This window comes from Providencia sp. 6390, assembly GCF_058148425.1.
Genome location: NZ_JBYVYL010000002.1, coordinates 173015 through 284996 on the forward strand (window position 1 = coordinate 173015; position 111982 = coordinate 284996).

General features: G+C 41.5%; 128 protein-coding genes, 2 pseudogenes and 1 other annotated feature (2 of these 131 cut by a window edge). Of the genes and pseudogenes, 72 read left to right on the forward strand and 58 right to left on the reverse strand.

The window, feature by feature from the left end:
* The 9 genes from AC3Z9T_RS05855 to AC3Z9T_RS05895 form a co-directional block, all read right to left on the reverse strand.
* Nucleotides 1-108 carry the 5' end (the start) of a hypothetical protein gene (locus AC3Z9T_RS05855; RefSeq protein WP_490125284.1) on the reverse strand. 333 nt of this gene lie to the left of the window's left edge, so only the first 108 of its 441 coding nucleotides appear in the window; the start codon lies at nt 106-108; the stop codon falls past the left edge of the window.
* Between the two features lie 3 nt (nt 109-111).
* Nucleotides 112-1503 carry a DUF2213 domain-containing protein gene (locus AC3Z9T_RS05860; protein ID WP_490125285.1) on the reverse strand — a complete coding sequence of 464 codons (1392 nt, stop codon included), beginning with the start codon at nt 1501-1503 and terminating at the stop codon, nt 112-114.
* Nucleotides 1504-1577: 74 nt separating this feature from the next.
* On the reverse strand, nt 1578-1775 hold the full coding sequence (locus tag AC3Z9T_RS05865; RefSeq protein ID WP_490125286.1) for a hypothetical protein: 198 nt from the start codon (nt 1773-1775) through the stop codon (nt 1578-1580).
* A complete protein-coding gene (locus AC3Z9T_RS05870; protein ID WP_490125287.1) occupies nt 1775-2785 on the reverse strand; it encodes a phage minor head protein in 1011 nt (336 codons plus the stop codon). The genes AC3Z9T_RS05865 and AC3Z9T_RS05870 overlap by 1 nt, the downstream gene beginning before the upstream one ends.
* The gene (locus AC3Z9T_RS05875) at nt 2739-4178 is read right to left on the reverse strand and encodes an anti-CBASS protein Acb1 family protein (protein WP_490125288.1); all 1440 of its coding nucleotides are present in this window, start codon (nt 4176-4178) and stop codon (nt 2739-2741) included. The genes AC3Z9T_RS05870 and AC3Z9T_RS05875 overlap by 47 nt, the downstream gene beginning before the upstream one ends.
* Before the next feature lie 12 nt (nt 4179-4190).
* A complete protein-coding gene (locus AC3Z9T_RS05880) occupies nt 4191-5486 on the reverse strand; it encodes a PBSX family phage terminase large subunit (protein ID WP_140180782.1) in 1296 nt (431 codons plus the stop codon).
* Nucleotides 5470-5895, reverse strand: a complete 426-nt coding sequence (locus tag AC3Z9T_RS05885) for a terminase small subunit (RefSeq protein WP_096864261.1) — start codon at nt 5893-5895, stop codon at nt 5470-5472. Before AC3Z9T_RS05885 ends, AC3Z9T_RS05880 begins: the two co-directional genes overlap by 17 nt.
* Before the next feature lie 56 nt (nt 5896-5951).
* Nucleotides 5952-6212, reverse strand: coding sequence for a DUF2560 family protein (locus tag AC3Z9T_RS05890; RefSeq protein ID WP_117162110.1), 261 nt, complete (start codon nt 6210-6212; stop codon nt 5952-5954).
* A 50-nt stretch (nt 6213-6262) separates the two neighbouring features.
* Nucleotides 6263-6760: a KilA-N domain-containing protein gene (locus tag AC3Z9T_RS05895; RefSeq protein ID WP_490125551.1), complete on the reverse strand. Its 498-nt coding sequence runs from the start codon at nt 6758-6760 to the stop codon at nt 6263-6265.
* A gap of 140 nt (nt 6761-6900) precedes the next feature.
* Here AC3Z9T_RS05895 and AC3Z9T_RS05900 point away from each other — a divergent pair, with 140 nt between their 5' ends.
* Nucleotides 6901-7113 (forward strand): hypothetical protein, encoded by a 213-nt coding sequence (locus tag AC3Z9T_RS05900; RefSeq protein WP_490125289.1) that lies wholly within the window; start codon nt 6901-6903, stop codon nt 7111-7113.
* On the opposite strand, the gene AC3Z9T_RS05905 is transcribed toward AC3Z9T_RS05900, so the two are convergent.
* Nucleotides 7087-7278 (reverse strand): crAss001_48 related protein, encoded by a 192-nt coding sequence (locus AC3Z9T_RS05905; protein WP_490125290.1) that lies wholly within the window; start codon nt 7276-7278, stop codon nt 7087-7089. The genes AC3Z9T_RS05900 and AC3Z9T_RS05905 overlap by 27 nt on opposite strands.
* On the opposite strand from AC3Z9T_RS05905, the gene AC3Z9T_RS05910 reads away from it, so the two are divergent.
* Entirely contained in the window at nt 7277-7399 is a 123-nt protein-coding gene (locus tag AC3Z9T_RS05910; RefSeq protein ID WP_490125552.1) for a KTSC domain-containing protein, read from the forward strand. The two genes, AC3Z9T_RS05905 and AC3Z9T_RS05910, sit on opposite strands and share 2 nt — an antisense overlap.
* Nucleotides 7400-7404: 5 nt before the next feature.
* Here the strand turns inward: AC3Z9T_RS05910 and lysC are convergent, their stop codons facing one another.
* From lysC to AC3Z9T_RS06010, 20 genes are all read right to left on the reverse strand, one after another.
* Complete coding sequence (gene lysC / locus AC3Z9T_RS05915; protein ID WP_490125291.1) at nt 7405-7662, reverse strand: Rz1-like lysis system protein LysC; 258 nt, start codon at nt 7660-7662, stop codon at nt 7405-7407.
* A complete protein-coding gene (locus AC3Z9T_RS05920) occupies nt 7598-7930 on the reverse strand; it encodes a DUF2570 family protein (RefSeq protein ID WP_490125292.1) in 333 nt (110 codons plus the stop codon). Before AC3Z9T_RS05920 ends, lysC begins: the two co-directional genes overlap by 65 nt.
* Nucleotides 7927-8337, reverse strand: a complete 411-nt coding sequence (locus AC3Z9T_RS05925) for a structural protein (RefSeq protein WP_490125293.1) — start codon at nt 8335-8337, stop codon at nt 7927-7929. The genes AC3Z9T_RS05920 and AC3Z9T_RS05925 overlap by 4 nt, the downstream gene beginning before the upstream one ends.
* A complete protein-coding gene (locus AC3Z9T_RS05930) occupies nt 8330-8647 on the reverse strand; it encodes a phage holin, lambda family (protein WP_048606449.1) in 318 nt (105 codons plus the stop codon). Before AC3Z9T_RS05930 ends, AC3Z9T_RS05925 begins: the two co-directional genes overlap by 8 nt.
* A 317-nt stretch (nt 8648-8964) precedes the next feature.
* Complete coding sequence (locus AC3Z9T_RS05935; RefSeq protein WP_490125294.1) at nt 8965-10098, reverse strand: HNH endonuclease signature motif containing protein; 1134 nt, start codon at nt 10096-10098, stop codon at nt 8965-8967.
* Between the two features lie 183 nt (nt 10099-10281).
* Nucleotides 10282-10878 carry a recombination protein NinG gene (locus tag AC3Z9T_RS05940; RefSeq protein ID WP_490125295.1) on the reverse strand — a complete coding sequence of 199 codons (597 nt, stop codon included), beginning with the start codon at nt 10876-10878 and terminating at the stop codon, nt 10282-10284.
* Nucleotides 10879-10953: 75 nt separating this feature from the next.
* Nucleotides 10954-11328, reverse strand: a complete 375-nt coding sequence (locus AC3Z9T_RS05945) for a hypothetical protein (protein WP_490125296.1) — start codon at nt 11326-11328, stop codon at nt 10954-10956.
* Between the two features lie 114 nt (nt 11329-11442).
* On the reverse strand, nt 11443-11673 hold the full coding sequence (locus AC3Z9T_RS05950; RefSeq protein ID WP_210845378.1) for a DUF3310 domain-containing protein: 231 nt from the start codon (nt 11671-11673) through the stop codon (nt 11443-11445).
* 15 nt (nt 11674-11688) lie between these two features.
* Nucleotides 11689-12135 carry a DUF1367 family protein gene (locus AC3Z9T_RS05955; protein WP_490125297.1) on the reverse strand — a complete coding sequence of 149 codons (447 nt, stop codon included), beginning with the start codon at nt 12133-12135 and terminating at the stop codon, nt 11689-11691.
* A 309-nt stretch (nt 12136-12444) separates the two neighbouring features.
* Nucleotides 12445-12627 carry a Lar family restriction alleviation protein gene (locus tag AC3Z9T_RS05960; protein ID WP_490125298.1) on the reverse strand — a complete coding sequence of 61 codons (183 nt, stop codon included), beginning with the start codon at nt 12625-12627 and terminating at the stop codon, nt 12445-12447.
* 93 nt (nt 12628-12720) lie between these two features.
* On the reverse strand, nt 12721-12966 hold the full coding sequence (locus tag AC3Z9T_RS05965; protein WP_490125299.1) for a DUF551 domain-containing protein: 246 nt from the start codon (nt 12964-12966) through the stop codon (nt 12721-12723).
* The gene (locus AC3Z9T_RS05970) at nt 12966-13148 is read right to left on the reverse strand and encodes a hypothetical protein (RefSeq protein WP_490125300.1); all 183 of its coding nucleotides are present in this window, start codon (nt 13146-13148) and stop codon (nt 12966-12968) included. Before AC3Z9T_RS05970 ends, AC3Z9T_RS05965 begins: the two co-directional genes overlap by 1 nt.
* Nucleotides 13149-13151: 3 nt before the next feature.
* Entirely contained in the window at nt 13152-13514 is a 363-nt protein-coding gene (locus AC3Z9T_RS05975) for a hypothetical protein (RefSeq protein ID WP_490125301.1), read from the reverse strand.
* A gap of 25 nt (nt 13515-13539) precedes the next feature.
* Complete coding sequence (locus AC3Z9T_RS05980; RefSeq protein WP_490125302.1) at nt 13540-14496, reverse strand: primase-helicase zinc-binding domain-containing protein; 957 nt, start codon at nt 14494-14496, stop codon at nt 13540-13542.
* Nucleotides 14459-16096 (reverse strand): DEAD/DEAH box helicase family protein, encoded by a 1638-nt coding sequence (locus AC3Z9T_RS05985; RefSeq protein WP_490125303.1) that lies wholly within the window; start codon nt 16094-16096, stop codon nt 14459-14461. The genes AC3Z9T_RS05980 and AC3Z9T_RS05985 overlap by 38 nt, the downstream gene beginning before the upstream one ends.
* A gap of 2 nt (nt 16097-16098) precedes the next feature.
* Entirely contained in the window at nt 16099-16485 is a 387-nt protein-coding gene (locus tag AC3Z9T_RS05990; RefSeq protein WP_226693973.1) for a hypothetical protein, read from the reverse strand.
* A 308-nt stretch (nt 16486-16793) separates the two neighbouring features.
* A complete protein-coding gene (locus AC3Z9T_RS05995; protein WP_490125304.1) occupies nt 16794-17120 on the reverse strand; it encodes a hypothetical protein in 327 nt (108 codons plus the stop codon).
* Nucleotides 17121-17295: 175 nt separating this feature from the next.
* Nucleotides 17296-17544, reverse strand: a complete 249-nt coding sequence (locus AC3Z9T_RS06000; RefSeq protein WP_490125305.1) for a hypothetical protein — start codon at nt 17542-17544, stop codon at nt 17296-17298.
* The gene (locus AC3Z9T_RS06005) at nt 17544-17864 is read right to left on the reverse strand and encodes a hypothetical protein (protein WP_210846723.1); all 321 of its coding nucleotides are present in this window, start codon (nt 17862-17864) and stop codon (nt 17544-17546) included. Before AC3Z9T_RS06005 ends, AC3Z9T_RS06000 begins: the two co-directional genes overlap by 1 nt.
* 112 nt (nt 17865-17976) lie before the next feature.
* Nucleotides 17977-18207, reverse strand: coding sequence for a helix-turn-helix domain-containing protein (locus AC3Z9T_RS06010; protein WP_036965331.1), 231 nt, complete (start codon nt 18205-18207; stop codon nt 17977-17979).
* Nucleotides 18208-18325: 118 nt separating this feature from the next.
* Between AC3Z9T_RS06010 and AC3Z9T_RS06015 the strand changes: the two genes are divergently transcribed.
* The 33 genes and pseudogenes from AC3Z9T_RS06015 to AC3Z9T_RS06175 form a co-directional block, all read left to right on the forward strand.
* The gene (locus AC3Z9T_RS06015; protein ID WP_490125306.1) at nt 18326-19054 is read left to right on the forward strand and encodes a S24 family peptidase; all 729 of its coding nucleotides are present in this window, start codon (nt 18326-18328) and stop codon (nt 19052-19054) included.
* A gap of 412 nt (nt 19055-19466) precedes the next feature.
* Nucleotides 19467-19673, forward strand: coding sequence for a hypothetical protein (locus AC3Z9T_RS06020; RefSeq protein ID WP_490125307.1), 207 nt, complete (start codon nt 19467-19469; stop codon nt 19671-19673).
* Between the two features lie 2 nt (nt 19674-19675).
* Entirely contained in the window at nt 19676-19834 is a 159-nt protein-coding gene (locus AC3Z9T_RS06025; RefSeq protein WP_490125308.1) for a hypothetical protein, read from the forward strand.
* A 106-nt stretch (nt 19835-19940) separates the two neighbouring features.
* Complete coding sequence (locus AC3Z9T_RS06030) at nt 19941-20477, forward strand: pentapeptide repeat-containing protein (RefSeq protein ID WP_490125309.1); 537 nt, start codon at nt 19941-19943, stop codon at nt 20475-20477.
* A gap of 18 nt (nt 20478-20495) precedes the next feature.
* Nucleotides 20496-20765 carry a hypothetical protein gene (locus AC3Z9T_RS06035; protein WP_490125310.1) on the forward strand — a complete coding sequence of 90 codons (270 nt, stop codon included), beginning with the start codon at nt 20496-20498 and terminating at the stop codon, nt 20763-20765.
* Nucleotides 20766-20796: 31 nt separating this feature from the next.
* Nucleotides 20797-20985, forward strand: coding sequence for a hypothetical protein (locus AC3Z9T_RS06040; RefSeq protein WP_240133246.1), 189 nt, complete (start codon nt 20797-20799; stop codon nt 20983-20985).
* A 17-nt stretch (nt 20986-21002) separates the two neighbouring features.
* On the forward strand, nt 21003-21218 hold the full coding sequence (locus tag AC3Z9T_RS06045; protein WP_154633727.1) for a hypothetical protein: 216 nt from the start codon (nt 21003-21005) through the stop codon (nt 21216-21218).
* Between the two features lies 1 nt (nt 21219).
* Nucleotides 21220-21525, forward strand: a complete 306-nt coding sequence (locus AC3Z9T_RS06050; protein ID WP_490125311.1) for a hypothetical protein — start codon at nt 21220-21222, stop codon at nt 21523-21525.
* Nucleotides 21526-21595: 70 nt separating this feature from the next.
* Nucleotides 21596-21745 carry a hypothetical protein gene (locus tag AC3Z9T_RS06055; RefSeq protein WP_490125312.1) on the forward strand — a complete coding sequence of 50 codons (150 nt, stop codon included), beginning with the start codon at nt 21596-21598 and terminating at the stop codon, nt 21743-21745.
* Nucleotides 21746-21748: 3 nt separating this feature from the next.
* Nucleotides 21749-21949 (forward strand): hypothetical protein, encoded by a 201-nt coding sequence (locus AC3Z9T_RS06060; RefSeq protein WP_490125313.1) that lies wholly within the window; start codon nt 21749-21751, stop codon nt 21947-21949.
* Complete coding sequence (locus AC3Z9T_RS06065) at nt 21946-22419, forward strand: class I SAM-dependent methyltransferase (RefSeq protein ID WP_490125314.1); 474 nt, start codon at nt 21946-21948, stop codon at nt 22417-22419. Before AC3Z9T_RS06060 ends, AC3Z9T_RS06065 begins: the two co-directional genes overlap by 4 nt.
* Complete coding sequence (locus AC3Z9T_RS06070) at nt 22416-22568, forward strand: hypothetical protein (RefSeq protein WP_224050389.1); 153 nt, start codon at nt 22416-22418, stop codon at nt 22566-22568. Before AC3Z9T_RS06065 ends, AC3Z9T_RS06070 begins: the two co-directional genes overlap by 4 nt.
* Nucleotides 22561-22875 carry a hypothetical protein gene (locus tag AC3Z9T_RS06075; protein ID WP_490125315.1) on the forward strand — a complete coding sequence of 105 codons (315 nt, stop codon included), beginning with the start codon at nt 22561-22563 and terminating at the stop codon, nt 22873-22875. The genes AC3Z9T_RS06070 and AC3Z9T_RS06075 overlap by 8 nt, the downstream gene beginning before the upstream one ends.
* Entirely contained in the window at nt 22865-23539 is a 675-nt protein-coding gene (gene exoX / locus AC3Z9T_RS06080; RefSeq protein WP_490125316.1) for an exodeoxyribonuclease X, read from the forward strand. The genes AC3Z9T_RS06075 and exoX overlap by 11 nt, the downstream gene beginning before the upstream one ends.
* A 6-nt stretch (nt 23540-23545) precedes the next feature.
* Nucleotides 23546-24226: a DEAD/DEAH box helicase family protein gene (locus tag AC3Z9T_RS06085; protein WP_490125317.1), complete on the forward strand. Its 681-nt coding sequence runs from the start codon at nt 23546-23548 to the stop codon at nt 24224-24226.
* Entirely contained in the window at nt 24223-24813 is a 591-nt protein-coding gene (locus tag AC3Z9T_RS06090) for a DUF669 domain-containing protein (RefSeq protein ID WP_490125318.1), read from the forward strand. Before AC3Z9T_RS06085 ends, AC3Z9T_RS06090 begins: the two co-directional genes overlap by 4 nt.
* Nucleotides 24814-24878: 65 nt before the next feature.
* Nucleotides 24879-25733, forward strand: coding sequence for a hypothetical protein (locus tag AC3Z9T_RS06095; protein WP_490125319.1), 855 nt, complete (start codon nt 24879-24881; stop codon nt 25731-25733).
* A 15-nt stretch (nt 25734-25748) separates the two neighbouring features.
* Nucleotides 25749-25988 (forward strand): hypothetical protein, encoded by a 240-nt coding sequence (locus tag AC3Z9T_RS06100; protein ID WP_490125320.1) that lies wholly within the window; start codon nt 25749-25751, stop codon nt 25986-25988.
* Nucleotides 25989-26030: 42 nt separating this feature from the next.
* On the forward strand, nt 26031-26333 hold the full coding sequence (locus AC3Z9T_RS06105) for a hypothetical protein (protein WP_490125321.1): 303 nt from the start codon (nt 26031-26033) through the stop codon (nt 26331-26333).
* A complete protein-coding gene (locus AC3Z9T_RS06110; protein ID WP_490125322.1) occupies nt 26333-26578 on the forward strand; it encodes a phiTE_015 family protein in 246 nt (81 codons plus the stop codon). The genes AC3Z9T_RS06105 and AC3Z9T_RS06110 overlap by 1 nt, the downstream gene beginning before the upstream one ends.
* Nucleotides 26571-26840, forward strand: coding sequence for a hypothetical protein (locus AC3Z9T_RS06115; RefSeq protein WP_490125323.1), 270 nt, complete (start codon nt 26571-26573; stop codon nt 26838-26840). Before AC3Z9T_RS06110 ends, AC3Z9T_RS06115 begins: the two co-directional genes overlap by 8 nt.
* 154 nt (nt 26841-26994) lie before the next feature.
* On the forward strand, nt 26995-27549 hold the full coding sequence (locus AC3Z9T_RS06120) for a hypothetical protein (RefSeq protein WP_490125324.1): 555 nt from the start codon (nt 26995-26997) through the stop codon (nt 27547-27549).
* The gene (locus tag AC3Z9T_RS06125) at nt 27549-27914 is read left to right on the forward strand and encodes a phage protein NinX family protein (protein ID WP_490125325.1); all 366 of its coding nucleotides are present in this window, start codon (nt 27549-27551) and stop codon (nt 27912-27914) included. The genes AC3Z9T_RS06120 and AC3Z9T_RS06125 overlap by 1 nt, the downstream gene beginning before the upstream one ends.
* Entirely contained in the window at nt 27911-28129 is a 219-nt protein-coding gene (locus AC3Z9T_RS06130) for a hypothetical protein (protein ID WP_490125326.1), read from the forward strand. The genes AC3Z9T_RS06125 and AC3Z9T_RS06130 overlap by 4 nt, the downstream gene beginning before the upstream one ends.
* On the forward strand, nt 28119-28664 hold the full coding sequence (locus tag AC3Z9T_RS06135; protein ID WP_490125327.1) for a phage N-6-adenine-methyltransferase: 546 nt from the start codon (nt 28119-28121) through the stop codon (nt 28662-28664). The genes AC3Z9T_RS06130 and AC3Z9T_RS06135 overlap by 11 nt, the downstream gene beginning before the upstream one ends.
* 7 nt (nt 28665-28671) lie before the next feature.
* Nucleotides 28672-28878, forward strand: a complete 207-nt coding sequence (locus tag AC3Z9T_RS06140) for a DUF4060 family protein (protein ID WP_490125328.1) — start codon at nt 28672-28674, stop codon at nt 28876-28878.
* On the forward strand, nt 28875-29099 hold the full coding sequence (locus AC3Z9T_RS06145) for a hypothetical protein (protein ID WP_490125329.1): 225 nt from the start codon (nt 28875-28877) through the stop codon (nt 29097-29099). The genes AC3Z9T_RS06140 and AC3Z9T_RS06145 overlap by 4 nt, the downstream gene beginning before the upstream one ends.
* Before the next feature lie 201 nt (nt 29100-29300).
* Nucleotides 29301-30347, forward strand: a complete 1047-nt coding sequence (locus AC3Z9T_RS06150) for a tyrosine-type recombinase/integrase (protein ID WP_490125330.1) — start codon at nt 29301-29303, stop codon at nt 30345-30347.
* Between the two features lie 39 nt (nt 30348-30386).
* A pseudogene (locus tag AC3Z9T_RS06155) lies at nt 30387-30611 on the forward strand (type I secretion system permease/ATPase); the annotation flags it as partial.
* 169 nt (nt 30612-30780) lie between these two features.
* Nucleotides 30781-31074, forward strand: a complete 294-nt coding sequence (gene ybfE, locus AC3Z9T_RS06160; protein ID WP_490125331.1) for a LexA regulated protein — start codon at nt 30781-30783, stop codon at nt 31072-31074.
* Nucleotides 31075-31215: 141 nt separating this feature from the next.
* On the forward strand, nt 31216-31743 hold the full coding sequence (gene fldA, locus AC3Z9T_RS06165) for a flavodoxin FldA (protein ID WP_490125332.1): 528 nt from the start codon (nt 31216-31218) through the stop codon (nt 31741-31743).
* 172 nt (nt 31744-31915) lie between these two features.
* On the forward strand, nt 31916-32365 hold the full coding sequence (fur, locus tag AC3Z9T_RS06170) for a ferric iron uptake transcriptional regulator (protein ID WP_070924902.1): 450 nt from the start codon (nt 31916-31918) through the stop codon (nt 32363-32365).
* Between the two features lie 384 nt (nt 32366-32749).
* A pseudogene (locus tag AC3Z9T_RS06175) lies at nt 32750-33325 on the forward strand (Rpn family recombination-promoting nuclease/putative transposase); the annotation flags it as partial.
* Nucleotides 33326-33380: 55 nt separating this feature from the next.
* On the opposite strand, the gene AC3Z9T_RS06180 reads toward AC3Z9T_RS06175, so the two are convergent.
* Together AC3Z9T_RS06180 and chiP are read right to left on the reverse strand one after the other, a co-directional pair.
* Nucleotides 33381-36059: a beta-N-acetylhexosaminidase gene (locus AC3Z9T_RS06180; protein ID WP_490125333.1), complete on the reverse strand. Its 2679-nt coding sequence runs from the start codon at nt 36057-36059 to the stop codon at nt 33381-33383.
* Between the two features lie 68 nt (nt 36060-36127).
* A complete protein-coding gene (gene chiP / locus AC3Z9T_RS06185) occupies nt 36128-37525 on the reverse strand; it encodes a chitoporin ChiP (protein WP_490125334.1) in 1398 nt (465 codons plus the stop codon).
* A gap of 580 nt (nt 37526-38105) precedes the next feature.
* On the opposite strand from chiP, the gene AC3Z9T_RS06190 reads away from it, so the two are divergent.
* Entirely contained in the window at nt 38106-39527 is a 1422-nt protein-coding gene (locus AC3Z9T_RS06190) for an MFS transporter (RefSeq protein WP_490125335.1), read from the forward strand.
* 57 nt (nt 39528-39584) lie between these two features.
* Here the strand turns inward: AC3Z9T_RS06190 and ansB are convergent, their stop codons facing one another.
* Nucleotides 39585-40634, reverse strand: a complete 1050-nt coding sequence (ansB, locus tag AC3Z9T_RS06195; protein WP_490125336.1) for an L-asparaginase 2 — start codon at nt 40632-40634, stop codon at nt 39585-39587.
* A gap of 179 nt (nt 40635-40813) precedes the next feature.
* On the opposite strand from ansB, the gene ycaO reads away from it, so the two are divergent.
* The 5 genes from ycaO (at nt 40814) to AC3Z9T_RS06220 (ending at nt 48395) form a co-directional block, all read left to right on the forward strand.
* The gene (ycaO, locus tag AC3Z9T_RS06200) at nt 40814-42568 is read left to right on the forward strand and encodes a 30S ribosomal protein S12 methylthiotransferase accessory factor YcaO (protein WP_490125337.1); all 1755 of its coding nucleotides are present in this window, start codon (nt 40814-40816) and stop codon (nt 42566-42568) included.
* Nucleotides 42569-42911: 343 nt separating this feature from the next.
* Nucleotides 42912-43769 (forward strand): formate transporter FocA, encoded by an 858-nt coding sequence (focA, locus tag AC3Z9T_RS06205; RefSeq protein WP_490125338.1) that lies wholly within the window; start codon nt 42912-42914, stop codon nt 43767-43769.
* A gap of 70 nt (nt 43770-43839) precedes the next feature.
* On the forward strand, nt 43840-46122 hold the full coding sequence (pflB, locus tag AC3Z9T_RS06210) for a formate C-acetyltransferase (protein WP_490125339.1): 2283 nt from the start codon (nt 43840-43842) through the stop codon (nt 46120-46122).
* 138 nt (nt 46123-46260) lie between these two features.
* Nucleotides 46261-47052 carry a pyruvate formate lyase 1-activating protein gene (gene pflA, locus AC3Z9T_RS06215; RefSeq protein ID WP_490125340.1) on the forward strand — a complete coding sequence of 264 codons (792 nt, stop codon included), beginning with the start codon at nt 46261-46263 and terminating at the stop codon, nt 47050-47052.
* A gap of 497 nt (nt 47053-47549) precedes the next feature.
* Nucleotides 47550-48395, forward strand: coding sequence for a BPSS1780 family membrane protein (locus AC3Z9T_RS06220; protein ID WP_490125341.1), 846 nt, complete (start codon nt 47550-47552; stop codon nt 48393-48395).
* 129 nt (nt 48396-48524) lie between these two features.
* On the opposite strand, the gene AC3Z9T_RS06225 is transcribed toward AC3Z9T_RS06220, so the two are convergent.
* From AC3Z9T_RS06225 to AC3Z9T_RS06240, 4 genes are all read right to left on the reverse strand, one after another.
* Entirely contained in the window at nt 48525-49916 is a 1392-nt protein-coding gene (locus AC3Z9T_RS06225; protein ID WP_490125342.1) for an MFS transporter, read from the reverse strand.
* Nucleotides 49917-49943: 27 nt separating this feature from the next.
* On the reverse strand, nt 49944-50924 hold the full coding sequence (locus tag AC3Z9T_RS06230; protein ID WP_490125343.1) for an aminoglycoside phosphotransferase family protein: 981 nt from the start codon (nt 50922-50924) through the stop codon (nt 49944-49946).
* The gene (locus AC3Z9T_RS06235; RefSeq protein WP_490125344.1) at nt 50921-51982 is read right to left on the reverse strand and encodes a hypothetical protein; all 1062 of its coding nucleotides are present in this window, start codon (nt 51980-51982) and stop codon (nt 50921-50923) included. Before AC3Z9T_RS06235 ends, AC3Z9T_RS06230 begins: the two co-directional genes overlap by 4 nt.
* A gap of 133 nt (nt 51983-52115) precedes the next feature.
* A complete protein-coding gene (locus tag AC3Z9T_RS06240) occupies nt 52116-53543 on the reverse strand; it encodes a bifunctional 2-methylcitrate dehydratase/aconitate hydratase (RefSeq protein WP_490125345.1) in 1428 nt (475 codons plus the stop codon).
* Nucleotides 53544-53952: 409 nt separating this feature from the next.
* Here AC3Z9T_RS06240 and AC3Z9T_RS06245 point away from each other — a divergent pair, with 409 nt between their 5' ends.
* Nucleotides 53953-54840 (forward strand): LysR family transcriptional regulator, encoded by an 888-nt coding sequence (locus AC3Z9T_RS06245; RefSeq protein WP_490125346.1) that lies wholly within the window; start codon nt 53953-53955, stop codon nt 54838-54840.
* A 563-nt stretch (nt 54841-55403) separates the two neighbouring features.
* Here the strand turns inward: AC3Z9T_RS06245 and serS are convergent.
* From serS to lrp, 5 genes are all read right to left on the reverse strand, one after another.
* Complete coding sequence (gene serS, locus AC3Z9T_RS06250; RefSeq protein WP_490125347.1) at nt 55404-56693, reverse strand: serine--tRNA ligase; 1290 nt, start codon at nt 56691-56693, stop codon at nt 55404-55406.
* 274 nt (nt 56694-56967) lie between these two features.
* Nucleotides 56968-58311 (reverse strand): replication-associated recombination protein A, encoded by a 1344-nt coding sequence (locus AC3Z9T_RS06255; protein WP_490125348.1) that lies wholly within the window; start codon nt 58309-58311, stop codon nt 56968-56970.
* Nucleotides 58312-58320: 9 nt separating this feature from the next.
* The gene (lolA, locus tag AC3Z9T_RS06260) at nt 58321-58941 is read right to left on the reverse strand and encodes an outer membrane lipoprotein periplasmic chaperone LolA (protein ID WP_490125349.1); all 621 of its coding nucleotides are present in this window, start codon (nt 58939-58941) and stop codon (nt 58321-58323) included.
* A 46-nt stretch (nt 58942-58987) separates the two neighbouring features.
* Complete coding sequence (locus AC3Z9T_RS06265) at nt 58988-62677, reverse strand: DNA translocase FtsK 4TM domain-containing protein (protein WP_490125350.1); 3690 nt, start codon at nt 62675-62677, stop codon at nt 58988-58990.
* A gap of 458 nt (nt 62678-63135) precedes the next feature.
* Nucleotides 63136-63630, reverse strand: a complete 495-nt coding sequence (gene lrp / locus AC3Z9T_RS06270) for a leucine-responsive transcriptional regulator Lrp (protein ID WP_004918089.1) — start codon at nt 63628-63630, stop codon at nt 63136-63138.
* Nucleotides 63631-64174: 544 nt separating this feature from the next.
* Between lrp and trxB the strand changes: the two genes are divergently transcribed.
* The 5 genes from trxB (at nt 64175) to infA (ending at nt 70332) form a co-directional block, all read left to right on the forward strand.
* Nucleotides 64175-65137, forward strand: coding sequence for a thioredoxin-disulfide reductase (gene trxB / locus AC3Z9T_RS06275; RefSeq protein WP_490125351.1), 963 nt, complete (start codon nt 64175-64177; stop codon nt 65135-65137).
* Nucleotides 65138-65751: 614 nt separating this feature from the next.
* Complete coding sequence (gene cydD / locus AC3Z9T_RS06280; protein WP_490125352.1) at nt 65752-67518, forward strand: heme ABC transporter permease/ATP-binding protein CydD; 1767 nt, start codon at nt 65752-65754, stop codon at nt 67516-67518.
* Between the two features lie 2 nt (nt 67519-67520).
* Nucleotides 67521-69263, forward strand: a complete 1743-nt coding sequence (gene cydC / locus AC3Z9T_RS06285; RefSeq protein ID WP_490125353.1) for a heme ABC transporter ATP-binding protein/permease CydC — start codon at nt 67521-67523, stop codon at nt 69261-69263.
* A gap of 8 nt (nt 69264-69271) precedes the next feature.
* Complete coding sequence (aat, locus tag AC3Z9T_RS06290; protein ID WP_490125354.1) at nt 69272-69973, forward strand: leucyl/phenylalanyl-tRNA--protein transferase; 702 nt, start codon at nt 69272-69274, stop codon at nt 69971-69973.
* 140 nt (nt 69974-70113) lie between these two features.
* Entirely contained in the window at nt 70114-70332 is a 219-nt protein-coding gene (gene infA, locus AC3Z9T_RS06295) for a translation initiation factor IF-1 (RefSeq protein WP_490125355.1), read from the forward strand.
* A gap of 75 nt (nt 70333-70407) precedes the next feature.
* Here the strand turns inward: infA and clpA are convergent, their stop codons facing one another.
* Nucleotides 70408-72693 (reverse strand): ATP-dependent Clp protease ATP-binding subunit ClpA, encoded by a 2286-nt coding sequence (gene clpA / locus AC3Z9T_RS06300; RefSeq protein WP_490125356.1) that lies wholly within the window; start codon nt 72691-72693, stop codon nt 70408-70410.
* 31 nt (nt 72694-72724) lie between these two features.
* Nucleotides 72725-73045 (reverse strand): ATP-dependent Clp protease adapter ClpS, encoded by a 321-nt coding sequence (gene clpS, locus AC3Z9T_RS06305; protein ID WP_490125357.1) that lies wholly within the window; start codon nt 73043-73045, stop codon nt 72725-72727.
* Nucleotides 73046-73429: 384 nt separating this feature from the next.
* Here clpS and cspD point away from each other — a divergent pair, with 384 nt between their 5' ends.
* Nucleotides 73430-73681: a cold shock-like protein CspD gene (gene cspD / locus AC3Z9T_RS06310; protein WP_490125358.1), complete on the forward strand. Its 252-nt coding sequence runs from the start codon at nt 73430-73432 to the stop codon at nt 73679-73681.
* 226 nt (nt 73682-73907) lie between these two features.
* On the opposite strand, the gene AC3Z9T_RS06315 is transcribed toward cspD, so the two are convergent.
* The 7 genes from AC3Z9T_RS06315 to AC3Z9T_RS06345 form a co-directional block, all read right to left on the reverse strand.
* Complete coding sequence (locus AC3Z9T_RS06315; RefSeq protein ID WP_490125359.1) at nt 73908-74846, reverse strand: DUF1177 domain-containing protein; 939 nt, start codon at nt 74844-74846, stop codon at nt 73908-73910.
* A 164-nt stretch (nt 74847-75010) separates the two neighbouring features.
* Nucleotides 75011-75760: an IclR family transcriptional regulator gene (locus AC3Z9T_RS06320; protein ID WP_490125360.1), complete on the reverse strand. Its 750-nt coding sequence runs from the start codon at nt 75758-75760 to the stop codon at nt 75011-75013.
* The gene (locus AC3Z9T_RS06325; RefSeq protein WP_490125361.1) at nt 75757-76602 is read right to left on the reverse strand and encodes a nitrilase-related carbon-nitrogen hydrolase; all 846 of its coding nucleotides are present in this window, start codon (nt 76600-76602) and stop codon (nt 75757-75759) included. Before AC3Z9T_RS06325 ends, AC3Z9T_RS06320 begins: the two co-directional genes overlap by 4 nt.
* An 11-nt stretch (nt 76603-76613) precedes the next feature.
* A complete protein-coding gene (locus tag AC3Z9T_RS06330; protein ID WP_490125362.1) occupies nt 76614-77960 on the reverse strand; it encodes a purine-cytosine permease family protein in 1347 nt (448 codons plus the stop codon).
* A 599-nt stretch (nt 77961-78559) separates the two neighbouring features.
* Nucleotides 78560-80503: a macrolide ABC transporter ATP-binding protein/permease MacB gene (macB, locus tag AC3Z9T_RS06335; RefSeq protein WP_490125363.1), complete on the reverse strand. Its 1944-nt coding sequence runs from the start codon at nt 80501-80503 to the stop codon at nt 78560-78562.
* 1 nt (nt 80504) lies between these two features.
* Nucleotides 80505-81608, reverse strand: a complete 1104-nt coding sequence (macA, locus tag AC3Z9T_RS06340) for a macrolide transporter subunit MacA (RefSeq protein ID WP_490125364.1) — start codon at nt 81606-81608, stop codon at nt 80505-80507.
* Nucleotides 81609-81678: 70 nt separating this feature from the next.
* Nucleotides 81679-83343, reverse strand: a complete 1665-nt coding sequence (locus AC3Z9T_RS06345) for a DUF2813 domain-containing protein (protein ID WP_490125365.1) — start codon at nt 83341-83343, stop codon at nt 81679-81681.
* 389 nt (nt 83344-83732) lie between these two features.
* Between AC3Z9T_RS06345 and AC3Z9T_RS06350 the strand changes: the two genes are divergently transcribed.
* The 8 genes from AC3Z9T_RS06350 to AC3Z9T_RS06385 all read left to right on the forward strand — a co-directional run bounded on the left by AC3Z9T_RS06350 (nt 83733) and on the right by AC3Z9T_RS06385 (nt 91409).
* Entirely contained in the window at nt 83733-84632 is a 900-nt protein-coding gene (locus tag AC3Z9T_RS06350; protein ID WP_490125366.1) for a LysO family transporter, read from the forward strand.
* Nucleotides 84633-84751: 119 nt separating this feature from the next.
* The gene (locus tag AC3Z9T_RS06355; protein ID WP_490125367.1) at nt 84752-86227 is read left to right on the forward strand and encodes a DUF2867 domain-containing protein; all 1476 of its coding nucleotides are present in this window, start codon (nt 84752-84754) and stop codon (nt 86225-86227) included.
* Nucleotides 86228-86328: 101 nt separating this feature from the next.
* A complete protein-coding gene (gene artP, locus AC3Z9T_RS06360; protein WP_490125368.1) occupies nt 86329-87057 on the forward strand; it encodes an arginine ABC transporter ATP-binding protein ArtP in 729 nt (242 codons plus the stop codon).
* 18 nt (nt 87058-87075) lie between these two features.
* Complete coding sequence (gene artJ / locus AC3Z9T_RS06365; protein ID WP_490125369.1) at nt 87076-87819, forward strand: arginine ABC transporter substrate-binding protein; 744 nt, start codon at nt 87076-87078, stop codon at nt 87817-87819.
* Between the two features lie 12 nt (nt 87820-87831).
* Nucleotides 87832-88572 (forward strand): arginine ABC transporter permease ArtQ, encoded by a 741-nt coding sequence (gene artQ / locus AC3Z9T_RS06370; RefSeq protein ID WP_490125370.1) that lies wholly within the window; start codon nt 87832-87834, stop codon nt 88570-88572.
* Complete coding sequence (gene artM, locus AC3Z9T_RS06375) at nt 88569-89237, forward strand: arginine ABC transporter permease ArtM (protein WP_490125371.1); 669 nt, start codon at nt 88569-88571, stop codon at nt 89235-89237. Before artQ ends, artM begins: the two co-directional genes overlap by 4 nt.
* A 178-nt stretch (nt 89238-89415) precedes the next feature.
* Nucleotides 89416-90528 (forward strand): hypothetical protein, encoded by a 1113-nt coding sequence (locus AC3Z9T_RS06380; protein ID WP_490125372.1) that lies wholly within the window; start codon nt 89416-89418, stop codon nt 90526-90528.
* Between the two features lie 179 nt (nt 90529-90707).
* On the forward strand, nt 90708-91409 hold the full coding sequence (locus AC3Z9T_RS06385; RefSeq protein ID WP_490125373.1) for an outer membrane protein: 702 nt from the start codon (nt 90708-90710) through the stop codon (nt 91407-91409).
* A 146-nt stretch (nt 91410-91555) separates the two neighbouring features.
* Here AC3Z9T_RS06385 and rlmC read toward each other — a convergent pair whose 3' ends face one another.
* The 3 genes from rlmC to AC3Z9T_RS06400 all read right to left on the reverse strand — a co-directional run bounded on the left by rlmC (nt 91556) and on the right by AC3Z9T_RS06400 (nt 93654).
* Nucleotides 91556-92686 (reverse strand): 23S rRNA (uracil(747)-C(5))-methyltransferase RlmC, encoded by a 1131-nt coding sequence (gene rlmC / locus AC3Z9T_RS06390; protein ID WP_490125374.1) that lies wholly within the window; start codon nt 92684-92686, stop codon nt 91556-91558.
* 10 nt (nt 92687-92696) lie between these two features.
* Nucleotides 92697-93194 (reverse strand): YbjN domain-containing protein, encoded by a 498-nt coding sequence (locus AC3Z9T_RS06395; RefSeq protein ID WP_490125375.1) that lies wholly within the window; start codon nt 93192-93194, stop codon nt 92697-92699.
* A gap of 130 nt (nt 93195-93324) precedes the next feature.
* Nucleotides 93325-93654, reverse strand: coding sequence for a YbjC family protein (locus tag AC3Z9T_RS06400; RefSeq protein WP_490125376.1), 330 nt, complete (start codon nt 93652-93654; stop codon nt 93325-93327).
* Nucleotides 93655-93945: 291 nt separating this feature from the next.
* On the opposite strand from AC3Z9T_RS06400, the gene AC3Z9T_RS06405 reads away from it, so the two are divergent.
* Nucleotides 93946-94209 (forward strand): GrxA family glutaredoxin, encoded by a 264-nt coding sequence (locus AC3Z9T_RS06405; protein WP_490125377.1) that lies wholly within the window; start codon nt 93946-93948, stop codon nt 94207-94209.
* Nucleotides 94210-94444: 235 nt separating this feature from the next.
* Here AC3Z9T_RS06405 and AC3Z9T_RS06410 read toward each other — a convergent pair whose 3' ends face one another.
* Nucleotides 94445-94864 carry a secondary thiamine-phosphate synthase enzyme YjbQ gene (locus AC3Z9T_RS06410; protein WP_490125378.1) on the reverse strand — a complete coding sequence of 140 codons (420 nt, stop codon included), beginning with the start codon at nt 94862-94864 and terminating at the stop codon, nt 94445-94447.
* Between the two features lie 289 nt (nt 94865-95153).
* Here AC3Z9T_RS06410 and ybjG point away from each other — a divergent pair, with 289 nt between their 5' ends.
* The 3 genes from ybjG (at nt 95154) to AC3Z9T_RS06425 (ending at nt 99420) form a co-directional block, all read left to right on the forward strand.
* Nucleotides 95154-95762, forward strand: coding sequence for an undecaprenyl-diphosphate phosphatase (gene ybjG, locus AC3Z9T_RS06415; RefSeq protein WP_490125379.1), 609 nt, complete (start codon nt 95154-95156; stop codon nt 95760-95762).
* 848 nt (nt 95763-96610) lie between these two features.
* Complete coding sequence (locus AC3Z9T_RS06420; protein WP_490125380.1) at nt 96611-97927, forward strand: serine/threonine transporter; 1317 nt, start codon at nt 96611-96613, stop codon at nt 97925-97927.
* A gap of 125 nt (nt 97928-98052) precedes the next feature.
* A complete protein-coding gene (locus AC3Z9T_RS06425) occupies nt 98053-99420 on the forward strand; it encodes an L-serine ammonia-lyase (protein WP_490125381.1) in 1368 nt (455 codons plus the stop codon).
* An 88-nt stretch (nt 99421-99508) separates the two neighbouring features.
* Here AC3Z9T_RS06425 and AC3Z9T_RS06430 read toward each other — a convergent pair whose 3' ends face one another.
* Entirely contained in the window at nt 99509-100714 is a 1206-nt protein-coding gene (locus AC3Z9T_RS06430) for a serine hydrolase (RefSeq protein ID WP_490125382.1), read from the reverse strand.
* Between the two features lie 176 nt (nt 100715-100890).
* Between AC3Z9T_RS06430 and AC3Z9T_RS06435 the strand changes: the two genes are divergently transcribed.
* Entirely contained in the window at nt 100891-101514 is a 624-nt protein-coding gene (locus AC3Z9T_RS06435) for a glutathione S-transferase family protein (RefSeq protein ID WP_490125383.1), read from the forward strand.
* Nucleotides 101515-101562: 48 nt separating this feature from the next.
* Here AC3Z9T_RS06435 and AC3Z9T_RS06440 read toward each other — a convergent pair whose 3' ends face one another.
* A complete protein-coding gene (locus AC3Z9T_RS06440) occupies nt 101563-102390 on the reverse strand; it encodes an SDR family oxidoreductase (RefSeq protein WP_490125384.1) in 828 nt (275 codons plus the stop codon).
* A gap of 255 nt (nt 102391-102645) precedes the next feature.
* Nucleotides 102646-102774: a sequence feature (His leader region), on the forward strand.
* 41 nt (nt 102775-102815) lie between these two features.
* Here AC3Z9T_RS06440 and hisG point away from each other — a divergent pair.
* The 10 genes from hisG to AC3Z9T_RS06490 all read left to right on the forward strand — a co-directional run bounded on the left by hisG (nt 102816) and on the right by AC3Z9T_RS06490 (nt 110848).
* Entirely contained in the window at nt 102816-103715 is a 900-nt protein-coding gene (hisG, locus tag AC3Z9T_RS06445) for an ATP phosphoribosyltransferase (protein WP_490125385.1), read from the forward strand.
* Nucleotides 103716-103720: 5 nt separating this feature from the next.
* A complete protein-coding gene (gene hisD / locus AC3Z9T_RS06450) occupies nt 103721-105037 on the forward strand; it encodes a histidinol dehydrogenase (protein ID WP_490125386.1) in 1317 nt (438 codons plus the stop codon).
* Between the two features lie 3 nt (nt 105038-105040).
* Complete coding sequence (gene hisC, locus AC3Z9T_RS06455; protein ID WP_490125387.1) at nt 105041-106111, forward strand: histidinol-phosphate transaminase; 1071 nt, start codon at nt 105041-105043, stop codon at nt 106109-106111.
* Nucleotides 106112-106132: 21 nt separating this feature from the next.
* Nucleotides 106133-107200 (forward strand): bifunctional histidinol-phosphatase/imidazoleglycerol-phosphate dehydratase HisB, encoded by a 1068-nt coding sequence (gene hisB, locus AC3Z9T_RS06460; protein ID WP_490125388.1) that lies wholly within the window; start codon nt 106133-106135, stop codon nt 107198-107200.
* Nucleotides 107200-107793 carry an imidazole glycerol phosphate synthase subunit HisH gene (gene hisH, locus AC3Z9T_RS06465; RefSeq protein WP_490125389.1) on the forward strand — a complete coding sequence of 198 codons (594 nt, stop codon included), beginning with the start codon at nt 107200-107202 and terminating at the stop codon, nt 107791-107793. The genes hisB and hisH overlap by 1 nt, the downstream gene beginning before the upstream one ends.
* Nucleotides 107794-107798: 5 nt before the next feature.
* On the forward strand, nt 107799-108536 hold the full coding sequence (gene hisA / locus AC3Z9T_RS06470) for a 1-(5-phosphoribosyl)-5-[(5-phosphoribosylamino)methylideneamino]imidazole-4-carboxamide isomerase (RefSeq protein ID WP_490125390.1): 738 nt from the start codon (nt 107799-107801) through the stop codon (nt 108534-108536).
* Entirely contained in the window at nt 108518-109294 is a 777-nt protein-coding gene (gene hisF, locus AC3Z9T_RS06475; RefSeq protein WP_490125391.1) for an imidazole glycerol phosphate synthase subunit HisF, read from the forward strand. The genes hisA and hisF overlap by 19 nt, the downstream gene beginning before the upstream one ends.
* Complete coding sequence (gene hisIE, locus AC3Z9T_RS06480; protein ID WP_490125392.1) at nt 109288-109899, forward strand: bifunctional phosphoribosyl-AMP cyclohydrolase/phosphoribosyl-ATP diphosphatase HisIE; 612 nt, start codon at nt 109288-109290, stop codon at nt 109897-109899. Before hisF ends, hisIE begins: the two co-directional genes overlap by 7 nt.
* A 115-nt stretch (nt 109900-110014) precedes the next feature.
* Entirely contained in the window at nt 110015-110509 is a 495-nt protein-coding gene (locus AC3Z9T_RS06485; protein ID WP_490125393.1) for a YbaK/prolyl-tRNA synthetase associated domain-containing protein, read from the forward strand.
* A 96-nt stretch (nt 110510-110605) separates the two neighbouring features.
* Nucleotides 110606-110848, forward strand: a complete 243-nt coding sequence (locus tag AC3Z9T_RS06490) for a CsbD family protein (RefSeq protein WP_490125394.1) — start codon at nt 110606-110608, stop codon at nt 110846-110848.
* Between the two features lie 49 nt (nt 110849-110897).
* On the opposite strand, the gene AC3Z9T_RS06495 is transcribed toward AC3Z9T_RS06490, so the two are convergent.
* On the reverse strand, nt 110898-111521 hold the full coding sequence (locus AC3Z9T_RS06495) for a CatB-related O-acetyltransferase (protein WP_490125395.1): 624 nt from the start codon (nt 111519-111521) through the stop codon (nt 110898-110900).
* Nucleotides 111522-111819: 298 nt separating this feature from the next.
* On the opposite strand from AC3Z9T_RS06495, the gene AC3Z9T_RS06500 reads away from it, so the two are divergent.
* On the forward strand, nt 111820-111982 hold the 5' portion of the coding sequence (locus tag AC3Z9T_RS06500) for a type II toxin-antitoxin system HicA family toxin (RefSeq protein WP_490125396.1). It continues 20 nt past the right edge of the window; only the first 163 of its 183 coding nucleotides appear in the window; the start codon lies at nt 111820-111822; its stop codon lies beyond the right edge, outside the window.

Here is a 111982-nt window from a genome sequence, read left to right on the forward strand (position 1 = left end):
GAAACCGATAACACCCGCCTTGGTATCAACTGCTGCCGCACCTTCACGGTGTAGCAATGGGTTAGTGAATACACCACCCGCATGAATTACACGTTTTTTATTCACCATGTTTTACTCCGGCATATCTGAAACTGATTGAGAGGAATTGACTTGTTGGAATGAGCCGTTTAAGCCATGAGATACATTGCATTGCGCGTATAACTCTTTCAGTGGGTCGCCACTTAGCGCATTAACAGCAATATCGGACATGCCAAATTTAGCTTTCACAGCTTCACGCATGGCATTTACTTCTTTGTCTGCGTTAGCGTTTAACTGCGCTTGAAGTGGAGCGATTGCAGCATTTACAGCGGCTGTGATTTGTTGCTGTAGTTCACTGTTGTTCGCAGTGTCGGATTTATCCTTTTCCGCTTTCTCTTTTTTCTCACGCGCAGCTTTTTCTTCTGGCGTTTCCTCTTTCTTTTCTTCGGCGTTCATTTGGTTGTACGCATCCAGTAATTCAGCATCAGATTTACCTTCTGTTTCGATGCCTTTCGCCTTCAGCGCATTCGTGATGATTTCTTTCATCGGGTTAGTTTCCTTATTGGTTTTAACTTCGTACTCTGTTGGCTTGCGCACAACTTCGATAGGCTCACCAACGAGTTCGGCGTCTCCGTCATCGTTCATGAGGTATTTTTGTTGGTAGGTTTTACCTGATTTGTAGTAAATGAATTTATCGGGCCATACCATTTCGGGATAAGGCCAATCATCGCCACTGGAAGCATTACGCAATGCCGCACGTAATGCAGAATAGATGTCTTCAAATGAGAATGAATTGTTAGCGAAAAAGAACTTAGCTTTGTTAAATAAGCCTTCTTTTGTGCAGTTTGCCGCATCAATAAGCTCTGCTGTTTCAGTTTCTAGCTTCTCACCCTCGCTATTCACGAACATTCCTACACCATCTTCTGGCGTAGCTGCTCCCAGTTCTGATACGGGTAAAATAGCAATGTGATCAAAGTGCATGTTTCTGGCTACCCATGTATAGGCTTTACCCTTTGACTTGCCTTTATTCTGTTCGCGCTGTAGCAATAACCCTGTTGATACATGAATGGGGTCGGAGCTATTGCCAGCGATAATGTCATCAATTCTGGATAGGAATTCTTTCCCTTTCTCGCAGCCATCAGCAAATCGACGGTTTACTTTCACATCCATGATGACCTTTTCGCCATCCTTACGGACGTTCTCAGCCCATGCCCCAATGTGATATTGGTTTACTGCTCTTGGTGTATCTGCTGATACATAATCAGTGCCAAGTTTGGGGTGACCGTATGGACACTGCCGCCCCTCCATCGACTTAAAACTACTGTTAATCTCACTTGCTGGATATAGCCCCCCGTTCATCACAACATCATCAACGACAGGCACAACGCCGCGAATGACGATATGTTCATCACCATCGATGGTTTCAGTTGAAATATTGGAGGAGTTGACAGCCAGTGATTTAACATGAATGCTGGATAGCTTCATGTGTTGGCCTCTTATTGATTACTTCAAAGAAAAATTTGTCTCGATTTCCTGCTTGTCTGCCTTATTGAATCGACTTATTGCAAGGTTACCTTCATGACTCTGCACTTCAACTGCAAGCGTGTCATTCTCGCAATTTCTCTACAATCGCTTTCAGCGCTGCTGCTAATGATACCTTCGATAACCTTTCCATCAGATGCACAAGCAGTAACTCGCTCATTGCATGGAGCAGGAGTTAAACTGTTAATTATTTGATTGTTGCCAATGCCAGCCATTACGCAGCCTCCTTATCCCTGTAATATAACTCTTCCCACTCAAGTCGCGACCGAATGAGCCTGTCTAAAATGCTAGGGTTATGCAGTGTGCCATCTTCATTGAGTAATACTGGCTGATTGCCGCAGTAGCAGTTATAGCGATTACCATTGATTGAGTAGAAATACTCCACTTCCTCAACAGTGAATATTTTCCCGCTACGTGCTGCATGACTCGGTCTAGTGGTTGGCTTAAGTGCTGATATCCATAAGATGCCAGTTTTCAGCCCTAACCTTTCACTAGCCCATGTCGTTTCGTTCCAGTTTGCCCTACGAAGTGCGCCTACTTGCTCTGTCTGCGCTATCGCCTTTGCTCTGGTCATCGATACATCTAAACGCTGACTGACTATCCGCGCTGTTTCGCGTGGATTTATGCCTCTGGCTATCGATGTGCCGATTACATTTGCTAGGTCGGTTCGTGCAGCATCAGACAAGCCGCGCCAATCGCTATAAGTAGAGATAAGCGCCGCCGCAACCTGATTTTGATAAGCAGGCTGTGACAGTAAATAAGTGAGTGTTGTTTGCTGTGCGTAGACTTCGGATTGAACAGCTAAGTTAGTGTAAGCATTCAACGTGCCGCGCTCATACTCATCAGATACATACCCAAACGCCCACAATCGCTCGTCGCCACCTTCAAGAAGGTAGTCATCAAGTATTGATTGCAGTCTTTCTAGGAATCTAGCGTACTCTGCGGGACGTTCAGCTAGGTCATATATATAAACGCCAGAGTTAACCTTAAAAATCGTGTCAGGCTCATCCTGTGCGTTTTTAGCGAGTATGTAGCTTTGAGTGGGTGATTGCGTTTTCTCTCTGCCAGTAAATGACAGGTCGAATAGTTGCTTGAGTGCTTTCTTGAGTTCGTAATACCGATTATCAATATCACGGAACATCTTTCTAACTTGCCGACCTGATTGCGTCGGATCAGCCTTATTCCTTGGTATTATCGGCGACCCTATCTTTTGATTCTTTATCAACTAATGGGTCTCCTTTGGGGCCTGACTCTGGCGGCTCGCCTTCATCTTCCAACGGCTCAAGCTCACCAACAGCACGTATTTCATTAGGGCTTACTGCGGATTCCCCGAATGCTTGCTGTGTTCTAGTGGCTACATCGGCCATTTTAAGCATGTTATCGATTTTGTCTGACTCACTAGGCGCTAACATGTCTGACCAAGCAAGTGTTACATCTCCGCTACTGGGTGGGTCAATGACACCTAACTTCCAGAGTCGTTCGATAATTTCAGTAACGTACTGTGTTAAGAACCCCCAGCGACGGCCATTCAAGCGCTTACCATATGCCGCCCCGTCTTTATCCCCTGCAAGCACGCCTGTTTGAGTGCCTAAGAACTCAGAAAAGGGAATGCGAATAGTTGTTAAAAACTCCCTTACAGCAACCTCCCATGATGGAGTGGGGTCTGCGGCTGCCACAGATAGGACGTTCATTTTACCTGCTTGCATTACTGCTGCTGAGTCAGTGCCTCGGTTTAACTTATTGATTTTATCCGTCATCGCTTCGCCAAGGTCTTTATATCCTGCTGTTAATGCTGCCTGAGCGATGTTATCCATTTCAGTAGAGGCGTCGAACTCAACGGCTATTTGACGACTAGCATTTTTCAGGAACCCTTCAGCGCTGCCGCCTGATATCTTTTCAATATCCAGTAGTTTATTAAACCCAGCCATAAGCAACGGTATGCCAGCAAACATATTTCCATCATCAGCACCTTCGCAAAGAATAATGACTCGACTAGGGTGAATGAGCTTTTGCCTTGCTGGTCCCTGCAATTCATTTTCGCCAACAGGTCGCTCATCAAAGTTAAACATTTTCGGCTGCCCGTAGGCTTCCGATGTAATGTCGTTATCCCATTCAGCGACAGTTATTTGCGGCTCCCATAGTGGGATGAGATTAACCAGCGCTTTTTCTTTAAGCTTTTTAATCTCGTTATAGTCAGCTTGTTCGCTCCACTCTTTGTTATCTTTGAGCTGGATAAGTAACGCTGAATATCGACCAACCATATTTCTACGGTCAGCATCTTTAATGCGGGCCCAGTGCTTTTTGAGCAACTTGGTTACATTGGCTTCCCATGCTGTTGTTTCTTTGTTTTCCTTCGACTCATCACCGTCAATAATCGTTGGCTTATCTTGCCAGCAATCATCAAGTAGTCGATGCACAGCCGAATGAGCCACAGCATTACGCTCATATGTGTCATAGTAATTACGAAACGCCAAGCGCGTTGGGTAGCCAAATTCGTCATAAAGGTTGGTTCTCTTTGTATTGCTAGATACACCGCCAGACGCATAAAGCGCACGACCTCTGGCTATATCAGCAACACTATTAACGAGCAATTCCAGCCCCTCTTTTTGTGTTGTCACTGAAATTCCCCTTTAAAAATAAAATGCACCTTTTGACTTCTGAACGATGTACCCATCAAGCCCATATCTAACAGCATCCCAGCAGTGGTTGTTAGCATCCAAAATCACAGGCAATACTTCACCAGTGATCCGGTCTGTTTTGTATGAGTAAAGACGGGCTTCTTTTGCTGTTTCTTTACAGCGAGGATGAATGATGATTTGTTTGAAGCCTTTAAGGAATGTCACGCCATCCTCAACGCTTCCCTGCCATTTTTTGGCCGAGGAAATGTTGAATCCCTGCGTCTTGATATGGCTAATAGTTTCCGGTCTTGAGTTGTCCGCTTTAATGGGCCACTTTCTAGCCTCTGGAATTCCTGTGAACTTGGCATCATCGGTTACTTCCCACTCTGCCAATTGCTTATCTGTGGCCCCATCTTTACCAGCGTAGAACTTCCACATGTCATTAAGCTCAACTCCAGCACCATATGCTTCGTATTCAATGTATAAATTCCTGTCCAACATAAACATACGAATAAGAGTGCTTGGGTCTTTCGCAAATCCGAAGTCACCACCAAATAACAATCTGTCTGCTTTTTTGTAGAGGTCATCGGGGAATGATTGAACAACGTATTTATTCGCTAACACCTGCTTATCAGAGTTTTCAAGATAAGCACCTTCCCATATCCACGCGTAGTCTGAATATTCAAGGCTGTTAAGATCATCAAGCCTTTCTTCTTCCAGAACATCAGGGAACCATGGATTATCGTTGTAGTTCATTTCAACGATAATTGAATTCTTCGGAGGTGTTTTTCTGAATCGCTTGTCTGTGGCGCTACCATCCTTTTCAGGGTTCCATGTTATCCATATTTCAGAGCCTGACTCACGGACGGTGGGCCTTAACTTTTTCCATGCTAAATCTGATACTGATTCCGCTTCATCCACCCAAGCCAGTAACACCCTTGCTTTAGATTTAATGCTATCTAGGTTATGCCTTAGCCCACAGAATACATAACTAACTTTCTTGCACTTAGTGCGAATGTATTTCTCACCAATATCAAAGTAATCATCCAGCCAAGGAACAGATCTGATCGCCTGTTTAACTTCTTCCATTGATGATTCTTCTAGTGAGTTCATATACTCACGACCACACAGGATAACTCCGCTAATTCCTTGCTCTGCTGCCTGATATGCCTTTACCGCGCTCATCATTGCAAATGTGCGGGTCTTTGCGCTACCGCGACCGCCATAAGCACCGCGATACCGAACTCCTTCTTTTGCGAATACTGGAACTAATTTGGCAGGGATGGGTAAATCAACAGTCTGCTCCATCAGGTGATACTCCTACCAATCTAATAACTGTTGGCTTTGTCGCCATGCTTCCATCGGATGATTGGTGATCAACTACTACCTTATCAAGCCCAAGAAGCTTCGCCTTACCCATAGTTGCACCAACTGCCGCAGCTGATTGAGGTGTCTCCGCAGATAAAGCAGCCTTTCTTGCTTCCTCTAGCTCAGCAATTAAATCATCTACAGTCAAATTATGCCTATCCAAATGACTATCTGTGAGCTCCTTGATACGGACCGTAATAGGACCGTTCTTGAGAAGCTCTTTTGCTTTTGTATTTACCGTCGTCGCCTTCATTTTATCTGCGGCATACGCCACTCGATAAGCTTCGGACGCATTACCTGTTTCGACGTATGCCTGACAGAATTTCTCTTGTTTGACTGTCAGTGCCATATACTCATATCCTCATAACAAATTAGAAAGCCCACCATGATGAGCTTTGTGATTGGTTATTCTGCTACTTCATCGTTGAATAACGTTTTCTTTGTTTCCTGCACTCGTTGATAGATGGTGTCTACCTTAGTCAGTAAATCGACGGAGCCATTGTCAAAGTTGCCATTGTTACCAGACCATAATTGAACAAATAACTCATATTCAAGCTGGTCGTCATTGATGAGCTTAATGGCCTTTGCGGTTGCTGCAGTGTTGTTGCCTGTTAGCTTAAGTAAGCCTAAGCGGATTTTCTCTTTTGCTGTTAGTTCAGTAGTCATGCTTTACCTTGTTGTTGTGTGCTTAATAATAAAAAAGGCCGCTGAGCGACCTACTTGTAATCCAGTGCGATTTGCAGTTTGCTTTCTGCTTCTTGCTTATTGTGTAGCAAGTGGGCTTTTCTTCCACCTCTACCCCAGTAATTCATTGTTCTTGCACAGTCGCTAACGATTGATGATTCTTGATTGAATATATACCCAGCCATATTCGCTTCAGCCATAAAACTAGCAACTGAGATTAATTGCCCTGAGAAGTATGAGTCTAAAACTTTGTATGCCGCATATTTGAATGATGGGTTTAGCCATGCTGCGTAGTCATACGCCACGAACTTACCACCATAAGTGCCGCCATTTACACCTCTCACAGTGAAAACCACAGATTCGTGGTTTTTCTCAAGCTCAGATAGAAACTCTTTTGTTTGCTTGTTTCTCAAGTAGTGATATGGAGATTCAGACTCACTCTTTCCGCTTGCTTTCCACATGTCCGTTAAGCAAATCATGCCTTCTTTGTCTACTCTGACCTTTGTTCCTAATAGTATTAAATCATTCATTACGTTTCTTCCTATAGAAAGTGAACCTGTTAGCACAGAAAAGCCGCCCCAAGAGAGCTCGCCAGCTATAACGGCAGTTCTCAGGATCACTTTCTGTAGGCTCTTGGTGTTTTAGATGTGCGTGCTATGCACAGGGTGAAATGCGTAGAGGTCGCAACCATCATCACGTATCACTACGTTACTTTGGTCGCTTACGGCTTACCCGTCAGCAAGAAGGATCACCTCCTGTTACCTTGTCGGGGTTATTCTTTTGGAATGCTTTTATCCAACTCTTCACGGAATTGAGATGGTTTATCGAAGCCTTGTGTTGCCATGGTATTTCTCCATTAAAATCTCTCAATGCGCTGAGATAAAGTTTCAGAGTAACTACGCATGTGACCTAACTGCTGGTTTAATAACTCTTGGTCGCGATGCTCCAGCGTCTTACAGATATCACCATTAATGAAAGTTGTCAGCTTTGTGATTTTGTCGTCTAACTCAGCTTTCTCATCTACTACTCGTTGTTGATGTGGTTGCATTTATCAGTCCTCAAATGTACCTGCTCATATCCATAATGGATTAATGAGCGCCCTATCCAAAGGCCAGTATTTTGATGCGCATATCAAAAAGGCTGGCTATCCTTATCGCAAGGTTGGATGATTAAGTTAAAGCGGGGGAATCCTCGCTTTTTCGATTTCCCGTATTGCTTTCTTGTCCAAGTTGCACGCCTTAATTACCGACATCAGTTCAATGTTGTATTCAGCGATATCGCCCCACGTCATTTTGTCGGGGATATCTGGTATCGGGCAATCAGCTAGTAGGCTTGCAGGAATGGGGATGTGAGGTGCTAATACATATTCAGTCTTTGTACTGCCGCATCCTGTTAATAAGGCTATCAGAAGCAGTAACGGGAGCGCAGTCATTATCCACAAGAATAGCTTTGACGTCTTTCTTGGTTCCCTGTGCGTCCAGTGTGTTTTGTTGTTTAGCATCAATGGCTGCTCCAGAGATACGGTCAAAGATAGATATTGAGGTGTAGGCGTTGTCAGATATGAGTGATTGCTGGGATAGTGATTTAGTTAGCGATTTATTAGCATCATTTAGCCTATCAATTTTACCGCTTTGCCAGCCAATGAAGGCACACATAGCCAAGGTAATGACAGCGCTAACAATTATCTCGCCAAGTTTCACAGCAAGCTCCACGCTTTTTCGAATGTAGCCTCGCTGTAGGGTGGTTCATATCCCAGCTCGACAGCAATAATGGCTTTTGCTAATTCAATCGCCACCTCTTTATCATTCACTGTCAAGCAATCTTCAGGACTAACACCTAGCGTTTTTGCGGCGCGTTGAATATAGCCTTCAGTGTTGTTTTCGCTTGGAGGGGCATAGCGATTGATAATCTGACGAACTGAGCATAGTCCGTATTTCTTCTCGTAAGTTCGCATTAATACGAAAATTGCTCGGATACCATATTCAGGAGAGATGAACTGACAGAAGTCTTTGTCTGTTTGCGTAGCTGATAACCCTTGCCACTTTGAACCATGTCGAATATTGCCGGGGTTATTGTTACGCTCACCACGTGCTATTTTTCTAGTCATTATTCACTCCCGCTTTACCCTTAATCATTTTGCTCAGCGTTTCTACGCCCCAGTAACCAATCAGCACGCTAGTGAAATAGGCAAACTCAGGGTTCATTCCCATAGCTGCCAGCAAGTCTTTAGCAAACCATCCAAAGAATGCACACAGTGCACCATCTAGCAGGGTCTTTTTCCAACCACCGCCGTTATACATACCTCGAAGTATTGCAACAGTTCCAGCCAGACCAGCCGCAGCCGCTTGCTCTTTCGCTGAAGATAGCCAACTAAGTAGATGATCCAGCCAATCAGGAGTGTTATTCATACATTTCATACTCACCCCCTACGTTGGAGGAATTTAGTTAATAAATAGCCGCGCACAATCTCTATGCGTCAATTAAGTGTGTGTGATTAGAATTCTGTGGCGGCGTATACGAAAAAAGGCCGCGCTAGGCGACCTCTTGAAATCAGTTGTTCGGTTATTCCGAACATGTGAACTATCCGGAAATTCCGGAGAGTTGGAAAGCAAAAAGCCCCTACCGAAGTAGAGGCTCTATTAATTATTTAGACACTCCGAACGCGATAACTAGCGGAGGATAACATAAATATATCAGGTAATAATTTTTTTGCAACTATTTGCATTATTTTTTCTTATTCGAATTTATCATAAATCTCCTTACCATTATTTAGATCAACAGTGATTGCCTTATGCATCTTTGCCTCAATTATTCTAATGCACCATCTAACCCTATCTCTTGCTTGAGGCATAGTTAATGCCCCGCTAGTGATCTTCATTAAAAACTGAGCGATAGTTTCTATTCTGTGTCCATATACATAATAGTTAACTGCAACTCTAATGAGTGGAGAGTTAGCGCCAAACACTTTAATAAGCATACTATCGACATACCCACCTAAATCATCAGAACACTTTGGAACTGAACGATGCTTAAGATTTGCGATTATTTGCGAGAGTTTTTTGATAAGCTCATTTCCAGTGTAGCCACGAGAATGAAGCCCTTCGATTATCGCTGTTATTCCATCTGCTGTTATGGCCCCCCGACCAGATACAGATTCCATAAAGCGACCGATTGGGCTTACTTTTCCTTTTTCTTCCAACCCATCATAAGCCCATGATCCCCAACCACTAAGAATATGGCTAATCCAGACCCTTTCGTGAGGTTCTAGTCCTCTTGTCGGGTCAATGTCTCTTTGCCTCTTGATCAATGCAAGTAATGCTATTTGGTCTTGTGGTAAGTCGTGTCTTGCGGTTACGCAAGTAAAGAATTCGCCGTCATTTAGCTTTAAGAAATAATTAGCCTCTCGAATAGCTTGGTTTTTATCCTTGAAACTACCCAGATAAAACTTATGGCCAAGTCGATTGATCTGGATACGCCACCGTTTTGTTTTCCTTTCAAACGATATGCATCTAGCGCCAGAAGTATTGTTTTTTCCTATCCGCCTATTCCATGAGTTTTGTGCTGAAGTAGCCAGCCTTAGATTTGATAGTCGATTATCTGAAGTGTTCCCATTGATGTGGTCTATATCATTTTCAGGCCATACACCATGCATATAGAACCAAGCTAATCTATGCGCTGCATACTTTTTGGAATTAACACTAACCCCGATATAGCCATCATCACGCATGTAACCTTTGACCCTGACGCCTTTATGAATGTTGCTAGTGAAATTTCCAGTTTCAGGATTGTATCTAACCTTTTCCCTAATCATCGCTAGTTCTGGATGTGAATCAGGAAGTATTCGCTTGTCGTAGTGGTACGTGATCATCTTACCTCCGGCAATACTGTGTGATACTTGTCTGACCGAGTCGTATACACCATGCTTTGCTTTCCTCTGCTAGCCCTGCTGTGTTGCACTACTTTTAAAACGCCACTCTTTCTTTGAATTACTGCATAATGGAATCCATAATCTTCATGCTGCCCTCTCGCTTTCCTTATTGCGTCGCATAAGTCAAAGGTGATCATCTTTCAGCTCCTTCAATTTTTTCCTGAAAACCTCTTTGATGTTTTTGCATTCATCAATAGTCCACTTGTGCCGCTCATGATCACACTCGATGGACTCAACGGCTTTCTGCCCTATTCGATTAATAAGCTCTACGCGATACGGAACTAAGTTCCCCGACTTGTGCTGATTGCAAACAACGCATTGCCGGTTAATATTGCGTTCGTCAAATCTCAGTTGTGGAGCCGCAGCAGTAGTCCGGTAATGACCAGCATCCCACTGAGCAGATTGAAACGTTCCGCATGATATGCATGGCAAATCACGGTCTCTTTCTCTGATATATGCGTTGACGGCTTGTTGTGCTTGTTTAATCCAATAACTGCGGGGTTTTACTGCTAACTTGCGGGCTTTGAGTTTATCGCGGGCTTTTACTTCTTTTTGCTTCTGTTCTTTCTTGAGTTTGGCTTCTAGTTTTTCTCTCTCCTTACTTCGTCGCTTGATTGCTAATTCTGCTCCATGTTCCGGACTGCACCACTCTATATTTTCGTACTTGGGATGAAACCACTCTCTGCATATTTTGCAGCGCCGTCGCCTTGGGTTAGCCATATTTAACAGCCTCCACAAAAATACAAACAGCGGTAACTATTAGGCCAACAATGAGACCGAATAATAATTGCTTCTTCATACCCTCGCCTCGCTAAGCAAAGAATCCATGCGTTTTAAGAATGCGCTACCCATACCCTGTACATTAGCCTTTTCGACATAGACCATTCCACGACCTACTATTTCATCGTCTATTTTTTTAGGTTCTGGCTTGAAAACCTCAGTAAATTCACGTTTAACAATCTGCACAGCATCAGGTGATATTTTGTATTTCAATGTACCTTTGCTTTTCCCTACAACTGACACAGCCGAAAATTTACGCATTAGGCTGATAATATAACTTGCCGTTGAATAGGGTATCCCTGTTATGTTTTGCGCTTGCTTTATGGTGAAATATTCAAGCTCTCTAACCGCTTTGATTATTTCAATCGCATTCTTACCTTGCTGAGTCATAACTTCTCCTTGTTTAGATTGTGACGATTTATTAACTCCCTGCGTGATTCGTTCAGATAATCAATTACTCTGTGTAATTCATCTAAACGTTCATCTAATTGCTTTAGCTTTTCTTCAGGCGTCATTTTCATTCTCCAGCTCATCAACGAGTCGGTTCATGTACCAACGGGCTTTTTTCAAATCTTCGACCGGATTAACTTTCTTTTCATATCGCCAGACGTATTTTTGTATATTGCCCTTGAGATATCCCAAGAATGCTTCATGGGTCATGCTAGCCTTAATAGCCTCTATGCACTCAATACCGCCTGATGCATAGTGAGCTGGGTTATTTACGTTATCTGTCATCGCTCTTGCTGCTCCTCAAAAGAATGTTAATAACCGATTCTCAGTGATTTCATTACATCCCCTGAAAATGTGTTTTATTGCTGCGTTAATCATGGCTTTGTAACAGCGTTCGAATTCGTCTGAATCCATGTTGGCAAATGACAGGCTCTTAGCTTCTGTGCGCACATCACCGTTTAGCCTTACAGTTTGCTCATAAAACCCTGCAAGTATCGTCAAATCCTTCCTGAAGCGCTCAAATTGGCTATGCTCATCCATACAGTCGAGTCCTGCTTTATTTGCGCACCAGTGGTCGAAGCAGAATTTGAAGAATACGAACATTTTTCGATGGAATGCGGGGTTTCTTGTGAGCTTGGCGGTTAGTGAATACATCTCGCCATTTTTGAATTTTGTTAAACGTGGTAGGTCGTGTTCGAATGCTGGTGCAAATATGCCATTGGCGCATTTGACCATTTCTATTTCCAAGTTAGCCTCCTGTATTTTCCTCAACTAAATTGAAGTTTTTGCAATTACAGTTAGGGCAAACTAAATCAACCCAGTCCTTTTTCTGCACTTTCTTGAGTTCTTTCCGCTCTAAAACTTTACGACAACGACGACACTTTAATTTATCACTCACTGTTAGCTCTCCTGTTCCATGCCTGCTCAGCCTCTTCAGCATCTGTATATCCAAACTTATTTGATGGGCAAATAGTGTTAGAACAGATGACCAAGTGACCTAAATCCTCGAAGTAGTAGTATTCACCGCGCCCTCCGCAGAAGGGGCATTTCTTTAACTCATTCATCATTAGCCCTCCTGTTCCATGCTGTAATGGCTTCCTGCTTGGTGCTATATACTGAAGTTGCTACTTCACATCGGTTACATGCGACTGAAAATCTTTCGCGTCCAAGAGATTTTATGCTCCAGTTTTGAATGTATGCCGTGTCCCCGCAAAACGGGCATTTTTTTAGTTCGCTCATGTTACAACTCCCACCATTGGTATTTTTGCTTAGCTTGCAAAATTAGCTCTTGCCAAATTGCTACGGCTTCTAGTCTTAGTTTGTGCTCGTCCATCATTCACCCTCTGGCATTGGTGGGAGTGGTAAATCCTTGATGTACATCCAGTGGTCGAATGTTTCCAATGGAGCCGAATCATAGTCGCTGTTATTGTGTGGTATCCATCTAAGTTCTTCGCAGTCAACACCGCATGAAATTAGCTCATAGGTTATGTTTTGAACATGTTCGCCAAAAATAACAATTACCGCCTCTCCTTCGGTTGGCAATCTATCGCTCACCTTAACCCAATTAGTTCCCTGCATTAGCTACCTCCCATTAACTTATTAAGTACCAGCCTAAACAACTTTTTAGCTACTCTCATGCAGCGATAAGGCTTGAAAAAGTGTCGGTTATAATCTTTCGTTTGCTTGATGTATTTGCGCTTTCTTCTGGTCGCCTCATCCGTGTAAGCCCAGTTCAGTTCTGTTAACGTTGTTCCTTTCATCACTCACCCCCAAACTACGCCAGCTTTGACTAACTTATGGCAATGAGAAATAACCTCTCGTCTTCCAACCTTATAGTTAATTCTCCACGGTGAAAAATAAGGTGTTTTATCTTCATTATTTTCACCAGCTCTATATAAGTTTTCCCAATCTGTTGTCATTGTGATGAGGTTTTTGTGTAGTTCAAAAAATGAGTCATATGAATCAAATTCCCCCCAGTAATCAAACTCCCCCCAACACCACTCATTAACATCCAAATAAAAGTTATCCTCCTTGTATTGACTTGGCATAAGCTTAAGTAGTAATTCCATTGCTCTTTTTGTGAATTTTTTCTCTATGCGAGGTTTTCGCTTAAAGTACGTTTTCATCTAAAAGTCCTTATGATTTGGTGTGTTAGGCTGCTTGCTTGCGCCATAACTCCTGTTGGAATACTTTTGCCCCATTGACTAGCATGTCGTTAAAATCGCCTGTACCGTCAATCCATCGGACGCTGACTTTTTCAACATCGTTGTTACTTAGAATATTTCGATTGCCACACTCAAAAGCGGCTGCTAGCCCTGTTCCGTTGCTGTCCGTGTCTGCAAATATGATGAGATGTTTAACGCCTTTCGGTGCTCTAAACTTACGCATGAAATTGGCGTTTAGCGTTGACCATGTGTTGCAGCCGTATACTTGCTGACAGGAAAGAGCAGTTTCTATCCCCTCGGCGATCCCCAGCGTTGATGCTACTGGGGTCATTCGAATGGCGATAGAACCAGCAAAATCTAAATAGTTATCTTCCTGTAATTTGGTAAGGCGTTTATTTCCTTCAAAGTTTGCCTTTTTTTCACCATCCAAGAACGTCCTATGCAGATAACAGCCAGCACCGCGATCATCTGTTGCAATTGACCAGAGCGAAGTAAATCCGTTCTGTTGCGTGCTGCTGTATCTGATATGCTGAGACGGTAAAACGTTGATCCCCCTGCCCATCAAATAACGGTGAGCGGATGTATCTTTAAGAGGGATTAGTGAGGCGAACTTTACGATAACTTTTGAATGAGTGGCTTTTACATCTGATTGGGCTTGCGGTACTGCTTGGCCTGAATAACTGTTTCCGATTAATCGGTCTATCTCACTGGCTAAAACTCTAAAATCTTTTTGCTGGGTAAGTTCCAGTAGCTTCCAACCATCCCCAGCCCCACATGAACATATCCAAGACCCCTTTCCGTTTTTATCGTCTATCCTGAATTTCCCTTTCTTGCCACATATTGGGCATTCACCTAAAAAATGTTTTTTCCCTGTGATTGGCGGTAATTTGTAATACTCAAATATTTCAGGCCATCGCCCTACTACTGCTTCTACCGTCTTCACGATTATCTCCTAAACTGAGTTGTTCTCGTATGCCCTTCAGGTGTGACCTTGCAGAGTCCATTTTTTCAGACTCTGTTTTCGGCTTTACCTCTTTGGCGTTTTGCTTCTCCTGCATTTTTGCAAAGGCGATATTTTTTGACCGAATGTAATTACTGACTTCGGGTGTTATTTCCTGTGGTGAGTCGTGTAAACCACGAGGCCATACACCAAATTTTTTCTTGTACGTGTGAGCACACCAACCATCTGAAATCGGCTTGCCTGATATCTCACGCTGTTTTTGATAAAACTTGATTTGTGACCACCAACTCTGTTTTTGCTCCTTGGTGAATATCTGCTCACCCGCTTTCAGCTTTTTGAGTTCACGAGTTTCATCGACTTGAACGTTTTCCCCCATCAGTGGTTTAAATCCACACTTAGGGCAAACATAAACACCTGCTGGCTTCATGTAGTGACACGATGGACACTCTTTAGGTTTTTTCTCAGCTTTTTCTTTCTCGCTGTAGCCACTTTGAGTTTTCATCCCATCGTTTTTCTTTTGCAGATCGTCGTATTCGATATCATCAGGAAAGCCAAGTAAGTGAACTGATCCTGAGTGGTCGAATATGAGACACTTGTCTTTTCCTTTCGCTGTTCTCAATCCGCGCCCAAGGCACTGAACCCATCTAATTTCTGACTTTGTTGGCCTTGCGTAGATGATGCAGCGAACATCACTATCAAACCCTGCAACAAGAACCCCAACGTTTACGATGATTTTTGTCGCCCCACTCTCAAAACGGTTAATAATCAATTGCCGCTCATCGTGTGGAGTATCTGCCGTCATTACCTCAGCGTTGATCCCCGCTCGGTTAAATTCCATCGTGACGTAGTTTGCATGGCTGACATTGACGCAAAAACAAACCGTTGGCCTGTCCTCGCCATGTTCTAACCAAAACTTGACGATGTTCCCGACTAAATCAGAATCTCCCATGATTTTGGCTAACTGTTCCTCGTTGTAGTCATTGCCGAATGCCGACAGTTTTGATGTTTTCACACCGCTAACATCAGGATTATCTGGCGCATAAAACTCGTAAGGACTCAGATCCCCAATTTCGATTAACTCCTTCATCGTCGTTGGTTTAATCAGTGTTTCGTAGTATTCCCCCATCCACCCAGCAAATGGCGTTCCTGACAATCCAACCACCCGAATATCCGTATCTCGGATAATTTCGAGTATTTTTTTTCGCTTCATGTGGGCTTCATCGATGATAAGTAAATCGATATTGTCAGGAAATTTGCGACGAATTAGCGTATCTGCTGATGCAATCTGAATTAGCTTGTCAGGGTCATAGAGTGGATGATCTCGCCACACATAACTGATTTCGTCTGGCGGCAAACCATATTCAACAAACCGTGTGGCTGTCTGGTCTAACAACACTGTGTAAGGCGCTACAAACATAACTCGCAGCTTCCTAGAAACTAGGCCATCTGCCATGAATGCGGCTATTGCCGTTTTGCCAAACCCCACACTTGCCGAAAGTAACATCGTTCGATGCTGATTCCAGTTTTGCCTGAGCATATCCAATGCGGTGACTTGCTTAGCTTTTGGCGTTATACTGAGCATGATTAATTCCTTTTTGCGTTACGCCCGTTTGCCTCCCTCAAGGTTTTTCGGGCTATCTCCTCAAGCTTTTTTGAGTTAATGGCTTCTGCTGCGTCATTAAAATCAATAACCTGAGCACCTTTCCTGTCCATCGTGTAGTAACAGGATTTCGATATATTCCAGCTCCTTCCCCCCCAGTTAAATTCTGGATTTATTGCGTATATGCCACGCTTGAACTTGATTAACCCTGCAACCTCAAGCTCTTTGTTGGCTCTCTGAATACTTCGCGCTGTGACGTTTAACTCACTTGCTACCTCTGCCGAAGTTGCAACAAAACGCCCATGCCGCCAGTCACAATTCTCAACGATATGTCCGTACAGCTCCGTTGCTACGGGAGACAATCCAGCCATTCGTTTAAACAGCTCCTTGGCTTTAAAAACTCGTGACCATTTGTGCATAAAATCGTAACCTATTGATTTTTAACAAAGCGACCGAACCTGTCGCAAAAAGCGACAAACCCTGTCGTTTTGATGTTGATTAACCTCATGATTTTTAACGAATTTCTTAATTACCCTCTCCTTGTCCTTATAGGGGTAAATTCAGAACTCGGATTTTCTTCTTTTTGGTTTTTGAATCAGATACTTATGCCTAGTGCCATGTGTCAGCATTGCTACACTTTCCAAGGAACAGGCCATATTTTTGTATTGAATTCGGTGATTCAGGCGACGCCTTGAGATGGTTGGTTCATCTGGCTAGTGCCTTGTTGAAAAACTCTCGGATCAGAAACATGTCCATCGAGATAGGAAGCATAGTTTTTTACAAAGTTTCTTAATCGTGTATTTGCTGCTTTTCTGCCAGCATTTATTTTTTTGTAAGATATAGGCTCATCATCGAAATACTCTTGATAAACCTCAGAATATTTAACGGATACCTTTGGCCTTACTGATGGCCTTAGCCTCAATAACATTTCTCTTATCCAGCTTTCATCTTGTTCAAAATAATAATTTGGCATTAAAACATTGACGTTATACTCATAATTATCCATATACTTTTTAACTCCATGAATTTAAAGCCCATTAAAATTAAATTAACGAGCTTATCTATGAGTGATCAAATCATTTGACTAACACTGAATATTCGTCCAGTATTAATGGGTAACTACAATTAGATGTTTAAACTAATTTGAGTCTCATCGGGTGCCACCGTTGGGACTTTTCTTTTTAGAACATTGAAACTTGCTTACTGGCCTGTTTAGTTCTTCGCTTACTTCCTGTTGGCTTCTTGTTACCATTCTTATCTATCCATGTTTTAGCTACGTGATAGCAATCATCAAACATTGCGCCACGCTTACTGGCTTGTGAGCATCTTCTGAAGTGAGATAGCCCCTCATCAGCTGCTAATTCCAAAGCCCCCCCCCTGATAACCTGAATCAGTGAGTTTTTTAATGATATTGCTGCGGATAAATTCATCAGGACTCATTGATATTTACCTCCTGTAATGAACCTGTTTTCCATAGAGAGAATTCGCCTACCTGTTTCCACAAAAAGCGATATTCTTCCTCAGATATTTTCCTCTCACCTTCCAGTACAAAATCTTTAATCCCCGAAGCTGCCAGCGTTTCGCATAGCTCAGGAAATTTGTCAGTTCTGCGTAGAATGGTTGAGTCATGGACACCTAATGTTTTGGCCACTACCGATTGAGACTTAGCTCTCAATGCTTGTAATGCCGTAGCGATTAGATGATTTGATACGAATTGATTGAAGTTTTTGCGTGTTGTTGCGTAGTCCATAATTTAATATTCCATATTATTGATACAGTTAGTCCGTTGCTCACGATCCTGTGAGTTGTGGTTTCTCCCGTTTGCAAGGAGAGCGGATAAGATGTTAAAGAGCGATTTAGTGCTAGGCTGCATTCGTTTTTAATTGGGCGAAAACCAATGCTTCTTTTTTTACTTCTTGGTACTTAAACTGCTTTGTTGCTTCCTCAATATCGCCAGCTTTTTCAGGTGACGCTCGGCGGTTGCCGTAAGCGATCTGGTTCAAGTAACCAACACTCGTCCCTGCAAGCTGAGCAAGGAGCACCCAGTCATCTTGACTGGCTTCTTTTCTCCATCGGAGTAATTCGTTGCTCATTGTATTTACCTTTGTTGTTACAAATTAATCAAAGTTTATCGTAATGATAAATATTTAGCAAGCAAGATTTATCAATTTGCATATTTATCATTTTGGTAAAAAATGTGAGCATTAGGGAATGGAAAATAAAGATATAAGACGCGCTAATTTGCGTGCCCTTATGAGCGAATATCTCTCATCTGGTTATAACAAAGCTCAATTTGCAGACAAGCTAGGCATGCCTGCCGCTCAGCTAAGTCAACTTACCAGTGACAAGGAAGTGCGAAACATTGGTGATGTTTTAGCTAGGAAAATTGAGGATTCACTGTCTCTGCCTAATGGCTGGATGGACACCCTACAGGCAGAAAGTAAGAACGAAAATCACAGCAACGATAGATATATCTTGCAAAACATCTCCGATAAAGGTACTGATCATACGTACAGGATTGAACTGTTAGATCTAGAATACAGTTGTGGAGGTGGCAGCTTGAATCATGATTATCCTGATGTCGTAAGAGCTGTGGAGCTAGAGCCTGAGCATGCTAAAAGAATGTTTGGTGGTAGAAAAGCATCATCACTAGGCATTGTTACCGCTGTTGGTGACAGTATGTTAGGTACTATCGACCCGGGATCATTAGTAGTAATTGATAAGACTGTGAATAGGTTTATCAGTGACGGAATTTATGCATTTACATTCATGGAAGCATCGCACATAAAGAGGCTTCAACTTCTAGGCGACAAGATGATAGTCATTAGTGATAACTCAGTTTATCAAAAATGGGAAATCAACGAATCCAACGAAAGCCAATTTAGAATCGAGGGGTTTGTCGTCGGTAAGTGGGAAATGAACTATACCAGACTAGGTTAAAAACGAACATTATTCACATCAAGCCAGCCATCAGAGCTGGCTTTTTTATTTCCGCTAAATTATTTACCAAATCAATTTATCCAACAATCAATAACTTAATCATAATTTACCAATAAATGATAAATTATTTATCAAATTGCTATTGACCTTAATTTATCATTACGCTAAATTTAACTCATCGAATGGAGCGAGAATTTATCAAAACCATTCATGCTCTTTAATAATTTAGCTTCCTCCTTGCAAACGGGAGGCCAAAGTAAAGTTAGCTTTGGGATTGGTGAATGCTAAGGCTGATTAGCAAGATATGGATCGGCAATAACTCAGTAAGTCGCATGTCGCATGACGTAACACCGAAAGTAGGAGATCAGCACCTACCACCAATCACCAAAGTTAACTAACTGAGGATTTTATTATGAACTCAAGACAGCGCTACAAATTACGCAGAAAAGAGAAGCGCATGGAACAGCGCAAAGAAGAATCACGGAAGGTTAATTCATTCGATGTGATGGCGCAGATAATCGTTGAGTTGAAGAAACTCAAATCAGCATCAGACACACGCAAGCAACCACGACTACGCAAGCCGATTATGAGTGATGGAAGCATCACAGCAAGGGGATGAGTATGGAGCTAGTAATTAATGTCACTCAGGAAGAGTTAATAGAAATGGATATGAGCGAAAACGAGTTAATAGTTTCAGTAATTATGGCGCTTGATAGTCACCACGACTATGTAGGGTATGGTGTAAGCGTGGTTATTAATGACGATGGCGTTATTTACTAGTTAACTAATTACAGTCCATCAAGGTGGGCTGTGGTGAGTTGATTAACGAACAAATAACAAGACCTATAACGAGTCTTTTTTATTACCTAAATATAGGAAAATAAACATGAATGCCGATGAATTAAGAAAGATTCTTGATGAACACAAAGTATATTTAGAATCACTTGGTGAAAGCGGGTCTAGGGCTAATTTTAGTGGTGCTTACTTGAGAGATGCTAATTTTAGTGGGGCTAACTTGAGAAATGCTGACTTGAGCTGGGCTAATTTGATTGAGGCTAACTTGCGCATGGCTAATTTAAGCGGGGCTAACTTGCGCGGGGCTAACTTGAGGGATGCTAACTTGCGTGGGGCTGACTTGAGTGGTGCTGATTTGAGAGTGGGTATCTTGCCAGATCACACCTACGCAATCATGGGTGAAGAATACCCTATCACAATCACAAACGGTGAATATCTTCGTGCTGGTTGTCAGAATCACACTATTGAAGATTGGCGTAAATTCACTAGGAGTGAGATAGCGGAAATGGACGGCAAGACAGCGCTTAAATTCTACCCTCGCTTGCTGGATATTGCTGATTTTTACCTAGGCAAAGGTGAGCGTCCAGAGTGGTTAAATAAGCCAGATAGCGAAGAATGTGACGATTAATAGATAGGAGATGGAGATATGTGTGATTGTTTAAATCATGTCGAGCGAGAGTTAAAAGAGAAGTTTACAGCCCGTGTAAGTGAGGGTGGCGAAATATCTAACGGTGAAACTGGGTGGGATAATCAAGTTATTGATTTCACATTTGGAAGAACTCTTGTGATGCTTAATTTTAAATTCGCCTACCGTGCCAAAAAGAAAAACGGTGAAATGGCGAAAAACCTAACCCGATTAGACACAAAAGTAAAAATGTCTCACTGCCCTTTCTGTGGCGTGAAATATGACAATTAGCATCGTGTTTAGTTAATAACGGAGAAACAATATGTTCGATTACATCAATGAGACCTATGGGTTAAACATCAAAAAAGGTGACCGTGTTCGGTATACATATGGTAATGGCTCAAAAGAAGGAACAATAGTTGGAGTTCATGCAGCAAGCCTGAAAATAAAAATGGATGGCGATAAGTATGCAGATATTTATCACCCAACTTGGGAACTTGAGTATCTCTAATTAATAACGGAGGGAGTATGACAGAACAATACGAATATGCATCGATTCGCGTAGAAATGGCTAGTGATGCGACTATCAGAGATTATTTCGCCAACGCGGCTATGCAAGGCGATTTAGCTTCACAAAGCGCAGAACTCGGTCATTTTCCAAATGATATTTCAGATGAGCACTTAGTTAACAGGGCTAATTTCTACTACCGCATGGCAGATGCAATGTTAAAGGCTAGGGGGTGATATGGAGCTTAAGCACACGCCAGCACCGTGGGTTGTCGATGATAATGGGATTTTCTTTGATATCAGAGATGCTGACGGTGTAAATAATATAGCTGATGTTTGCGCATCACAGCATGCCTATGATTATAGCAACCACAATAAAAGTGGAGTTGCATATGCTAACGCCTGTCTAATCGCAGCAGCACCAGATTTACTACAAGTACTACAGCTAATCGTAAGTTATCACGATGACGGAAATAGAGACTTGCATCGCGAAGATTTAGAAATGGCTCGTAAAGCGATCGCAAAAGCCATAAGTCAGCAGTAACCCACCGCACCAACACCAGACACTTTCAACTAATAACAATCGCTATCAATCGATAAGTGAGGGATTTCTTATGCCAAAAATTAACGAATTAAAACGTCAGGAACTCAGCTATCGACTGAATAGCGAGAGCTTCAAGGATGAAGTTAAAAACAAAATTAAGTGGGATTGGGTAACGGTTGTTATCGCCCTACTCATTATTTTAACGCTGATATCGAGGTGACTTATGCAAACACTAACGATTGAAGGTAAATGGATTTACATATCTTCATCGCCAGCAGCGCACCAAGGACAGCGCATTTCACTAGAATTTGATTCACACGCAGGGATAGAAACCAACGCCACGGAATGGCTGATATTGAGTTTAAATCCAACAAAGGAACTATTGGAGAAAATACTCAGGGAACGGTATGAGGACGCGGCATGAAACAGATACTAGATATGTGTTGCGGTAGTCGCATGTTTTGGCTTGACAGGCAAGACAACAGAGTAATTTACAGCGATATAAGGGTGGAAAAACACATTCTATGTGATGGCAGGAAGCTAAATATAACACCAGATATTATCGCTGATTTTAAAAACCTACCCTTTTCTGACAACTCATTCCATCAAGTTGTATTCGACCCGCCGCACTTAATTCGCGCTGGCCACAATGGCTGGATGTTTAAAAAGTACGGTCGATTAAATAAAGAATCGTGGAAGGAGGATTTGGCCAATGGGTTTAGTGAAGCATTTCGAGTTCTGCGTCCAAACGGAACATTGGCTTTCAAGTGGAACGAAACTCAAATTCCTACAAAGCAAGTGTTAGCTCTTACTGACTATAAACCAACAATAGTTCAACGCGTCGGCAAGAACGACAAAACTCACTGGATATTATTCATTAAGGACGCAGCATGAGAATTTCAGAGTATGAACTCAAGCAAAGGCAGGATGCCGAAAGACGACGCAGGGAGCGCGAGGAAGAAGCTGAATACTATCGCATGGAAAGCTTAGGTGTTCAGCAGCAATCAACCCCCACTCGATGGATGCGAGGTGAATATGGGTGAGTTATCAGTCAGAGGGAAAGAGGTTTTGGCGGCGACAATTAAACTCATGGATGAGTTAAACGCAGAGCGGCAGCAAGGAATTAAAAACAATCGCCCTTCTTATTACGAAACTGGAATTATTCATCGAGTTAAGAAGCAATTATTTTTTGAGTCACTCAATCACCCACCATTACCAGATCACATCCAAAAAGAGCGAGACGATAAATTCAGGGAAGCATTACATAAAGCTAATCCTGATTGGGCGCACTTTGACCCTTATAGAGATATTCCAGAAAACCAATTTGGAGGACGTAAAGTTGGTGACTAAATATAGAGTTGTAGATACAGAAACTTGCGATTTTGATAGTGGGATCGTTGAGATAGCAAGCATCGATTTAAACGACACGGAAATTGATTATAACTCGCAGCAATCCCACTTTGTAAACCCTCAGAAACCAATCTCAATAAGCGCAATGGCTATTCACCACATCACCGATGAGATGGTTGAACTATCCCCGCTTATTGAAGAGGTAATTGATGCTTATAAAGGCGCTGATTATCTGGTTTCACACAATGCAGAGTTCGATAAACGGATGATGCCAGAAATGGATGTGCCTTTTATTTGCACTCTAAAACTAGCAAGGCGTTTATGGCCTGAGCTAGAAAGTCACAGTAATCAATATCTGCGCTACGCACTGAAACTGGATATTCATGTGCCAGAGGGACTACACGCTCACAGAGCGCTATATGACTGCATTGTTACAGCATCATTATTTAAGCGGATCAAGGTTGATTCAGGGTGGTCAGATACGGAAATGTTAGAAATAACTAATCAGCCATCACTATTAAGCAAGTTACGTTTCGGCAAGTACAAAGGAATGACATTTACCGAAGTTAAGAAAGAAAACGCAGGGTATTTGACTTGGCTACTAGGTCAGTCTGATTTAGACCCTGATGTTGAATTTAGTATTAATTACTGGTTATCGAGGTAACTAATTATGGGAACAGCAACGTTAATTATTGGTGAGTCTGGCACTGGGAAAAGTACCAGCTTACGCAATATCAAACCAGAAGAAACGCTATTAATTCAGACGGTAAGGAAGCCGTTGCCGTTTCGGTCGAAAGCATGGAAGCAATGGAATAAGAGCGACCCAAATACATCAATATTTGTTTGTGATAGATGGGATGCAATAGCGTCATTCATCTCAAAAGCAGCTGAGTATGGCAAAAAAATAATAGTCATTGATGACTTTCAATATTTGATGGCTAACGAATTTATGCGCCGCTCTGATGAAAAATCATTTGATAAATTCACAGAGATTGGCGCCCACACATGGAATGTGATTAACGCCGCCATCGGCAATACGCCAGATGATGTGCGAGTTTACTTTTTAGCCCACACAGAAGAAACGCAGATGGGCAAAGTAAAAATGAAAACTATCGGCAGGATGCTGGATGAAAAAATAACCGTGGAAGGCATGTTTACTATCGTACTGAAAACACTGGTCAAGGATGGTCAGTATCTATTCTCAACGCAGAATAGCGGAAACGATACGGTTAAATCACCAATGGGGATGTTTGAATCCCACGAAATAGAAAATGACTTAGAAGCCGTTGACGCTGCAATTTGCGAATACTACGGAATTGAAAAAACTAAAGAAATGGAGAAAGCAGCGTGAACAGCAATGTAATTTTTACCTACAACCAAGAAGATGCGTTAGCGGCTGGTCAGAGCGGATTTATCAATGAGTCTGGTGCCTATGTGATTACTATCGCGGAGGCAAAGCTAGGTACATCCGAATCTGGCGCGAAGTTTATTGAGTTCTCTGGTGATACGGACGATGGTCGAAAGGTTAACTATCTAAGTGTTTACAGCACCAAGAAAGACGGTGAAATTAATAAATTCGGCTACAACATGATTAACGCAATCATGGGTTGTGCTGGGGTTATGCAGCTAACTGAGAAAATGATTTCTGTTAGCCACTTTATCGCACCTGAATTTACTGGCAAGCGTGTTGGGTTAGTTCTGCAAAAGACGCTAAAAACCAAATCAAACGGCAGTGATACCTACAGCTTTGATATTCGAATTCCGTTCTTTGCCGACACGCGCCAAACACTACAGGAGAGGGTTGACGGAACCGCGCCAGTAGCTATCGATAACATTCTTTCAACCCTGAAAGACAAGGACGAGCGCAAGCAGCAAGGTCAATCAAGCCAAGGTTACGGATACCAGCAAACCACTAACGATAATGACGCGCCATTCTGATTAAAGCCCGTTAATTCGGGCAAACCCTCCCCTATGTGATTTAACCAACCAATTAGGTAATAACCATGGTTTTATTTAACGAGAGACCATCCTTTGATAAGGCATGGTTTGCTACCTCATTCCGTGTCGTAATGGCTGGAATGGGTGATGATACGGCAATGCTCATTGCTGAAATGTACAAGCGAGGTTACGAGCCTGACGAAATTGTATTTTGTGATACTGGCTCTGAGTTCGAACACACCTACCATTTCATCGGCTGGCTAAGAAGTTGGTGTAATGAGAAAAAATGGTCAAAAGTCGTCGTCCTACGCAAGTGGGACAAGGATGGAAATCCGCTTAGTGTTATTGATAGCGCGGAGAAAAACAACACTCTGCCAGCCGCCGCATTTGGCAGTAAATCATGTTCACTTCGCTTTAAAGTTGAGACGGCTGATAAGTATTTCAATAATCATCCAGAATGCCATAAAGCATGGGGAATTAAGGGTAAAGGAGAGCCGCTTGATTCACACACTGGGAGTATTTTACGTGTTATTGGTATTAATGCCGATGAGCCACAGCGTGCAGATAAATGGAAACCAGAGCATAAATGGACGCAAGTTTTCCCTCTTGTAGATTGGAATATTGGTGAAAAGGAGTCGCTCGCGGTTGAAGAAGTCGGCTTGTATTACCCCGGTAAATCTTCATGCATTTGCTGCCCTCATTTGACTGGCTCTGAGTTAGTCATGCTGCGAGATACTTATCCAAGTGATTTTGGTCGAATCATAGCAATGGAAAATAACTATATTCGTCACGAACTCCGACCCGACTCAACGACAAAGGGAATGTGTCGCAGGAAAACAATCAACCAAAAAATCGAAGAGTATGAGCAAGACCAGTTGGATATTGCCGAAGGCCAATGCCAACTATGCTTATTACATTAACCAAAGGATATAACCATGCCTGTAACTACTGAGGTGGTGAAAGTCTATTACTCGCCAACTAGGAATAGGCGATATTTCAGAAAAGAAGCTGCAATTAAAGCCGAAGCTAAAGCGCGAATATTCAAGAAGTACCCATCTGAGCCTTATGAATCCGACACTGGATATGCTGGCTACAATATTTGGGATGATAGACCTGAATTCTATCAGCGCGCATTACGCTTTCTTTCTTACCTAATTAAGAAAAATATCAAATAAACAAAGGATATATTTGCAAGGATGCAAACAGGAGATAGATATATGAACGATTTCACGCACCAAGGACAAATTATGAAATTTATCGTACCAGAGCCAGACCCTAAAGATGTTTGCAACCTTTGTGGTGGCAATGTCGGAAAAGACAATTTAATCCAAGGTCAGGCAGCAAATATTTGTTTTGACTGCTCGGATTTAGCAAAGCAATTAGCAGATGAAAAACGCAAGGAAATGACATTTAAGCAAGTTAGAGAATTAGGTGATTTTCTTGAAGGTATCGAAGGTGGAACTTCAATGTATGAAATAGCTGAAAAAATATATGACGCTGGATATAGAAAGGTGGAGTGATGGATAAATCAAGGCAACAATTTGAAGAGTGGTTCAAAAAAGAGTATCCGTTAATTGAGTCTCAACCAGAAAATACTTTACTTCAATCCGTAAAGCGTCAATGCCACAAAGCATGGCAATCATCACGAGAGAGTTTGGATGTTGAATTGCCAGAGCCATTTATTGCAAATGAAACTTGGTGCTACGACGAAGATTTAGTTAATCAGGCATTAATCAGTAACGGAGTGAAAATAAAAAATGGATAAAAACGAAATTAGAGTTTTGACTTCTTATGTGAAAGGCATGATTGCAGATAATAAGGAGCCAGAAAAGAAAGTTATTATTGCATTGTGTAACGAATTAGAAAAAATAACTAACTTGCAACCAGTAGCTTGGATGTACCCTGTATTTCATGATGATAAAATGCAATTCACCACTGATGCTGTTACATCTGAAAATATAGATATTCATTTTCAATCTCATGGTTCACCATTTAAAGTAACCCCACTCTACCGCCTAGATAAATAACCATGCAAATAATCGGATATGTATTACTCATGCTAATACAGGGTTCTGCTGTCCCTGTATCTGAGCAAATATACACACAGCAAGAATGCGAGAGCCGTGCTATGCAGATAATGATAGTGCGGAATGTTGAGATAGTTTGTGGTGAGGTGTTCAGATGAGAGAAATTAAATCATTAGCAGACGGTGACAATTTAAATAACGAAACATGGAATAATTTTATTGAACGCCTTAAATATCATAATCAAGGCGAAGGTGTTAATTATCATGCAACTGCTTACCCTATCTTCACTGTAAGAGAGAAAGTAACCGTTACTGGCAGCGAAGATAATAACGTGGGTATTTGCTGTGAGGGTGAATACTTCGATGATGTTAATGATGCGTTCGATTGGCTAGATGAAGAAACAAAAAACACACTGAAATCTCAATCCGAAGAAGATGCTAAATGCTCATGGAGCAATTTAAGCGACTACGACAAGGCTAACTCAATCATTGATATTGCTGACGACTCATATATTTACTACTGGAAATGGGATTACAGAACAGTAAACTCACATCTAACCAAAGAAGCCGCTGAGCGATTTATTAAGCGCAAACAACACGACTACGGCAAATTATCAATATATGTTGAATCCGCTTATTGGTGTTGGGAATTGCGAACAATAATTGACGCAATGATGAATGGTAAAATTAAATACGTTGGTGATGAATAATGAGTAAATACACCGAGCTATCTGACTTCGAGATTAATTTAAAAGTAGCGCACATTATGCTGGGTAAGGATAACTATGATTGGTGCCCAGATAAAAAGGAAGTTTACCTTGCAGGTATTGATGGTGGTGATTTCTTGCCGCATGGATATTTCGACCCTTGCAAAAATCCATCCGATGCAATGCCGATTATTATTGAGAATAAGATATGCACCGCATTTGATGTATTTGCAGAAGAACACGACGGCGGTAATTGGGTTGCTTCACCTGCGTATGGTTTTGCAAGTGAAAGAACTAGAAGCAATAACTTATATCGCGCTGCTATGGAATTATTTCTATTAATCAATGATGCGGAGAATAATCAATGAAACAAGTTCAAGCAATGACGACACTAGTATTAATTGATGGCGTTACGTATCAAATAGCATTACCAAAGCAATATGTTTGTCTTCAAGCTAAGCAAGCATTGATGTTTGCTCAAGAGTTCGGCGGTGGAATTATCCCATGTACGTTTACTCACATAAAGCCAATGGAAGCGGATGGATTTCCTTTTAATATAAGTGATAGCAAGGATGAAGGCTGATTACGGAGGTAGCCACACACCAAAGGAATTGCGCGATAGATGGCAAACTCCCCTACCTTTATTTACAGCATTGGACGCTGAATTCTGTTTCTATTTAGATGCCGCCGCAGATAAAAATAACCACCTTTGTATTCATTACCTCACCGAAAAAGACGACTCGCTAAATTGCGATTGGGAAAGTTACGGCGCTATTTGGGTGAATCCCCCGTACAGTGAAATTCAGCCATGGATTAATAAAGCTGCTGAGCAATGCAAAAAGCAATTACAGCCTGTTGTTATGTTAATTCCTAATGATACATCAGTAGGCTGGTTTAATTCTGCATTAGAAACAGTTGATGAGGTTAGGTTAATTATAGGAGGAAGAATTAGTTTTATTAAGGCCGGAACAGATAAAACTAAGAATGGAAATAATAAAGGCTCAATGCTTTTAATATGGCGCCCTTACATTAAACCACGAAAGATAATTAGCACTGTCGATAGAGATGAATTAATAAATATCGGCAACAAAATATTAAATGAATGGAAAATAGCATAGGTGAATTATGAAATTAATAATTCGCGGCGAAGTCACGCCCACAGAAAGGATTGCTATTAATGCGGCATTGGAAGCCCACAAAAAGAATCACAATCGAACCGGAATAATCGTTAATCAAAAAATAAAGATAGGAAAGAATATCTACCCTGTCGAAATTCAAAACTGTCAAAAGTCTTATATGGTAACAATGAGAAATAAAAGGCAGAGAATATGAATGAGCAGATATTAGAAAATGGACGCAGAAAGATAGCAAGGGAATGCCGTGATAAATTAAAGCAACTCAAAAAACTCAGCGATAAACAAAGCACAGCAATACTCAAAGATTACCTTCCTAAATTCCAATTAACACTCAGCGAAAAGCACAAGAAATTCCCACCGATCATGTGGTTGACTTATTACGTCAACTCTATCGATAAGGAGGTTAATAGTGGATGACTCCCTTTATACAATAAAAGAATACGCACCAATGATCCGACTGTCATCTTCAACGGTATACCGCAACCCTGCAAGATACTATATGTTCAGGGTCGGTAGCTCATGGCGCGCAAACAAGGAAAGCCTGAAAAAGTTTGAACAGGCACAGTTTAACGATAATAATGTCTATCGGCTGGCTGTAGTCGGTAGTGGGAGGAAAACATGCCGATCTACAAAAGAGGTAAGAAATACTGGGTTGACGTTACAGCACCAAGCGGAGAAAGAATTAGAAAACCTGCTGGCACGGAGGATAAAGTCAAAGCCCAAGAGTATCATGACAAGTTAAAACATGACCTATGGCAAATGGAAAAACTGGACAGAATGCCGGATAGGTCGTTTGAGGAAATGATGTTACTGGCTTTAAAAGATGCCGAAGGACAAGCGTCATTTCCTACAAAACTGGCCTACGCTGAATATTTCCAACGTGTATTTAAAGGAAGGAAAATATCTACAATAACCAGTGATGAAATAGCCAACTCTTTGCCCGTTTACAATCCAAAAACAAAGAGAAAGCTATCCAATGCAACACAGAATAGATATCGTTCTTTTATTATGCGTGCCTTTTCACTTGCTCACAAGATGGGATGGTTGCTTAAATCGTCCTACATACCAAGAATGAAAGAGCCCACTGTCAGGGTTCGATGGTTAGAAAAATGGGAAGCTGAACTTCTCCTATCTAACATAAAGGTAAAATGGATGAGAGACTTCGTTTCATTAGCCCTTCTCACTGGAATGCGAAGAAATGAAATTCTGTCGCTTAAATGGAAGAGCGTAGATCTAGTTAGAAGAGTTGCTCATGTAACTGCTGATAATGCAAAGTCAGGACGAGCTAGACCGGTTCCGCTAAATGATGTGGCCATTGAAATTCTAAATGGGATTGACAAGGATAGTGATTACGTATTTTCCAATAATGGAAAGCGAAGGAGTTGTCATTATCGAGAGTGTTATGATCAGGCATTGATTGATTCCGGCATCACTGATTTCACTTTTCACGACCTTAGGCACACGTGGGCAAGTTGGCACGCACAAAGTGGAACTCCACTCATGGTGCTAAAAGAAATGGGAGGATGGGAAACATTAGAAATGGTTCAGAAATACGCTCACTTTAGCGGTCAACATTTAACCAAATATAGCGAGCACGTCACAATTTCGACACAGCCGAAGAATGAGGCCAGTAAAAAGCCACACTTAACACTTTTAACTGGCTGACATATAAGGATTAATTTCAAACATCCAGAATTCAAAATCACTTCAACTTTAGATTATGAATCTGAAGCCGCAATTATGGCCAACATGCATTTAATTACCAAAGGAAGAACGGTCATTAGTGTCGCTCATCGCTTAAATACGATTATGCATGCCGATAAAATTTGTGTGATCCGTGAAGGTGAGGTTGCTGAAATCGGTACGCATCAAAATTTACTTCAGCAAAAGGGGATCTATGCCAATCTGTGGCACCAACAAACCCGTTAGTTAATCAGAAAAAGCACCTTTTGAATATTATTTGGTGCTTTTTCAAACAAACAGTTCTTTTTTTTACTATCAATGACTTTCACTGAATATGGGCTCTGGCACAAGGGCGGCAGCTAGGGTATGATTGCGCGCTGGATTATTGGTACACGCCCATTAGTATTAAAGAAATATGGCAAAAGAACAAACTGATCGCACCACACTTGATTTGTTCGCTGAGGAACGCAGGCCTGGGCGACCTAAAACAAGTCCGCTATCGCGGGATGAACAATTAAGAATTAATAAACGTAATCAACTTAAACGAGATAAAGTCAACGGGCTGCGCCGTGTTGAATTGAAACTCAATGAAGACGCTGTCACCATATTAAATCGGTTGGCTGATGAAAAAAATATGAGCCGGAGCGAGTTAATAGAAGAGATGCTCATGTCACAGCTCGCGCAGGTTTACGAGCCTTCAGACAGATAGCTTTGACTCAGTTAACCACACAAATTCGACAGATTTATTCAGCTTTTTTCGCCAAAATAAGGCCAAAGTTCTATTTATTCAAATTTAGCCCTATCTGGCCCTTTTCAAACCAGATTGGAAAAACAAGAGGTTATTCACTTTATGGCAGTCATAGGCATTTTCTTCGGTAGTGACACTGGTAATACAGAAAATATTGCCAAAATGATCCAAAAGAGATTAGGCAACGATAACGCTGAAGTTCATGATATTGCTAAGTGCAGCAAAGAAGACATTGAAGCGTTTGATATTTTACTTCTTGGCATCCCAACTTGGTATTATGGTGAGGCTCAGTGCGATTGGGATGATTTTTTCCCAACTCTCGAAGAAATTAATTTTGAAGGCAAACTTGTTGCTCTATTTGGTTGTGGTGACCAAGAAGACTATGCAGAGTACTTCTGTGATGCGATGGGTACTATTCGCGATATTATTGAACCGCGTGGTGCAGTAATTGTAGGTACTTGGCCAACTGAAGGCTACCATTTTGAAGCCTCTAAAGGTATGTATGATGACAATCACTTCATTGGTTTGGCCATCGATGAAGACCGCCAGCCAGAGCTAACTGAAGAGCGTGTTGATGCATGGGTACAACAAATTTCAGAAGAGATGTCTCTATCTGAGATCCTAAGTTAACGAACAAGTCAGCGTAGGATTGCTGATATAATTATAATAATGAGACAAAGCATGGTTTCTATTTTTTGTTTCCATGCCTATAATTGTAAATCAGTTTCGAAGACAACTGAATATATGTTAAAAATGTCTCATTATTGTTAAATTTTTGATTTAAGATACAGGACAAACCCGCATGACAGACAACAATAAAGCATTGAAAAATGCTGGACTCAAAGTCACTCTTCCAAGATTAAAAATATTGGAAGTACTTCAGGAGCCTGAGTGCCATCACGTCAGTGCGGAAGATCTCTACAAAAAATTGATTGATATGGGTGAAGAGATCGGTCTAGCTACGGTATACCGCGTATTAAACCAATTCGACGATGCTGGTATTGTGACACGTCACAACTTCGAAGGTGGTAAATCTGTTTTTGAGCTGACTCAACAGCACCACCATGACCATTTGATTTGCTTAGATTGCGGTAAAGTTATTGAGTTTTCTGATAAATCAATTGAAGAGCGTCAAACCAATATTGCTGCGCGCCATGGCATTAAACTCTCTAACCACAGTTTGTATCTCTATGGTCACTGTGCAGATGGTGATTGCCGTGAAAATGCCAATGCACACGAAGCGAAAGAGTGATTTAGTGGTTTCTAATCACACGATAAAATCGTAATAAAAAGGTGCTGATAAAGCCCTTGATTACTGAAGGACCTCATGTATTACATGGGGTTTTCTTTTATCTATACATAAACAACCTCTCCTCTTGCTACTGACTACTATCTCTGCAACATCCACCATCAACAAAAATCACTTTATATACTTTGTATAACGGCTCCAAAATCTACAACAAGGTCATAAAACCCTACCAATTGTTGTACCACTACTATTTTATACTCTAAATAATTCATGGTGCAGCTAAGCGACAAGTGAATGAGTCGCTAGGAGCATACATAAGTATGTGACTGGCGCGAATGAGCGTAGTCAACAACGCTGCAACTTGAAGTATGACGAGTATATCATGGGGAGCGCACCCCATATCCTTACTCACAAATGTGGACAGACTGTTTTACATTACCTGATGTAGCCCATAAATTGTATACACAACCCTTTCCTTTGATCGATGTGACCATTATTGATGATAATGAGCTAGTCAATCATCGAAAAATTGCTGTGATGGAATTAGCCATGAAGCATAAACAGCGACGAAATCAGTTTCAGATAGTGGTTCCGCCATTGGCTCGCGCCCTCAACCAGCACTATAATAACGACGATGACGTAATTGCCATCCTTAATTATCTGTTTACTACTCTAGACACACCAAATTTTGAACAGATACTACGGGATCTTGAACAACAAACGGAAAAACACAAGGAGCCCATCGTGAGCATTGCACAACGTTTACAGAACAAAGGCCGGCAAGAAGGTATTTTACAAGGAAGAGCCGAGGGAAGGATTGAAGGAAGGGTTGAAGGAAGAGTCGTAGGCATGCGTGAAGCACAAATTTCAATGGCTCGTAATCTTCTGAGAAATGGTATTAGCCTTGAATTAATTATGGAAAGCACAGATTTAAGCCGAGAAGAATTAATTTCTCTGCAATAATGCGATTACAAATCGAAATTGGTGGCACCTAACCAGTACCACCAATATTTATACCCTATTTTAATGTCACAATCTCCGCACGACTTGTTCGTGTACCCGCAGAGTTTTTCGCTCTAACCTGCACATTACCACTAACTTTTGGAGGGTTTTGTACTGAATAGATTTGCCAGTTGTCACTGTCTTCTAACGCATATTCGATCACTAAACCTGGATAGCTAAGATTTGCCAGCAAAACACCATTTTCAATTTTTGCACCCGGTACAGGAATACGGTAGGCAACACCCGCTCTATCTAATCTAGGCAATTCTTTTATTCCAACAACTGTTGCAAAACGGTTCCAATCATCAGCTAACTTTTGTTGTGAAACATAGTGAGTCTTACCACCACTATATTCACGGCCTGCTTGATAAGTATTTTCCCATTGCGCTTTATGCCATGCTCTCTCTGCCAATGGCAAGATCCTTGGGAATAGCATGTATTCTACTTGAGTATCTGTTCTAACAGCTTCACTCCATAGTTGCCCAGACAAACCATAGATCCCCGGCCAAGGTTTATCACTTTTCGCCGTAAACTGATTTCCATCCCTATCCACAGATGTTTCTGCATTTTGAGGTAAATTATCTGGTGCAAATGAGAAAACTTTTTGCTCATCACTAGCACGGGTCGCCCAATAATAGCCACTCTCACTTGGATTAACTTCATATGGCATATCTAGATAAACATAATCAGGGTTTGAAATAACGACTTGATAACCTTTATTTGCCCAGTCATTTGCTGAATCAAAGCCCCCCCAATAGAGGGTATCCCAAAAATTGACTCTCACATTTTTAGTTGCAAAGTCTTTCGCACTTGCAGCATCTTTCAAACCATCTTGCCATGCTTGCATGGTGGTGATCCCTTTTTGATGTAAACCTTCACTCACTTGTTTGGCAAAATGGCTAGAAAGGTGATCAAAATCGCTGATATCACCGTTTGCGATAAGCACCTGACAGGCTTTTGATTTTGCCCACGGCTTATCTTCTATCTGTTTATCAATAATCCCTTTACCTGGTTCAATCTGACCATCTTTATCTTGGAACCCAGCACCTAAACGAATATTTTTCGCTTCGTCACCACCAAAATGCCATGTTTTCAGTGGAACTCCAGCTTCCTCATGCATTTGCATCACTTCACTAACAACTTTATCAACAAAGTTTTTAGATGAATCTAAACATGGGTTTAAGTAGCTACGCTTATCATAAAATTGTACGGAGGTTGTCACTGATGTATCTGATGGATCAACTAAACGGTATTGTTCCGCTCCTTTCTCATCTCCAGCGGCTTTTAATTTATTATAACGTGCTTCCATTGATACCACCGCGGCTCGGGCATGTGCTGGCATATCAATTTCAGGGATCACTTCAATATGGCGATCTTTGGCATAACGTAAAATGTCAATATAGTCATCGCGTGTAAAATATCCGCTCCCCATATTATTATTTTCAGCGCCTGAACCTAGCTGCGGTAACAAACATTTTTGCTCATCAAGATCATGACAGCGCTGGCTCCCCACTTCGGTTAACTCAGGTAAACCAGGGATTTCAATCCGCCAGCCCTCATCATCGGTGAGGTGAAAATGGAATTTATTAAGCTTATAGCGAGACATTTGATCAATTAAACGCATGACCACTTGTTTACTATGGAAATTACGTCCAACATCCAAGAAAACCCCTCGATAGTCCATGCGAGGCTTATCTTTAACAGTCATCGCAGCAATCGTTGGTTTATCAGATTCTGTTATTGCGGAAAGAAATGATTCAACACCATAAAATAACCCAACATTATCATAACCAATAATCCGTGCTTTTTGTGGTGTCACCACAAGCTCATACGCACCACTCACTTGGTTATCAGCAGAGAATTGGCTAGGTGCGATTTTACCTTCAACCAGAAAGCCCTGATTATTTTGCTTAAGTTTTACTTGTTGCAAATGCTCATCAATGACTGCAAGTTCACCTTTAGTGAGCCCTTCTAAATGTAATTTTATACCTTTAGATAAATCAGCATTTCCTTGCTGTAGTGTGATATCAAATGGTGTAGGTAAAATTTGACCTCGTAACTGCTGTTCAGATAACGCCTTCAAAGAGAGATTTTTTTGATAACGATTTTCAGGAGTCATAAGTACGTTGTTGTCTGCTCCTGTTCTTTTCCAGTTATTCAGTTCAAATGGCGCTACAAATTGGGTCGTATCCTGAGTATCAGTACTTTTGAGATTACGTGGTAATGCATCACCAGATGTTGCATACCAACGCGGCATAAAGTCTGAATAACTCACTTGCCAATACTCGCCCGTTATTGGTAACACCACTTTTTCATTCGCTTTAATACCTTTAAACTGATCTGTTGGTGTTATTTTGTGTAAGTCACCCGTAACATGAGTGATCTTAAATTGCGGGTTATCTTGCTTTAATATTTGTCTAATGCTGTGAAAATAGAGAGCCCAATCATCAGACTCGATAGCGTTAGAGCCATTCGTTAATGTGATATCAACACGATTACATGCCGCCCAATCAGCGCCTAATGTGGCACAATCAATACCATGCTCCCCAGCTTGGTTATCAATGACATTAATTTTCACATCCATATTCGCTAATGCATCGACGACTTGGTTTGATGACTGTTCAGCGCTCACAACAGTTGAAAATAGAGTTGCTGAGATTAATAGTGATAAAGGGCTTAAATAATTTTTTTTCATTGTGACCTCAATATTAAATTCAAAATCAGCCACTGCCATATTACTTATTGATAGCAGTGACCGCGCTATCAAAAAATAGTAAATGGCATCATCACCATAAATTTAATGTCTTTTTCATCTTGGAATATATTGCCAAACCCACCACCATAACTTGGTATATCAGTATGGTTATCATATTTAGTAAAATGTAGTTTAAATAAAGTGTCTTTAGCTCTACCTGTTTGAATAGTATATAAAACATCAAAATTCCAAGCGCTTTCTTTTAATTTTACATCTTGTGCGTATTGAGAATTAGTACTTGGCTTAGCATCCCACCCATAAATATAAGATGTACCGACTTTCCAGCCAGCCAGATCCCATTTAGCTAGATCATACATAACACCTGCATAGACTGCTTTTTCATTATTAGCGTTATAATCTGAGCGCCCATCCCACCAAATATCTAAACGACCATTTGAAGTCGCATAACCAGGGGTCATTCGTTGTAAAAAATAACCTTGGTTGCCTTTTGCTTTTGAATAAGTACCTTCTAATCGAAAATCAAATTGATCATAGGTATATCCCAATGTCACCGCTTGCAAAAAAGCCAAACCATCATAAACATCATTCACACCACCGTCGGATACTTTATCTTTAGCGCCATAGAATTGGTATGACATACGAAGATCACGTGATGCGACAGGAACAGCGTAAGAGGCTTTAGCAAAATATTGATCCATATAATCTTTTGCTTGCCCGTAGGCGCCTTCCAAAACTAATGAATTTTTGAAATCATATTTGAAGCCAATAGATTGCAGATAACTAATACCTGTTTGTCCATCAGCTTCACGAAAGTTATACATGTCGCGATACCAAGGCGCTTTATAGCGATCAGTCCACATATATGACATGCTTAATGCACCATTTTGTTCAAAATCAAATGCAGCGCCGATTTCAAAACCCCGATAAGTGCCAGGCATATAGCTCCAATGGGATGCTAGTAGTGTTTGCCCTGTTGGTTGAATATACCCTCCACGCCCCCAAAATGGGCCATATTTCATTTTTGCGGCGGCTTTATAAACACTCACACCACTGCGATCGCCAGTCCATTTTTCATCCCAACGCGTTTTCGCGTCACTAAAACCAATCTCATTAGGTGCCGCAGGACCGCTATTTGATAACTCAATGGCTGTAAATGCGGCTAAATCTAAACCAAGCACATCTTGAAAATAACCAGAAGAATAATCGAGGCTAGCATTGACGGTAGAATGCTTTAGGTTATCGACATACTTTTTATATTTATCACTATCGGGGGACAAATCTTTTCTTGAACGATCACGCTGCCAATAATACAGCCCTCCCTTAAGGGTTGAATCATCAAGGAATTGCTCAGCAAAACTTATTGGTTGATAACTTACTGGAGCCAATGCAATTGCTATTTTTAGTGCAAGCAACCCCCTGCCATGATTGACATTTTTATTAACCATTCGGTATTTCCTCTAATCTTTTATATTATTATTGAATTATTATCTTAGTAGTAGCTCATTAGGTAATTATTAGTTTCAACATATAAAATACGCGTTCCTACTTAGCCTATTTTTCGCGACGCGAATTATCAAGACTAAAAATAGATTTATTCCTAAACCATGAGCTAAGACACATTAATTTTTCTATTTATTATCAGGATTAATTATTGGTGATAATTATATAAACCATATTAATATCCTAAATTAATGGTTAAGTTCAGATAAAACACGACATGAAACTAGCCCTTATAAGACTTATTTCAATATAAAAAATAACCTTCTATGAATGTAATCGTTTCAAGCAAACTTGATAAGTTGCAACAAAACTGCTTTAGTTGGTAAATAGTTTTTTATTTAAAAATAAACTAAGTAAATATTTGTCTTTCAATAAAATAGCTTTAGTCTACGTTCGTGAGCTCTCAAATATTTCAGGTGCAGCTTGATATTATTAGTAGTAGAAATAGTCCAATAGCAGAGGCAGAAAAGTGTAAAATGCTGCAACTTGAAGAGGATCAATCAAGACTGTTTATATTGAGTAAATATGAATAAACATCAGCAGGAAGGTTGGCGCAGTTTACTTACAGGTAAAAATCTTAGCTTAACACTCGCTTTATCGGGTGGTATTTGTCTTCATGCAATTAATGTCTATATCACGATCACTACATTACCATCCGTTGTTCGTGATATTGGTGGCATTGATTTTTATGCATGGAATACCACTTTATTTATCCTTTCTTCGATTATTTTATCCGCCCTCACATCACGCATACTTAATCAATTAGGACCTAAAAAAAGTTATGGGTTGGCTACTGTTATTTTTTTAATTGGCTCTGTGATATGCGCCATAACACCATCAATGCCAATCATGTTATTTGGACGAATTATCCAAGGTGCTGGTGGAGGTATTTTACTCACACTCTCCTATTCAATGGTGCATATTGTTTTCGCTCAACATCTATGGTCACGCGTATTAGGGATGATGTCGAGTATGTGGGGAATGGCAACATTATTAGGGCCCGCTTTAGGCGGTATTTTTGCTGAATATGATATTTGGCGAGGTGCTTTCTGGTGCTTAGTTTTAGTTGGGATCCCTTATTTATGGTTAACGCTAAAAGTATTACCCGCTAAAAATCCGAATGAGCATTGCCCACAACAACCTATCCCTTTACAAGCATTGTTACTTCTTTCTACCGCCGTACTGGCTATTTCTATCGGTAGTTTAAGCCAAGACAAACTTATTCCTGTTGGTGGTATGCTTCTAGCAATACTATTATGTGTAAGACTAGCGGTTATTGAACGCCGTGGTATTAATACGCTATTTCCCAGTGGAACATTTCATTTATCTGCTCAACTTGCGCCAATTTATCTGACGATGGCATTACTAGGTTTAAGTGTACAAACAGAAGTATTTGTACCTTATTTCCTACAAGTGCTGCACGATATTGCTCCATTAGCATCTGGCTATCTAGCAGCCCTAGTGGGAGCAGGATGGTCAAGTGCTGCAATTATTTCTTCATCACTTAAACCAGCCGTTACCACTAAAATTATTCGTTTTGCACCGTTACTCACCATGAGTAGCCTAATTATACTGACACTGTTTATGACAAAAACAATTTATATCGCATCTGCGCAAATTTGGGTTATTTGCTCAATGCTGTTTGTCACTGGTGCAAGCATTGGTGCAACATGGCCTCATTTATTAGCTAGAGTACTACAAGTTTCTTCAGGTTCTGAATCTCAAAAGGCATCTTCAGCGATCACCACATTACAGTTATTCTCAACTGCTTTTGGTGCTTCTTTAGCAGGTATGATAGCAAACCTTGCAGGCCTTTCTTCTCCAGGAGGAGTTGAAGGTACTCAATCTGCAGCAATATGGCTATTTGTGATATTTTCATTTGTTCCACTATTCGCACTCATCACCGCAAATATTGTGGCAAATCGAATTTCAGTTACCCGTTATTAAGTGTAGGCACATATAAATTATAAATAAGGGGGGAATCCCCCCTTATTGACGATCAGATTAGTATTTTTCGAATAATGCTTGGATTTGTTTTGGATCTTTAGTTTCAGTGAGAGCTAATTGTAATAAAACGCGAGCTTTTTGAGGGTTTAACCTTTCTGATGCCACAAAGCCATATAAATTGTCATCAACCTCAGCATTGCGCGTTGTATAGCCTGTTGGTACACGGCTTGAACGCACGACTACGATCCCCTCTTTCGCAGCAGTAGCGAGAGCATCAAAAACTGTTTTATACATGTTTCCATTACCAACACCTGCGCTGACAATACCTTCAACACCCTCTTCTCTCAGTGCTTTGATTGGTGCAGCTGATGCATTTGCATAATTGTAAATAATATCAACTTTAGGCAGTTTATCTAATTTGCTGACATCAAAAGCAGCTTTGTTGGTTCTTGGTATCGCAGATTTATAAAATGTCACTTTACCATCATGAATAAAACCTTGTGCCCCAGCATTGACTGCGTCAAAAGCTTGTACTTCAGTTGTACTCATTTTTACCACATCACGCCCTTGAACGACTTTATCATTCATAACCATCAGCACGCCACGATCCCCCGCAGATTGATCCGTTGCCAGTACAACTGCGTTGTAAAGATTTAACGGACCATCGGCACCCAGTGCCGTTGATGGCCTCATCGCGCCTACTAATACAATCGGTTTCTGGCACGAAGTGGTGAGATCAAGGAAAAAAGCTGTTTCTTCGAGTGTGTCAGTGCCATGAGTGATTACAAAACCATTCGTTTTATCACACTCTTGGTTAATTTTTTTTGCTAGCGTTAACCAAACTTGATCATTCATATCTTGAGAGCCGATATTGACGACTTGCTCACCACTGAGATTAGCAATCTTTTTTATCTCTGGTACTGCATTAATCAACGCATCGATCCCAACTTTTCCTGCTTGATAGCTTGATGATGTTGACGAATCGCCCCCACCAGCAATCGTTCCTCCGGTTGCTAATACCGTGATATTAGGTAATGCAAATGCCGAACCAGTACAGAGCGAAAGCGAGATAGCTGTTGCCAGTAATACTTTGTTGCTAAGTTTCATCCTATAACTCCTACTTATATTAACTGCAGTTATTATGTGGAATTAGAACAATATTTCCGTGATGACGCTTATTATTTTAGATGAAATTGCTGGCTATCTGATAATTTTGCGTGAGCTATAATACAAAAATCCGTATCATAGGCGCCAATTATCCCTCAAACTAATAAGCCATAGAACTGATGAGCCAAACATTTATTCCAGGCAAAGATGCCGCCCTTGAAGTTTCCATCGAAGCATTTCAAACTAAACTGAAAAAGCTAGGATTTGATATTGAAGAAGCCTCATGGCTGAATCCTGTACCCAATGTTTGGTCAGTGCATATCCGTGATAAAGAATGCCCTCTGTGCTTTACCAATGGTAAAGGAGCCAGCAAAAAAGCGGCTTTAGCTTCCGCTCTGGGTGAATATTTTGAACGTTTATCCACAAACTATTTCTTTGCTGACTTCTATTTAGGCAAATCGATCGCAGAAGGTGATTTTGTTCATTATCCAAATGAAAAATGGTTCCCATTAACTGAAGACGATGAATTGCCAGAAGGCATTTTGGATGCACGTTTACGTAAGTTTTATGATCCGGACAATGCACTAGCAGGTAGCCAATTAATTGATCTGCAATCAGGCAATGAAGAACGTGGTATCTGTGCGCTACCTTTCACTCGCCAGTCTGATAATCAAACCGTCTATATCCCGATGAATATCATTGGAAATTTGTATGTTTCTAACGGTATGTCCGCAGGTAACACACCAAATGAAGCTCGCGTTCAAGGTCTATCTGAAGTTTTCGAACGTTTTGTTAAAAACCGTATTATTGCAGAAAGCATCAGTTTGCCTGCAATCCCAGAAGAAGTGATGGCACGTTACCCAACCGTTGTTGAAGCGGTCAATACACTAGAAAATGAAGGCTTCCCAATTTTCTGTTATGACGCATCTCTCGGTGGTCAATTCCCTGTTATTTGTGTGGTGTTATTTAACCCACAAAATGGCACTTGCTTCGCTTCTTTCGGTGCACACCCTGATTTTGGCGTTGCATTAGAGCGCACCGTCACTGAGTTGCTTCAAGGACGTGGATTAAAAGATCTCGATGTATTCAATGCGCCAACTTTTGATGATGAAGAAGTCGCTGAACATACTAACTTAGAGACACACTTTATCGATTCAAGCGGTCTGATTAGCTGGGATTTGTTTAAAGATGATGCTGACTATGACTTTGCTGATTGGAGCTTCAAAGGTACCACACAAGAAGAATTTGCTACCCTGATGGCGATATTCAATCAATTAGATGCAGAAGTGTATATCGCTGATTATAACCACCTCGGCGTGTATGCATGTCGTATTTTAGTCCCTGGTATGTCGGATATTTACCCCGTTGAAGACCTGCATATTGCGAATAATTCGATGGGAGCACATCTACGCGAAACCATTATCAATCTACCTAGCAGCCAATGGGAAAAACAAGATTATCTGGCCTTAATTGAACAGCTAGATGATGAAGGTCTTGATGACTTCACACGTGTACGTGAGCTACTCGGCCTTGCAGTAGGTAAAGATAACGGCTGGAGCAACCTGCGCGTTGGTGAATTGAAATCAATGTTAGCACTTGCTGGAGGAGATCTTGACCAAGCCCTTGCTTGGGTTGAATGGACTCAAGATTTCAATAGCTCAGTATTTACGGCTGAACGTGCTAATTACTATCGCTGTTTACACACTTTGTTGTTATTAAGCCAAGAAGAACAGCGTGACATGTCACAGTACTACACTGCATTTGTCCGTATGTATGGTCAGGAGGCAGTTGATGCTGCATCAGCTGCATTAGTGGGAGATGCAAGTTTCTATGGCTTGTGGTCAATTGACGATGAATTAAAAGCATTACCTGCTCACCAAGCGCTACTGGCTGCTTATGAAAAATTGCAAAAAGCGAAACGTGAGAACGCTTAATTTTTCTTGATTTAATCCTTTTTAGATAATGGCCTTCGGGCCATTATCTTTTCATAAGTTAAATTAATTAAAAGTAAACTATATTTTTTAATAATTGGGTAACAATCCATCCCATTTATTTACTTTATTTTTAGGTTAAGCACTACAACATAAAAAATTTTTATAAAATTTAAAATTTATTTATACCAATAAAATCAAATATATAGTGCTAATTTTTACTTTTTCTTAACAAATGGTAACGGTAACTTGCAAGAGTTCATGATCCATATCAAATTTCTCAGTTATGCCGTTTGTTACTATTATTGCGTGCTATAATTAATCAACTTTGTAAGAGAGTGTTAGTATGAAAGCTGACAACCCTTTTAATCTTTTGCCTCCTGCTGTAATGGCTCAAGTAGCGGATGACTCTGGTGTCTACAAGGCCAATAAACATCCTGCAATTACTTACTTGTCAGCATTCACTGCCGGTATTTTTATATCCATCGCATTCGTTTTTTATATTACTGCGACCACCGGCGCGCAAGCAGCTCCATTTGGTTTTACTAAATTAATTGGTGGCGTGTGTTTCTCTCTTGGATTGATGCTTGTTGTGGTTTGCGGCGCAGATTTATTTACCTCCACCGTACTCACCATAGTGTCAAAAGCCACAGGCAGGATCACTTGGGGACAAATGTTCCTAAATTGGTTCAATGTTTATATCGGTAACTTAATTGGCGCACTGTTTTTTGTCGCTCTGATTTGGTTTGCCGGCCAATATACCGCAGCAAATGGCCAATGGGGTCTAAATGTTCTGCAGACCGCAGACCACAAACTACACCATACCTTTATAGAAGGTGTTTGCTTGGGTATTTTAGCTAACTTGATGGTTTGTTTAGCAGTTTGGATGAGTTATTCAGGTCGTAGCCTTGCTGATAAATTATTGGTACTTGTGCTCCCTGTCGCCATGTTCGTTGCGAGCGGTTTTGAGCATAGCATCGCTAATATGTTTATGATCCCATTAGGCATCATGATCAAAGAATTTGCACCTGTTGAATACTGGGCTCAAATTGGCGTCTCACCAGAACAATTCTCTCAACTGACTGTCAGCAATTTTATTACAGACAACCTGATCCCCGTCACTATCGGTAATATCATTGGCGGAGCTCTGTTGGTTGGTCTGATTTACTGGTTCATGCATTTACGTAGTGGTCAAAAACATTAATAGCCACTGACACACACGAAAAGATTTATTAAGATCCTTAAAAGATCCATTGTTAAAAGGTAAAAGTATCATGTCAGAATTAAATGAAAAATTCGCTTTAGCATGGCAAGGTTTTAACCAAGGTAACTGGCAGAATAACGTCGATGTACGTGACTTCATCCAGAAAAACTATACTCCATATGAAGGTGATGAATCTTTCTTAGCAGGCTCTACCCCAGCAACTGATAAGTTGTGGGAAAAAGTCATGGAAGGTATCAAAATCGAAAACCGTACTCATGCCCCCGTTGATTTTGACACTGATGTTGCGTCAACGATTACTTCCCATGATGCGGGCTACATCGCTAAAGATTTAGAGCAAATCGTTGGTTTGCAAACTGATGCTCCTCTGAAACGTGGTCTTATCCCATTCGGTGGGATCAAAATGGTTGAAGGTTCATGTAAAGCCTACGACCGTACCTTAGATCCAAGCCTGAAAAAAATCTTTACTGACTACCGTAAAACTCACAACCAAGGCGTTTTCGATGTCTATACCCCAGACATTCTGAAATGCCGTAAGTCAGGTATCTTAACCGGTCTACCTGATGCTTATGGTCGTGGTCGTATCATCGGTGACTACCGTCGTGTTGCTCTGTACGGTATTGATTTCCTGATGAAAGACAAATTCAATCAATTCACTTCTCTGCAAGAAAAATTAGAGAAAGGTGAAGATCTACAAATGACCATCCAATTGCGCGAAGAAATTGCTGAACAGCACCGTGCACTAGGTCAAATCAAAGAGATGGCAGCAAAATATGGCTATGACATCTCTGCTCCTGCAACTAATGCACAAGAAGCCGTTCAGTGGACTTACTTCGGTTACTTAGCGGCAGTTAAATCACAAAATGGTGCGGCAATGTCATTCGGCCGTGTTTCAACCTTCTTAGACGTTTATATCCAACGTGATATTGAAGAAGGCAAACTGACTGAACAAGAAGCACAAGAGCTGATTGACCACTTAGTCATGAAACTACGTATGGTTCGTTTCTTACGTACGCCTGAATATGATGAGCTGTTCTCTGGTGACCCAATTTGGGCAACAGAATCACTAGCAGGTATGGGTCTTGATGGTCGTACACTTGTGACCAAAAACACCTTCCGTTTCCTGAATACACTGTATACCATGGGCCCTTCTCCAGAGCCAAACATGACTATCCTGTGGTCAGAGCAACTACCACTTAGCTTCAAAAAATTCGCTGCAAAAGTTTCAATCGATACATCATCAGTGCAGTATGAAAACGATGACTTAATGCGTCCAGACTTTAACAACGATGACTATGCTATCGCATGTTGCGTTAGCCCAATGATTGTTGGTAAACAAATGCAGTTCTTCGGTGCTCGTGCTAACTTAGCGAAAACCATGCTGTATACCATCAACGGTGGTATTGATGAAAAACTGAAAATGCAAGTCGGTCCTAAACATGCACCAATCATGGATGAAGTTCTTGACTTCGATACTGTGATGGATCGTATGGATCACTTCATGGATTGGTTAGCAACTCAATATGTGACTGCACTGAATATCATTCACTATATGCATGACAAATACAGCTACGAAGCTGCATTGATGGCTCTGCATGACCGTGATGTATATCGTACAATGGCATGTGGTATCGCGGGTCTGTCAGTTGCAGCTGACTCACTGTCTGCTATCAAATACGCAAAAGTTAAACCAATTCGTGATGAAGACGGCATTGCTGTCGACTTTGAAATTGAAGGTGAATACCCACAATTTGGTAACAACGACTCTCGTGTTGATGATATCGCTTGCGACTTAGTTGAACGTTTCATGAAGAAAATTCAGAAACTGCACACTTACCGTAATGCAGTGCCAACTCAGTCCATCTTAACTATCACTTCTAACGTTGTGTATGGTAAGAAAACAGGTAACACACCAGATGGTCGTCGTGCTGGCGCACCATTCGGACCAGGTGCAAACCCAATGCACGGTCGTGACCAAAAAGGCGCGGTTGCTTCACTGACTTCAGTTGCTAAACTGCCATTTGCTTACGCGAAAGATGGTATTTCTTATACCTTCTCTATTGTACCAAATGCATTAGGTAAAGATGATGATGTGCGTAAAGCGAACTTAGCAGGCCTAATGGATGGTTACTTCCACCATGAAGCCTCTATCGAAGGCGGTCAGCACTTGAACGTTAACGTCATGAACCGTGAAATGCTGTTGGATGCGATGGAAAACCCAGAGAAATATCCACAGTTAACTATCCGTGTTTCAGGTTATGCAGTGCGCTTTAACTCATTAACTAAAGAACAGCAGCAAGACGTTATTACTCGTACTTTCACAAGTTCAATGTAATAATTAGATTAGTAAATCAATTAAAATAACTAAAAAGCCCCACTACTATGGGGCTTTTTTAGAACTAAACCTGAATACTTTAAATTGCTCACGAATAGCCTCACATTAAGTATGACAGGTATTTTTGGAGTTCCTGCTATGTCGACCACAACAACTATTCCAACTCTTGATATTTCAACCACCTCGCCGCCAGCAACGCTTGGTCGTATCCACTCATTTGAATCATGTGGAACCGTCGATGGACCGGGGATCCGTTTTATCGTCTTCTTTCAAGGCTGCCTGATGCGCTGCATGTATTGCCATAACCGCGATACATGGGACACCCATACAGGGCAAATCGTTACCGTTGATGAATTAATGAAAGAAGCAGTGACTTATCGTCACTTTATGAATGCCACAGGTGGTGGTGTCACCGCATCCGGCGGAGAAGCGATTTTACAAGCTGAATTTGTTCGCGACTGGTTCCGTGCATGTAAAGCACAAAACATCCACACCTGCCTTGATACTAATGGCTTTGTTCGTCGCTATGACCCAGTTATTGATGAATTGATGGAAGTCACTGATTTAGTGATGCTCGATTTAAAACAACTTAATGATGAAATACACCAAACATTAGTAGGTGTTTCAAACCATCGTACACTTGAATTTGCTCGATACCTTGCGAAACGCAATCAAAAAACGTGGGTTCGTTATGTTGTGGTTCCAGGTTGGAGCGATGATGACCATTCTGTTCATTTACTTGGGGAATTTACCAAGGACATGAAAAATATCGAAAAAATTGAGTTACTCCCTTACCATGAATTAGGTAAACACAAGTGGGAAACCATGGGTGAAGAGTACAAATTAGATGGTGTTAAACCACCATCAAAAGAAACAATGGAACGAGTAAAAAGCATACTTGAAAGTTATGGTCACAAAGTGATGTATTAACTGATTATAACGGTTCTATTATTATATACTCTCAATAATTCGAGGTGCAGGTAGGCGACAAGTGAAGATAGACGGGGAGCATAGATAAACTATGTGACTCGGCTAGCTGAACGTAGTCACTTATTCCTCAACAAAAAGCGCTGCAACTTGAAGTATGACGAGTATAGAGCCGTTATTTTCTACAACCTATTATTCACTCCTTTAAAATTCTACTTTTAACAGTAAGAAATCAATTTGAGTCGTGTCTTTTATTTATCCAAATAAAGTGTTATTTCCCTATTTCCAATTCTACATTGTCACGATAAAACATTATTTTCCCTTAAATAACAACTTCATAACTTAAAAACAATGGTTACCAGAATAGTCTGCTTTGAATAGTATACGTTTGCTTGCATAATAAATTGTTATCTATATTTTTATTTTTTGTTTTTTTGACTAACTATTTTCAATAATAATATATTGCTAATTCTCTATAAATTACGGGTTAATACTAGATCATGAATAGTGAAAATTTCGATTCACAGAGTGCGCCTGCTCCCTCTGAAAACCAACCGAGTCAAGTTGATACTTCAATTTTTCTTGCAGAACCTCGAGCTGTTGATGCAGGTGAAGGGATTAATTGGATCAGCCAAGCTTGGGCAATGGTGAAAGAAAAATTAGGCATGTGGGTTCTTATCAACATTATTTTCTTTGCAGTGATACTTGTTGTTTCTATGATCCCATTCGTTAACTTTTTCGTATCGTTTATTACGCCAATTCTAATTGGTGGCATCATTGCCATTAGCGAAAAACAACGTAGAACCGGTGAAGTTGAAATCGGGCTATTATTTGCTGGATTCCAACAAAAATTTGGTGCCCTATTTGCTGTAGGTGCGATTAACTTCGGTGTCTCATTAATCGGCGGTATCATTGCAATGATGATCGGCGGAACAGCATTACTGAGCATTGTGTTAGAAGCAAGCCAAGGTGGCCAAGTTTCCCCTGAAACAATTATGGCTCTAAGTGGTTCATTCTTCTATATTATGGTTATTATGATCGTTGCTGGTTTAGTTGGAGCGGCAATGACTTGGTTTGCTCCTGCATTAATCATGAATCATGATTTTAAAGTGGGTGCAGCTATTTCTGCAAGCCTAAAGGCGGTTAGCAAAAACATCCTGCAGGGTATCCTATTCTTCGTCGTGATGGGCATTATTATGTTCATTTCTGCAATCCCATTCGGTTTAGGTCTCTTAATCACATTCCCTATTATGTATGTCGGTTACTACACTAGCTACCGCAGCCTATTCTTTGCTCAAGCAACTAGCAAAAACCAACAGTCACAACAAAGTTCAATTATTAGCTAATTGAACTTTTGAATATAATCATAACCACCCGCATAGCGGGTGGTTTGCTCAAACTCTATAAAGACTTGTTGCCAACTGTACCTAACTTATTGACAGTAAAATATTTGCCACTGCTGGCGTCCTCCTCTGTTAGCGATGTAGACGTAATGTACTGACAACAGATGATATAGCCGCAATCACGCAGGCGACACCAAAAACATAGATGGCAAACTGCACACCAGCGCCCCCTGAGATGCCATTCAACAATGTAATAACCATAGCAACCAATGCCGCACCGATCGACTGCCCTATCGTTCTGGCGGTTGATAATACCCCAGAAGCTGTAACCGTTCGATTGGCAGCAACATTGACAAACATTTCCTTATTGTTTGGTGGCAGGAAGAGGCCATAGCCAACCCCACAAATGGCCACTCGCCATAGGAAATCATTCACCGTAGCAAGTTCCGGCAACAGAGCCAATAAACCTAAGCCAATACAAAAGATCATTACTCCGACGGTAGATATTTGAGTCGGATTGAAATGGTTTGACAACCTTCCTGCTATCGGGGCGCAGATTACGACAGCCACTGGCCATGGTGTAAAGATAAATGCTGACTCCAAAACCGAGTAGTTATAGGTCTGTTGCAATACAAAAGGTAAGCCTACCAACGCCATCCCTTGAGCCACGAACATGGAAACGGAAGAGAGCACTGCGAAGGTATATTGTCGTGAAAGAAATATATCAAGTGGTAATAATGGGTGCTTTGAACGTGCCTGGGCGGTAAAAAAGAGGGTAAAGAATACCACGGACGCCACAGCGCAATAGATCAACATATGACTCTCCCAGCGGCCAATTTGATCAACTGCGACCACCATCAAACCCAACGCAGCCACCGAACTTACCGCTCCCATCCAATCAAAGCCGTTCTCAGTTTCATAATCTCGCCCTAATGAGATAAACGAGAAGACAATAGCAAGCCCCCCAAGAGGAATATTGATATAAAAAAGCCAAGGCCAAGATAGATATGAAATAATAACCCCTCCCAGCACCGGGCCGATAGCCGTTCCCACTGCGAATGCTAACGCATTGAGCCCAAATATCGTTCCCAATGCTTTGGGTGGAAATATAACCCGATATAACCCCAACCCCACACTTATCATTACCGCATAGCTTACCCCTTGCAATATCCGCATAAAAACCAATACTTCGAAGGTTGGCGAAAAGCCACACCCCAGAGAAGAGACCGTGAATAACACCATTCCTATGGTATAAAAGCGTTTCACACCAATTCGGGTTCCCAGAGATGCACAAACCAACATTGTCGCCGCACAGGCTACCTGATAACCGTTGGCAATCCAGATACTGGATGCTGAATCAACCTGTAATGTACTGGCAATTGAGGGCAATGCAATATTGACAATGGAACTATCTAGCGCCGCCATCAACACACCTATCAATATGGCTGCTGCGGCTAAATAGCGCCTTGGAGGCTCAAAGCCTTGATCGAGTGCGCTAGTATGACTATTGCTAACTAACGACATATTCACAGATCCTTAATTAGAATGAAGTTACGCACACAAACTTTCGCTCGCGGCATACTCTCCTTCGAGATAGGTCAACATTCCCAGCGTCAGTACCTCTTCTGGTCGTGCTATCACCGGAGTACGCAGTGCTTTCCACTGCTGTTTGCTACCGTTGATACGAATGCTTCTAAGGAAACAGTAAGCCGTGAGCACATAAAACCGATCACGCATACACTCCCCTATAAGTGGAAGCATGCCGGAGATCCCTCTGATTTCCGAAATTTCGTTAAGAATATTGCCGTAATCCTGTTTAGCTAGAACAAACATTAGCGCGTCAGACATCGGTATCATTTTAACAGCGTCCTTAACCCCAACCGCCAATTCATGCCAAAAAGAAAAAGCAAAACGAGAAAAACCGAAAAGCGGATCGAGGCCACGAACTGAAAAATCAGGATCGATAAAGTTGGTTATAGTTCGCTCTTCGTCATAAAGCACATTGCCGAAATGAAAATTGAAATGCGCCTGTTCTACTGATCGGAATGTTTCTCTACGAGCCATGGACAGCGCTTTTTCAAAAACCTCTCTGGCAGTAATGCTAAAACGGATGCCATTAAGTAAAACAGGCTTGTCAAACAGGTCGTGTGCAAACCACGCTCCTTGCCACTCCTCCAGTAACTTGGCAGGCATATTGTGGAGCTGCATAGGCTGGTTATCTGTCTCCAACCCTATCGCTCTTTGTATTTCATCCAGCGTATTCAGAACGATTTTACGCCGCGCTGCGAGCGGCCGCCCTTCATCAAACACGATATTCGATAACGAAAGCGCCTCTTTCTTTTCAAGTACATAAAATTGCCGCCCAGCGACTGATCCCTCGTGTAGAACTGGTACCATAAGCTCAGGGTAAATAGCGTGTAATGCATGAATTTGCTCAATTTCAGCCTTCAGCTTACTATTAAAAGCGGCTGACATAGCTGTCTTCACCACAAAACCAGAATTTAAAAAATCAACAATATGTGAATGTGTCATTTTTCAATCTCCTGAAAGGTCGACACAGATAATCCTTGGGCAATATTGCGTGCTACCGCTCGAACAACTGCCGTATAACCGACCGTATTGTTAACGAAAGATTGGATAATCACTTCACTCAGATTTTGCTTTACCAAATAGTCTGGACGGAGAATCAGTAAATGGTTGGCGTCAGAGAGAATAGTTGAACAACGATGTTCATAAGCATAAGCTCGCCCTCCCAGAGGTGAACGCGAGGCCATAACCACATAAGGATGAGCATTGCTAATACGTTTAATGACTGCTTCAATTAATTCGGTAGTTAAAGCACCTTTATCTTCTACAATAAAGCGATTAACCTGATACCCCGGAGCATGAACCGGCGCACGTAACGATATGGTATTCACCAGCGGAGCCCACGGCATAACTTTTTTCTGACTCATAGAAATTTGGGAAAAACTTGGGCGCAGATTGTCACGAGCATCCTGCATACGGCCTTCAAACGAGCGTGTACCCAATACGCCATTCGGAGTATCTGGATGCACAATATCAGTTTCAATTGACACAATCTGCGAAGCATTACCATTAATGGCACCCAATGCCTCAACCACAACACGTAATGAAGCATGCATGCCATTGGTCTGACAGGATCCTAGGCAGTACATACCGGAACTCACTACCTTACGCTGTATCGTAATAATATCGTCACTTGTCAGGTCGCCAAGGCAACCGTAAATGCTTTTCAGACTATCGGCTTCTGCAACCCCCAACACTACGTCGGCCAATTCCTGCATATTACGAGCTACAGGACTGTTCTGATTAACATCCTGTTTGCTGGTGGCGATAAAACCGATATCAAAGTGCCCTTCTACTACCTGCGGGTATTCTTTGGTTAAGTCACCAAAAAAGAAATGAATTTCACGACCGTCAATTTGCAGAATATTATCATTAATAATGTTGACTCGAGACTGAATGCCGGGTTGTGCCATCGCTAAACGCGCCACAATACCATCAATTGGATGTAATTCAGGATAGTGTTTATCGACCGCAGGCGGATTCGTTATTACAGTCTGTACCACAAAACCATCCTGTTGAGGATTGTTTTGAATCAGAAGATTTGCCCCAATCTCAGCACCGCAGCCAGCCAATATAGCCTTTTTCACTTCAATCACCTTTAGCGTTATAAAGTTATGGGAATAATTTGGGGATAAATTAATCCCAGGAAAACATTTTCAGGAAGTCGGTAACACTCATAGCTTCCATCTTCGTGTATGAGGTCAAGATATCGGCTAACTTATCCGCCCGCTCGCGTAGCGGACTGTCGGCAAGATTCAGATGGAATTTAGTGAGCAGTGCGTCGAAACATTCTTCACGACGGCGGACATGTCCAAGCGGATATTCAATAATTTCCGAAATTTCTTCCGCCACTCCACGGTATTTTATATAGAGTGCATTTGGGATCGCGCGTTTTTCTGGATTATAGTAGCTTTCAGTGAATGAAGGTCGTTCAGTACATGTGATTTTGTGGCGTAATATTTCTAGATGCGGATCGGAAGCCAACGGATCGTGAAAATCTTTGACTGTTAAATTTCCGGTTTGCAAGCCTACCGCGACCATATATTGAAGGCAATGGTCACGATCAGCTGAATTATTCAGCAGGCCTAATTTATCAATGATTTGAATAGCTGGCCGTGTTGTTTCTACTCGCACATATTCTATAGCTTCAGATGAATATCCGGCTGCAAGCATTCTTTCGCGTAAATTAATCGCTGCCTCAACTGCTGTTTGCGCATGATATTCAGCAGGATTGGGAACTTTGAACAGAATATTTTTGATAACAAAATCAGACAGTTTTCGCGTCAAGTTGAACGATTGCCCACGAAGTACCACATCATCAAACCCCCAACGTTTGGCCGTTAGCGCCGTGGGATATCCCATTTCATCGGCCTGAGCAAACAGCGCAAATTGCAAGCCACGAGCGGTAGCATCACCTGCAGCCCATGATTTACGCGTTCCTGCATTTGGCGCATGTCGGTAAGTTCTGAGTGCGTAACCATCAATAATTACGTTTGAAAGTGCGCTAAGCGCCTGATCCTTTGATAACCCCATAATCTGCGCAGAAGCAACAACTGAGGCCACTTTGACTAGCACAACATGGTCAATGCCTAGCGCATTAAAACAGTTCGACAGGCACAGCACACCATGTATTTCATAAGCGCGAATCATGGTATTCAGAACATCAGCCATATTGACAGTTGGCTGATTGCTATCGGAAAAACTCTTCCATGCTGCTGCAGCTAGGATTGCTCCTAAGTTATCCGATGGATGCCCCCATTCTTGCGCTAGCCATGTATCGTTGAATTCTAGCCAACGGATCATTGAACCAATCTGAAAAGCCGCTTCGATAGGCCCTAAACGTAGGGCTGTCCCCATAACTGGAACACCTTGATGGTTTTTACTGAATTGCACACTACGCATCAGCCTAGAACAGTCTGCATCAGTAGAGGCAGCAATTGCACATCCAATTGAATCCAGCAAACAAAAACATGCCATATTGAGCGTTTCATTATCAAAGGTTGTTTGCTCATAAGCATAATCAACTAGCTCAGTCATTATTTTATCGAACTCTGTGTGCGCCATATTTTATCCTATAAACAAAATAGAAGTTTTAATCATATGAATAATTAAGGCCAGAAAACGACATGACTGCGAAAAGCAAAAAAATGTAATACATTGATTATTAAAAATAACCGGCCTTATTGGTAATAATCGTAATCAGTATGGTAATAAAAAACCAACGAATAAAATCGAGGGATTTATCGAAAATATTGATACTTTAATGATACTTAACCAAGCGTTACCGATAGATTAGAGATTTAGGACATACTAGATAATAAAAAATATGTACATTGATGCCACATCATCCGTACAGTTACTATCAACAGCCGACATAACCTATAGTGACAATTAGGAATGTAATCACAAACAAAGCATCACAATTGATAAGCATTATCGAAACATTAAGATAACCTTTAGGATGAGGTCTCAAATGAAGCTAAGTGAACTTCTTGCTTTCGTGACAGTCGTGGAGACAGGGAATATAACCCGAGCTGCGGAGCGTTTGAATCGAGTACAATCAAGCATTTCTTATCGAATACGAACTTTGGAGGACAACCTAGATACCACCTTATTAGACAGAAAAACCGAGGGATGTACTCCTACTGCACAAGGTCAGATACTTTATGAGTATGCGCTTAAAATTCTGAATCTAGCAGATGATTGCAAAAACAACATTTCTTACTCTAAAAGTAATCAATTGACCATAAAGGTCGGAATAATTGAATGCTTACCACCTTATATTATTAGCTCCTTAATTGATTTAGGCCAAGAGCTAGGTTGGAACATCGATGTTTCAATCGGCAATACAACCAGCTTGCTCAGCGCCTATGATAAAAATGAATTTGATGCAGTCATCATTGGCGCTGGCTTTTCCAACGCACAGCATGCACGGTCTATATTACTTTCCAGCGAACTAGTCCTCATCACTGAAAAAAATCAACCAACGATAACTGACATCTCCAGTCTGGATGGAAAAGTCTTTTTACTGAGTAGTAAAAAATGTGCAACATTAATACGCAGCTTCAATATGCTGTTCAATGAAGGCAATATTACACCTAAACGCTTAGTTGAATGCGGATCATACCCTGTCCTGTTTTCAAGCATAGCTGCCGATAAAGGGGTATCTTTGGTGTCACGTTGCTCTATCAGTAGTGAAGTTAAGAGCAAAATAAAGATCCATCAGCTAGCCAGAGAGTTTAATGATTTCAAAATTGAGCTGGTCTATCGTACAGACAATAATTACCTAGATATCACTAAATTCACCAGTATGGTGGTATCGGTGTTTCAAGATCCACGGTTGCGCGATATCGATTATTAGCCATAAGTAAATTGCCAGAGAGAGTCTCAATAAGAAAGCGACACCATCATTTTGCCATGATCTGATGGAGTCTTATGGGGGAATAGTAGATAGCCTTCAGGAGCTAATTCATCAAAGAGGATACTGTTTAATTTCGCAAAAACTTTATCCTACAGCTTGAATGGCCATTTTTTAGCCAAATCTGCCGTAAACCTTTACTCAATGCGAACGAAGAGATAAGGCGAAAAACCTAGAAGGCCGAAGTGCCCCCAATAGTTGCCCAACAAATGGACGATCCGCTGACTGATACGGTGTCTTTTCCGGAGAAACTCCGCCAGAGATCTATGCTGAGCGCTTAACGGAGTAGCCTTTCATCATAATAATATACGGAAACAGGCATTACAGGCAACGGGGCTCGTCGTCTCAGCCATGGAGGGAAGCGTAAATCCAAGGTACAAACGGTATTGTTCTGAGAGGTGGGAAGCTTCGCTGTTTATGGCGAAAAGCAGTCACTGGTGATTTAATTTATTGACGGAGCGAGATTTTTCCCGCTCCGTGTTATTAACCGAGGATCAATAAATTGATTAGCCTATATATTCAAGACCTTTCATATACGGACGTAATACTTCTGGCACTTCAATGCGGCCATCTGCCAACTGGTAGTTTTCCAGCACAGCAACTAAAGTACGGCCAACCGCAAGACCTGAACCATTCAAAGTATGAACAAGCTGAGTTTTCTTATCACCCTTGCTACGGAAGCGCGCTTGCATACGGCGAGCTTGGAAATCCCACATGTTAGAACATGATGAGATCTCACGATACGTATTTTGGGCTGGTAACCAAACTTCTAAGTCGTAGGTTTTACGAGCACCAAAACCAATATCACCCGTACATAGGATCACTTTGCGATAAGGCAATTTCAGTAATTGCAATACTTTTTCAGCATGCCCCGTCAACTCTTCCAATGCTTCCATCGATTTTTCAGGATGAACAACTTGGACTAATTCAACTTTATCAAACTGGTGCATACGGATCAGGCCACGAGTATCGCGCCCATAAGAGCCAGCCTCTGAACGGAAGCATGGCGTATGTGCCGTCATTTTCAGTGGTAAAGCATCTTCATCTAAAATTTCGTCACGCACCAAGTTAGTCACTGGCACTTCTGCAGTTGGGATCAATGCATAAGTACTTTCTGCTTCTTCTTCCAGTGGCTTAGTATGGAATAGGTCTTCACCAAATTTTGGTAATTGGCCTGTGCCGTACAGCGTGTCATGGTTAACCAGATAAGGAACATACAGTTCTTGGTAACCATGTTGCTCTGTATGTAAGTCCAACATGAACTGCGCAAGTGCACGGTGTAAACGAGCAATTTGCCCTTTCATCACCACAAAACGTGCACCTGTCAGTTTTACCGCTGCTGGGAAATCTAGCCCACCCGCTAACTCACCAAGGCTAACGTGATCTTTAACGTCAAAATCATACTGACGAGGCTCACCCCAACGGGCAACCTCAACGTTATCTGAATCATCTTTACCATCAGGAACTGCATCATCAGGCATATTCGGGATACTTAATGCAATATCACGGATTTCTTGTTGCAGCTTATCTAATGCGATCTTAGCCGCATCCAATTTTTCGCCTAATAGGTTAACTTCTTGACGCAGAGGCTCGATATCTTCACCACGCGCCTTAGCTGCACCAATGGTTTTCGATCGCGAGTTACGGTCTGCTTGCAGGGATTCAGTTTCAACTTGTAAAACTTTGCGGCGTTCTTCTAATTCACGCAGCTTTTCCACATCAAGGGTAAAACCCCTGCGAGCCAGTTTTTCAGCAACCGCGTCTAGCTCCGTACGCAGTAAATTGGGATCGAGCATGCTTATCCTGTGATTATTGTTAGTAAATACGAAATGAGGTACAACGCGCTCCGGCGTTACCCTCTTCACACCATTTCAAACCTCTATACTCGTCATACTTCAAGTCACAGTGTTGTTAACTACGCCCACTCGCGCCAGTCACATACTTGTGTATGCTCCTAGCGACTCATTCACTTGTCGCCTAACTGTACCTTGAATTATTTAGAGTATACTACTTCAGTGGCTTAAAATTTATAAAAAAATATTGCGTTATAACCTTACCGCATTGCCCACATTAGCGATAGCGTTTTGTTGAGCTATTTTGATCCTGCTGCGCTAACCAGTTTAATTTTTCGGCTATTTTGCCTTCTAAACCACGATTTGTTGGGTGGTAATACTGAGTATGCTGCATTTCAGGAGGGAAATACACTTCACCCGCAGCGTAGGCATTGTCTTCATCATGTGCATAGCGATACTCTTTGCCTGCTCCCAACTCTTTCATTAGTTTAGTTGGGGCATTACGCAAGTGAGCTGGCACGTCATAATCAGGCTGCATTTGCGCATCAGCTATTGCAGCTTTATAGGCCGTATAAACCGCATTACTTTTAGGTGCACAAGCTAAGTAAACAATCGCTTGAGCTATCGCTCTTTCACCTTCAGCAGGCCCCACCCGAGTAAAGCAATCCCACGCTGAGATAGCCACTTGCATCGCTCGTGGATCTGCATTACCGACATCCTCAGACGCAATGGCTAACAAACGACGAGCAACATACAGAGGATCACCACCAGCAGTAATAATGCGCGCATACCAATACAAAGCCGCATCAGGCGCTGAACCACGAACGGATTTATGCAAGGCTGAAATTAAGTCGTAATAGCGATCGCCTTTGTTATCAAAACGAGCCGTTCGTTCACCACTGACCTCTTTGAGTAACTCAGCAGTGAGGATCCGTTGACCATGGCTGTCACTTTCCGCCATGTCTGCCATCATTTCAAGCAGGTTAAGTGAGCGCCTCGCATCACCATTAACCAACTCAGCAATGAGTTTGCGTGTACTATCAGGTAAGATGATATTTTGCCCGCCAAAACCACGCTGCGTATCACCCATTGCTTGTAATAACACTTCTTCGATATCACTGACATCGAGTGACTTAAGCAAATAAACTCGCGCACGAGACAACAATGCTGAATTCAATTCAAAAGAAGGGTTTTCTGTTGTTGCACCAATAAAAGTAATTGTACCGTCTTCAATATGAGGTAAAAAAGCATCTTGCTGGCTTTTGTTAAAGCGATGAACTTCATCAACAAACAGTATGGTTCGACGACCAGCACTGCGATTTTGCCGTGCTTTTTCGATGGACTCGCGGATCTCTTTAATACCTGATGTCACCGCAGAGATGCGTTCAATATCCGCTTGCGCATAATGGCCAATAATTTCAGCCAGTGTCGTTTTACCTGTCCCCGGCGGCCCCCACAAAATCATTGAGTGCAAATGGCCTGCTTTTATCGCACGAGGAAGCGGTTTACCCTCGGCAAGTAAATGTTTTTGGCCTATATACTGTTCAAGTACCTCTGGGCGCATACGCGCAGCCAGAGGTTGAAATTCATTTTGTGAAAAATCGAGAGACAGGTTACCCACTATTTCCTCTTATTTACCACCAGAGCGTTGGTCATCTAATGTGACGCCTTTCGGTACCGTAAAAGTAAATTTACTTTTATCAACGTTACCATTTTTTTGTTCTTTCAGCTGATAAGCACTGGTTTGCCCATCTTGCTCAACCGCCGCAAATTTTTCAATCGTTCCTTCTGGAGAAACAGTAATTGAGAAACGTTTTAACGTGCCGTTGGTCAGCTTAGGTTTCAAATCAAATGTATTGCCCTGTTGAATGATTGAGTATTGTTTCCAATCTAACGGGTTGTTGCGAGTAATCAGTAAAAATGGTGTATCTTGTGTTGCATCCGCCAGCTTAGTGACGGTAACTTGTTCAACAAAAGGATTATAAAACCATAAGTTTTTACCATCTGAAACCAATACACTTTCATCAGGTGATGTCATATTCCAATTAAATAAATTAGGGCGTTGCAGCCAAAGTTCACCGACCCCTTCCTGTATTAAATCACCTTCAGGACTGGTTACTTTTTGGGAAAAGCTAGCGTGGAAGCTATTGACCTTATTCAGGCGTTCCTGAAGGTCTTGGCTAGCATCAGCTAGTACTGAGCCGATATGTAAACTCAAGGCTAAAGCACCCAATAACATCATTTTTTTCATCGAACAAAGACCTTTTGTTGATACCTAAATAGGCATTATGCCTTTACTAGTAATCAGCTTGCCGTGGAGAAAGCACCTCACGGTTACCATTATGCCCCGGCTCACTGACAATACCTTGTGCTTCCATTTGCTCAACAATACGAGCAGCTCGGTTATAACCAATTCTGAATTGGCGCTGAACCCCTGAAATTGATACGCGTTGTTTATCAACCACAAACTCTACCGCTTGGTCGAATAATGGATCCAGCTCTTCATCAGCACCATCATACCCGCCGCCTTCACTTTCTTCACTGCATTTCGTAATGCTATCGATATACTGAGGACGACCACGCGCTTTCCAATCATTCACGACGGCATGTACTTCTTGGTCTCGCACAAATGCACCGTGAACGCGCACTGGAATTGATGAGTTAGGTGGCAGATACAGCATATCCCCCATACCTAACAATGACTCTGCACCACCTTGATCAAGAATAGTGCGTGAGTCAATTTTGCTTGAAACCGTAAATGCAATTCGAGTTGGGATGTTAGCTTTAATTAAACCAGTAATAATATCAACAGATGGGCGTTGAGTGGCTAAAACAAGGTGAATACCCGCAGCACGCGCTTTTTGCGCCAGTCGAGCAATCAACTCTTCAACTTTTTTACCTGCTGTCATCATCAGATCAGCAAACTCATCAACCATCACCACAATATATGGCTCTTTTTTCAGCATTGGATGTTCCATTTCCATGCTGTCACTTGGTTTCCAATGCGGATCAGGTATTGGGCGCCCCATTTCTTCGGCAGCTTTAATTTTATCGTTATAACCTGCGAGGTTACGCACACCAAGCGCTGACATCAATTTATAGCGACGCTCCATTTCATTGACACACCAACGCAATGCATTGGCGGCATCTTTCATATCCGTCACAACTTCAGTGAGCAAATGTGGGATCCCTTCATAAATTGAAAGCTCCAACATTTTCGGGTCGATCATGATAAAACGCACATCTTCAGGCTTCGATTTATACAAAATGCTCAGGATCATCGCATTGACCCCAACCGATTTACCTGAACCGGTGGTCCCTGCGACTAATAAGTGAGGCATTTTAGCCAAATCGGCAATAACAGGGTCACCTTCGATATCTTTACCTAATACCATCGTCAATGGTGATGAATTGTGCCTAAATTGCTCACAATCTAATACTTCTCTTAAATAAACGGTTTGACGTTTTTCATTAGGTAACTCAAGCCCCACATAAGGCTTACCTGGGATCACCTCGACCACCCTCACCGCCGTAGTAGAAAGTGAGCGCGCCAGATCTCGAGATAAAGTGGAAATACGAGCCGCTTTTACCCCCGGTGCTAAATCAAGTTCAAAGCGCGTGATAACTGGCCCCGGAGAGAAGCCAACCACTTCAGCTTTGACACGATAATCATTTAAGCGAGCCTCAATCAACCGAGCGGTCTGCTCTAGTTTAAACATATCGACAGGCTCCTCTTGTGAGGGAGGGCTAGCCAATAGGTCTAATGATGGCATCGGTGTTGTTGGTTTTGGCAAAGGCTGATCATTACGCACCAAGAATGGATGGAACAAACTGTCCTGCTGCGGTTGTTGTACTTGTTGCGGCTGTTGCGGCTGTTGCGGCTGTTGCGGCTGTTGCGGCTGTTGCGGCTGTTGCGGCTGTTGCGGCTGTTGCGGCTGTTGCGGCTGTTGCGGCTGTTGCGGCTGTTGCGGCTGTTGCGGCGCGAAAGTGTGACCTTGGTGACTTGGAATATCCAGTACTGACGTCACATTTCTACTTAAATTTTCCCCTTGGAAATGACTTGGTGAACTCGTTGTTGCAGTTGTACTAAATGATGGCATAAACAATGGATCGGTTGGCTCATCATTTACCAAATCATCAACAGGTGAAAAACTATCTAAAACAGAAATATGTTCACTGAAATCAAACTTTGGCTCAGTTCGATAATCGGCTTCTTCGTATTCATTCGGCGCTGAAAAATCATTTTCAACATGCCTAAACTGATGCGTTTGAGGTTCGACTTGTTCAGTTGGTGACACGGCAGAAGGCCAACGATGTTCAATCTCAGGTTGTGTATAGTGAGGAACAACAGGCTCAATTTCCTCAGGTTGCGTCTGAACCTGCACACTCGGTGAAAAAGTCGGTTCAACGAGATCATTATTTGAATCCTCATCTGAACCATAACGCTCACGTTGTTGCTGCAAGAACTGCTCTCTTAGCATATTTTCTTGTTCAACATCATCATCTTGTGTTTGATGAGTGCTTTCATCAGTCGCAGACCACTGCTGATAAACTTGCTCGCGTTGTTCTGCTTCTTCTTTGCGACGTTGCAACTCAGCGTCACGTTGAGATGGGATACGAATGCCATACAACTCCCTACGCGTTGGCAAACGCACAGGGTTTGGGCGAGGTAATTCAGGCTCAAGGTTTTGCTTCACTTGTGCATGGCGTTCAAGCGCAGCGACTGAAATACCAGCCGCCGCTAATGCAGCTGGATCCGCCACCCTATCAGCGACCGATTGGCCACTTGCCTGTACCACTGCATCGCTAACAGAAGACGTTGGCATTGATGACATCGTTGCCGCAGTACTTTGACGACTTGTTGGCGCCGATGGTGCTTGGTTTGGATTATCCCAACGCGTTGTTTCGATACGGGTATTATTAACTGGATGATTTGCACTGTCGTTGACAATATCATTTTCGGTTGGCTGATAACCATAATCGTCTGCTTGAGCTGCCGGTTGCTCAGATTCAACATTTTTAAATTGAAAATCTCTATCATATAAAACAGGCTGATAATCATCAGGTACTTCAAAATGATAAGATTCTTGTGACTCAGATGCAGTGAATGATGGTAGCTCTTCTTCTGGTTCAGCGACACTTGCTTGGGCGACTGGCACTGTTGGAGAGATAGTTTCAACAGGCACAGTTTCAACAGAAGGCTCATCAGCCACCACTTCTGTGGTAGCCAACTCACTAATTGTTGGCGCAGAAAATAACACATCATCGCTATCAACCTGCATGTCATCTAGCGCTTGACGCTCAGCCTCTTGGGCGCGTTGTAGCGCACCTTCTGTCTCTTCAACATCATAATCATCATTATCGTCACCGCGTGCGCGATTAGTGGCTAATGTCAGTGGGATCAATACTGCTGCACCAATTTTCTCTGCGATGGTGAGCCATGACCAGCCAGTAAATAAAGTGAAACTAATTGCCCATAAAAACAATAATGCCAATGTTGCGCCTAAGGAATTAAACCATGGCATGATGGCATTACTGAACACGCTACCAATCACCCCTCCCGAAGAGAAGTTTGGTAAATCATCAAAGTTAAGTGCCGCCAGCCCACATGATGACAAAATCAGCGCTAAGCCGCCTATCAGCCGCAGTGAGAGCGAAAAGAAATCGATATAGCGACGCTGGCTTTCATAATGGTAAATCGCCCAACAGCCTAATAACAGTAGAATAGGAATGGCAAACGCTAATATCCCAAATGCAGAAAAGAGGATGTCTGCACTCCATGAGCCAACACTGCCCCCTAAGTTTTTCACGGGTGCATTCCATGTAGTTTGCGACCAACTCGGATCAGAAGGGCTAAAACTCACCAACGCAACCATTAAGAAAATGGCGCTTAAGCAAATAGCGAGCAAAATGACCTCAAGTAGCCGTCTTCCACTACTGAGTTTTTTAAACCGGATGTGTTTGTCTTCTGTATATTCTTGGCTCATTACTGTTTCTTTACTTTCTGAACGATGGTGTCACCAATATCGAGATGAATTAACAAAAATTCGCAATGCTGATAAGCGGAATAGTGAAAGCCATTCTAGCACCAATCACCTAGTTATGCGTGACTTGTTGCCACTATGGCAAATTAAACGACTATAGACACTGCAAGATGCAGTATTTCATCTTACAGTTGAGGATTCAATTTCTATTTAACGTTAAAAATCTTAATTATTTATACCTTTAATATCAATAGATTGAAATCAAAAATTAGGTTTATTTAGGATATATTCAGAAAAAATCATACCGACTTGCTACTGTCTTGTAGAAACTCGGCCTAAGAAAGTGACAGTAAAGCGGAGGTTTGCCCCTAAAACGGAACAACGCTGAGTAAACTCAGCGTTGAAACTGCAGTGCGACAACAAAAGCTTATGTTGTGCAGAAATGAGACTATCGAAGGCTGTTAGCGTGTTTTGATAACCAGACGGTTACTTTGCTTAACTTCTTCCATAACTACATATGTACGAGTATCGTTTACACCTGGCAGACGCAGCAGAGTCTCTCCAAGTAATTTACGGTAAGCGGACATATCTGGCACACGCGTTTTCAACAGATAATCAAAATCACCAGAAACAAGGTGACACTCTTGAATTTCTTCCAGTTTTTGAACTGCAGTATTGAACTGTTCAAACACATCTGGTGCACCACGGTTTAAGGTAATTTCAACGAAAACCAGTAATGATGCATCTAAGTAATGAGGGTTCAGTAATGCGGTATAGCCAGAAATAAACCCTTGTCTTTCCAGACGACGAACACGCTCCAAACATGGCGTTGGTGATAAACCAACACGTTTAGATAATTCTACGTTCGAAATACGTCCATCTTTCTGAAGTTCGTTAAGTATATTCCTATCAATACGGTCGAGGTCTTTTCCTGGACGCTTTTTATTGTCAATCATCTCTTTATCTCTCTTTCTCTAGTTGTTATTTTCCACACCTATAAAACAGCACCATCCTCGCTCATACTTTATTTATTTAGGTATTCGTGTTCAGGAGCAAATTTTATGCGCAATGCTGAAATCGACGTGAACAGAAAACCTGCCCACAATGATTACCTGTTTGTTAAGTTATAAGTGTTGTAAAGTTAACTTTCCGGCAAGAACAAAAATGCACCGTTTACATTGGCCTGCTAGATAATTAACTCTTACATAGATGTTTTCGCAAATGCACAGCCGATTGTCAAAGCAAATGAATAAAAATCAGTACAAGATTTCGCTTTTTTTTCTATTCAAACGTTTCGCCGGCAGGTTTCAAGAATATTCCTAAAAATATTACCGTGTGATACGGACATACTTGCCATGGTAAATTTTCACTTTAATGACTATCATCTATCGCAAAAATAGGCCAACCATAATCGAGTTAGCAGTTAAATCCCTTTTTTTAACTAGCCAATTCTCCTACAATCCCATTATTGCTATTTTTTGGATTAAAAACGAGGTATTCATGAGCACAGCCACACATCGCAAGTTAATCATTTTGGGTTCAGGGCCAGCAGGATACACAGCAGCTGTCTATGCTGCACGTGCAAATTTGAGTCCAGCGCTGATTACTGGGGTGGAAAAAGGTGGTCAGTTAACAACAACCACTGAAGTTGAAAACTGGCCGGGTGATCCTGAAGGCCTAACAGGTCCTGGCTTAATGGATCGTATGTACGAACATGCGACTAAATTCCAAACTGAAATCATTTCAGACCACATTAATAAAGTTGACCTTCAGCAACGCCCTTTCCGCTTGTTTGGCGATGAAACTGAATATACTTGTGATGCCTTAATTATCGCAACAGGTGCTTCTGCGCGTTATATCGGTTTGCCATCAGAAGAAGCGTTTAAAGGACGTGGTGTTTCTGCTTGTGCCACTTGTGATGGTTTTTTCTACCGTAATCAAAAAGTTGTTGTCGTTGGTGGTGGTAATACTGCCGTTGAAGAAGCGCTGTATTTATCGAACATCGCATCAGAAGTGCACTTAATTCACCGCCGTGATAGCTTCCGTGCAGAAAAAATCTTAGTTGATCGCTTAATGGATAAAGTGAAAAACGGCAATATCACTCTGCACACTGATCGGACGCTGGATGAAGTTCTGGGTGATGAGATGGGCGTAACGGGTGTACGTTTACGCAGTACTAAAACAGATGAAACTGAAGAACTACAAGTTATGGGAGCATTTATTGCTATCGGCCACAGCCCAAATACAGGCATCTTTGAAGGCCAGCTCGATCTTGAGAATGGTTATATTACTGTTCAGTCAGGAACGCATGGTAATGCAACGCAAACCTCTGTTCCTGGTGTATTTGCGGCCGGTGATGTTATGGATCATATATACCGCCAAGCGATTACCTCTGCGGGTACCGGTTGTATGGCTGCCCTAGATGCAGAACGCTATCTTGATGGCTTAACTGATAATAAATAGTTTTTATTAGTAAACTTCTTTCATAGGGCACCGCAAATGGCGGTGCCTTATTTTATTGACGAAACGGGATAAAAGTGTGGTTTTCCCCGTTCCGTATTATAAGTCACCTTATCTCTCCACCCGCATTGGGCGAAGGTTTACGGCGAATTTTGCTGACAAACTGAACAATAAAAATTTAGAATAATTTCATGATAAATGTATTGCCATGCTGATTACTTGTTGATTGACAGGCTGCCAATATAAAATATGACGGCGTCAAAATTAACTTTAAAACGATTAAAAACATATATATAAGAGAAACTTCAATAACCAAATAAATATTGAAAAATAAATGACATTCATTTAAATAACACACATTACATTTGGCATTTATAAATTAGATAAAATAATTTAAAAAAAATAGAATAACGATTCTTTTGTAGAAACGAGTTATCTCACAACCATATTTTTACCTTTAAAAAACAATTCACTAACAACCCACTGTACTAATTTAATAACAGGCTTTTATTATGTAACAAATGATAAAGAAGCTGCTATACTCGTCGTTCTTCAAGTTACCGTACGTTTAGCGCACGGTACATTCTCAATAAAACTACACCTGCACACTAATCATTATGGATAAAACAAGACAGACTGAATTGGTACGTTGGTTGAAACAGCATAGTACGTCAGCAAAACGCTGGTTACGCATTTCTATGCTATTAGGCGTTGTGAGTGGCTTACTGATTATCGCGCAAGCTTGGTTCTTGGCGGTGATACTACAAGCACTGATTATGGAACATATTCCTCGAGAACAATTGATCACCTCATTTATCTTACTATTGGTCGTGTTTGCGCTACGTGCGCTCGTGACTGTGATTAGAGAACAGGTCGGTTTTCGCTGCGGTCAGGTTGTACGCCAAGAAGTGCGTACACTGGTATTAGATAAGCTGCAAGACTTAGGACCAGTGTGGGTGAAAGGAAAGCCAGCGGGTAGCTGGGCTACCATTGTCCTTGAGCAAATTGAAGATATGCAAGAGTACTATTCACGCTATCTTCCACAAATGTACCTTGCAGGTATCATTCCTATTATGATCTTAATTGCCATCTTCCCATTTAACTGGGCAGCGGCGTTGATCTTATTTGCAACAGCTCCCCTTATCCCAATTTTTATGGCTTTAGTCGGGCTCGGTGCCGCTGATGCTAACCGCCGCAACTTTGTCGCCTTAGGTCGCCTTAGCGGTAGCTTTTTAGATAGACTACGTGGGCTAGATACTTTGCGTTTATTCTTTCGTGAAAAAGCAGAAGTCGCGCAAATTCGTGAATCTACCGAAGACTTCCGCTCTAGAACCATGGAAGTGCTGCGTATGGCATTCCTTTCTTCTGGCGTTTTAGAATTCTTTGCATCGATTTCCATTGCGATTGTGGCGGTCTATTTTGGTTTTTCCTATCTTGGTGAATTAAGTTTTGGTAGTTATGGCTTACCCGTCACCTTGTTTGCTGGTTTTCTCGCTTTAATTTTATCCCCTGAATTTTTCCAGCCATTACGCGATTTAGGCACCTATTATCATGCCAAAGCACAAGCCGTTGGCGCAGCAGAAAGCTTAGTGACTTTGCTAGAAAGTGATGGTGAGAAAAAAACTAAAATGGGTGATAAAGCACCACAGGATAGCCCTATCCATATTCAAGCCGAAGGATTAGAAATTTTTTCTCATGATGGCCAACGATTAGTTGGACCTCTCGATTTTACCATCGAACCTCAACAACGTATTGCGTTGGTTGGGCAAAGTGGCGCAGGTAAAAGCTCCTTACTTAATTTATTACTTGGTTTTTTACCCTATCAAGGTTCGATTAAGATTAACGGTGATGAACTCAACCAACTTTGTAGTGAGAAATGGCGTGAACTCATTGGCTGGGTTGGTCAAAACCCGCATTTACCTGAGCAAACATTGGTTGAAAACATCTGTTTAGGTAAACCCGAAGCTACAGCAGCAGAAATAACACAGGCTATTGATGATGCCTATGTCTCTGAATTTTTACCTATGCTACCCGATGGATTGAATACTCGTTTAGGTGATTACGCAGCGAGGCTTTCTGTTGGACAAGCACAGCGAGTAGCTGTCGCGCGGACGCTGTTAAAGCCATCACGCATTTTACTCCTTGATGAACCCGCAGCCAGTCTTGATGCTCATAGTGAGCAGCGTGTCATGCACACACTAAATAAGCTAGCCCAGCAACAAACAACGATTATGGTGACACATTTACTGGAAGAAACCGTGGATTATGATCAAATTTGGGTCATGTCCAATGGGCAAATAATACAGCGTGGTAATTATACAGAATTGAGCCAATCTGAAGGGCCATTCGCCCGCTTATTGGCTCACCGTAGTGAGGAGCTTTGATAATGCGAGTTCTATTACCCTTTTTAGCCCTTTATCGCCGCCATTGGTTTTTGATCTTATTAGGAATGATCTTAGCCATTGTCACCTTACTCGCCAGTATTGGCTTATTGACCTTATCAGGCTGGTTCTTAGCAGGTGCAGCAATCGCAGGTTTCCCAGGGTTGTATTATTTTAACTATATGCTACCCGCCGCAGGGGTACGTGGAGCCGCAATTTTCCGTACTGCTGGCCGCTATGCGGAGCGTTTAGTTAGCCACGATGCCACATTTCGGGTGCTGGCTCACTTGCGTGTATTCGCATTTAGTAAAATATTGCCGCTATCCCCCGGAGGGATCAGCCGTTTCCGCCAAGGCGAAATTCTTAACCGCCTTGTTGCCGATGTTGAGACGTTAGATCACCTATACTTACGTGTTTTATCACCGATTTTTGCAGCATTTGTGGTCATTTTCGTTCTCATTTTTGGATTAAGCTTTCTTGATCCTCGCTTAGCGTGGACACTTGGCTGTGTCATGCTATTCCTCCTGTTCACATTGCCTTTTGTGTTTTATCGTGCAGGTAAACCTATTGGTCAAGAACTCACGGTATTACGTGCCCATTACCGTACAGTACTCACTTCTGCGCTACAAGGGCAGGCAGAGCTGACCTTATTTGGTGCCCTCCCTCGTTTTCGTCAAGCGCTATCAAATATTGAAGAACAATGGCAAGTCCGCCAGCAACAGCAAGCTAACCTAACAGGGCTGTCTCAAGCGATCATTTTATTTGCATCCGGTTTCACTGCAACATTGCTTTTATGGATGGCAGCGGATCATGTTGGTGGTAATACCAACCCCGGCGCGCTTATTGCCTTATTTGTTTTTTGTGCCTTAGCAGCCTTCGAAACACTTGGCCCTGTCGCCGTCGCATTCCAACATATGGGGCAAGTCATTGCTTCCGCAGAACGCGTATCACAATTAATCGACGCCAAACCTGAGGTAACTTTCCCAACCGAGGGGCTCTCGCTGACTCAATTAGATAGCCTTGTGCTAGATAATATTTCGTTTACCTACCCTGAACAGCCATTCGCTGTTTTAAATCAGGTTTCACTGACATTACAACAAGGCCAGCACCTTGCATTATTGGGAAAAACAGGTTGTGGTAAGTCTACGTTATTACAGCTACTCACTCGAGCATGGGATGTTAACAGTGGTTCAATCAAACTGAATGGACGTAATATCAGCGACTACAATGAACAAGCACTGCGCTCTATCATGTCTGTTGTGCCTCAACGAGTGCATGTGTTTAGTGATACATTGCGCAATAACCTGTTGCTAGCCAATGATAAAGCCACAGATAAACAGCTCAATGAAATTCTAGAGCAAGTAGGTCTTAGTAATCTGCTGGAAAATGAACAGAAGCTAAACGCATGGATGGGTGAAGGTGGTAGACAGCTATCAGGTGGAGAGCAACGTCGTTTAGGGATTGCCAGAGCCTTATTGCATGATGCACCATTAATTTTAATGGATGAGCCAACTGAAGGTCTTGATGCACAAACTGAGCAGCAGATCCTCACCTTACTCAAAGAAAAATGTGTCAATAAAACGTTAGTTGTGATCACTCATCGTATGCAAGGCTTAGAGCATATGGATATGATTTGTGTGATGGATAATGGTGAAATTGTTGAGCAAGGCTCGCATCAAGCGCTTTTAGACTCAAAAGGCCGCTATTTTCAATTTCGCCAGCGTCATTTGCAACAACAGGCTGTTTGAGGCTCATCATGTATCAGTTGGATGATGATTCCATATTGTTCCCGCCAGTCCACGAGGCAATGCGGGAGCCTAACGGCTTATTAGCTATTGGCGGTGATTTATCGCCTGAACGCCTTAATGCGGCCTATTACGATGGTATTTTCCCATGGTTCAACCCCGGTGAGATGCCATTATGGTGGTCACCGGATCCTCGAGCCGTTTTAATGGTCGGTGAATTACATATTAGCCGTACCATGAAAAAACTATTGAAAAAGCAAAAATATCGCGTCACCATTAACCACGCATTTAAGGATGTGATAGAAGCTTGTTCAATACGGCAAGAAGGCACATGGATTTTGCCTGAAGTTCGCGCAGGGTATCAAGCATTACATCAACAAGGCATCGCGCATTCTGTAGAAGCTTGGTATGGTGAAGAGCTGGTTGGCGGCCTATATGGCGTGAACATGGGGCACCTATTTTGTGGTGAATCGATGTTCAGTAGAATGGATGATGCATCTAAAGTTGCTTTTATTACATTCTATTTTCATTTTTTGCGCTATAATGGGCAGCTTTTTGATTGTCAGGTACTTAACCACCACACCGCCTCATTAGGCGCAAAAGAAATATCCCGTCGGGACTTTTTACATATTCTTTATCGGTGGCGTAACAAAGCGATTGACCCCGCCTGCTGGTTACCGCAATCGATTGAAATGCCACCATTATTCACGTGATGAATTTTGGTTTTTAGTTATTTTATGCACTTACTGCTCAAGAAAAATCGCTTTAAAATGCGACATTTCTTTACTTAGTGAGGGTTTTTGGGCATTATCTTGCCCGTTAAAAACCATGGTTATTAGACTTAGAGGATTAGATGGCCAAAGAAGATAATATTGAAATGCAGGGCACTGTAATTGATACCCTGCCAAACACAATGTTTAAAGTTGAACTGGAAAACGGTCACACGGTGATTGCTCATATTTCTGGTAAAATGCGTAAAAACTATATCCGCATCCTGACAGGCGACAAGGTAACTGTAGAGTTAACCCCATACGACCTAGAGAAAGGCCGTATTGTTTTCCGTAGCCGCTGATTCTATTACTTCAGGTAGGGCCTGATATAGCCACAGGTGGTGTGAATTTTTCACAACACACCTGTGGTCTATTGATCAGAATACTGCATCCTCCGGGGAGGCCTTGTGCACGCTACTGAAGCTATATGTCAGTGTGTTACTTTTTTCATCAAGCCCGATACTGACCGAGCCGCCATTCGTTAACGAGCCAAACAGTAACTCATTTGCGAGTGGTTTTTTCAAGTTATCTTGAATGACGCGGGCCATAGGTCGGGCTCCCATCGCCTTATCATAACCTTTTTCGCATAACCAACGACGTGCCGCTTGGCTCACTTCAATTGAAACTCCTTTCTCATCTAATTGAGCTTGTAACTCAACGATAAACTTATCTACCACTTGAGTGATGATTTCAACCGATAACGAATTGAACCAAATAATGCCATCAAGACGGTTACGAAACTCAGGTGAGAACGTTTTCTTAATTTCAGACATTGCATCCGTGCTGTTATCTTGATCGGCGAAACCAATCGAGCGACGCTGTGTCTCTTGCACGCCTGCGTTGGTGGTCATCACCAAGATCACATTACGAAAATCAGCCTTACGGCCATTATTGTCTGTCAGAGTACCATGATCCATCACTTGCAGCAGGATGTTAAACACATCTGGGTGTGCCTTCTCAATTTCATCAAGTAGCACTACAGAATGTGGATGTTTAATTACCGCATCCGTCAGTAAACCGCCTTGATCAAAACCAACATAGCCAGGAGGTGCACCAATCAAACGACTTACTGTATGGCGCTCCATGTATTCAGACATATCAAACCGTAACAACTTAATATCAAGTGCTTTAGATAGCTGAACGGTGACCTCAGTTTTACCAACCCCTGTCGGGCCAGCAAATAAGAACGAGCCAACGGGTTTATGTTCTTGCCCCAGACCGGCACGACTCATTTTGATCGCTTCAGTTAATGCAGCAATAGCATTATCTTGCCCGAATACTAACATTTTCAAGCGTGCATCGAGTGTTTTCAGACGATCTTTATCACTAGACGAGACCGTTTTTTCAGGGATCCGAGCAATACGAGCAACCACTGATTCAATTTCAGGAACACCAATAGTTTTCTTACGTTTGCTTGGCGCAACCAAACGAGTTCTAGCGCCTGCTTCATCAATCACATCAATCGCTTTATCCGGTAAATGCCTATCGGTAATGTATTTAACCGATAAATCTACAGCGGCCTGAATCGCCTTCGCTGTATAGCGTACATCATGGTGTGACTCGTATTTCGGTTTCAAACCATTAATGATGCGAACCGTTTCCTCCGCAGTTGGCTCTACGATATCAATTTTTTGGAAGCGGCGAGCAAGTGCTCGGTCTTTCTCAAAAATATTACTGAATTCTTGATAAGTGGTTGAGCCAATCACGCGAATACGACCACCTGATAGTAATGGCTTAATTAAGTTCGCCGCATCAACTTGGCCACCAGAAGCGGCACCAGCACCGATAATAGTATGGATTTCATCAATAAACAGGATACTTTTGCTGTCTTTTTCCAGCATTTTTAACAATGATTTAAAACGTTTTTCAAAATCACCACGATATTTTGTCCCTGCCAGCAATGAACCAATATCTAATGAATAGATAGTGCAGCCTTTCATCACTTCAGGAACATCGTCTTGCTCAATGCGCCATGCCAAGCCTTCTGCAATAGCGGTTTTGCCGACCCCCGACTCGCCGACTAATAATGGATTATTTTTACGGCGACGACATAACACTTGAATGGTTCTTTCTAATTCAGCCTGACGCCCAACCAGTGGGTCAATTTTCCCTTGTTTAGCCTGCTGGTTAAGGTTGGTGGTAAAATTATCCATATGGTCATCAGAAACAGGCTGTTCTTCATTACTAGCCTGATTACTAGACGCATCTTGCTCTGGTGGAGAGTTATCTTCACCTTTAATGGTGCCATGAGAAATAAAGTTCACCACATCTAAGCGGCTAACATCGTGTTTGCGCAATAAATAAGCCGCTTGAGACTCTTGTTCACTGAATATCGCGATCAACACGTTCGCCCCATTCACTTCACTGCGGCCTGATGATTGCACATGGAAGACGGCGCGCTGTAAAACCCGTTGAAAACTCAACGTTGGCTGGGTATCACGGTTATCATTTTCTGGCAGTAAGGGTGTGGTTTGCGCAATAAAGTGCTCAAGCTCTTGCCGAAGAACAACAAGATCAACTTTACAAGCATCTAATGCCTCACGAGCAGACGTATTACTCAATAACGCTAGCAATAGGTGCTCCACGGTCATAAATTCATGTCGATTGTCTTTCGCTTTTGCAAATGCGACGTTTAGACTAAGCTCCAGTTCTTGATTGAGCATAAGCACCTCCCAAAATTGATATTAAGCCAATTCACACTTTTTCTATCGTGCAAAGCAGAGGATATTCATGTTCGCGTGCGTAGGTATTAACCTGTGCTGCTTTTGTTTCAGCAACCTCTGCTGTAAAAATACCGCAAACACCCTTCCCCTGAAAATGGACATCTAACATTATCTGTGTAGCGCGTTCTTCATCAAAAGAAAAGTATTTTTGTAACACTTCAACAACAAAATCCATTGGAGTGTAATCATCATTATTTAATAGAACTTTATACATTGAAGGGGGCTGTAAAACTTGCTCCACTTCATCCTTAAAAATGACGTCTGTTTTAAATGTACCAAAAAAATCGCTCATTACTTGTCGTGCTCAGAGTTAAAGTTCAATTAAGCATAGCCTTTATTATCAATGATTTCTATTAATCACGATAACACTAAAACAAGGCGGGAATCATTTAGCTTATCAATTATTGATCCACCATCTTGACAGTGTAACACGCAATTTAAAATAACCGATATGCCCAATATTCTGTGATCTCCTTCAAAGTTTGCAAAAGAGAGAGCGTTAACCATATCAAATTTTTATCACTTCGCCATAAATCCGTAAACTGATCTCTTGACGTCCTAGGTCAATTCACTACAGTATGATTTGCAGACAGTCAATATGGGTAATTATACTTAGTCGATGCGTAGCATTTACGCATTTATGTCAAACACAACTTGTAAATACGAAGGACGATGTATGGAGACAGGTACAGTTAAATGGTTCAACAATGCCAAAGGCTTTGGTTTCATCTGCCCAGAAAATGGGGGTGAAGATATCTTTGCTCATTACTCCTGTATACAAATGGATGGGTACAGGACACTTAAGGCTGGTCAGAGGGTCAATTTTAGCATTAATATTGGCCCTAAAGGGAACCATGCCAATCTCATCATTCCGATTGAAAGTAGTACGGTAAATAATACAAGTGCAGAGATTGTATCTCAAGAATAACTCAGTTTAATATACTCTAAATAATTCGAAGTATAGGCAGGCGACACGTGAAGATAGACAAGAAGCATAGATGGCTATGTGACTCGACGAACGCAGTGTAGTCTCACTTATACCTTAACGATAATTTGAAGTATAACGAATATAGAGCACAGCTAATTACTTTTCATTTTAATGATCATACATTTGTATGGCTGGGTAGTTAGCTGTGTCTATTTTTTAAATCATCTTAATGCTTATGGCCATGAGTTTGCAAAAATGAAACATCGCCATAAAGAGATCTCAGCAATGCAAATTGCTCCTCATCATAGAATTGGCAATTACCATGACCAAACTCTTTCGCGACTTCAATCATGAATTTCACTGATGCGGCAATATCAATCTCATGGCTTGCCCCTGTTGAGCAACCCGGTACAACTGTTTGAGCGCAAATAGCCACGCCAACAACAGGTGCTTGGGTCGATACCGCAGGTTGCATAATACTATTAATATGATGTAGCCCATTCCCATAAGGCGTAATATCTTGCACTGCAAGTGGGAAAGTTACCGCATATTGCCCGCTACTCCATTCCATTAAACGAATTAAGTCTTCTGAAACAGGTAAAATATAACCTTCTTTTACCGTCGGCGATAATGCGTAGCCTTTGTGGTTAATGAGTCGATTTCCTTTTGTTGTATCAACCGACAAAATAGCGTCAGCATCAGGGATCGCTTCATATTTATTCATGCTTTCATCACTAAGTGGCGAATCCATAAAATCAACCGGTGAGTGAGGACGTGTTGGGGCTGTTGGGCAAATATGGGTAGTGATAACCACATCTCCTAATAAAATATCCCCTTTTTCTCGCATAGTTGCTAGTTTCAATGCTGTTGCAATTGCAGCAATCGCACCATCGGCATCTGAAACAACACCGATACGAGAAGGTCTCGCACCAATTCCACCTAAACGGCCAATAATACCGAGTGTCGGCGCATTTTTGCCTTGTCGTTTTCCTTGAGAGCCTGGAATGACGATACGAACAAAATCACTTTGGCCCTTTTTATCTTGTACTGTGATTGAAGATGCTTCAATTGCTGTGAAACTCTTAAACAAGGCAACGATATCATCCCCACTAACAGCGGCGCTATCGATCAACTCGTAAGCACACAGGGTCTGTTTTAAACTCATATTTTTCCCTTGGTTTTACTACTTTCAGAACAATACCTGCCATCACCCTAATAAAAGAGTGATGGCAGATTATGTTCTTATTTCCTGGTGAAGGCGCATATTTACGCACTACAAATATTTATATTTTTATATTTTAACTTGGTAACAACTTGATGGTAATAACGTTATGACTCGGTACTGCGTTTTAACCAATAAGGATCCCCTACCATACTGCCGAGATAGGATGCTTTATGGCATATTTTAGAAGCTAACAGCTCTAATAATTCAGGTGTAATCTGTGATGCAGGCAAACTCAAACACAACGCATACAATGTGCCTTGTGAAGGGTCATAAACCGTACTTGATACCGATGCAACCCCCGCAACAGACTCATTGATTGAATAAGCCCAACCACGTTCTTCAATTTGATTTAACTCTTGACGTAATTTATCTTGTTTCTCTTGAGGCTCTTGGCAAATAATCACCTCGCGTTCACTCAAAGAATTACGTGATAGCAGTGCTTTACCCGTTGAAGTACCAGCGATTGGCAATTTAGTACCCGGTTGAGTGATCACTTGAAGTAAGCTGTTGCCAATACGTGCATGCACCACTCTGACTTTGTCTTTGTCCCTCAAAGATACATAAGTCGTAAAACCTGTTTCTTTGGTTAATTCATCAAGCGATTCAAGCGCCATATCAATTAGCGGGTTCATACCTCTCGCACGATGAGCCAATTCCATAATAATTAAGCCAGGTCGGTAAATAGGCGCATCATTTTTCTTTTCAAGTAAACCGTACTCTGCCATTTGCTTTAATAAGCGTGATGCTGAGCTTTTAGGCATTCCCAATTCATTGACTAAAGTTGTGACTGTCAGTTCATCGCCTGAGCGAAGAAATAAACGATATACGTCTACCACGCTGGAGAGAATACTCATAGTTCACCCGTAAGCTGAGGATCTTGTACCAACTGCTGATAGCTAAGAGGTTTTCTATCCCTTAAGTAAGGAATGCTCAGGCGGGTATGTGCTTGAGCCAGAAAATCAACTTCGCCAATCAGTAATTGTTCGCTATCACAACCTGCTTCATGCAACACTTGCCCACGAGGGCCTAATACTTTACTGCCACCAAACAGGTGCAGATCGCCTTCATCCCCCCAACGGTTAACCGCAAGCAGATGACAACCATTTTCTAATGCACGGCAAGCCGTATTGATATCCCACATGTCTCTGTCCTGAATACACCAAGCAGAAGGAGCAATCAGTATTTCAGCACCTTGTAAGGTTAAAATACGTGCAACCTCAGGGAATCCCATGTCATAGCAAATCATAATGCCGATTTTACCAATGGGGGTATCAAAAACAGGGTAGCTGTTTCCACTATTAAACCACTGTTTTTCAATGCCAAAAGCATGAACTTTACGGAAAACACCACTAATTTCATGGCAATTAGGAGTCCAAACTCCCACTGAGTTGTAAACTTCACCAAGGTATTCACCTCGCTCAGCAAAACCACTCACAATGGTAAGATCTAATTTTGTCGCGAGAGAGCTAAATAATTGATAGGTCTCACTACCTTCGCTATCACTCAGATCCCATAATTTTGTTGATAAAAGGTCTCCGCGATAACCTGTTGTCGCCAACTCAGGGAAACAGATCAATTTAGCGCCTTGCTCTGCCGCTTGATGGCAGATATCTGCCATTCGTTGTAAGTTTTCGGACTTCTCACCAAGCGTAGAATTAAATTGTGCAAGAGCTACCTTTACACTATTTTGGCTCATTGCCCTCACCCTTAATCTGAATGATTAACTTTACGGAATTGCACGGTATCGACGCCTTTAATTCGAGCTTGCAAACGCATAGCAACCCAATAGAGGATCGCGCTGACCACAAGTGAATTAAGTGCAGGCACACCAAAATCACTACTAAAAGGACCTAATGCAGAGCTTAACCAGCCCACAGCCACTGCGATCACCCAAACAATCAGTGTTATCGGGTTAAACGCTTCACACATTGAAGGCAATTCACCTTTAGCTCTTGTGGTGTCTAGCTCTTGACGATCGCGCTTCAATAAGTAGTAATCAACCACCATAATGCCAGCAACTGGTGGGATAGCGATGCCTAGATAAATCAGGAAACCGATAAAGTTATCTAAAATACCTAACATTGAAGCGATAGTACCAAAAATACCAATCACCCAAGTAAGATAACGACGGTCAAACTTCTTATTAAACACAGCGTTAAGTAATGTAGAAAAACCTAATGATGATGAATAAAGGTTGATATCATTCATTTTGATAGTTGAAAAGATAACAATCGATGCACCAATCAAACCGGTTAATGTCATCATCAAATCAAATACTTGATAAGTGTGCAGCGCAAGTGCCATCAATACAGAAATCATATTAACTAGCAGTTCGCCAAAAAAAGTCCCGATAAGAGTCATCCAGAAAACCTCTTTTGGGCTTTTCATAAAACGACTAATATCGGGTGTTGTAACAGCTGAAATAATAAACCCGCCAGCGACCATAGTAATCGCCGCAGGCATAGTCATAAGAGGCCCTGATGGTTCAGTATGACTAATAAGCTCACCAATATCCTGCCCTGAAAGCAAGTTATAAGTGGCCCAAACTAACGCAAGTAAAAATAGCGGCGTTGAGATATTGGCGGTAATAGATAAAAAGCGATACCCATATACCGTAATAACCGTCACCGCAATGCCTGTAATAAGCGACCAAGTCCCTGGTGTTAGCACATTCGTCGCTTTATACATTCCATCCGCAAAGAAACCGTTTTGTACGCCAAACCAACCCATCAGTGAAATCGCAATTGCGCCACCAATTAAAGCAGAGCCTAACTTACCAAACCCAGACCACCGTGACAGTAGACTGATTGACATTCCTTCACGACACGCAGCCGCCCCTAGTGCCCAGCTAACAACTTGTAAAATCACTGAACCTAGCATGGTGGCCCAAAACGCTTGCCAAAAAGTCAGCCCATAACCGAGGGCTGCACCTAACATCACCTGTGAAACACAGGCAAGTGAGCCAATTCGGATTACTAGTACTTCGTAGAACGGCCGACGAGCACTGAAAGGTACTCGAGCCAGAGAATAATCTTCACCTGTTTTATTCGCCATTTAGAATTCCTGCTGTGTGGATCTTTGCTATTGAGTTTATATTGGCTTTAACATTTTTGCAGTTCCATTTTACGGAACTCGGTTTCATTTATTCTACGAGACAAATGATATCCATGATCGATACCAAATCGCAAGTAGAATTTATCTTTTCGGACATTTTTTTAATGTCGAAATCGTACTATAACGGGAAAATTGACCGTTGGGGAGCGAAATTTATATAAAAATAAGTGCTTTGCACTATTCAACTAATGATTAGTGATACTTCACAAAATAGAAAAAATTTTATTAATATTCATTTCTGAGGCGATTAGGCAGGTCTAACTTAACGGTACAATTACCATTATTTATTATTTCAAGCATTGCACTTCGAATAATTTTAACATTCATTACAAAGCGCGTGATAAACCTTCTATCATAGCGCAAATGAGCAACCATCACCCATGAAGTTACTCTGAAAATGAATCAGTCAAAATAAAAAACACTCAACAAATTCAATAAAGAATAAGTATAAAGGTCAGTTAGTTACTAGAAAAATGTAGAGTGAAAACGGGATATCCGCTCCCCTCTACAAAAGATGAGTAAAGGGGAATCCCCACCAGCTATTCCCTAGCTAATGCATCAATTGGATTCAACCTTGCAGCGCTTCGAGCAGGTAAAAAGCCAAAAATCACCCCAATTGCTGTTGAGCAAAGAAATGCGCTTATCAACGCGATGGGCTGAAAAACAAACGTCCAACCTGGAAGCGCCATTTGAGCAATTAAACTAATGCCGTAAGAAAGCGCTATCCCCATCAGCCCACCAATCAAACAAACCAATATCGCTTCGATTAAGAATTGCTGCATTACATCGCTGGTTCGTGCGCCAACCGCCATGCGAATACCAATTTCTCGTGTCCTTTCCGTCACAGAAACTAGCATTATGTTCATGACACCAATTCCTCCGACAACCAATGAAATAACCGCCACCAGTGTCAAAAAAAGCTGCATGGTGCGCGTAGTTTTTTCCGCAGTTTTTACCAACGTATCAATGTTGTAGGTAAAAATATCTTTCTTGCCATGACGTAATGTTAACAAACGAGTAATTTGCTGCTCAGCAGTTTTAGCGTCTACACCTTCTTTTACTCTTACAACAATACTGTCGAGATAAGGACGGTTTAAAATTTTGCTGTTCACCGTTGTATCAGGCAGCCAAACTGATAAAGAATTATTCGAACCAAAAATAGATTTCTGCTCAGCCAGTACACCAATAATGGTTTCTGGCATATTACCTATCAATAATGTTTCCCCCACAACATTTTTTTGATTGGGAAAAAAACGCCGCTTTGTATTCGCATCAATCACCACCACTTGTGCTCGACGTTCAACCATATCAGGGGTGAAATTTATTCCCTCAGAAAACTTCTCTGCATATACCTGAAAATAATCACGACCAACGCCTAACAATTGCGCCGAAGCATCGAAATTTCCTCGACGTAATCGAGTGGATTTAGATAATTGTCCTGAAACCGCCTGTACATAGGATTGTTGAGCGATGGCATCCACATCCGCTACTTTTAATGATTGCCGATCTTGAGCATCATCACTGCCAAAATCTTCTCCGGGGTAAACAGAAATGGTATTTGTACCAATCGATTTAATATCGTTGAGCACCATCCCTTGTGCCGCATCACCAATCACCATGATCGAAACAACAGAAGCGATACCAATAATAATGCCTAACATAGTGAGCAAAGTGCGCATTTTATTGACAACCATCGCTCGCCACGCCATCAGTAATGCTTCGCTGAACCGCCCATAAATTTGCCCTAACGAAATGCGCCGTGGAATATTTTTTTGTACGGGTGGTTGTTTAATTGATGCAACGGCACCTGAATCACTGAGGATTTCACCATCTTTGATTTCAACAATACGTTCTGCCTGCTGAGCAACTTTCGGATCATGAGTCACGATAATCACAGTATGCCCTTGAGCACATAAGCCTTTGAGGATTTTCATCACCTCTTCACCTGAATGGCTATCGAGTGCCCCTGTCGGCTCATCGGCAAGGATCACCTGCCCTCCATTCATCAAAGCGCGTGCAATACTGACCCGCTGTTGCTGGCCTCCTGATAATTGGCTTGGTCGATATTCAACACGTTCACTTAACCCTAGTTGACTCAATAACTCTATTGCCCTTTGACGACGTTGTGCTTTGCCGGCACCTGCGTAAACAGCGGGTACTTCCACATTTTGTTCAGCAGTTAAATGACTCAAGAGATGATAGCGCTGAAAAATAAAGCCAAAGTGTTCACGACGTAGCTCAGCAAGCTGATCGTCATCCAACTGTGAGGTATTTTGTTGTGCAACAAAATACTCTCCTTCACTCGGCTTATCCAAGCAACCAATGATATTCATCAAGGTAGATTTGCCTGAACCAGATGCCCCTATAATCGCAACCATTTCCCCTGCATTAATGGTAAGCGAGACACCTTTTAGAACAGTAATTTCGCTTTCACCTGCGGGATAGCGCCGAGTAATACCTTTAAGCTCTAATAAGGCTGACATATTAGCTCTCCGCGTTACGACCAGTCACTACCTGCTCGCCCTCTTTAAGCCCTTCGATCACTTCGACTTGGACATCATTACGGCTACCTATCTTAACTTGTCGTTTTTCAGCTTTTTCGCCATCAAGCACCTCCACTTGATAAACCTGTGGAGAAACCTCATCGCCTAATGCTGATAACGGCAGGAGAAGCACATTTTTATGTGATTCTAGATCAATTTTTACTTGTGCCGTCATTTGCAACTTCAACAAATGCTGTGGGTTAGGAACTTCAAAACGTGCATAGTAAAAAATAGCATCATTAATTTTTTCAGGTGTAGGCAAGATATCTTTAAGCACACCAGAGAATCGCTTATCAGATGCACCTAAAACCGTGAATGATACCACTTGACCTGGTTCTAAATAGATCACATCGGCCTCTGAAACCTCGGCTTTAACTAACATAGTATTAAGGTCAGCTAAGGTTAGAATTGTCGGTGCTTCCTGTGCTGCAATCACCGTTTGTCCCTGCAATGTTTTAATAAAAGTGACTATACCATCCATCGGTGCAGTGATCTGTGTGTACTTCAGATTGGTTTTCGCCGTATCCAATGTCGCTTGATTGCGTTTGATTTGCGATTGATAAGTCGCAACTCGCGCTTTTTTCACTGCCACATCAGTTTGCGCCTGATCCAGTTCCTGTTTAGAAACCGCTTGCAGTTTGGATAAGCTTAATTGGCGCTGATAGGTCACTTCAGCCAGCTGCAGTTCCGCTTTAGCTAATGCCACGTTTGATTCTAATTCATGAATGGTTTCTTGAGCTTCAGTGACATCATTTTGCGCCTTTTTTGGGTCAATCACGGCCAACAAATCGCCTTTTTTGACCATGTCACCTTCTTTCACATACAAAGTCTGCAATTGACCACTGACTTGCGCTCCCACATCAACCTTACGCACCGCATCCAATTTACCAGTGGCTTGCACTTGTTTGTTTAAATCACCACGTGTTACAGCAACTGTTTGGAAAGATTCTTTTTTTTCACTTCCGAAAAAAAACAGCGCCGCGCCAACCGCCAGCAAAATAACCAGTATGGAAACTAGCCATTTTTTTCGTGAATTCACTCTCATTCAATATATACCTATATGATCAAAGAGAGAGGTCTCCCTCTCTCTAAATATTTATGTTTATCACATGCCTTTAGTAGGCTTTCCCCCTCGCTAACCACGCCACTCGCGAAAACATATTTTTCAACTGTGATGGGATAGAGTCTGGCCCCAATTCCGCTGCACGATTGACAATAGCAATAGCAAGATCAGGTTTTGACGTTTTGGAAATCGCTTTAATAATCACTCGACGAGTCGAAACCTTCGCGTTGTCGGGGATCCCTGCAATCTCATGGTAAAGATGACTAAAACCCTCCCGATACAGGAAATGCTCCATATCTGGTGCAGGTAAACGCGTTAACCGATCCCTTTCTGTATCATGCATTTTCTCTGCGTAACTGAGCGCCGTCGCTGCATATTTTTTACCTGCCTCGTCGCCATCAACAAGGGTATGCCATTCTATACCCATTTTATTGGCAAACTTTAACAAAGGCTTAAGACCACTTTGGGCAAACTCAATCACTTTGACGCCTTCAGTTTCAAAGTAATAATTACATTGTCTAGCTAACTCATTCATCAACCAAATCTCTGTTTCTCCTTCAACCAGTAACCAACAGCGAGCAAACATGGCTGAGGGCCGGTTAAAGCGGATATGAAAAGAAATTTTGCGAACCTCTTCGGGTGATAAATCGTTTTTACCTAGCCGATAAGCAGACACTTTTCCTGAGTCCCGAACTAAGCGGCACAAGTTTTCAATAGGAACTTGAGATAACAACTCGCCTGAATTCGTGGTTGTGAGACGCTGTAAAGAAAATAAATTTAATAGCCCCCATGCGATGGATAGCATGATCGGGTGCAAACGTGTTTCGGGATCTTCGACAATCACCAATGGCCGAGCGTATTTATCCAATTGGATGTTACCCTTTGATTGTAATAGAGAAGAGAACATACCTAATATAATTAAACGGATATTACGTTCGTTTGGTTTAGCAACAATGCGGCTAATATTATCTAGCGCATGCCAGCCTCTTTTGCGGGGCTCCAGCTTTACCGTGGATTGATGCGTTTGAAAGATGTGATTACTTTGCCCCGCAAAGTAATGACTTAGCAATTGCTGCATCGCATCAATACCTTCAACTAGCTCATCATTACTCAAGCGCTGTGGGTTATTGATCAAAGCACGAGTCAAATCTTCCATGCGTGAATTAAACACATCACGGATCTCTTTTTCACCAGCAACCAAGGTTTCAGGGTTTAATGTACTGAGGAAACGTGCATCTCGCAGACGGAGCACGGGATATAGGCGGATAATTTCTTTAATATATTTACCCACATTATCCAGTGATAGCTTATTTCCCCCTGCATTCAGGAAACTACGGTCAACGCTGATCGTGCCATCTTCTTTCAATTCAGCGCTCACACGATAAAAAATATGTTTTAGGTCATCATCATTATCGACCCAAACAGAGGAAAGGTTATGAAAACGATACGAACGATGGCGACCAGGGCGGCTCTCACAAAACTTAAGCACTATTTGTAATGAGCGAAACCGAGAAGCGTCATCACCCGTTGAATGGTGAAAATCATGTTGATTAAATTGATAATTTTCTTGCTCAGGGGAAAGCAAAATTGTCAAAGCATCCAAAAGGCTCGACTTTCCCCATGAGTTTTCTCCCACTAAAACCGTGTTTTTATTTAAAGCTAATGAGAGCCGGTTAATCCCTCTAAAACCGTATATTTCCACACGTTCCAGATACATACACCCTCTCCTTGCTATGATCTATGTTGAAAGCTTACCTCATTAACGGCTTACATGACTATAAGCGTGATCGAAAATTAAATATATTCACCTCAACATAGCTAACCATATTGAGCATCGATTATTAGTGTTATAAAATAGTTAAACTTTATTTTTTAGTCTTTTTATCCTATTTTCTATCGTTAGATAGAGAAAAAGGCGATATCGCAATTAATGCGATTCAATAATTGATATAAAAATAGTAACAAAAGCAATTACTCTAACAATATATACTCTAAATAATTCAAGGTGCAGTAGGCGGCAAGTGCATTCAGGTCAACAACGCTGAAACTTGAAGTATGATGAGTATAATAGCCCCTTGTTAATGGGATAAATTAAAGGATGCGAAAATGTATTCAGGATTACTCATTATTTTACTACCGTTAACGCTAGGTTATCTTATCTCTATCAAAAATAAAAAGATCCTTGGCATTGTGCATCGCTCCTTAAATTCAATGGTGTATATCATTCTATTTTTAATGGGGATCACCCTCGCGTTACTTGAAAACTTAAGTGCCCATTTATTTTCAATTTTAATTTATGCATTAACATTCTTTGTATGCATATTTTCACTCAACCTTATTTCATTATTGCTATTAGATAAATTTGATCCGTGGAAAATTCCAAAACATAAACAAGAAAAACCACCTTCACGTATCAAAATGGTACTTGAATCATTACAACTTTGTGGTGTGCTCCTCATTGGCTTCTTCGTTGGCTTAACGGGGTTTAAATTCCTTCACTATGCCGATAAAGGCAGCCAAATCGCGCTGATGATTTTACTGTTACTGGTTGGTATCCAACTACGCAATAGCGGTATGAGCCTAAAACAAATTTTAGTTAACCGACGCGGCACCACTATCGCACTTGTGATGGGGGCAAGCGCCCTAGCGGGTGGTGCGATTGCAGCTTTCTTATTAGGCATTCCAGTAAAAATGGGGTTAGCTCTCGCTTCCGGTTTTGGTTGGTACTCATTAACAGGTATCGTATTAACCGATGCCTATGGCCCTGTTATGGGGAGTGCCGCATTTTTTAATGATCTTGCTCGCGAATTAGCAGCCATTATGTTGATCCCTTTAATTATTAACCGTTATCGTTCCACTGCATTAGGCATTTGTGGCTCGACCTCCATGGATTTTACGTTGCCCGTATTACAGCGCAGCGGCGGAGTTTCTATTGTTCCTGCCGCGATTGTTCATGGCTTCGTGCTCAGCCTCATCACGCCAATTTTAATGGCATTCTTTACGTAATTGTTCGCAACAACAATAAATATCCAGCAAGTCTTAAAATGACGATATTTAACAGCACTTTACATAAGTAGAATTTCAGTCACAATAGCGATAGGTGAGCGTAAAAACAGGAAATCGACATGAATGAACAACAGCGTATCTTAGTGTTAGGTGCCAGTGGCTATATTGGACAAAATTTAATCCCTGAATTAATCAAACAGGGTCATCAAGTCACTGCCGCAGCCAGACGAGTGGATTGGATGCTGTCACAAGGTTGGCAAGATACACAATGTATTTATGTTGACTTACAAGATCCTGAAACGCTTAAAGATACAATGAAAGACATTGATATTGTCTATTTCCTTGTTCATAGCATGGCCGATCAAGCAAACTTGATTGAACGTGAGCGCACAGCTGCTCGTCACGTTCAACAGGCCCTCGACAATTCCGATGTAAAACAAGTTATTTATCTAAGTTCACTACAGCATGGCCATAGTTATTCACAACATCTTATCTCACGTCGACTAACCGGTGAAATTCTGCGAGAAAGCAAAGTCCCTGTGACTGAAATTCGCTCTGCAATCATTGTCGGTTCGGGTTCTGCGGCCTTTGAAATCATGCGTGACATGGTCTACAACTTAGCCATTTTAACACCACCACGTTGGGTTCGCTCTAAATCATCCCCCATTGCACTGAGCAATATCCTGTTTTACCTCACTGAACTTGCCAAACTGCCAATCACTGAAAGTCGCATTTTTGATGCAGGTGGCCCTGAATATATGAGCTACCAAGAGTTATTTAAACGCTTTATTAAAGTCAGTGGTAAACGTCGATTATTGGTGCCAATTCCTATTCCAATCAGCATGATTTCAGTGCATTTTATCAGTTTGATCACCTCCGTCCCGCCATCTATCGCCAAAGAGTTGATCCAAGGTTTACAGCACGATTTACCTGCAGATGACAAAGCACTACGTGAACTTATCCCACAAACATTGGTTTCATTCGATGAGGCGGTGAAAACCACGTTAGCCCAAGAAGCAGATGCGATTGACAATGCTGATTGGGGGTATGATCCTGAAGTCAAAAAGCGCTGGCGTCCTGGGTATGGTTTCTATCCGAAGCAAGCGGGTTTTACCTTAGGCACATCGGCAAGCACTGAATCTTTATGGCATACCGTTCAGCAAATTGGCGGAAAAGAAGGCTATTTTTATGCCAATGGGCTTTGGAAAACGCGTGCCATCATGGATGATATGATGCTAAACAAAGTCAAGTATGGCCGACCAGACCGCGAAGAGCTACAACTTGGCGATGAAATAGATGGCTGGCGAGTGATTAATATCGAACCAAATAAACAACTTAGCTTATTATTTGGTATGAAAGCACCTGGTTTAGGCCGTCTGACTTTTACCATCCATGATAGTGGTAGCCGTCGTTCAATCGATGTAAGAGCTTGGTGGCATCCAGCAGGTTTCAGCGGTTTACTCTATTGGTTCGCCATGATGCCCGCGCACTTATTTATTTTTAAAGGGATGGCTAGGCGCATCAGTGAACTTGCTTTTGAGCGAGACAAACAACTCGCTAGCCAACCACAAACTGAACAATTGCCTGCTGAATAGTTGGGCTTTCAGCAAAACCAAATTTTTATGCATATAATATTGCATAATTATGCTTACAGGATTAATATCGATGTCAGTTTAACAAGGTATTATTGGTAAGCATGAGCATTCAATTAAAAAATATAAACTGTTTCTATGGCTCCCATCAGGCACTTTTTGACATCAACTTAACGTGTCCTGCTGGTGAAACCATGGTATTACTTGGGCCTAGCGGAGCAGGAAAAAGCTCATTGCTTCGTGTACTGAATCTGCTAGAAATGCCACGTTCAGGTTTGCTTAACATTGCGGGTCAGCAATTTGATTTTGCGTCGGCTCCTGATGCCAAAGCAATTCGAGCATTACGTCAAAACGTAGGAATGGTTTTTCAACAATACAATCTATGGCCACACTTGACCGTCATCGATAATTTGATTGAAGCACCATGCCGTGTCTTAAAATTGTCACGTCAAGAAGCAAAAGCAAAAGCTGAAAAATTGTTAGAACGTTTACGGCTGACTCAGTTTGCTACACGCTTCCCTTTGCATTTATCGGGTGGTCAGCAACAACGCGTTGCCATTGCTCGCGCATTGATGATGGAACCACAAGTGCTACTGTTTGACGAACCAACAGCCGCACTGGATCCTGAAATTACTGCTCAAGTTGTCGATATTATTCGTGAATTATCAGCGACAGGTATTACTCAGGTGATCGTGACTCACGAAGTCGAAATTGCACGTAAGGCTGCTAGCCGTGTGGTATACATGGAGAATGGTCATATCGTAGAGCAAGGAGATGCTAGCCATTTCGCGGCACCTCAAACTGAAGCATTTGCAAATTATCTGTCACACTAATAGATATAGGATTAAGCAATGAAAAAAATTATATTAGCTGCACTACTTGGCGCTGTAACCCTATCTGCATCTGCGGCGGAAAAAGAAACTATCCGTTTTGCAACAGAAGCAACTTATGCACCGTTTGAAATGTTTGATAAAAACAACCAAATCGTCGGTTTTGATGTTGACCTTGCAAATGCAATTTGTGCAAAAATGGATGCAACTTGCACCTTTACTCACCAATCGTTCGATAGCTTGATCCCTAGCCTAAAATTCCGTCGTTTTGAAGCCTTGATGGCAGGCATTGATATTACGCCAGATCGTCAAAAACAAGTAGACTTCACTGATACTTATTATCCTAATTCAGCTGAATTTATTGCAATTAAAGAAAAAGTGTCTTCTTTAGATCAACTGCAAGGTAAAAAAATTGGTGTACAAAATGGTACGACCCACCAAAAATACATCATGGAACAGCATAAAGGTATGACAACTGTGCCTTACGATAACTACCAATCCGCGATCCTTGATCTGCAAAATGGTCGTATTGATGCCGTTTTTGGTGATACCGCGGTGGCTGATGAGTGGTTAAAAGCGAAAGGCAACGAAAACTTGGCACCAGTGGGTGAGAAAGTGACTGATCCACAATACTTTGGTATCGGTTTAGGTATCGCAGTTCGTAAAGGCAATAAAGAATTATTAGATAAAATGAATAAAGCATTAGCTGAAGTTAAAGCAGATGGTACTTATGACGTTATCTACAAAAAATGGTTTGAACAATAATCGATACAGTTAATGAACAATTTTCTTTTTCTAACAAGTGCCGCCGGTTTAACCGTCGGCCTTGCTGTTTCTGCCCTAATATTGGGCCTGATCCTCGCCATGCTATTTACAGCATGGGAATCTGCCCGCTTTAAGCCCATTGCCTTCTTAGGCACCTGTTGGGTGACATTAATTCGCGGCTTACCAGAACTGCTTGTTGTCTTGTTTGTCTACTTCGGGACACTACAGCTGATAAATTTGTTAGGCGATGGCATCGATATCAATTTAGGGTTTTGGCAAGCCACCTTACAGATTGATCCAAGTATTTTCTTTGCGGACAGCGGTGAGTTTGACTTCACACCTTTTGCCTGCGGTGTCGTAGCATTAGCCCTACTGTATGCATCCTATGCCTCACAAACACTACGCGGCGCATTAAAAGCAGTTCCTTATGGGCAATGGGAAGCGGGCCTTGCACTTGGGCTAACTAAGCGAACCATTTTCTTTCGCTTTATCATGCCGCAAATGTGGCGTCATGCCCTACCCGGTTTAGGTAATCAATGGTTGGTGCTACTAAAAGATACCGCGCTAGTGTCTTTAATTAGTGTTAATGATTTGATGCTGCAAACAAAAACCATCGTTAACCGTACCCATGAACCTTTTACATGGTATGCCATCGTTGGATTAATCTACCTTGCTATCACTTTATTAAGCCAAGTTATTCTGAAACGAATTGAATTGCGAACCACCCGTTTTGAGCGAGGTGAATCGCAATGATTGATCTGATCTTAGATATACTGCCTGGTTTACCAACCAGTTTGTCTCTAACCTTTAGTGCACTGCTAGTGGCTTTTATATTAGCCATCTTGTTCACACTGATATTATCACTGAAAACACCTGTCATTTCACAGGCAGTCAAAGTGTACATTACGTTGTTTACAGGTACCCCACTGCTGGTCCAATTTTTCTTAATTTATAACGGGCCAAGCCAGTTTAAATCATTGCAAAATTACCCGATGCTTTGGGATTTTATCTCCACACCTTGGGTATGTGCGATGGTTGCCCTAGCGCTTAATAGTGCAGCTTATTCAACTTTATTATTCCATGGCGCAGTTAAAGCGATACCATCAGGGCAATGGCAATCATGCCAAGCGTTAGGGATGTCAAAAGCACAAACAATGCGTATTATCTTACCTTACGCATTTAAGCGTTCACTTTCATCTTATTCAAATGAAGTGGTATTAATATTCAAAAGTACCTCACTCGCCAGCACCATAACCATGATGGATATTATGGGTTACAGTAGCCAAGTCTTTGGACAAAGCTGGGATGTGATGGCATTCGTCGCTGCAGGCATCATTTACCTCGTGGTTAACGCGATCCTCACCATTATTATGCGACTGATAGAGCGCAAAGCACTGGCTTTTGAGCAAAGAAACTAACTATTCATTTTCTCTAGATTAAAAGGGCTTGTTTATTACAAGCCTTTTTTATTTATCACGTAGAATATCTATTTTAAAATAATTCACTGATATAAGTTGCGTGAAATATACAAGACGAAAGGTAACCATGTCTTATAGTTAAACCCCAATGAATCTAACTGAGTCATAAGGTTTCGCTATGCCAATAAAAACAAACCACTATTCAATAAAATTTAACCAATATGATTTAATTAATTACATCAAAAAAAACACCCATGATGAGTTTATCAAAAAAATCATTGGAATTGACAACATTCGTTATATTTATGATGGTTTATGTTATGGGTTAACAGATAGGTTTCTTGCCAATGCCTATAAAAACAAAGAGATTACCTTTATTCAAAAATTAATAGCCTCATTCAATATTACTCCTTCTCACTTCCTCCGTTATGGGCAATCGAATAATCAACAAGAGCAACACCTACACTATAAAAACAAAACTTGTTTCAATGAATTATTTCATGGTATTTTTAAGGCTCAGTTCAATCAAAATATTTTTGCTGACCTACAAAATACTATTCATCAATTCACATACCCACCAATAAATAAGAAAGAAGAAGTTTTCGATTATATGAATCGAGTTATTGATAAAAACGTCAGGAAAATTTGCGTATCAAAAAAAGTATTAAGACCGTATTTTCATCAACTTAAAATTCTTCTTAGCCAAGTAAATAAAGCTATACTCACTCCCTCAATACAATTATCTACAATAGAAAACAACACCAATTTTCAAAAATTAATTGAAATAGTGAAGTGTAGCTGCCTAAATCCACAACAAAATAGCATCTCAAATGATAGAATTAAATTATTTTTATATTATTCAGCAAAATATCTCGCTAAAGAGGTTTTAAATAAAACCATTATCTACAATGAAATAACAGGAGCATCATATTTATCAACAGATCACGATATAAAGGATTATGATATTGATAGCTATAATGAAATGATAACCTTAAAAGAATTAAAATTTAGAATTAATAAAGCCGCAAATAAAAGAGAAATTCTAGCATGTGATTTATGCAATAAAAACCATGCTATGGCTATCATAGTTCAACCATTACCTTATAAAAATAAAATTGGTTTTGAATTTTTTGAGCCCAACAAAGGATTATTAGTAACGAATAAAAAAAGGAACTTCATTGAATTCATCAATAGAGTAGTTAAAAAAAGTAGTGATTTTATAAGAAATAACAATGGTGAAAAATGTATAGAAATAACAAGGAGTTTTATTATAAATAAACCACAAAAATAACAAATTATAATTTATTTAAAAAATAAATATTTAAATAAAAATATAACAAAGCGATTAAAAAAAGATAGTGTCATTGCATTAATAAAAAAACTAATTTATAAATTTATTTTTATTTATGTCACAATAACTAATTAATGACATCTATTAGTTAAATATTAAATATAAACATAGGGATTATTATGAAAAAGTCTTTTCTTGCCTTACTAATTGGAAGTACTGCATTTACAGCTAATGCTGCTGATAATACTGGATTTTATATGTCAGCTAAAGGCGGTTATTCATTTGTAACCTCATCAAAATCAAATACCAAGTATAAATTTATTGATTTAAAGGATAACTACGATCTCGATAGTAAGTTAAAAGATAATTATACCTATGGAGCAGCGATCGGTTACGATTTTTACGAAAAGCTTAGTTTTCCGCTCCGAACTGAAATAGAATATATGATGCGCGGGCAAAATAGCAATTCAACAGAAAGAAAATCCGCCACAAACAAATACACAACCAAATTAGATAGTAAATTACGCATACAAACATTGATGCTAAATGCCTATTTTGACCTAAAAAATAGTACTGCATTTACCCCTTATATTGGTGCAGGTATCGGCTATGCAGGTTTAAAAAATGATATCAATACCACTGTCACTGATAGCTCTTTAAGCGTTAAGACGTCCTCAAGTGCAAAAGCCCCCAATGTTGCTTGGAGTTTAAGTGCAGGTATTCAATATGCAGTCACAGCGAATGTTGATATAGATTTAAGTTATCGTTATTTTAATGCTGGTAATTATTCAATCAATATTAAAAATGAAAAACAAACTATTGACTCTAAATTTAAAGTCGAAAGTAATGATATTTTACTTAGTATAGCTTATCGATTTTAATATAATAAAAAATTCACTTAGAATATTAAGTCAGCGAATTAAATAATTATGTCATTATGATTTAATTATTGTTTTTAATCCTTTCCCATTCTGAATAAAGAATGATGAAGCCATTTATACTCTAAATAATATGGCTTCATTATTTTTTAACCACCTTTGATTAACAACACTAACACTTCATAGTGTGCTGTATGTGGAAACATATCAAATAATTGTACTTTCACTACCTGATACCCCATTAACCGCTCAATATCTTTTGCCATCGTTTGTGCATTACAACTTGAATATAAAATATAGTCAGGTTGCATAGTTGAAAGATACTTACATAAAACCTCACCAATACCACGCCTTGGTGGATTGACTAACACTAACTGAGGTATGTGTTCTTTATCGGTGGCAAATTTTGTCGAATCTAAAGCTTGAAACTCAACATGTTGTAATCCAAGTTCTTTAGCTGACTGGGTCGCACTGGCAATTGCGGGAGCGCTGATTTCAATCCCTGTTAATTTAGTTTCTGTTTCTGCACAATGTAAGCCAAAACCACCAACCCCACAGAATAAATCCCATAGACTGGTAATATTGAGTGTTCTTACCCATTCACGAGCGGTTTGATAAAGCTTTGCGGCAACCGCAGGATTAGTTTGAAAAAAACTATTAGGCCGTATAAATAGCGGTACTTGATTAAATTCTTCACGTAACGTTTGTTGAGTTGTTAAAATAATTTCTTGTTCGCCTTCTAAAATTGCCATATGAACAGGCTGTATATTGACAGTCACAACGGCCAATTGTGGGAGCTGTTCCTGTAGCCAAGGCAAGGCTTTTTTCAGTTGCTCAACTTTCTTTTCTGAGCGTAATACAAAACGCAACATAAATTGGCCATTGTGCTGACTTTGAGTCAACAGCAAATACTTCAATTCACCGCGTTTACGTTCAATGTTATAAGGTGTTAAACCCGCCCTCGCGATAAAGGGTTTCAAAACATCAAATACGACTAAAAAACCTTCAGTATACAAGGGACATTCTGTTAAGCTAACCGCTTCACCATGCGAATTAATGATCCCCAATATCGGTTTTTCAACACTACCACTGACGACCATTTTGGCTTTATTACGAAACCCTTGTTGTGGACTGGCAACAGCAGGTTGAAATACAGAGGCGGATAATGAAGGCAATAACGCAGACAAGTTTTCTTGTTTTAATTGAATTTGTTGTTCTGCCGAAAATTCCAGCCACTGGCAAGAATGGCACTCTCCCGCCTGATATTTTTCACAATACATAATTTAAAAACTAATGAAGGATTATAGAAGGGTTATCATCAACTTCAGGATCAGCCATTTCTTCCTCAAATTCGTCTTGGCTCGAATAAAGTAAGTTATTACTGTAGATTTCAAACACAATTGAGGATATCTGATCTTCTGCTTGTTGTAGAAAATGACAAAACTGGCGATACGTCATTCCAGCTTCGAGTGAAAATGATTGGCTAACAATTAACTTTGGTAAGTTTTCATTATTGATCTCAAGGAAAACCTTTGCAGTCAAAGAACTCGCGTTGATTTGACTAATGTTAGCGACTAAAGTCACTATCGCTGTTGGTTTCAGCTCGGCTAATGCAGAAAGTACTAGCACATTATTAATAATGTCCAGTTTTGCATCAAAGATGCCATCAATATTTTGCATATGTGGTAAATGCAACGCAGCACAAGAATCACACTCGAAATAAGATGTTTTGAGTTGATCTAGCCATTCACGTAATTGTGAGATGTCAGGGTAACTAATAGTATCCATGGGTTATAACCTTCTTCAACTCAAATGATAACAGGTAGAAACAAACTGGCTTTAACTAACACGTATTAGGTTAGTAAGAAAAGTGGGCAATTTTCACACATCAACTGTGAAAACACCAGTAAAACCGTGCTCACTCCCCCTTTTCATCCTTTTTATCATCATCACTGCTGACTTGCTTTCTACCCGGCCTAACTGCTTTTTGATTATCTATACCTAAAAAACTTAGCCCGTGGATCGCTCGCCAAACAATATTAATCGTCGCAGGGATCAAGCAGCCAATGCCAACCATGACAATCGCCACTAATGCACCTTTTTGCATCAACGGCTCAGGGAGCTCTAGATAGCCATTCATCGCGAGCAATACCACTATCAGCAGTACGATCCCTATTCCTTCTAAAATTAAAATGGGCTTTGGCAAATCTGATAGTGAACGCATTTGGCGCTGTGGCTTGTTACTCATAACATATCCTTTTCAACACATAATCTTTTTTAAGAGTATATACTCTAAATAATTCGAGGTGCAGCTAGGCGGCAAGTGAGCGAGCCGCTAGGAACATACTAAAGTATGTGACTAGTGCGAGTGAGTGTAGTCACTTATACCTTAACGAAAAGCGCTGCAACTTGAAGTATGACGAGTATAAACCAGACCTATACCAACAAAAGGAAAAATCACCTTTTATTTCTGGTTTGTTATAGGCATAGTAGTGGGCATTGTAAATAAAAAACTGGAATTCGTTATATAGGAGATACTATGTACACTGTTATTTTTGGTCGCCCTGGCTGCCCATACTGTGTCCGCGCTAAAGAATTAGCTGAAAAACTTAAAAATGAACGTGATGACTTTGACTACAACTATGTCGATATTCACGCTGAAGGGATCACAAAAGAAGATCTTTCAAAAAGTGCGGGTGTAGATGTGCAAACTGTCCCACAAATCTTTATTGATAAAAAACATATCGGTGGCTGTACTGATTTCGAAGCTTACGCTAAAGAGCACCTTGACCTTTACAAGTAAGCTTCCATCTCGCGGCTCACTGCTCAAGTTGAGCCGCTTGCTTTGCTCAATTTGTGCTACTTCCTACCAAAAGTAAAAAATAATGCAACTTTTTTTTCTTGCTTGCGAACTTTCTTATTTAAAGAGGGTCTTAATTTATGCCACTGCTTTTCTTTGATGTCCCCATATTGAGGAGCCCGATAGCCAACTATATGTTTTATCGCTATCGGGTTTTTTGTTGCTGATAGAAAGTCAGTCACTCCCCCTGTAAAGTCACAACTAACCGACGCTCTCCACCATAGTTACGATGTTCACAAAGGTAAATACCCTGCCAAGCCCCTAAATTCAATCGACCGTTTGTTATAGGAAGCATTAAGCTCGCCCCTAAAATGCTGCTTTTCAGGTGAGCTGGCATATCATCACTGCCTTCATAATTGTGTTTATAGTAAGGTTCATCTTCAGGAACCGCATGGTTAAAAAAGCTTTCAAAGTCCTGCCTTACCGTATAATCCGCATTTTCATTGATGGTTAATGATGCCGATGTGTGTTGAATGAATACGTTCAACAACCCTATTTTTATCTGCTTGATCTCAGGTAAGTGATGGAGGATCTCATCTGTCACCAAATGAAAGCCTCTTTCTTTTGCCGCTAACCTGATCTCTTTTTGGATCCACATAAGCGTTCCTTATAAGGATTTTTGTTAATTATCTATTAAGTCGATCATTAACAAAACGTAAATTTTTTTCTTTATTAAGATAAAGGGACTTTACCTATACAGCAAGAAACTCTACTCTCTCGCTTTATACTCGTCATACTTCAAGTTGCAGGGGTGTTGACTACGCTCAGCTAGCCGAATCACATAGTTTACCTATGCTCATCGACTATCTTCGCTTGTCGCCTACCTGCAACTCGAATTATTTAGAGTATAAGTCTTAATTTTCACCCATTTTCCGAGGTACATTACCGTGCTGGAACAACTCAATCTGGATTTGTTTAACCTAATCAATGCGACACCAGAGTCTGCGAGTGGCACCATTGCATTTGCGACAATCATTGCTAAACGTCTGATTTTACTCTTTCCACTGTTTACTGTCGCCTGTTGGTTCTGGGGAGCCAAACCAGACATGGCGCGTCAGAGAGCATTTGTCTGTAAAACCGCTTACGCATTAGTGATTGGCCTCGCTATCTCATGGTTAGTAGGCTTAGTTGCCCCTCATGATCGCCCTTTTGTTATGGGTGTAGGAACCAATTTTCTTGATCACGATGCAACCTCTTCTTTCCCTAGTAATCATGGCACTATCGTCTTTACCTTTGTCTTTGCTTTCTTGTTCTGGCTAAGAACTTGGGTTGGCTTGCTAATGTTAGTTCCTGCCATTGCCATTGCATGGTCTCGTATTTATCTAGGTGTTCACTGGCCACTGGATATGGCAGGAGCATTTATTTTAGGCCTTATCGCTTGCGGATTAACTCAAATTCTTTGGGTTATCATTGGCTATAAAATCCAAGCACCTTTGACTCGCTTATATCATCTCGTATTCTCTGTTCTTATACGTAAAGGCTGGTTCCAAGCATAATAGCCTTAATCATTCAGAGCTGGTGTTTTTTAAACCAGCTCTGAATTTTGCGTTGAATCAACATTTTGTTTTATTTTTTCATTCGTAAAATGAACAAAAAAGAACTTTTTCCGAAAAATAAATAACAGTAAATTAACAAATGTTTTGTAACGTTTTTTAATTATTTTTTGCTTCGAAAAATAAGTATTAGTTTCCTATTTGAAGATCTTCATTTTTCATTAATGTATTGCAAATAAGGAAACTAAAAAAACGATAACTAATACCCTTGTAAATCACTTCACAAAAACCAACATCAACCAATAAAATCAATAAATTAAATAAAAAACCAAAAGTATATAATACATTTTTATTCAGCAATTCTGTTTAAAACCAATTTATTCTAGCTTTATTTATTTAGAGAATACCACTTCATTAACATAGTAACATTACTCTCTCTAAATATAGATAAATGCATAACTCCTTATGACTGTCTATTTTCTAGCAGGATAAATAACACTATTTTAGTTAATCTTAAGGTAAATTTTTTAACATTTTTATAAAAATCGTGAAATAGCAATATTGAGGACATTTTTCTCTTTTGAGAGTATGATCACGGTGATTTCTACTGAAAATATGTACATTTGCACCCTCAAAATCGGTTTATCAAATTTACATATAAAATTAGCAAAACTGATTGAAAATAAATCTACTCTCAGTTTTATATTTATTTCCAATCAGATTGTTACGTAGAAACAAAAGACTGCACGTTATATTTGGCGATTATTTGTTCGTACCAAAAGATTAAAACATCAGTGATGGTTATGCCTTCACTAGGTGCCTATTTTTTGACTTTTATTTCGGAGACTATTATGGATACAACTCGAGTTGGTTCCATCGATAAAACAGCCTCGCAAACTAGGGATGCTCGCGCTTGGCGTAAAACTGATACAGTATGGATGCTGGGCTTGTATGGTACAGCTATCGGTGCTGGTGTACTGTTTCTACCTATCAACGCAGGTATGAGCGGGTTACTTCCTGTTCTACTGATGTTGGTATTAGCTTTCCCTATGACCTTTTTTGCCCACCGTGGGCTGACTCGATTCGTACTTTCTGGTTCAAAACCAGATGGCGATATCACTGAAGTGGTAGAAGAGCATTTTGGCCGTACCGCAGGTAACTGGATCACTCTGCTTTATTTCTTCGCTATCTATCCAATTTTATTGGTTTACGGTGTATCTATCACCAATAACGTACATAAATTCCTAACTGAGCTGATGGGCTTTACTGCCCCACCACGCTGGTTATTGGCATTAGTGCTAGTCGGTGGGATCATGGCAATCGTCTCTTTCGGTGAAAAATATATCGTCAAAGTGATGAGTATGCTGGTGTTCCCATTCATTGCAGTATTGCTTGCTTTCTCTCTTTATATGGTTCCTCATTGGAATGGTGCAGTGCTAGATACATTAACCATGGAAGGCATCGCAGAAGCAGCGAAACATAGCGGCGGTCAAAGCATATGGGTCACTATTTGGTTAACCATCCCAGTCATGGTTTTTGCGTTTAACCATTCACCAATTATCTCTGCATTCTCTGTTGCTAAACGTGAAGAATACGGCGATCAGGCAGAGCAAAAATGTTCTCGCATACTGGCATCTGCACATATTCTAATGGTGTTCACTGTTATGTTCTTTGTGTTCAGCTGTGTATTTACACTGTCTTCAGCTGACCTTGCCCAAGCAAAAGCACAAAATATCAGTATTCTTGATTACCTGTCAGGCTACTTTGATCAACCATTCATCAAGTTTGCAGCCGCAATTATTGCTTTCGTTGCTATAATTAAATCATTCCTTGGTCACTATTTAGGTGCTCGTGAAGGTTTCAATGGCTTAGTTGAACGTGCTTACCGCGCAAAAGGCAAAACAATTGATATCCGCAAACTAAACCGTGGCACAGCTATCTTCATGCTAGTCACCACTTGGTTAGTGGCAACTCTGAACCCTGGTGTACTGGATATCATTGAAAGCCTCGGTGGCCCAGTTATTGCTATCTTACTGTTCCTGATGCCGATGTATGCAATCAGCAAAGTACCTGCAATGCGCAAGTACTCAGGTAAAATCAGTAATGTGTTTATCGTTATCATGGGCTTAGTGGCTATCTCTGCCGCAGTCTACAAGTTGTTCTTCTAATTGCTTTTATAAGGAGGATGACCACTCCGGCGGTCATCCCCACCCCCTTCAAAAAAGATGCCGGAGCATACGGCATTCATGCCTTAATAATTAGAATTTTATACTTTATATAGGAAGCGCTGAATATGATTAGCGTATTTGATATCTTCAAAATTGGTATCGGTCCATCCAGTTCCCACACAGTAGGACCGATGAAAGCAGGTAAACAATTCGTTGAAGACTTGATCCAACAAAACCTACTCACCTCAACCACACGCGTTGCCGTTGATGTGTATGGTTCTTTATCATTGACTGGTAAAGGCCATGCGACTGATATCGCTATTATTATGGGTCTTGCAGGTAACTTACCTGATACTGTTGATATTGATGCCATTCCCAATTTTATTCGTCATGTTGAGCAAAGCGGTAAATTACAACTGGCTCAAGGGCAGCATGAAGTTGATTTCCCAACTGAAGGCGGCATGAATTTTCATTCCACCAATTTGCCTTTGCATGAAAACGGTATGACTATCACAGCCTTTAATTCAGACAAAGCCATTTATAAGAAGACCTATTACTCTATTGGCGGTGGTTTTATTGTTGATGAAGAACATTTCGGCCAATCAGATGAACAATCAGTGCAAGTTCCTTATCCGTATAAATATGCTGCTGACTTACAAAAACATTGTAAAGAAACTGGTTTATCACTTTCCGCTCTAGTGATGCAAAACGAACTCGCACTGCATAGCAAAGAAGAAATTCATCAATATCTTGCTGATATATGGGATGTGATGAAAGCAGGTATTGAACGCGGTGTAACCACTGAAGGGCTATTACCCGGCCCATTGCGTGTACCCCGTCGTGCGGCGGCACTACGTCGCCAACTCGTTACTAGCGACAACACCAATACCGACCCAATGGCAGTAATTGATTGGATCAATATGTTTGCTTTGGCCGTTAACGAGGAAAACGCAGCGGGTGGGCGAGTCGTGACAGCACCAACCAATGGTGCCTGTGGCATTATTCCTGCTGTACTGGCTTATTATGATAAGTTTATTCGCCCTGTTAATGAAAACTCCTATACACGCTATTTCTTAGTATCTGGTGTGATTGGTTCTCTGTATAAAATGAACGCATCAATTTCAGGTGCAGAAGTTGGCTGCCAAGGTGAAGTCGGTGTGGCTTGTTCTATGGCTGCAGCGGGTCTTGCAGAATTGATGGGGGGTAGCCCTGAACAAGTCTGTGTTGCTGCGGAAATCGCTATGGAACACAACCTTGGTTTGACCTGTGACCCTGTGGGTGGGCAAGTACAGGTGCCTTGTATTGAACGCAATGCTATCGCTTCGGTTAAAGCCGTTAATGCGGCTCGGATGGCACTGCGTCGTGTGAGTGACCCACGAGTTTGCTTAGATAAAGTGATCGAAACCATGTATGAAACAGGTAAAGATATCAATGCAAAATATCGTGAAACGTCACAAGGCGGTTTAGCGATTAAAATAGCGCATTGCGAATAACGCTATATTGTTACTGGTTTTATATGCTGAATAACAGAAAGGCGCTTACCTTTACAGTAAGCGCCTTCTTTATTTTATTTATGAGTCATTAACCAAATATTGCGCTCCACCAACCACTCAGTGTTTTCACAATATAATCCCACACTCGGCCAAAGAACCCCGCTTCCTCAACGGCCTCTTTGACCACCAAGGGACGCTGCTCAACAATTTGATCATTTAGGATAAAGTTAACTGTACCCACCGCTTGGTTTTTGGCCAATGGCGCTTCAATCGACGGATTGGTTAGTGTATAGCTGACCTTCAAATTCTGTAATTGCCCTTTTGGAATGGTAACAGCGGCATCTTTTTCAACACCCAGTGCCACTTCAGATTTATCACCAAACCACACGCGTTGAGTTTGCAATGTTTGATCCGCTTTAATTGGTGTGACAGTTTCAAAGAAACGGAACCCCCACGTGAGTAGCTTCTCACTTTCAGAGAAACGCACCCGATCACTTGGCGCACCCAGTACCACGGAGATCAAACGCATTGGACCATCAGTAGCTGACGCCACTAAGTTATGCCCAGCACCACTGGTATGCCCCGTTTTTACACCGTCGACATTCAGGTTTTGGCTCCATAACAAGCGGTTACGGTTGGGCTGGCGGATCTTATTAAACGTAAATTCTTTCTCTTTATGTAACGCATACTCTTCTGGCACATCGCGGATCATCGCTTGAGCAAGAACAGCCATATCACGAGCTGTACTGTATTGCCCTTCAGAATCTAGTCCATGCACCGTTTTAAAATGTGTGTTTGTCAGCCCTAATTGCTTCACATATTGATTCATTAAACTAACAAATGTATCTTGGCTACCCGCAACATGATCAGCAAGTGCAATACTGGCATCATTACCTGATTGGATCACAATACCTTTATTCAAATCTAATACTGAAACGCGGTCTTTAGGCTTCAGAAACATCAGTGAAGAGCCTTTCAATACAGGATTTCCTGTTGCCCATGCATCAACACCGACTGTGACCATATCCTGTGGCGTGATCTTCCCAGCCTTAATCGCTTGCCCTACCACATAACTGGTCATCATTTTAGTTAAGCTAGCAGGATCTAAACGCTCATCTGGGTTTCCTGATGCCAATATTTTGCCGCTATCGTAGTCCATCAACACATAAGCTTTTGCATCAATCTGTGGAGCAACCGGCGCTTCTGCTGCGTAACTATAACTACTTATCGCAACCAAAAGGCCCAATCCTGTTCCTAGATAGCGTGCCTTTAATGTGAATACTTTTCTGTCCATCGGTTACTCCTTTACAAATACCAAAACGGTTAATTCATTATTAATATAGGACTTTTTACCCAATTTAACCACTGAGGGCAAATAAAGATTGTTGCTATGATACGATTTCATCTATCTTATTTAAGGTACATATGATTTGAATATAAATAATGAAACATAAAATAATGAGGCAAATTATGTTAACTGTATGGGGCCGTAAAAATTCTTCAAACGTCAAAAAAGTTCTTTGGTGCCTTGAAGAGTTGAATGTTGCTTATAACCAAAAAGATGTGGGAGGCCCGTTTGGTGGGCTTGATACACCTGAATATAAAAAAATGAATCCAAACAGCACCATTCCAACTTTACAGGATGATGACTTTACCCTGTGGGAATCCAATGCCATTTTACGTTACCTTACGGAAAAGTTTGATCAGTCTCACTTATTAGTCGCACAAGACATTCAAGAGAAAGCCGCAGCAGATAAATGGTTGGATTGGGGTTGTGGTAGTTTATTCGACAATATCAAACAAATGATGAATAAAATTGTACGGGTTCCTGTTGCTGACCGCGATCCGGAAGCAGCCCGTGTGATTTATCAAAACATTGAAAAGCTTCTGACCATAGCCGATGAAGCACTCGCCAATCAGCCTTACTTTAATGGTCAAAATTTTGGTATTGCTGATATCGCGATCGCACCACTTTTCTACCCATGGCATGAAATTGTCACCGAACGCCCTGAATTTCCACATTTAGAGCGCTGGTTTAGCCAACTAAAATCACGTCCTGCATTTCAAAAAATTGTTCTGATCCCTTTGAAATAACGAGAGCTTGTTGATCTTTGAATATTCATCAACAAAGGTAGACAAACTCTAAACACTCATCGGCATCTGCATTGGGTTTGGATATTGATATTCAAACCCGAGTTCTTGGCAAATACGGTTACCGTTGATCACCTTCCCGCCAATAATCTCCGCCTCGTCAATAAATTCAGGTAACTCTAAATTCAATGATTGAGATGCTTGGCAGTAAAAATGATGGCGTTGAGGGTGCTCTGGAGCACAAAGGTTATAAATATGACCGCCTTGAGGCTGCTTAAGCAATAATTGAATTGCAGCTATCACATCATCTTGATGAACAATATTCACTGGTTGTGCTGCGCCTTTAAGAGACTTTTTACCTGCAAGAAAACGCCCCGCATGACGACTTTCTCCCACTAACCCCGCCAAACGCAGAATATCGACAGAAATATTGGGTAATGCATGCAACCAATTTTCCACATCAATTAATGCTTGGGCAGATGCTGTGTCTGCTTGCCTTTCACTCGACTCATCAATTTCACCGACTGCTTCACCATACACAGACGTCGATGAAGTAAAAATCACGCGAGGAATATGAAACGTGATCGCGGTATCAACTAATAAGCTAATGGCTTCAACATAGCGAGCCACATTCACTTTTGACGGTGGCAATAAAATCACTAGCGCTTGCGAGTTCTCCATGAGTTGCTGTAAATCATCAGGCTCACAGACTAATTCAGGCTCTAATTGCAAGGGGTAACAATCAATGCCAATTGCCCGTGCCGCAGCAACACCATCAGAGGTTGTTTTCGTACCTGATACTTCAATACCATCGTCTAACAAAGCTCTAGCAAGAGGTAATCCTAACCAACCCAATCCAATAATTGTGACCTTTTTCATTTATTTGCCGACTCCATTGATTACATTTATCTGCAACTAGATTAGCCGAAAACCTTTTAACTTCCGAATCTATTATTTTTGCAATTATTCACTACAAAACTAACTACCACCAACAATTATTGATTATTTTGAAAAAAAGGGTTGCATTGTGATCGCGAAATCGGATAGGTTGTTACCTAGTGAATGTTTAAGCAACTGATAAAAACTAACAACCTAAGTAACGGAAGCTAATATGAATCGTATTTCTCGCAACCATCATCATCACCATCATCCTGATTAGTCTTTTGGGCGATGTGTGCTGGAAGACGATCAACGACTCTTCCGGTGGCTGAAATGCGAAATAAAGAAAACCCTCGGAAGATAAACTTCCGAGGGTTTTTTTATTATTAATCAAAAAATTATTACAGAATAAGCAGGGTAAAATTATGTTAGACAAATCACGATTAAGAATTGCCATCCAAAAGTCAGGTCGTCTGAGTGATGATTCGAGAGAGCTGCTAGCTCGTTGTGGTATCAAAATTAATTTACAACAACAACGACTGATTGCTTATGCAGAAAATATGCCTATTGATTTACTTCGTGTGCGCGATGATGACATCCCAGGGCTGGTGATGGATGGCGTAGTTGATTTAGGGATCATCGGTGAAAACGTATTAGAAGAAGAACTATTAAGCCGCCTAGCACAAGGTGATACTCCTTCCTATAAAACACTGCGCCGCCTTGATTTTGGTGCCTGCCGCCTTTCATTAGCTGCACCACTCGATTTCAATTATACAGGGGCTGAATGTTTAAATGGTTCACGTATCGCAACATCCTACCCACACTTATTAAAACGTTACTTTGATGAAAAAGGCATTCAATTTAAATCTTGCTTGCTCAATGGTTCTGTCGAAGTTGCTCCTCGCGCAGGTCTTGCTGATGCTATTTGTGATCTTGTATCAACGGGGGCGACACTAGAAGCCAATGGCCTAAAAGAAGTGGAAGTCATCTACCGTTCTAAAGCCTGCTTAATCCAACGCGATGGTGAAATGTCGGCTGATAAACAGCAATTAATTAATCGCATGATGACACGTATTCAAGGTGTGATCCAAGCACGTGAATCAAAATACATTATGTTGCACGCGCCAAGTGAGCGTTTAGAAGAAATCATTGCTTTACTGCCAGGTGCAGAGCGCCCAACATTGCTGCCATTAGCGGGCGATCAAAACCGTGTTGCTATGCACATGGTCAGTAGCGAAACGCTGTTCTGGGAAACCATGGAAAAACTTAAAGCGTTAGGGGCAAGCTCCATTTTAGTCCTGCCAATTGAAAAAATGATGGAGTAAGCGGCATGAAAATGGGATTTAACCAACCAATTCGCTGGTCTGACTGTAACGCTGACGAACAAAAAGCACTACTGACCCGCCCTGCGATTGCCGCGTCAGATAATATTGAAAGCGCGGTGAAACAAATTATTGAGCAGGTTAAAACGGATGGTGATAACGCTTTAATCGAGTTGAGCCAACGCTTCGATAAAACGACAATTTCATCTATTCGTGTTGCTGCCAATGCTGTCGAACAGGCCGAAGCTCGCCTCGGTGATGACATCAAAATCGCGATGAAAACCGCAATTGGTAATATTCGCCGTTTTCATGAAGCACAGAAGCCTGCTGTCATTCGTGTAGAAACGCAATCAGGTGTCATTTGCCAACAAGTTACACGGCCAATTGATGCGGTCGGTTTATATATCCCTGGTGGCTCGGCGCCATTGCTTTCAACTGTCATGATGCTGGGTACCCCTGCAAATATTGCCGGCTGTCGACAAATTATTTTGTGCTCGCCACCGCCAATTGCTGATGAAATATTGTATGCAGCAAAACTGTGTGGGATCAGCGATATTTTTCAGGTCGGTGGCGCGCAAGCCATTGCCGCCATGGCATTTGGTACTAACAGCATTCCTGCGGTTGATAAAATTTTTGGCCCAGGCAACGCTTATGTTACAGAAGCCAAACGTCAAGTCAGCCAAAGTCATGAAGGCGCAGCGATTGACATGCCTGCGGGGCCATCAGAAGTTCTCGTGATTGCCGATCGCCAAGCAAACCCTGCATTCACCGCCTCTGACTTGCTATCGCAAGCCGAACACGGCCCTGATTCACAAGTTATTTTATTAACCGATAGTGCCGAGTTCGCACAACGCGTTATTGACGAAACCGAGAGACAACTTGCAGAGCTTTCGCGCGCAGAGATTGCCAGAGCCGCACTAAGTGCCAGCCGTGTAATTATTGCTGATTCGATTGAACAATGCGTTGCCATTAGCAACCGTTATGGCCCTGAACACTTGATATTACAAACCCGTAATGCAGATGACTTAGTTGATCTCATTAGCAGCGCAGGCTCAGTATTTGTGGGTGATTGGTCACCTGAATCTGCGGGTGACTATGCTTCAGGCACTAACCATGTGTTGCCGACGTACGGTTATACATCGACATATTCAAGCCTTGGGCTTGCGGATTTTATGAAGCGGATGACCGTCCAAAAGCTTTCGCCGCAAGGGCTGTTAGGGCTAGCCACAACAATTGAAACATTAGCGCAGGCAGAAAGTTTGACTGCCCACAAAAACGCTGTGACCTTACGCGTCACCGAACTACAAAAACAAAATCAGGAGTGAGTCATGAGCGAAATGTTTAAAGCAGCGAGCCTTGCGCGTACTAATGTTAAAGAAATGACGCCCTATATGTCCGCTCGCCGTTTAGGTGGTAATGGTGATGTTTGGCTCAATGCCAACGAATACCCAACGGCACCCGACTTTCAGTTTAATGAACGCAATCTAAACCGCTATCCTGAATGCCAACCAAGCAGTGTCATTCTTAATTATGCGGCTTATGCAGGTGTTTCACCTGAAGAAGTGTTAGTTTGCCGTGGTGCTGATGAATCTATCGAGCTATTGATCCGTGCATTTTGTGAGCCGGGTAAAGATGCCGTTATGTTCTGCCCTCCAACTTATGGCATGTACAGCGTAAGTGCAGAAACATTTGGCGTTGAACAGAAAAAAATCCCTGCAATGCCTGATTGGTCACTCAATATCGATGCTATTCGTGACAATTTGCAAAATACAAAATTGATTTATATTTGCAGCCCAAATAACCCAACCGGCAACATCATCGATAATAAAGATCTTGCTCAGGTCCTTGAGATGGCGGCTGGGCGTGCGCTGGTTGTCGTTGATGAAGCCTATATTGAATTTTGCCCGCAATACAGTGTGGCCGGCTGGATAGCCAACTACCCTAACCTTGTGGTACTCAGAACATTATCAAAAGCCTTCGCTTTAGCTGGGCTACGCTGTGGTTTCACCTTAGCATCTGCTGATGTGATTGAAATTCTGCTAAAAGTGATTGCACCGTACCCATTATCAACCCCTGTTGCCATGATAGCCGCGGAAGCACTCAGTATGGAAGGCATTGCAACCATGAAACATCGTGTTGCCACCATCACAGATAACCGTATCGCCCTCTCAGAAGCACTCAGTGAATTACCTATCGTCGAAAAGGTTTATCCAAGTGAAACTAACTATGTTTTAGTGCGTTTTACTGATGGTAATAAGGTGTTTAAATCCCTCTGGGATCAAGGCATTATTTTACGTGATCAAAGTAAACAATTGGGGTTAACCAACTGTTTGCGCATCACTATCGGCACTGAAATTGAAAATGTTCGTGTCATCGAAGCTATCGAAGCTCTTTGCTAAATCTGAAAATAGGAAATATTCATGAGCCAAAAAATACTTTTTATTGACCGTGATGGGACATTAATCACTGAACCCCCTACTGATTTTCAGGTTGATAGCCTCAGTAAATTAGCATTTGAAAAAGCAGTGATCCCAAGCTTGCTTGCGTTACAAAAAGCCAATTACCGATTAGTAATGGTCACCAATCAAGACGGGCTTGGTACTGATAGCTTCCCAACCGCTGATTTCGAGCCACCACATAACTTAATGATGCAAGTTTTCGAATCCCAAGGCATCACCTTTGACGAAGTACTGATTTGTCCTCACAAGCCCGCTGATAACTGTGAATGTCGTAAACCAAAACTTGGACTCGTTAAAAATTACCTGACCGAAGGCCAACTTGATCTTGCGAATAGCTATGTGATCGGCGACCGTGAAACCGATATCCAACTGGCTGAAAATATGGGTATCAAAGGATTGCGCTATAACGCTGAGTCGCTTGATTGGACCGCGATTACCGATCAATTAACTAAACGTGACCGTCACGCACAAGTTGAGCGAGTCACCAAAGAAACCAATATTAATGTTGAAGTTTGGCTAGACCGAGAAGGTGGCAGCAAAATCAACACAGGGGTTGGCTTCTTTGATCATATGCTAGATCAAATTGCGACTCACGGTGGCTTCCGACTCAATGTCGAAGTTAGCGGTGACTTATTTATCGATGATCATCACACCGTAGAAGATACAGGTTTAGCACTCGGTGAAGCGCTACGTATTGCATTAGGTGATAAACGAGGTATCGCCCGCTTTGGATTCGTTCTGCCAATGGATGAGTGCCAAGCTCGTTGTGCGCTGGATATTTCAGGCCGCCCACACCTTGAATATAAAGCTGAATTCAAATATCAGCGTGTTGGTGATCTCAGCACAGAAATGATTGAGCACTTTTTCAGCTCTCTTTCCTATGCCATGGGATGTACCCTCCACCTGAAAACGAAAGGCAAAAACGATCACCACAAAGCGGAAAGCCTATTTAAAGTCTTTGGTCGTACATTACGCCAAGCTATCCGAGTGGAAGGTGACACGTTACCGAGTTCGAAAGGGGTTCTGTAATGAACGTTGTGATCTTAGATACAGGTTGTGCCAACTTATCATCGGTGGCTTATGCGGTAAAACGCTTAGGCTACAACCCACAAATTAGCCGTGATACCAATACTATCCTACAGGCTGATAAGGTCTTTCTACCGGGGGTTGGTACAGCTAGCGCTGCAATGGAACAACTTCATCAACGTGAACTCGTTCCTTTAATCAAAGCACTTACACAACCTGTTTTAGGCATCTGTTTAGGTATGCAATTAATGGGCAGTGTCAGTGAAGAGGGTAAAGAGCCGATACCATTATTAGGTTTGATTGATAGCCCCGTACAAAAAATGGATGCTAACGGCTTACCCGTTCCACACAGTGGTTGGAATCAAGTCAAACCACTCGCGGGTCACCCATTATTTAAAGGGATTAGCGATAATGCGTATTTTTACTTTGTGCACAGCTATTCAATGCCAATTTCCAATCAAACCATTGCACAAACCCAATACGGTAATCCATTTAGCAGTGCGGTAAATAAGGATAATTTTTATGGCGTTCAATTTCACCCAGAACGCTCCGGAGCCGCAGGCTCTCGCCTGATCCAAAACTTTTTGGAGATGTAATCGAGATGATCATTCCAGCTTTAGACTTAATTGATGGCAACGTTGTTCGCTTACATCAAGGTGATTACGCCAAGCAAACTGCTTATGGCAACGACCCGCTTCCTCGTTTACAGCAATATGAGCAAGAAGGCGCAAAATTACTCCATCTAGTTGACCTAACAGGCGCTAAAGATCCACAAAAACGTCAAATTGCCTTGTTAAAAAAACTGCTAGCGGGGGTTTCTGTTCCGGTACAAGTGGGCGGTGGTATTCGTAGCGAAGAAGATGTCAAAGCGCTGTTGGAAGCCGGTGCAACCCGTGTTGTGATCGGCTCAACCGCCGTGACACAGCCTGAGTTAGTCAAAACGTGGTTCGAACGCTATGGTGGTGAAGCGATTGTATTAGCGCTCGATGTGCGTATTAATCAGCAAGGCGTAAAAGAAATTGCGATCAGTGGTTGGCAAGAAAACTCCAACTTATCTTTAGAACAAGCGATTGAAATGTATCAACCTTATGGCTTGAAGCATGTTTTATGTACCGATATTTCTAAAGATGGTACTTTAACGGGTTCTAATGTCAGCTTATACGAAGAAATCAGCCAAAAATACCCTGATATTGCCTTGCAAGCTTCAGGTGGTATTGGTTCCTTAGCGGATATTGCTGCGATCCCTTCATCGGGAGCTGCGGGGGTGATCGTCGGTCGCGCACTACTTGAAGGCAAATTTACCGTTGCGGAGGCAATCGAATGTTGGCAAAACGCATAATTCCTTGTTTGGATGTTCGTGATGGGCAAGTCGTCAAAGGTGTTCAATTTCGCAACCATGAAATTATTGGTGATATCGTTCCGCTGGCGCAACGTTACGCTCAAGAAGGCGCGGACGAGCTGGTTTTTTACGATATCACGGCGTCATCGGATGGCCGAGTAGTGGATAAAAGTTGGGTATCAAGAGTCGCTGAAGTGATTGATATCCCATTTTGTGTTGCGGGTGGAATAAAAAGTGTTGAAGATGCCGCACAAATATTGTCCTTTGGCGCAGACAAAATTTCCATTAACTCCCCTGCACTGTCAGATCCAACACTCATTAGCCGCCTAGCTGATCGCTTCGGTGTACAATGCATTGTTGTTGGTATCGATACTTGGTTTGATCAAGAAACCAATGATTATCTGGTATATCAATTCACTGGCGATGAAAAACGCACAACACAGACACGTTGGAAAACGCTGGATTGGGTTACTGAAGTACAGCAACGTGGAGCGGGTGAAATCGTGTTAAATATGATGAACCAAGACGGTGTACGCCAAGGTTACGATCTAGTACAACTGAAAAAAGTTCGTGAAGTTTGCCAAGTCCCCTTAATTGCTTCAGGTGGTGCTGGTGAGATGGTGCATTTCCTTGATGCCTTTGCTGACGCAGCTGTTGATGGTGCACTCGCCGCATCAGTGTTTCACAAGCAAATTATCAATATTGGTGAATTAAAGCAGTACCTTGCAGAAAATGGAGTTCAAATTAGAGTATGTTAACCAAACAACAATGTGACCAACTCGCTTGGCAAAAAGTGGATGGGCTGATGCCTGTGGTGGTGCAGCACGCAACATCGGGTGATGTGCTGATGCTTGGCTATATGAACCCTGAAGCCTTACAAACCACCCTAGACAGTGGCAAAGTCACCTTTTATTCACGAACCAAGCAACGCTTATGGACAAAAGGTGAAACATCAGGGAATTTCCTTAATTTAGTGGATATTTACCCTGATTGTGACAGCGATACTTTGTTAGCCTTAGTGCAGCCAATCGGCCCAACTTGCCATAATGGAACTGAGAGCTGCTTTGCTCCCGCACAAACGGATTGGGGTTTCTTGTTTGAGCTAGAAACATTATTAAAATCACGCAAAACCGCTGATCCTGAAAGCTCCTACACTGCGCGTTTATATGCAAGCGGAACCAAACGTATAGCGCAAAAGGTCGGTGAAGAAGGCGTTGAAACAGCCCTAGCAGCAACGGTAAATGATCGTGCCGAGTTGACCAATGAAGCCGCTGATTTGATGTATCATTTGCTGGTGCTACTGCAAGATCAAGACCTCGACTTATCGACTATTATTAACCGTTTGAAAGAACGTCATCAGTGATAGCTATAGCAGCCTGCTTTTTGGGCTGCTACACCCCTTCCAACCGAACCAAGTTGTATATAACCTCTGACTTGCTATCATTCCATCAGATTGATTTAAAAGAAAAGAGAGCACCATGTCAGAAAACACCATTTTTAGCCAATTAACCCAACTGCTTGATCAACATAATGCCAGATACCGTGTTATGGAGCATTCAACCGCAGGAAAATCAGAAGAAGTTGCCAAAATTCGCGGAACCCAATTAGGGCAAGGAGCAAAAGGACTGGTTTGTCACGTCAAAGGCAACGGTATTCGTCAACATGTACTTGCTATCTTACCTGCTGATAAACAAGCCGATTTAAGTAAAATTGCCCATGCAATGGGGGGAACACGCGCATCACTCGCTAGCCCAAAAGAAGTGGATGAACTGACACACTGTGTGTTCGGTGCAATCCCGCCATTTAGCTTTCATCCATCGCTAAAGCTGATCGCCGATCCTTTATTGTTTGAGCGTTTTGATGAGCTCGCGTTTAATGCAGGTACACTTGAACGCTCAATTATTTTGAATACTGAAGACTATCAGAATATTGCAAATCCAACTCTTATTGAATTTATACGTCTTGAAGAGTGAACGTAAAGGTTGCTCAGTTTAAGTAAAATGCACGCGAGATATTGCTGAGGCTGCTACACTTAATAATGACAACTGTTGACTATTAAGGAGAATATAATGAGTTTATTCGACAAAGCAGAAAACAAAGCCAGAGAAGCCGCAGGTGCAGCGGAACAAACTTATGGTGAAGCAACAGGCTCCACTGAACATCAAATTAAGGGCTCAATACGCAAATGCGCAGCCCAAGGCTGCGACACCTTAAGTAGCGCGGTAGATACGGTCAAAAGTAACCCGCTCGCTGCAGCTACCGTTGCTGCGGGTATTGGCTTTGTCTTTGGCTACTTAGTCGGTAAAAAATAGTTTTAAATAAGATAAAGGGAATGATGCACTATCATTCCCTGTGAATGACTTAAAACATGGCTAATGCTGTTTTTAATGCCGTGATATCTGAACTACACAAATAAGGCTTCAAGGCAGTAAATTTCTCTTCTGGCCAATCATAGATTTTCATCTCAAGCAGTTCAGCAATAATCTCAGCCGAAAAGCGTTGACCAATAGGTTTTGCAGGGTTACCGCCTACAATCGTGTATGGTTCTACATCTTTGACCACCACGCTATTGGCTGCAATCACCGCACCTTCACCAATATGAACACCTGGCATGATCATGGCTCGCATACCAATCCAAGCACCATCGCCTATAATCGTATTGCCTTTGCCGATATAAGCATCTTCAATGTGTTCAACAAAAGGATATAAGCAAAACCAATCGATTCGATGAGTGTGATTGCCTCCCATCAAAATCACCGCTTCGCCCGCAATGCAGACATAATCGCCGATATACAGCTGATCGACATCCCAAGCTAACTGCCAATCACGGCTACCCTCATCTCCTGCAAGATAACGAACAACCGACTGCTCAAAGCCATTGTCCCAACAGTCGCTGTAATAGCTATGATGCCCTTTAATATGAATGTTCGGGTTCTGTACAACTTCATGAAGTAATTGGTATTTTGACCAATGTTTTTGATTCATGGTAACAATCCTGATTGTATAATAGTTATTACCATAGAACGCTGCCTATGGTGATGTATTCGCGCTCAAAAACACATCACCGTTAGCCACTCGTGGCTGTTTTAATAGCGGGTTTATCATTTTGTCGTCATACCTTAAACCAACATACTGTTACCCCAAGTATAACTTGCTGCCTCTTATTATCAATAAATCATAAACTACGCTTATTTTTTGTTTGTTGGCTCACGGATCGAATACGCCAAGGCATATTTTATTGTGTGTATATTTGTGTATAATGATTTGTAGGTTAGGAGGATCTATGAAATCAACTGACCTAGTAAAGGAGTTAATAGCTGCGGGCTGTGAGTTAAAACGGCACAACGGAGGAAGTCATCAAATATGGTGGTCTCCAATAACAGGTAAAACATTTCCTGTTCCGCATCCCAAAAAAAGCTTGCCAATCGGCACTGTTAAGTCCATTA

What these genes read in the sequence shown, in the direction of transcription:
- AC3Z9T_RS05860 (WP_490125285.1), bottom strand. Translation starts at nt 1,503, where the DNA reads ATGAAGCTATCCAGCATTCATGTTAAATCACTGGCTGTCAACTCCTCC.
- AC3Z9T_RS05865 (WP_490125286.1), bottom strand. Translation starts at nt 1,775, where the DNA reads ATGGCTGGCATTGGCAACAATCAAATAATTAACAGTTTAACTCCTGCT.
- AC3Z9T_RS05880 (WP_140180782.1), bottom strand. Translation starts at nt 5,486, where the DNA reads ATGGAGCAGACTGTTGATTTACCCATCCCTGCCAAATTAGTTCCAGTA.
- AC3Z9T_RS05885 (WP_096864261.1), bottom strand. Translation starts at nt 5,895, where the DNA reads ATGGCACTGACAGTCAAACAAGAGAAATTCTGTCAGGCATACGTCGAA.
- AC3Z9T_RS05890 (WP_117162110.1), bottom strand. Translation starts at nt 6,212, where the DNA reads ATGACTACTGAACTAACAGCAAAAGAGAAAATCCGCTTAGGCTTACTT.
- AC3Z9T_RS05895 (WP_490125551.1), bottom strand. Translation starts at nt 6,760, where the DNA reads ATGAATGATTTAATACTATTAGGAACAAAGGTCAGAGTAGACAAAGAA.
- AC3Z9T_RS05900 (WP_490125289.1), top strand. Translation starts at nt 6,901, where the DNA reads ATGCGTAGAGGTCGCAACCATCATCACGTATCACTACGTTACTTTGGT.
- AC3Z9T_RS05905 (WP_490125290.1), bottom strand. Translation starts at nt 7,278, where the DNA reads ATGCAACCACATCAACAACGAGTAGTAGATGAGAAAGCTGAGTTAGAC.
- lysC (WP_490125291.1), bottom strand. Translation starts at nt 7,662, where the DNA reads ATGACTGCGCTCCCGTTACTGCTTCTGATAGCCTTATTAACAGGATGC.
- AC3Z9T_RS05925 (WP_490125293.1), bottom strand. Translation starts at nt 8,337, where the DNA reads ATGACTAGAAAAATAGCACGTGGTGAGCGTAACAATAACCCCGGCAAT.
- AC3Z9T_RS05930 (WP_048606449.1), bottom strand. Translation starts at nt 8,647, where the DNA reads ATGAAATGTATGAATAACACTCCTGATTGGCTGGATCATCTACTTAGT.
- AC3Z9T_RS05935 (WP_490125294.1), bottom strand. Translation starts at nt 10,098, where the DNA reads ATGATCACGTACCACTACGACAAGCGAATACTTCCTGATTCACATCCA.
- AC3Z9T_RS05940 (WP_490125295.1), bottom strand. Translation starts at nt 10,878, where the DNA reads ATGGCTAACCCAAGGCGACGGCGCTGCAAAATATGCAGAGAGTGGTTT.
- AC3Z9T_RS05945 (WP_490125296.1), bottom strand. Translation starts at nt 11,328, where the DNA reads ATGACTCAGCAAGGTAAGAATGCGATTGAAATAATCAAAGCGGTTAGA.
- AC3Z9T_RS05950 (WP_210845378.1), bottom strand. Translation starts at nt 11,673, where the DNA reads ATGACAGATAACGTAAATAACCCAGCTCACTATGCATCAGGCGGTATT.
- AC3Z9T_RS05960 (WP_490125298.1), bottom strand. Translation starts at nt 12,627, where the DNA reads ATGAGCGAACTAAAAAAATGCCCGTTTTGCGGGGACACGGCATACATT.
- AC3Z9T_RS05965 (WP_490125299.1), bottom strand. Translation starts at nt 12,966, where the DNA reads ATGCAGGGAACTAATTGGGTTAAGGTGAGCGATAGATTGCCAACCGAA.
- AC3Z9T_RS05970 (WP_490125300.1), bottom strand. Translation starts at nt 13,148, where the DNA reads ATGAAAGGAACAACGTTAACAGAACTGAACTGGGCTTACACGGATGAG.
- AC3Z9T_RS05975 (WP_490125301.1), bottom strand. Translation starts at nt 13,514, where the DNA reads ATGAAAACGTACTTTAAGCGAAAACCTCGCATAGAGAAAAAATTCACA.
- AC3Z9T_RS05985 (WP_490125303.1), bottom strand. Translation starts at nt 16,096, where the DNA reads ATGCTCAGTATAACGCCAAAAGCTAAGCAAGTCACCGCATTGGATATG.
- AC3Z9T_RS05990 (WP_226693973.1), bottom strand. Translation starts at nt 16,485, where the DNA reads ATGGCTGGATTGTCTCCCGTAGCAACGGAGCTGTACGGACATATCGTT.
- AC3Z9T_RS05995 (WP_490125304.1), bottom strand. Translation starts at nt 17,120, where the DNA reads ATGGATAATTATGAGTATAACGTCAATGTTTTAATGCCAAATTATTAT.
- AC3Z9T_RS06000 (WP_490125305.1), bottom strand. Translation starts at nt 17,544, where the DNA reads ATGAATTTATCCGCAGCAATATCATTAAAAAACTCACTGATTCAGGTT.
- AC3Z9T_RS06005 (WP_210846723.1), bottom strand. Translation starts at nt 17,864, where the DNA reads ATGGACTACGCAACAACACGCAAAAACTTCAATCAATTCGTATCAAAT.
- AC3Z9T_RS06010 (WP_036965331.1), bottom strand. Translation starts at nt 18,207, where the DNA reads ATGAGCAACGAATTACTCCGATGGAGAAAAGAAGCCAGTCAAGATGAC.
- AC3Z9T_RS06015 (WP_490125306.1), top strand. Translation starts at nt 18,326, where the DNA reads ATGGAAAATAAAGATATAAGACGCGCTAATTTGCGTGCCCTTATGAGC.
- AC3Z9T_RS06020 (WP_490125307.1), top strand. Translation starts at nt 19,467, where the DNA reads ATGAACTCAAGACAGCGCTACAAATTACGCAGAAAAGAGAAGCGCATG.
- AC3Z9T_RS06025 (WP_490125308.1), top strand. Translation starts at nt 19,676, where the DNA reads ATGGAGCTAGTAATTAATGTCACTCAGGAAGAGTTAATAGAAATGGAT.
- AC3Z9T_RS06030 (WP_490125309.1), top strand. Translation starts at nt 19,941, where the DNA reads ATGAATGCCGATGAATTAAGAAAGATTCTTGATGAACACAAAGTATAT.
- AC3Z9T_RS06035 (WP_490125310.1), top strand. Translation starts at nt 20,496, where the DNA reads ATGTGTGATTGTTTAAATCATGTCGAGCGAGAGTTAAAAGAGAAGTTT.
- AC3Z9T_RS06040 (WP_240133246.1), top strand. Translation starts at nt 20,797, where the DNA reads ATGTTCGATTACATCAATGAGACCTATGGGTTAAACATCAAAAAAGGT.
- AC3Z9T_RS06045 (WP_154633727.1), top strand. Translation starts at nt 21,003, where the DNA reads ATGACAGAACAATACGAATATGCATCGATTCGCGTAGAAATGGCTAGT.
- AC3Z9T_RS06050 (WP_490125311.1), top strand. Translation starts at nt 21,220, where the DNA reads ATGGAGCTTAAGCACACGCCAGCACCGTGGGTTGTCGATGATAATGGG.
- AC3Z9T_RS06055 (WP_490125312.1), top strand. Translation starts at nt 21,596, where the DNA reads ATGCCAAAAATTAACGAATTAAAACGTCAGGAACTCAGCTATCGACTG.
- AC3Z9T_RS06060 (WP_490125313.1), top strand. Translation starts at nt 21,749, where the DNA reads ATGCAAACACTAACGATTGAAGGTAAATGGATTTACATATCTTCATCG.
- AC3Z9T_RS06065 (WP_490125314.1), top strand. Translation starts at nt 21,946, where the DNA reads ATGAAACAGATACTAGATATGTGTTGCGGTAGTCGCATGTTTTGGCTT.
- AC3Z9T_RS06070 (WP_224050389.1), top strand. Translation starts at nt 22,416, where the DNA reads ATGAGAATTTCAGAGTATGAACTCAAGCAAAGGCAGGATGCCGAAAGA.
- AC3Z9T_RS06075 (WP_490125315.1), top strand. Translation starts at nt 22,561, where the DNA reads ATGGGTGAGTTATCAGTCAGAGGGAAAGAGGTTTTGGCGGCGACAATT.
- AC3Z9T_RS06085 (WP_490125317.1), top strand. Translation starts at nt 23,546, where the DNA reads ATGGGAACAGCAACGTTAATTATTGGTGAGTCTGGCACTGGGAAAAGT.
- AC3Z9T_RS06095 (WP_490125319.1), top strand. Translation starts at nt 24,879, where the DNA reads ATGGTTTTATTTAACGAGAGACCATCCTTTGATAAGGCATGGTTTGCT.
- AC3Z9T_RS06100 (WP_490125320.1), top strand. Translation starts at nt 25,749, where the DNA reads ATGCCTGTAACTACTGAGGTGGTGAAAGTCTATTACTCGCCAACTAGG.
- AC3Z9T_RS06105 (WP_490125321.1), top strand. Translation starts at nt 26,031, where the DNA reads ATGAACGATTTCACGCACCAAGGACAAATTATGAAATTTATCGTACCA.
- AC3Z9T_RS06110 (WP_490125322.1), top strand. Translation starts at nt 26,333, where the DNA reads ATGGATAAATCAAGGCAACAATTTGAAGAGTGGTTCAAAAAAGAGTAT.
- AC3Z9T_RS06115 (WP_490125323.1), top strand. Translation starts at nt 26,571, where the DNA reads ATGGATAAAAACGAAATTAGAGTTTTGACTTCTTATGTGAAAGGCATG.
- AC3Z9T_RS06120 (WP_490125324.1), top strand. Translation starts at nt 26,995, where the DNA reads ATGAGAGAAATTAAATCATTAGCAGACGGTGACAATTTAAATAACGAA.
- AC3Z9T_RS06125 (WP_490125325.1), top strand. Translation starts at nt 27,549, where the DNA reads ATGAGTAAATACACCGAGCTATCTGACTTCGAGATTAATTTAAAAGTA.
- AC3Z9T_RS06130 (WP_490125326.1), top strand. Translation starts at nt 27,911, where the DNA reads ATGAAACAAGTTCAAGCAATGACGACACTAGTATTAATTGATGGCGTT.
- AC3Z9T_RS06135 (WP_490125327.1), top strand. Translation starts at nt 28,119, where the DNA reads ATGAAGGCTGATTACGGAGGTAGCCACACACCAAAGGAATTGCGCGAT.
- AC3Z9T_RS06140 (WP_490125328.1), top strand. Translation starts at nt 28,672, where the DNA reads ATGAAATTAATAATTCGCGGCGAAGTCACGCCCACAGAAAGGATTGCT.
- AC3Z9T_RS06145 (WP_490125329.1), top strand. Translation starts at nt 28,875, where the DNA reads ATGAATGAGCAGATATTAGAAAATGGACGCAGAAAGATAGCAAGGGAA.
- AC3Z9T_RS06150 (WP_490125330.1), top strand. Translation starts at nt 29,301, where the DNA reads ATGCCGATCTACAAAAGAGGTAAGAAATACTGGGTTGACGTTACAGCA.
- ybfE (WP_490125331.1), top strand. Translation starts at nt 30,781, where the DNA reads ATGGCAAAAGAACAAACTGATCGCACCACACTTGATTTGTTCGCTGAG.
- fldA (WP_490125332.1), top strand. Translation starts at nt 31,216, where the DNA reads ATGGCAGTCATAGGCATTTTCTTCGGTAGTGACACTGGTAATACAGAA.
- fur (WP_070924902.1), top strand. Translation starts at nt 31,916, where the DNA reads ATGACAGACAACAATAAAGCATTGAAAAATGCTGGACTCAAAGTCACT.
- AC3Z9T_RS06180 (WP_490125333.1), bottom strand. Translation starts at nt 36,059, where the DNA reads ATGAAAAAAAATTATTTAAGCCCTTTATCACTATTAATCTCAGCAACT.
- chiP (WP_490125334.1), bottom strand. Translation starts at nt 37,525, where the DNA reads ATGGTTAATAAAAATGTCAATCATGGCAGGGGGTTGCTTGCACTAAAA.
- AC3Z9T_RS06190 (WP_490125335.1), top strand. Translation starts at nt 38,106, where the DNA reads ATGAATAAACATCAGCAGGAAGGTTGGCGCAGTTTACTTACAGGTAAA.
- ansB (WP_490125336.1), bottom strand. Translation starts at nt 40,634, where the DNA reads ATGAAACTTAGCAACAAAGTATTACTGGCAACAGCTATCTCGCTTTCG.
- ycaO (WP_490125337.1), top strand. Translation starts at nt 40,814, where the DNA reads ATGAGCCAAACATTTATTCCAGGCAAAGATGCCGCCCTTGAAGTTTCC.
- focA (WP_490125338.1), top strand. Translation starts at nt 42,912, where the DNA reads ATGAAAGCTGACAACCCTTTTAATCTTTTGCCTCCTGCTGTAATGGCT.
- pflB (WP_490125339.1), top strand. Translation starts at nt 43,840, where the DNA reads ATGTCAGAATTAAATGAAAAATTCGCTTTAGCATGGCAAGGTTTTAAC.
- pflA (WP_490125340.1), top strand. Translation starts at nt 46,261, where the DNA reads ATGTCGACCACAACAACTATTCCAACTCTTGATATTTCAACCACCTCG.
- AC3Z9T_RS06220 (WP_490125341.1), top strand. Translation starts at nt 47,550, where the DNA reads ATGAATAGTGAAAATTTCGATTCACAGAGTGCGCCTGCTCCCTCTGAA.
- AC3Z9T_RS06225 (WP_490125342.1), bottom strand. Translation starts at nt 49,916, where the DNA reads ATGTCGTTAGTTAGCAATAGTCATACTAGCGCACTCGATCAAGGCTTT.
- AC3Z9T_RS06230 (WP_490125343.1), bottom strand. Translation starts at nt 50,924, where the DNA reads ATGACACATTCACATATTGTTGATTTTTTAAATTCTGGTTTTGTGGTG.
- AC3Z9T_RS06240 (WP_490125345.1), bottom strand. Translation starts at nt 53,543, where the DNA reads ATGGCGCACACAGAGTTCGATAAAATAATGACTGAGCTAGTTGATTAT.
- AC3Z9T_RS06245 (WP_490125346.1), top strand. Translation starts at nt 53,953, where the DNA reads ATGAAGCTAAGTGAACTTCTTGCTTTCGTGACAGTCGTGGAGACAGGG.
- serS (WP_490125347.1), bottom strand. Translation starts at nt 56,693, where the DNA reads ATGCTCGATCCCAATTTACTGCGTACGGAGCTAGACGCGGTTGCTGAA.
- lolA (WP_490125349.1), bottom strand. Translation starts at nt 58,941, where the DNA reads ATGAAAAAAATGATGTTATTGGGTGCTTTAGCCTTGAGTTTACATATC.
- AC3Z9T_RS06265 (WP_490125350.1), bottom strand. Translation starts at nt 62,677, where the DNA reads ATGAGCCAAGAATATACAGAAGACAAACACATCCGGTTTAAAAAACTC.
- lrp (WP_004918089.1), bottom strand. Translation starts at nt 63,630, where the DNA reads ATGATTGACAATAAAAAGCGTCCAGGAAAAGACCTCGACCGTATTGAT.
- trxB (WP_490125351.1), top strand. Translation starts at nt 64,175, where the DNA reads ATGAGCACAGCCACACATCGCAAGTTAATCATTTTGGGTTCAGGGCCA.
- cydD (WP_490125352.1), top strand. Translation starts at nt 65,752, where the DNA reads ATGGATAAAACAAGACAGACTGAATTGGTACGTTGGTTGAAACAGCAT.
- cydC (WP_490125353.1), top strand. Translation starts at nt 67,521, where the DNA reads ATGCGAGTTCTATTACCCTTTTTAGCCCTTTATCGCCGCCATTGGTTT.
- aat (WP_490125354.1), top strand. Translation starts at nt 69,272, where the DNA reads ATGTATCAGTTGGATGATGATTCCATATTGTTCCCGCCAGTCCACGAG.
- infA (WP_490125355.1), top strand. Translation starts at nt 70,114, where the DNA reads ATGGCCAAAGAAGATAATATTGAAATGCAGGGCACTGTAATTGATACC.
- clpA (WP_490125356.1), bottom strand. Translation starts at nt 72,693, where the DNA reads ATGCTCAATCAAGAACTGGAGCTTAGTCTAAACGTCGCATTTGCAAAA.
- clpS (WP_490125357.1), bottom strand. Translation starts at nt 73,045, where the DNA reads ATGAGCGATTTTTTTGGTACATTTAAAACAGACGTCATTTTTAAGGAT.
- cspD (WP_490125358.1), top strand. Translation starts at nt 73,430, where the DNA reads ATGGAGACAGGTACAGTTAAATGGTTCAACAATGCCAAAGGCTTTGGT.
- AC3Z9T_RS06315 (WP_490125359.1), bottom strand. Translation starts at nt 74,846, where the DNA reads ATGAGTTTAAAACAGACCCTGTGTGCTTACGAGTTGATCGATAGCGCC.
- AC3Z9T_RS06320 (WP_490125360.1), bottom strand. Translation starts at nt 75,760, where the DNA reads ATGAGTATTCTCTCCAGCGTGGTAGACGTATATCGTTTATTTCTTCGC.
- AC3Z9T_RS06325 (WP_490125361.1), bottom strand. Translation starts at nt 76,602, where the DNA reads ATGAGCCAAAATAGTGTAAAGGTAGCTCTTGCACAATTTAATTCTACG.
- AC3Z9T_RS06330 (WP_490125362.1), bottom strand. Translation starts at nt 77,960, where the DNA reads ATGGCGAATAAAACAGGTGAAGATTATTCTCTGGCTCGAGTACCTTTC.
- macB (WP_490125363.1), bottom strand. Translation starts at nt 80,503, where the DNA reads ATGTCAGCCTTATTAGAGCTTAAAGGTATTACTCGGCGCTATCCCGCA.
- macA (WP_490125364.1), bottom strand. Translation starts at nt 81,608, where the DNA reads ATGAGAGTGAATTCACGAAAAAAATGGCTAGTTTCCATACTGGTTATT.
- AC3Z9T_RS06345 (WP_490125365.1), bottom strand. Translation starts at nt 83,343, where the DNA reads ATGTATCTGGAACGTGTGGAAATATACGGTTTTAGAGGGATTAACCGG.
- AC3Z9T_RS06350 (WP_490125366.1), top strand. Translation starts at nt 83,733, where the DNA reads ATGTATTCAGGATTACTCATTATTTTACTACCGTTAACGCTAGGTTAT.
- AC3Z9T_RS06355 (WP_490125367.1), top strand. Translation starts at nt 84,752, where the DNA reads ATGAATGAACAACAGCGTATCTTAGTGTTAGGTGCCAGTGGCTATATT.
- artP (WP_490125368.1), top strand. Translation starts at nt 86,329, where the DNA reads ATGAGCATTCAATTAAAAAATATAAACTGTTTCTATGGCTCCCATCAG.
- artJ (WP_490125369.1), top strand. Translation starts at nt 87,076, where the DNA reads ATGAAAAAAATTATATTAGCTGCACTACTTGGCGCTGTAACCCTATCT.
- artQ (WP_490125370.1), top strand. Translation starts at nt 87,832, where the DNA reads ATGAACAATTTTCTTTTTCTAACAAGTGCCGCCGGTTTAACCGTCGGC.
- artM (WP_490125371.1), top strand. Translation starts at nt 88,569, where the DNA reads ATGATTGATCTGATCTTAGATATACTGCCTGGTTTACCAACCAGTTTG.
- AC3Z9T_RS06380 (WP_490125372.1), top strand. Translation starts at nt 89,416, where the DNA reads ATGCCAATAAAAACAAACCACTATTCAATAAAATTTAACCAATATGAT.
- AC3Z9T_RS06385 (WP_490125373.1), top strand. Translation starts at nt 90,708, where the DNA reads ATGAAAAAGTCTTTTCTTGCCTTACTAATTGGAAGTACTGCATTTACA.
- rlmC (WP_490125374.1), bottom strand. Translation starts at nt 92,686, where the DNA reads ATGTATTGTGAAAAATATCAGGCGGGAGAGTGCCATTCTTGCCAGTGG.
- AC3Z9T_RS06395 (WP_490125375.1), bottom strand. Translation starts at nt 93,194, where the DNA reads ATGGATACTATTAGTTACCCTGACATCTCACAATTACGTGAATGGCTA.
- AC3Z9T_RS06400 (WP_490125376.1), bottom strand. Translation starts at nt 93,654, where the DNA reads ATGAGTAACAAGCCACAGCGCCAAATGCGTTCACTATCAGATTTGCCA.
- AC3Z9T_RS06405 (WP_490125377.1), top strand. Translation starts at nt 93,946, where the DNA reads ATGTACACTGTTATTTTTGGTCGCCCTGGCTGCCCATACTGTGTCCGC.
- AC3Z9T_RS06410 (WP_490125378.1), bottom strand. Translation starts at nt 94,864, where the DNA reads ATGTGGATCCAAAAAGAGATCAGGTTAGCGGCAAAAGAAAGAGGCTTT.
- AC3Z9T_RS06420 (WP_490125380.1), top strand. Translation starts at nt 96,611, where the DNA reads ATGGATACAACTCGAGTTGGTTCCATCGATAAAACAGCCTCGCAAACT.
- AC3Z9T_RS06425 (WP_490125381.1), top strand. Translation starts at nt 98,053, where the DNA reads ATGATTAGCGTATTTGATATCTTCAAAATTGGTATCGGTCCATCCAGT.
- AC3Z9T_RS06430 (WP_490125382.1), bottom strand. Translation starts at nt 100,714, where the DNA reads ATGGACAGAAAAGTATTCACATTAAAGGCACGCTATCTAGGAACAGGA.
- AC3Z9T_RS06435 (WP_490125383.1), top strand. Translation starts at nt 100,891, where the DNA reads ATGTTAACTGTATGGGGCCGTAAAAATTCTTCAAACGTCAAAAAAGTT.
- AC3Z9T_RS06440 (WP_490125384.1), bottom strand. Translation starts at nt 102,390, where the DNA reads ATGAAAAAGGTCACAATTATTGGATTGGGTTGGTTAGGATTACCTCTT.
- hisG (WP_490125385.1), top strand. Translation starts at nt 102,816, where the DNA reads ATGTTAGACAAATCACGATTAAGAATTGCCATCCAAAAGTCAGGTCGT.
- hisD (WP_490125386.1), top strand. Translation starts at nt 103,721, where the DNA reads ATGAAAATGGGATTTAACCAACCAATTCGCTGGTCTGACTGTAACGCT.
- hisC (WP_490125387.1), top strand. Translation starts at nt 105,041, where the DNA reads ATGAGCGAAATGTTTAAAGCAGCGAGCCTTGCGCGTACTAATGTTAAA.
- hisB (WP_490125388.1), top strand. Translation starts at nt 106,133, where the DNA reads ATGAGCCAAAAAATACTTTTTATTGACCGTGATGGGACATTAATCACT.
- hisH (WP_490125389.1), top strand. Translation starts at nt 107,200, where the DNA reads ATGAACGTTGTGATCTTAGATACAGGTTGTGCCAACTTATCATCGGTG.
- hisA (WP_490125390.1), top strand. Translation starts at nt 107,799, where the DNA reads ATGATCATTCCAGCTTTAGACTTAATTGATGGCAACGTTGTTCGCTTA.
- hisF (WP_490125391.1), top strand. Translation starts at nt 108,518, where the DNA reads ATGTTGGCAAAACGCATAATTCCTTGTTTGGATGTTCGTGATGGGCAA.
- hisIE (WP_490125392.1), top strand. Translation starts at nt 109,288, where the DNA reads ATGTTAACCAAACAACAATGTGACCAACTCGCTTGGCAAAAAGTGGAT.
- AC3Z9T_RS06485 (WP_490125393.1), top strand. Translation starts at nt 110,015, where the DNA reads ATGTCAGAAAACACCATTTTTAGCCAATTAACCCAACTGCTTGATCAA.
- AC3Z9T_RS06490 (WP_490125394.1), top strand. Translation starts at nt 110,606, where the DNA reads ATGAGTTTATTCGACAAAGCAGAAAACAAAGCCAGAGAAGCCGCAGGT.
- AC3Z9T_RS06495 (WP_490125395.1), bottom strand. Translation starts at nt 111,521, where the DNA reads ATGAATCAAAAACATTGGTCAAAATACCAATTACTTCATGAAGTTGTA.